This window comes from Clostridium sp. TF11-13AC (genome assembly GCF_003481065.1).
Lineage (GTDB): Bacteria > Bacillota > Clostridia > Lachnospirales > Lachnospiraceae > Otoolea > Otoolea fessa.
This window is the reverse complement of record NZ_QUKJ01000001.1, coordinates 173,015-288,357: the sequence shown is the minus strand read 5'-3', so window position 1 is coordinate 288,357 and position 115,343 is coordinate 173,015. Positions and strand designations below refer to the sequence as shown.

97 protein-coding genes, 1 other RNA gene, 1 pseudogene and 1 other annotated feature (2 of these 100 running past the window's edge) are annotated in these 115,343 nt (G+C 48.8%); of the genes and pseudogenes, 15 read left to right on the top strand and 84 right to left on the bottom strand.

The genetic code is table 11. The features are described from left to right. Positions 1 to 84: the 3' portion of an MBL fold metallo-hydrolase gene (locus DXD12_RS01240; RefSeq protein WP_022358555.1), read on the top strand. It extends 795 nt beyond the left edge of the window; only the last 84 of its 879 coding nucleotides appear in the window; the start codon falls outside the window, past its left edge; the stop codon is at positions 82 to 84. Positions 85 to 178: 94 nt separating this feature from the next. Here the strand turns inward: DXD12_RS01240 and DXD12_RS01235 are convergent, their stop codons facing one another. From DXD12_RS01235 to DXD12_RS01185, 11 genes are all read right to left on the bottom strand, one after another. Continuing rightward, positions 179 to 973 carry an ATP-binding cassette domain-containing protein gene (locus tag DXD12_RS01235; RefSeq protein ID WP_117796464.1) on the bottom strand — a complete coding sequence of 265 codons (795 nt, stop codon included), beginning with the start codon at positions 971 to 973 and terminating at the stop codon, positions 179 to 181. 44 nt (positions 974 to 1,017) lie between these two features. Next, positions 1,018 to 1,926: an ABC transporter permease gene (locus tag DXD12_RS01230; RefSeq protein ID WP_118637066.1), complete on the bottom strand. Its 909-nt coding sequence runs from the start codon at positions 1,924 to 1,926 to the stop codon at positions 1,018 to 1,020. A gap of 92 nt (positions 1,927 to 2,018) precedes the next feature. Next, the gene (locus tag DXD12_RS01225; protein WP_243105322.1) at positions 2,019 to 3,098 is read right to left on the bottom strand and encodes an ABC transporter substrate-binding protein; all 1,080 of its coding nucleotides are present in this window, start codon (positions 3,096 to 3,098) and stop codon (positions 2,019 to 2,021) included. Positions 3,099 to 3,183: 85 nt separating this feature from the next. Further along, positions 3,184 to 3,521: a binding site (T-box leader), on the bottom strand. Between the two features lie 292 nt (positions 3,522 to 3,813). Then, complete coding sequence (locus DXD12_RS01220; protein ID WP_107000101.1) at positions 3,814 to 4,233, bottom strand: C-GCAxxG-C-C family protein; 420 nt, start codon at positions 4,231 to 4,233, stop codon at positions 3,814 to 3,816. Positions 4,234 to 4,580: 347 nt separating this feature from the next. Next, positions 4,581 to 5,483 carry an ornithine carbamoyltransferase gene (argF, locus tag DXD12_RS01215; protein WP_022358782.1) on the bottom strand — a complete coding sequence of 301 codons (903 nt, stop codon included), beginning with the start codon at positions 5,481 to 5,483 and terminating at the stop codon, positions 4,581 to 4,583. A gap of 2 nt (positions 5,484 to 5,485) precedes the next feature. Further along, a complete protein-coding gene (locus tag DXD12_RS01210) occupies positions 5,486 to 6,664 on the bottom strand; it encodes an aspartate aminotransferase family protein (protein ID WP_118637064.1) in 1,179 nt (392 codons plus the stop codon). Positions 6,665 to 6,768: 104 nt separating this feature from the next. Further along, positions 6,769 to 7,617 carry an acetylglutamate kinase gene (gene argB / locus DXD12_RS01205; RefSeq protein ID WP_233430166.1) on the bottom strand — a complete coding sequence of 283 codons (849 nt, stop codon included), beginning with the start codon at positions 7,615 to 7,617 and terminating at the stop codon, positions 6,769 to 6,771. A 17-nt stretch (positions 7,618 to 7,634) separates the two neighbouring features. Then, positions 7,635 to 8,843: a bifunctional ornithine acetyltransferase/N-acetylglutamate synthase gene (argJ, locus tag DXD12_RS01200; RefSeq protein WP_118482043.1), complete on the bottom strand. Its 1,209-nt coding sequence runs from the start codon at positions 8,841 to 8,843 to the stop codon at positions 7,635 to 7,637. Positions 8,844 to 9,092: 249 nt separating this feature from the next. After that, positions 9,093 to 10,031 carry an N-acetyl-gamma-glutamyl-phosphate reductase gene (gene argC / locus DXD12_RS01195; RefSeq protein WP_118637062.1) on the bottom strand — a complete coding sequence of 313 codons (939 nt, stop codon included), beginning with the start codon at positions 10,029 to 10,031 and terminating at the stop codon, positions 9,093 to 9,095. 22 nt (positions 10,032 to 10,053) lie between these two features. Further along, positions 10,054 to 11,445 carry an argininosuccinate lyase gene (gene argH / locus DXD12_RS01190; protein ID WP_118637060.1) on the bottom strand — a complete coding sequence of 464 codons (1,392 nt, stop codon included), beginning with the start codon at positions 11,443 to 11,445 and terminating at the stop codon, positions 10,054 to 10,056. A 129-nt stretch (positions 11,446 to 11,574) separates the two neighbouring features. Next, on the bottom strand, positions 11,575 to 12,825 hold the full coding sequence (locus DXD12_RS01185; protein ID WP_022358444.1) for an argininosuccinate synthase: 1,251 nt from the start codon (positions 12,823 to 12,825) through the stop codon (positions 11,575 to 11,577). A gap of 400 nt (positions 12,826 to 13,225) precedes the next feature. Here DXD12_RS01185 and DXD12_RS01180 point away from each other — a divergent pair, with 400 nt between their 5' ends. After that, positions 13,226 to 14,380, top strand: a complete 1,155-nt coding sequence (locus DXD12_RS01180) for an NADP-dependent malic enzyme (protein WP_118490588.1) — start codon at positions 13,226 to 13,228, stop codon at positions 14,378 to 14,380. A gap of 87 nt (positions 14,381 to 14,467) precedes the next feature. Then, positions 14,468 to 15,007, top strand: coding sequence for a DUF4364 family protein (locus tag DXD12_RS01175; protein ID WP_107000108.1), 540 nt, complete (start codon positions 14,468 to 14,470; stop codon positions 15,005 to 15,007). Between the two features lie 152 nt (positions 15,008 to 15,159). Here the strand turns inward: DXD12_RS01175 and glmS are convergent, their stop codons facing one another. After that, positions 15,160 to 17,001, bottom strand: coding sequence for a glutamine--fructose-6-phosphate transaminase (isomerizing) (glmS, locus tag DXD12_RS01170; RefSeq protein ID WP_107000109.1), 1,842 nt, complete (start codon positions 16,999 to 17,001; stop codon positions 15,160 to 15,162). Between the two features lie 388 nt (positions 17,002 to 17,389). Between glmS and DXD12_RS01165 the strand changes: the two genes are divergently transcribed. Further along, a complete protein-coding gene (locus DXD12_RS01165) occupies positions 17,390 to 18,379 on the top strand; it encodes a site-specific integrase (protein WP_118523497.1) in 990 nt (329 codons plus the stop codon). Here DXD12_RS01165 and DXD12_RS01160 read toward each other — a convergent pair. Continuing rightward, complete coding sequence (locus tag DXD12_RS01160) at positions 18,315 to 19,856, bottom strand: carboxypeptidase M32 (RefSeq protein WP_118637058.1); 1,542 nt, start codon at positions 19,854 to 19,856, stop codon at positions 18,315 to 18,317. The two genes, DXD12_RS01165 and DXD12_RS01160, sit on opposite strands and share 65 nt — an antisense overlap. Positions 19,857 to 20,214: 358 nt before the next feature. Here DXD12_RS01160 and DXD12_RS01155 point away from each other — a divergent pair, with 358 nt between their 5' ends. Then, positions 20,215 to 20,667 carry an NUDIX hydrolase gene (locus DXD12_RS01155; protein ID WP_022358438.1) on the top strand — a complete coding sequence of 151 codons (453 nt, stop codon included), beginning with the start codon at positions 20,215 to 20,217 and terminating at the stop codon, positions 20,665 to 20,667. Positions 20,668 to 21,191: 524 nt separating this feature from the next. Then, on the top strand, positions 21,192 to 22,508 hold the full coding sequence (locus DXD12_RS01150) for a 6-phosphofructokinase (protein WP_118637056.1): 1,317 nt from the start codon (positions 21,192 to 21,194) through the stop codon (positions 22,506 to 22,508). A gap of 203 nt (positions 22,509 to 22,711) precedes the next feature. On the opposite strand, the gene DXD12_RS01145 is transcribed toward DXD12_RS01150, so the two are convergent. The 8 genes from DXD12_RS01145 to leuC all read right to left on the bottom strand — a co-directional run bounded on the left by DXD12_RS01145 (position 22,712) and on the right by leuC (position 31,630). Next, a complete protein-coding gene (locus tag DXD12_RS01145) occupies positions 22,712 to 25,018 on the bottom strand; it encodes a SpoIID/LytB domain-containing protein (protein WP_243105321.1) in 2,307 nt (768 codons plus the stop codon). Positions 25,019 to 25,065: 47 nt separating this feature from the next. Further along, on the bottom strand, positions 25,066 to 26,322 hold the full coding sequence (locus DXD12_RS01140; protein WP_118637054.1) for an AI-2E family transporter: 1,257 nt from the start codon (positions 26,320 to 26,322) through the stop codon (positions 25,066 to 25,068). Between the two features lie 120 nt (positions 26,323 to 26,442). After that, positions 26,443 to 26,623: non-coding RNA, 6S RNA (gene ssrS / locus DXD12_RS01135), on the bottom strand. Between the two features lie 138 nt (positions 26,624 to 26,761). Continuing rightward, positions 26,762 to 27,424 carry an HAD family hydrolase gene (locus tag DXD12_RS01130; RefSeq protein WP_118637052.1) on the bottom strand — a complete coding sequence of 221 codons (663 nt, stop codon included), beginning with the start codon at positions 27,422 to 27,424 and terminating at the stop codon, positions 26,762 to 26,764. A gap of 299 nt (positions 27,425 to 27,723) precedes the next feature. Beyond that, positions 27,724 to 28,545 (bottom strand): cell wall hydrolase, encoded by an 822-nt coding sequence (locus DXD12_RS01125; RefSeq protein WP_118293250.1) that lies wholly within the window; start codon positions 28,543 to 28,545, stop codon positions 27,724 to 27,726. 642 nt (positions 28,546 to 29,187) lie between these two features. After that, positions 29,188 to 29,655: a Cys-tRNA(Pro) deacylase gene (gene ybaK, locus DXD12_RS01120; protein ID WP_117796452.1), complete on the bottom strand. Its 468-nt coding sequence runs from the start codon at positions 29,653 to 29,655 to the stop codon at positions 29,188 to 29,190. A gap of 40 nt (positions 29,656 to 29,695) precedes the next feature. Then, entirely contained in the window at positions 29,696 to 30,181 is a 486-nt protein-coding gene (leuD, locus tag DXD12_RS01115) for a 3-isopropylmalate dehydratase small subunit (RefSeq protein WP_022359393.1), read from the bottom strand. A 183-nt stretch (positions 30,182 to 30,364) separates the two neighbouring features. Next, positions 30,365 to 31,630 carry a 3-isopropylmalate dehydratase large subunit gene (leuC, locus tag DXD12_RS01110; protein WP_118637050.1) on the bottom strand — a complete coding sequence of 422 codons (1,266 nt, stop codon included), beginning with the start codon at positions 31,628 to 31,630 and terminating at the stop codon, positions 30,365 to 30,367. Positions 31,631 to 31,911: 281 nt separating this feature from the next. Here leuC and DXD12_RS01105 point away from each other — a divergent pair, with 281 nt between their 5' ends. Then, complete coding sequence (locus tag DXD12_RS01105; protein ID WP_118637048.1) at positions 31,912 to 32,796, top strand: LysR family transcriptional regulator; 885 nt, start codon at positions 31,912 to 31,914, stop codon at positions 32,794 to 32,796. 95 nt (positions 32,797 to 32,891) lie between these two features. On the opposite strand, the gene DXD12_RS01100 is transcribed toward DXD12_RS01105, so the two are convergent. The 18 genes from DXD12_RS01100 to DXD12_RS01015 form a co-directional block, all read right to left on the bottom strand. After that, positions 32,892 to 34,055, bottom strand: coding sequence for an acyltransferase family protein (locus tag DXD12_RS01100; protein WP_207665257.1), 1,164 nt, complete (start codon positions 34,053 to 34,055; stop codon positions 32,892 to 32,894). Between the two features lie 144 nt (positions 34,056 to 34,199). After that, a complete protein-coding gene (gene ilvC / locus DXD12_RS01095; protein WP_107000119.1) occupies positions 34,200 to 35,222 on the bottom strand; it encodes a ketol-acid reductoisomerase in 1,023 nt (340 codons plus the stop codon). Between the two features lie 136 nt (positions 35,223 to 35,358). Continuing rightward, the gene (ilvN, locus tag DXD12_RS01090) at positions 35,359 to 35,859 is read right to left on the bottom strand and encodes an acetolactate synthase small subunit (RefSeq protein ID WP_022360536.1); all 501 of its coding nucleotides are present in this window, start codon (positions 35,857 to 35,859) and stop codon (positions 35,359 to 35,361) included. 260 nt (positions 35,860 to 36,119) lie between these two features. Then, a complete protein-coding gene (gene nudC, locus DXD12_RS01085) occupies positions 36,120 to 37,118 on the bottom strand; it encodes an NAD(+) diphosphatase (protein ID WP_118637044.1) in 999 nt (332 codons plus the stop codon). Between the two features lie 160 nt (positions 37,119 to 37,278). Then, positions 37,279 to 38,451, bottom strand: coding sequence for a carboxynorspermidine decarboxylase (gene nspC, locus DXD12_RS01080; protein ID WP_107000121.1), 1,173 nt, complete (start codon positions 38,449 to 38,451; stop codon positions 37,279 to 37,281). Positions 38,452 to 38,557: 106 nt separating this feature from the next. After that, a complete protein-coding gene (locus DXD12_RS01075; protein ID WP_022360539.1) occupies positions 38,558 to 39,760 on the bottom strand; it encodes a saccharopine dehydrogenase family protein in 1,203 nt (400 codons plus the stop codon). A 207-nt stretch (positions 39,761 to 39,967) separates the two neighbouring features. Beyond that, positions 39,968 to 40,843, bottom strand: coding sequence for an agmatinase (speB, locus tag DXD12_RS01070; protein WP_118524588.1), 876 nt, complete (start codon positions 40,841 to 40,843; stop codon positions 39,968 to 39,970). After that, positions 40,824 to 41,684 carry a polyamine aminopropyltransferase gene (gene speE, locus DXD12_RS01065; protein WP_118637042.1) on the bottom strand — a complete coding sequence of 287 codons (861 nt, stop codon included), beginning with the start codon at positions 41,682 to 41,684 and terminating at the stop codon, positions 40,824 to 40,826. Before speE ends, speB begins: the two co-directional genes overlap by 20 nt. A 28-nt stretch (positions 41,685 to 41,712) precedes the next feature. Beyond that, positions 41,713 to 43,290 (bottom strand): aminotransferase class I/II-fold pyridoxal phosphate-dependent enzyme, encoded by a 1,578-nt coding sequence (locus DXD12_RS01060; RefSeq protein ID WP_279221031.1) that lies wholly within the window; start codon positions 43,288 to 43,290, stop codon positions 41,713 to 41,715. A 61-nt stretch (positions 43,291 to 43,351) separates the two neighbouring features. Next, positions 43,352 to 44,119: an adenosylmethionine decarboxylase gene (gene speD / locus DXD12_RS01055; RefSeq protein WP_118482030.1), complete on the bottom strand. Its 768-nt coding sequence runs from the start codon at positions 44,117 to 44,119 to the stop codon at positions 43,352 to 43,354. A 501-nt stretch (positions 44,120 to 44,620) separates the two neighbouring features. Continuing rightward, a complete protein-coding gene (locus DXD12_RS01050) occupies positions 44,621 to 45,388 on the bottom strand; it encodes a prolipoprotein diacylglyceryl transferase (RefSeq protein WP_118637040.1) in 768 nt (255 codons plus the stop codon). A 39-nt stretch (positions 45,389 to 45,427) separates the two neighbouring features. Further along, positions 45,428 to 46,126, bottom strand: a complete 699-nt coding sequence (locus DXD12_RS01045) for a FadR/GntR family transcriptional regulator (protein ID WP_118468051.1) — start codon at positions 46,124 to 46,126, stop codon at positions 45,428 to 45,430. Between the two features lie 53 nt (positions 46,127 to 46,179). Further along, positions 46,180 to 47,517 (bottom strand): Na+/H+ antiporter NhaC family protein, encoded by a 1,338-nt coding sequence (locus DXD12_RS01040; protein ID WP_243022806.1) that lies wholly within the window; start codon positions 47,515 to 47,517, stop codon positions 46,180 to 46,182. Between the two features lie 121 nt (positions 47,518 to 47,638). Further along, the gene (gene nhaC, locus DXD12_RS01035) at positions 47,639 to 49,048 is read right to left on the bottom strand and encodes a Na+/H+ antiporter NhaC (protein ID WP_118468048.1); all 1,410 of its coding nucleotides are present in this window, start codon (positions 49,046 to 49,048) and stop codon (positions 47,639 to 47,641) included. Positions 49,049 to 49,175: 127 nt separating this feature from the next. Continuing rightward, entirely contained in the window at positions 49,176 to 50,117 is a 942-nt protein-coding gene (locus DXD12_RS01030; RefSeq protein WP_118468046.1) for an aminotransferase class IV, read from the bottom strand. A 327-nt stretch (positions 50,118 to 50,444) separates the two neighbouring features. Beyond that, entirely contained in the window at positions 50,445 to 52,544 is a 2,100-nt protein-coding gene (locus DXD12_RS01025) for a heavy metal translocating P-type ATPase (protein WP_118468044.1), read from the bottom strand. A gap of 105 nt (positions 52,545 to 52,649) precedes the next feature. Then, positions 52,650 to 52,964: a DUF6110 family protein gene (locus DXD12_RS01020; protein WP_022359851.1), complete on the bottom strand. Its 315-nt coding sequence runs from the start codon at positions 52,962 to 52,964 to the stop codon at positions 52,650 to 52,652. Positions 52,965 to 53,140: 176 nt separating this feature from the next. Next, on the bottom strand, positions 53,141 to 53,416 hold the full coding sequence (locus DXD12_RS01015; protein WP_107000128.1) for a transcriptional repressor: 276 nt from the start codon (positions 53,414 to 53,416) through the stop codon (positions 53,141 to 53,143). 431 nt (positions 53,417 to 53,847) lie between these two features. Between DXD12_RS01015 and DXD12_RS01010 the strand changes: the two genes are divergently transcribed. Then, positions 53,848 to 54,354, top strand: a complete 507-nt coding sequence (locus DXD12_RS01010) for a flavin reductase (RefSeq protein WP_118491982.1) — start codon at positions 53,848 to 53,850, stop codon at positions 54,352 to 54,354. 185 nt (positions 54,355 to 54,539) lie between these two features. Here the strand turns inward: DXD12_RS01010 and nadA are convergent, their stop codons facing one another. From nadA to dctP, 14 genes are all read right to left on the bottom strand, one after another. Beyond that, positions 54,540 to 55,451, bottom strand: a complete 912-nt coding sequence (gene nadA / locus DXD12_RS01005) for a quinolinate synthase NadA (protein ID WP_117796479.1) — start codon at positions 55,449 to 55,451, stop codon at positions 54,540 to 54,542. Between the two features lie 467 nt (positions 55,452 to 55,918). Next, complete coding sequence (locus DXD12_RS01000; protein WP_118637038.1) at positions 55,919 to 56,650, bottom strand: hypothetical protein; 732 nt, start codon at positions 56,648 to 56,650, stop codon at positions 55,919 to 55,921. 430 nt (positions 56,651 to 57,080) lie between these two features. Then, positions 57,081 to 57,629, bottom strand: a complete 549-nt coding sequence (locus DXD12_RS00990; protein WP_118637034.1) for a hypothetical protein — start codon at positions 57,627 to 57,629, stop codon at positions 57,081 to 57,083. Then, positions 57,630 to 59,174, bottom strand: coding sequence for a DNA methylase (locus DXD12_RS00985; protein WP_118637032.1), 1,545 nt, complete (start codon positions 59,172 to 59,174; stop codon positions 57,630 to 57,632). 429 nt (positions 59,175 to 59,603) lie between these two features. Further along, a complete protein-coding gene (pckA, locus tag DXD12_RS00980; RefSeq protein ID WP_022359843.1) occupies positions 59,604 to 61,208 on the bottom strand; it encodes a phosphoenolpyruvate carboxykinase (ATP) in 1,605 nt (534 codons plus the stop codon). Positions 61,209 to 61,596: 388 nt separating this feature from the next. Next, positions 61,597 to 62,157 carry a glycerol-3-phosphate responsive antiterminator gene (locus DXD12_RS00975; protein ID WP_107000135.1) on the bottom strand — a complete coding sequence of 187 codons (561 nt, stop codon included), beginning with the start codon at positions 62,155 to 62,157 and terminating at the stop codon, positions 61,597 to 61,599. 1 nt (position 62,158) lies between these two features. After that, on the bottom strand, positions 62,159 to 62,971 hold the full coding sequence (locus DXD12_RS00970; protein ID WP_022359841.1) for an HAD-IIA family hydrolase: 813 nt from the start codon (positions 62,969 to 62,971) through the stop codon (positions 62,159 to 62,161). Positions 62,972 to 63,191: 220 nt separating this feature from the next. Then, the gene (locus DXD12_RS00965) at positions 63,192 to 63,554 is read right to left on the bottom strand and encodes a DUF1667 domain-containing protein (RefSeq protein WP_022359840.1); all 363 of its coding nucleotides are present in this window, start codon (positions 63,552 to 63,554) and stop codon (positions 63,192 to 63,194) included. Continuing rightward, positions 63,554 to 64,819 carry an FAD-dependent oxidoreductase gene (locus DXD12_RS00960; RefSeq protein ID WP_118637030.1) on the bottom strand — a complete coding sequence of 422 codons (1,266 nt, stop codon included), beginning with the start codon at positions 64,817 to 64,819 and terminating at the stop codon, positions 63,554 to 63,556. Before DXD12_RS00960 ends, DXD12_RS00965 begins: the two co-directional genes overlap by 1 nt. 2 nt (positions 64,820 to 64,821) lie before the next feature. After that, on the bottom strand, positions 64,822 to 66,261 hold the full coding sequence (locus DXD12_RS00955) for an NAD(P)/FAD-dependent oxidoreductase (RefSeq protein ID WP_118637029.1): 1,440 nt from the start codon (positions 66,259 to 66,261) through the stop codon (positions 64,822 to 64,824). 125 nt (positions 66,262 to 66,386) lie between these two features. Continuing rightward, positions 66,387 to 67,088 (bottom strand): MgtC/SapB family protein, encoded by a 702-nt coding sequence (locus DXD12_RS00950; RefSeq protein ID WP_107000139.1) that lies wholly within the window; start codon positions 67,086 to 67,088, stop codon positions 66,387 to 66,389. A 198-nt stretch (positions 67,089 to 67,286) separates the two neighbouring features. After that, complete coding sequence (locus tag DXD12_RS00945; protein WP_182456999.1) at positions 67,287 to 68,597, bottom strand: TRAP transporter large permease; 1,311 nt, start codon at positions 68,595 to 68,597, stop codon at positions 67,287 to 67,289. Next, complete coding sequence (locus DXD12_RS00940; RefSeq protein WP_107000140.1) at positions 68,597 to 69,097, bottom strand: TRAP transporter small permease; 501 nt, start codon at positions 69,095 to 69,097, stop codon at positions 68,597 to 68,599. The genes DXD12_RS00945 and DXD12_RS00940 overlap by 1 nt, the downstream gene beginning before the upstream one ends. A gap of 256 nt (positions 69,098 to 69,353) precedes the next feature. Then, the gene (gene dctP / locus DXD12_RS00935) at positions 69,354 to 70,442 is read right to left on the bottom strand and encodes a TRAP transporter substrate-binding protein DctP (protein WP_118524592.1); all 1,089 of its coding nucleotides are present in this window, start codon (positions 70,440 to 70,442) and stop codon (positions 69,354 to 69,356) included. A 455-nt stretch (positions 70,443 to 70,897) separates the two neighbouring features. On the opposite strand from dctP, the gene DXD12_RS00930 reads away from it, so the two are divergent. Further along, complete coding sequence (locus DXD12_RS00930; protein WP_147354002.1) at positions 70,898 to 71,500, top strand: YcxB family protein; 603 nt, start codon at positions 70,898 to 70,900, stop codon at positions 71,498 to 71,500. Between the two features lie 213 nt (positions 71,501 to 71,713). On the opposite strand, the gene DXD12_RS00925 is transcribed toward DXD12_RS00930, so the two are convergent. The 9 genes from DXD12_RS00925 to DXD12_RS00885 all read right to left on the bottom strand — a co-directional run bounded on the left by DXD12_RS00925 (position 71,714) and on the right by DXD12_RS00885 (position 83,848). Beyond that, on the bottom strand, positions 71,714 to 73,120 hold the full coding sequence (locus DXD12_RS00925) for an FAD-linked oxidase C-terminal domain-containing protein (protein ID WP_107000143.1): 1,407 nt from the start codon (positions 73,118 to 73,120) through the stop codon (positions 71,714 to 71,716). A 28-nt stretch (positions 73,121 to 73,148) separates the two neighbouring features. After that, positions 73,149 to 74,336, bottom strand: a complete 1,188-nt coding sequence (locus tag DXD12_RS00920; protein WP_118637025.1) for an electron transfer flavoprotein subunit alpha/FixB family protein — start codon at positions 74,334 to 74,336, stop codon at positions 73,149 to 73,151. 11 nt (positions 74,337 to 74,347) lie between these two features. Beyond that, complete coding sequence (locus DXD12_RS00915) at positions 74,348 to 75,136, bottom strand: electron transfer flavoprotein subunit beta/FixA family protein (protein WP_022359830.1); 789 nt, start codon at positions 75,134 to 75,136, stop codon at positions 74,348 to 74,350. A gap of 203 nt (positions 75,137 to 75,339) precedes the next feature. Continuing rightward, on the bottom strand, positions 75,340 to 76,044 hold the full coding sequence (locus DXD12_RS00910; protein ID WP_107000145.1) for an FCD domain-containing protein: 705 nt from the start codon (positions 76,042 to 76,044) through the stop codon (positions 75,340 to 75,342). A gap of 74 nt (positions 76,045 to 76,118) precedes the next feature. Continuing rightward, a complete protein-coding gene (locus DXD12_RS00905; RefSeq protein ID WP_118637023.1) occupies positions 76,119 to 77,396 on the bottom strand; it encodes a Wadjet anti-phage system protein JetD domain-containing protein in 1,278 nt (425 codons plus the stop codon). 16 nt (positions 77,397 to 77,412) lie between these two features. Next, on the bottom strand, positions 77,413 to 80,673 hold the full coding sequence (locus tag DXD12_RS00900) for an SbcC/MukB-like Walker B domain-containing protein (protein ID WP_118637021.1): 3,261 nt from the start codon (positions 80,671 to 80,673) through the stop codon (positions 77,413 to 77,415). Next, a complete protein-coding gene (locus DXD12_RS00895; RefSeq protein ID WP_117796428.1) occupies positions 80,648 to 81,334 on the bottom strand; it encodes a DUF4194 domain-containing protein in 687 nt (228 codons plus the stop codon). The genes DXD12_RS00900 and DXD12_RS00895 overlap by 26 nt, the downstream gene beginning before the upstream one ends. Positions 81,335 to 81,337: 3 nt before the next feature. Further along, entirely contained in the window at positions 81,338 to 82,753 is a 1,416-nt protein-coding gene (locus DXD12_RS00890; protein ID WP_118293262.1) for a Wadjet anti-phage system protein JetA family protein, read from the bottom strand. A gap of 192 nt (positions 82,754 to 82,945) precedes the next feature. Then, positions 82,946 to 83,848, bottom strand: a complete 903-nt coding sequence (locus tag DXD12_RS00885; RefSeq protein ID WP_118293263.1) for a LysR family transcriptional regulator — start codon at positions 83,846 to 83,848, stop codon at positions 82,946 to 82,948. A 275-nt stretch (positions 83,849 to 84,123) separates the two neighbouring features. Between DXD12_RS00885 and brnQ the strand changes: the two genes are divergently transcribed. Together brnQ and DXD12_RS00875 are read left to right on the top strand one after the other, a co-directional pair. Beyond that, the gene (brnQ, locus tag DXD12_RS00880) at positions 84,124 to 85,500 is read left to right on the top strand and encodes a branched-chain amino acid transport system II carrier protein (RefSeq protein ID WP_118637019.1); all 1,377 of its coding nucleotides are present in this window, start codon (positions 84,124 to 84,126) and stop codon (positions 85,498 to 85,500) included. Between the two features lie 28 nt (positions 85,501 to 85,528). Then, on the top strand, positions 85,529 to 86,545 hold the full coding sequence (locus tag DXD12_RS00875; RefSeq protein ID WP_118637017.1) for an ABC transporter substrate-binding protein: 1,017 nt from the start codon (positions 85,529 to 85,531) through the stop codon (positions 86,543 to 86,545). 190 nt (positions 86,546 to 86,735) lie between these two features. Here DXD12_RS00875 and DXD12_RS00870 read toward each other — a convergent pair whose 3' ends face one another. After that, complete coding sequence (locus tag DXD12_RS00870; protein ID WP_243105320.1) at positions 86,736 to 88,163, bottom strand: D-alanyl-D-alanine carboxypeptidase family protein; 1,428 nt, start codon at positions 88,161 to 88,163, stop codon at positions 86,736 to 86,738. A gap of 260 nt (positions 88,164 to 88,423) precedes the next feature. On the opposite strand from DXD12_RS00870, the gene DXD12_RS00865 reads away from it, so the two are divergent. Next, complete coding sequence (locus DXD12_RS00865) at positions 88,424 to 89,884, top strand: polysaccharide deacetylase family protein (RefSeq protein WP_107000152.1); 1,461 nt, start codon at positions 88,424 to 88,426, stop codon at positions 89,882 to 89,884. Positions 89,885 to 90,025: 141 nt separating this feature from the next. Here the strand turns inward: DXD12_RS00865 and DXD12_RS00860 are convergent, their stop codons facing one another. The 17 genes and pseudogenes from DXD12_RS00860 to DXD12_RS00775 form a co-directional block, all read right to left on the bottom strand. Then, positions 90,026 to 90,961, bottom strand: coding sequence for a GTP-binding protein (locus DXD12_RS00860; RefSeq protein ID WP_022359817.1), 936 nt, complete (start codon positions 90,959 to 90,961; stop codon positions 90,026 to 90,028). 18 nt (positions 90,962 to 90,979) lie between these two features. Next, positions 90,980 to 92,209, bottom strand: a complete 1,230-nt coding sequence (locus DXD12_RS00855; RefSeq protein ID WP_118637015.1) for a CobW family GTP-binding protein — start codon at positions 92,207 to 92,209, stop codon at positions 90,980 to 90,982. Between the two features lie 244 nt (positions 92,210 to 92,453). Further along, positions 92,454 to 93,788 (bottom strand): MATE family efflux transporter, encoded by a 1,335-nt coding sequence (locus DXD12_RS00850; RefSeq protein WP_118481860.1) that lies wholly within the window; start codon positions 93,786 to 93,788, stop codon positions 92,454 to 92,456. 418 nt (positions 93,789 to 94,206) lie between these two features. Beyond that, complete coding sequence (locus DXD12_RS00840; RefSeq protein WP_118637013.1) at positions 94,207 to 95,034, bottom strand: metal ABC transporter permease; 828 nt, start codon at positions 95,032 to 95,034, stop codon at positions 94,207 to 94,209. Between the two features lie 147 nt (positions 95,035 to 95,181). After that, positions 95,182 to 95,883: pseudogene (locus tag DXD12_RS00835) on the bottom strand (ABC transporter ATP-binding protein); the annotation flags it as partial. An 89-nt stretch (positions 95,884 to 95,972) separates the two neighbouring features. Continuing rightward, the gene (locus tag DXD12_RS00830) at positions 95,973 to 97,184 is read right to left on the bottom strand and encodes a metal ABC transporter substrate-binding protein (protein ID WP_182457022.1); all 1,212 of its coding nucleotides are present in this window, start codon (positions 97,182 to 97,184) and stop codon (positions 95,973 to 95,975) included. A gap of 175 nt (positions 97,185 to 97,359) precedes the next feature. Beyond that, entirely contained in the window at positions 97,360 to 98,043 is a 684-nt protein-coding gene (locus DXD12_RS00825) for an HAD family hydrolase (RefSeq protein ID WP_118637009.1), read from the bottom strand. Positions 98,044 to 98,312: 269 nt separating this feature from the next. After that, positions 98,313 to 99,005, bottom strand: coding sequence for an epoxyqueuosine reductase QueH (locus DXD12_RS00820; RefSeq protein ID WP_118637007.1), 693 nt, complete (start codon positions 99,003 to 99,005; stop codon positions 98,313 to 98,315). A gap of 262 nt (positions 99,006 to 99,267) precedes the next feature. Further along, a complete protein-coding gene (rpoD, locus tag DXD12_RS00815; RefSeq protein WP_022359808.1) occupies positions 99,268 to 100,395 on the bottom strand; it encodes an RNA polymerase sigma factor RpoD in 1,128 nt (375 codons plus the stop codon). 304 nt (positions 100,396 to 100,699) lie between these two features. Then, entirely contained in the window at positions 100,700 to 101,620 is a 921-nt protein-coding gene (locus DXD12_RS00810; RefSeq protein WP_107000161.1) for a YegS/Rv2252/BmrU family lipid kinase, read from the bottom strand. 38 nt (positions 101,621 to 101,658) lie between these two features. Then, positions 101,659 to 102,849 carry an A/G-specific adenine glycosylase gene (locus DXD12_RS00805; protein ID WP_118637005.1) on the bottom strand — a complete coding sequence of 397 codons (1,191 nt, stop codon included), beginning with the start codon at positions 102,847 to 102,849 and terminating at the stop codon, positions 101,659 to 101,661. Further along, a complete protein-coding gene (locus tag DXD12_RS00800) occupies positions 102,842 to 103,822 on the bottom strand; it encodes a biotin--[acetyl-CoA-carboxylase] ligase (protein ID WP_118538260.1) in 981 nt (326 codons plus the stop codon). The genes DXD12_RS00805 and DXD12_RS00800 overlap by 8 nt, the downstream gene beginning before the upstream one ends. 5 nt (positions 103,823 to 103,827) lie before the next feature. Further along, positions 103,828 to 104,136, bottom strand: coding sequence for a DUF6637 family protein (locus DXD12_RS00795; RefSeq protein WP_022359804.1), 309 nt, complete (start codon positions 104,134 to 104,136; stop codon positions 103,828 to 103,830). A gap of 243 nt (positions 104,137 to 104,379) precedes the next feature. After that, complete coding sequence (locus DXD12_RS00790) at positions 104,380 to 105,318, bottom strand: SPFH domain-containing protein (RefSeq protein WP_022359803.1); 939 nt, start codon at positions 105,316 to 105,318, stop codon at positions 104,380 to 104,382. A 5-nt stretch (positions 105,319 to 105,323) separates the two neighbouring features. Then, on the bottom strand, positions 105,324 to 105,761 hold the full coding sequence (locus tag DXD12_RS00785; RefSeq protein ID WP_118481789.1) for an NfeD family protein: 438 nt from the start codon (positions 105,759 to 105,761) through the stop codon (positions 105,324 to 105,326). A 219-nt stretch (positions 105,762 to 105,980) separates the two neighbouring features. Continuing rightward, a complete protein-coding gene (locus tag DXD12_RS00780) occupies positions 105,981 to 106,775 on the bottom strand; it encodes an RNA methyltransferase (protein ID WP_118637003.1) in 795 nt (264 codons plus the stop codon). Beyond that, the gene (locus tag DXD12_RS00775) at positions 106,772 to 108,739 is read right to left on the bottom strand and encodes an NAD(+) synthase (protein WP_182457020.1); all 1,968 of its coding nucleotides are present in this window, start codon (positions 108,737 to 108,739) and stop codon (positions 106,772 to 106,774) included. Before DXD12_RS00775 ends, DXD12_RS00780 begins: the two co-directional genes overlap by 4 nt. Positions 108,740 to 109,546: 807 nt before the next feature. Here DXD12_RS00775 and DXD12_RS00770 point away from each other — a divergent pair. Next, positions 109,547 to 110,656: a ribonuclease H-like domain-containing protein gene (locus tag DXD12_RS00770; protein ID WP_118636999.1), complete on the top strand. Its 1,110-nt coding sequence runs from the start codon at positions 109,547 to 109,549 to the stop codon at positions 110,654 to 110,656. A 1-nt stretch (position 110,657) separates the two neighbouring features. On the opposite strand, the gene DXD12_RS00765 is transcribed toward DXD12_RS00770, so the two are convergent. After that, positions 110,658 to 111,278, bottom strand: coding sequence for a DUF5662 family protein (locus tag DXD12_RS00765; RefSeq protein ID WP_243105319.1), 621 nt, complete (start codon positions 111,276 to 111,278; stop codon positions 110,658 to 110,660). Positions 111,279 to 111,568: 290 nt separating this feature from the next. Here DXD12_RS00765 and DXD12_RS00760 point away from each other — a divergent pair, with 290 nt between their 5' ends. Further along, positions 111,569 to 111,769 (top strand): cold shock domain-containing protein, encoded by a 201-nt coding sequence (locus DXD12_RS00760; RefSeq protein ID WP_022359797.1) that lies wholly within the window; start codon positions 111,569 to 111,571, stop codon positions 111,767 to 111,769. 234 nt (positions 111,770 to 112,003) lie between these two features. Here the strand turns inward: DXD12_RS00760 and hslO are convergent, their stop codons facing one another. Then, positions 112,004 to 112,924, bottom strand: coding sequence for an Hsp33 family molecular chaperone HslO (gene hslO, locus DXD12_RS00755; protein ID WP_347561353.1), 921 nt, complete (start codon positions 112,922 to 112,924; stop codon positions 112,004 to 112,006). Then, on the bottom strand, positions 112,925 to 113,680 hold the full coding sequence (locus tag DXD12_RS00750; RefSeq protein WP_118636997.1) for a class I SAM-dependent methyltransferase: 756 nt from the start codon (positions 113,678 to 113,680) through the stop codon (positions 112,925 to 112,927). A gap of 286 nt (positions 113,681 to 113,966) precedes the next feature. Between DXD12_RS00750 and DXD12_RS00745 the strand changes: the two genes are divergently transcribed. Next, positions 113,967 to 114,671 (top strand): hypothetical protein, encoded by a 705-nt coding sequence (locus DXD12_RS00745; protein WP_107000168.1) that lies wholly within the window; start codon positions 113,967 to 113,969, stop codon positions 114,669 to 114,671. A 96-nt stretch (positions 114,672 to 114,767) separates the two neighbouring features. Here the strand turns inward: DXD12_RS00745 and DXD12_RS00740 are convergent, their stop codons facing one another. Further along, positions 114,768 to 115,343: the 3' portion of an ABC transporter ATP-binding protein gene (locus DXD12_RS00740; protein ID WP_118628660.1), read on the bottom strand. Its footprint extends 1,254 nt past the window's final position; only the last 576 of its 1,830 coding nucleotides appear in the window; its start codon lies beyond the right edge, outside the window; its stop codon occupies positions 114,768 to 114,770.

Here is a 115,343-nt window from a genome sequence, read left to right as displayed (position 1 = left end):
AGAAACACCGCCATTTTGCAGGAAATCCGTGATGCCGGATATGAAGGTGCCGTTGTAAATGGACAGGATTTAGATGTATTCTAAGAAAAATTTAAGGGGCTGTGAAATAAGTCCCTAAACAAAATGGGGATGTAAAAACTCAATCGAATTTTTTTACATCCCCATTTCGTTTTATCTTCTACGCCAGCATCATCCGGTCATTATCAAATGCCTTCTTCTTTTTCTCCGCATAACAGTCTAAAAGGTCATTCACCCCCATTTTTGCTCTCTCCTCACCGCCCAGATCCAGGATGATCCGCCCTTCATCGAGCATGATCGTCCGATTTCCGGTCGTGAGCGCCTGCGACAGATTGTGGGTGATCATCAGCGTCGTCAGGTGGTTTTCCGACACAATCGACCGCGTGATCTCCATGACCTTATCCGCCGTCGCCGGGTCAAGCGCCGCTGTGTGCTCATCCAGAAGAAGGAGCTTTGGCATGACAAGCGTACACATGAGAAGCGTCACAACCTGTCTCTGACCACCTGACAGAAGCCCTACCTTCGTCTTCATACGGTTTTCCAGATCCATATGGTACTTCTCAAGCTCTGTCCGGAATAGATCCTTTTCCTGTTTGCGGACCGCACTTCGAAATGGCTTCCGATCCTTCCGGGTATATGCCAGCGCCAGATTTTCCTCGATCGTCAGATGCGGCGCCGTTCCTTTCATCGGATCCTGGAACACGCGCCCGATCTGGCGCGCCCTGCGGTGCTCCGACAGAAAAGTGATATCCTGACCATCCAGGAAAATCTGTCCCTGATCCAGCCAGTAATTGCCGCAGATCGCATTAAAAAGCGTCGATTTTCCCGCTCCGTTGGAACCGATGATCGTCACAAACTCCCCATCATCCAGATGCAGGTCCAGTCCGTTCAAAGCGTGGTGCTCGCTCGCCGTACCAGCGGAAAATACTTTGGTTGCCTGTTTTACATCTAACATAGTACATCTCCATCTTTTATCCCTGTTTGTAACTGCTTTCCAGGTTATTGTTCACACATATCTTTTTCTCTCGTCCGCTTCATCTTTGAAAGCCCCATCTGATAACGGATCGCCGGAAGCGCCAGCGCCGCCGCTACGATGCACGCTGATACCAGTTTTAACGCATATGCCGGAAAAATCTGGCTCTTGGTTGCCGCTGCGATGATATAACGGTAGATGATCGAACCGAAAATCGAGGAAAAAAATCCGATTTCCAGACCTCTTTTTCCAACAATCACTTCGCCAATGATGACCGATGCCAGACCTACGACCAGCATACCGGAACCGGAGTTTACATCCGCAAATCCCTGATACTGGGCAATCAGACCGCCGCTGACCGCTACCAGTGCATTGCTGAATGCCAGCGCCGTGATTTTCATCGCGTCTACATTGATGGAGGACGCGCTCACCATCGCCTCATTATCGCCCGTCGCCCGGATGCAGAGTCCCAGATGCGTCCGGAAGAAAAGAATCAGCAGCACCAGGCAGACTGCTGCTGCCGCGATCGCAATCACGAGTCTTGCCGCCTCTTTTGAAAGTCCCAGGCTTTCTGCCGCTTTAAATATGGTCGGAACATTGATGAGGGAAATATTCGGGCTGCTTCCCATCACAATCAGGTTGATGGTGTAAAGCCCGCACATTGTGAGGATGCCAGCTAATACCGCATGAATCCCCATCTTCGTCTGGAGTACGCCTGTCACACAGCCAGCCAGCGCCCCGGCCACAGCTGCTGCCACGATCCCGGCAACCGGATGCCCCGCCAGCGTGCAGACCGCCGAGGCTGCCAGTCCCAGCGTAAAACTCCCCTCCGCCGTCAGATCCGGAATATTTAAAATGCGGAATGTGACATATATTCCAAGCGCCAGTATTCCATATAAAAATCCCAACTGCAGGGATCCGATCACCAGTGTCATGTGTGCTTCCTCCTATTTTCAAGTTCGTTTGTAATTACTCCGCAAATTTCCACAACCAATGAATGTGCGTACCAGCCAGACTGCTATATATCTTACTCCGCATCCTTTACAAAGGTTGCCTCTTTCTGCACCTCATCCGAGAATGTGATTTCCAGTGCATCGGCTGTATCCTGATTGATTACCATATTGGAAGCCGGTACCACAACAGCTGCAATATCCTCAATCGCAGTTCCGTTTAAGTATTCCAGTGCCATATCTGCGGTCTGTGCGCCGATCTCGGTATCGCTGATCGCAATCGTTGCAAATGCACCGGAATCAACCATAACAGCGGAGCTTCCATATACCGGAATCTTCGCATCTCTTGCCACTTCCGTTACCATCGGCATTGCACTCTGGATGACACTGTCATTCGGTACGAAAATCGCGTCAACCTCGCCCGCTAAAGACTGTGCCGCCTGCTGTACTTCAGATGAGTTCGTAACAACCGCCTCTTTATAAGAAAGTCCCTGATCGTCTAAATATTTTTTTGCATTCTCCACGGTGCTGACGGAATTGATCTCGCTTGTATTATACAACATTCCGTAGGTCTTACAATCTGGTGTCAGCTTATCGCTCAGTGCGAAAATATCCTCAACCGGAATCGCATTGGAAGTACCGGTTGCATTCTTATCCGGCTTTTCCATATCGGTAATGACACCCGCACCGACCGGATTAGAAACAGCGATAAAGAATACCGGAATATCCGTTTCCAGGTTTACCATCGCCTGGGTCGCCGGAGTCGCAATCGTTGCAATCAGGTCAACACCGCTGTCTGCCATCTCCTGGCAGATGGTATTCAGCGCTGCCGCATCGCCCTGTGCATTTTTGTAAACAATATCGACTTTACCACCTGTATATTTTTCAGTCAGCTCCTCCGAGAAACCATCGCGCATATCTGCAAATGCACCGTTATCAATCATCTGGAGCACGCCAACCTTGATATCGCCCTTTGCCTCGCTGGCTGCTGTCTCCGATGCATCTCCATTTTCAGAAGCCGCCTCAGAATCAGCCGCTGCTGTCGTTTCTGCCGCATTCGAGCCGCCACAGCCTGCCATCGTCAGTGCCATTGCCGCTGCCATCGCTGCTGCTGTGCCTCTTTTTGCCATCATTCCAAATCCATTCATTTTTCTCATAATACTCTCCCTTTCCGCCATCCTGGCTCTCGCTGATTTTGATTCCCAACGAAATATAAAATCCCCGGCGCAGACAAACTCCTGCGCCGGGGACGAATAAACAAATATCGTGGTGCCACCCCTGTTCTCAGACCTTCAAACTTTATATATAAAAAGCAGATATTCTCACACAATGGAAAATATCTGCCATCCAGTCTGACTCATTCTACGGTACGGAAAACATAGACATGATTGATAATGCGAAATCAGATATGCTCTCGATACCCTACCCTTTAACGCAGAGCTACGGCTGCAGCTACTCGAATCACTCTTTCACCTCGCATCTCCCAAATCCATTCCATACAGCCCTTCATACCGGTTTCCACCAAGCCCGGCTCTCTGTGATGTACCTCTGTATGTACTCGTTTTATTCATTGACTTTGTAGTGTCGTATTTAATTTTTTCATAGTTTACCACTATGTTTTTAAGTTGTCAACCCTATTTTCGAATTTTTCTTTATCATCGGCAAAATCGGGTTACTGTTCACAGGTAGGCACTTTTGGAACCGAAAGTGCCGTAAGAAAACGTGGTGGCAGCAGGAATTTGCCGTATTTAAATGCGAAGCCACGGCAAATTCCGTTACTGGGCACGTATGCGTGAACAGTAACAAAATCGGCTGCCCGCGCGTTGCTGTACGGCACTTGCAGTTTCAAACGTGCCAATTTGTGAGGATATATTAGAACAATACTTCTCCGATAATCTCCACCGCATCGCTGATGCAGTCCGGACAGGCACGCAGCACATTTCCCGTTTCCACACCCTTCAAATCCCTACAGACCACGCTCTGGTTCTTCTCAAGGAAACGCGCGATGCACTCTCTGGCATCCTTATAAGAAACCGCCTTCGAATTCGCCAGCTCCAGATCCCCGGTACTATCCTTCAGCCCCGCCAGCACAGCCGCCGCCGAAATGGCCCCGCAGGTACCATTCATGCCGCCCATGCCAAGACCAAGCCCCTCCGTCACCTTAAACAGCGCCACCTTGTCCAAATCCACCTTATCCGCAAACGCACACGCCACCGACTGGGCACAATTATACCCCATTGCATGAAACTGAGCCGCCTGCTGCTGACGCGCTGAAATCTCCTCTTTTGTCATACTGATACCTCCTAAAATTTTCTTAATCTGCTAAATTTTTTATATTTTACTATTTATGCCAATTATAACATACATTCCCACTTTTTAAACACCCCAAAAAGCATACAACATACAGCGCCAGAAGCCAAATGCCCTCCGTTGCATTTGCAGGAGTCTTGGTAACTCTTGGCTCGCAGAGATTTGTGTTAGAGTTCAAAATACACCTGTCTGAGCGAAGCGAGTTTGTATTTTGGACTCTGCTTTTAACAAATCTATGCAAACCTAGTGTTACCGGCTCCGAAACCGCAACGGAGGGCATTTGGCTTCTGGCGCGTCACCTTGCCATTTTTATGCATTTCTATATATTTCTATTTCATCAGCGTAACCATAACCGCCTTCTGGGCATGCAACCGGTTTTCCGCCTCTTCAAAGATCTCAGACGCATGTTCTTCAAAGATCTTCTCGGTAATCTCCTGTCCACGGTAAGCCGGCAGACAGTGCATTACCATCGCCCCCGGTTTTGCCGCAGCCATCAGTTCATCATTGATCTGATATCCCTGGAATGCCTGCTGGCGGATCTTCTTCTCTTCTTCCTGACCCATGGAAGTCCATGTATCTGTGATGACAACGTCTGCATTTTCCACTGCCTTGATCGGATCATTTACCAGTGTAAATGCGTCATTGCCAGCTGCGAAATCCAGCACTTCTTTCGCCGGACGGTAATTATCCGGAGTTGCGATAGATACCTGCATATCCGATTTCAGACCGCCTACGATCAGGGAGTTCGCCATGTTGTTGCCGTCGCCGATGTAACACATCTTGAGCCCTTTCAGTACGCCGTATTTCTCACGGATCGTCATCAGATCAGCCAGTACCTGGCACGGATGGCAGAAATCAGTCAGACCGTTGATGATCGGGATAGAACCGTATTTTGCCAGATCCTCCACTTCTTTCTGCTCGTAGGTACGGATCATGATGCCGTCCAGATAACGGGAGAGTACGCGTGCGGTATCCTGTACCGGCTCACCGCGTCCGATCTGTAAGTCGCGGGAGGAAAGGAACAGTGCCTGTCCGCCGAGCTGGAACATACCGGTCTCAAACGAAACTCTGGTACGGGTGGATGACTTCTGGAAAATCAGACCAATGGATTTGCCCTCCAGAAGACGATGTGAAATGTGATGTTTCCGCTCATATTTTAACTGATCTGCCAGATCCAAAATCGAGGTAATCTCCTCCGGTGTGCAGTCCAACAGCTTTAATAAATGCTTCATGTCTAAAATACCTCCCTCATAGCAGCGATTGCCTCGTCCATCTCCTCTTTCGTGATGACAAGTGGCGGAAGCAGACGGATCGCCTCTGTACCGGCTGTCAGGACCAGGACGCCTTTTTCCATCAACTGACTGACCATCGCAGCTCTCTCATCTTTGTCCACTACGATGCCTAACATCAATCCCATGCCGCGAACAGTCTTTACCTTTGGAGAACCGATCGCTAAAATCTCCTTTTTCAGGTACTCGCCCTTTTCCTGAACCGATTTCAGGAATTCCGGCTTATTTACGATATCTAATACGGTATTGGCAGCCGCACAGCAGAGCGGATTGCCGCCGAAGGTTGTACCGTGCGTACCGGCGCCCAGTACATCCTGGCATTTCTTATCCGCCATGACAGCACCGATCGGAACACCGCCGCCGAGTCCCTTGGCCATACTGATGATGTTCGGCTGAACGCCGTACTGCTCATAGCAGAACAGGCTTCCGGTACGTCCGATGCCCGTCTGAACCTCGTCAATCAGAAGCAGGATGTCCTTCTCCTTGCAGAACTCGGCAGTTGCCTGTACAAATTCCTTATCAAGCGGAAGGACGCCGCCCTCGCCCTGAATCATCTCCATCATGACAGCGCAGGTCGTACCATCGCTCTTGCGCTTCATGTCTTCGATATCATTGGCTGCTGCATAATCAAATCCTTCCGTAAATGGGAAGAAATACTGATGAAACTTGTCCTGTCCGGTTGCCTTTAATGTCGTCACGGTACGTCCGTGGAAGGACTGTTTCAGCGTGATAATCTTATTTCTTCCCTCGCCGTATTTGTCAAAGGAATACTTTCTTGCCAGCTTGATCATGCCCTCGTTGGCTTCCGCACCGGAGTTTGCAAAAAAGATTTTTCCCATTCCGGTTGCATCGACCAACTTCTTTGCTGCCTGCACCATCGGCTCGGTGTAATACAAGTTGCAGGCATGCATCAGCTTATGTGCCTGCTCCGATATCGCAGTCGTCAGCGCATCGTTGTCATGACCAAGACTGTTGACACCGATGCCGGAGGTCAGATCAATGTATTTCTTTCCCTCCGTATCCCACAGCGTCGCGCCTTTTCCGTGATCCAGCGCAATCGGAAAGCGGCCGTATGTATGCATGATATATGTTTCTTCGCCCTGCTTGATTTCTTCAAATGTCATAAAAAACCTCCTAACGCCCACATCTGCCCGCAAAGCTTCCAGCATCCGTCCTGCATTTCAGCTAAAACAGCCCGGATTCGTGCAGAATCTAGTTCATCTGCTGTTTACGAGAACATGGTTCCTACACCGTCATCGCTCAAAAGCTCGACCAGAATCGAGTGCGGCACACGACCATCCTGGATATTGGCACGTTCTACGCCCTGGCGTACTGCCTCAACGCAGCAATCTACCTTCGGAATCATGCCGCCGGAGATCACGCCCTCTTTGATGAGTGCCGGAACCTCGGAAACTTTCAGTCTCGGAATCAATGTCGAATCGTCTTTCGGATCGCGCATCAGACCGCATACATCCGTCAGAAGAATCAGTTTTTTCGCTTTCAGTGCCACCGCCAGCTTCTCCGCTGCCGTATCTGCATTGATGTTATAGTTTGTCTCCTCGTCCATGCCTGCTGCCACGGAGGAAACAACCGGGATAAAGCCCTCATTTAAAACATCGAGAACGACTTTCTCATTGACTTCTTTAATATCTCCCACATAGCCGTATTCCGTTCCATCCGGATCGACTAACTGGATCGCCTTGAAGAGTCCGCCGTCCATGCCGCCCAGACCAACGGCATGTCCGCCTGCTTTCTCAAACAGGGAAACAAGGTTTTTGTTAACCTTGCCGCAGAGAATCATCTGGACAATATCCATCGTCTCGCGGTCTGTGTAGCGCAGACCTTTGACAAATTTAGACTCTTTTCCGGTTTTTTTGAGCATCTCCGAAATCTCCGGACCGCCTCCGTGTACCAGCACGACCTTGATTCCTACCAGATTTAAAAGGACGATATCCTCGATCACCGCCTGCTTTAAATCTTCATTAATCATGGCGTTTCCGCCGTATTTTACAACGATAATTTTACCTGCATATTCCTGAATATAAGGCAGTGCCTCTACCAGGACTTCTGCGCTCATTTTTGATCCTGTTTTCATCACGTCCGATAATCTCCATTAATCTTCACATAATCATAGGTCAAATCGCATCCCCAGCAGGTAGCTCTTCCGCTGCCTTCCTGAAGTGTTACATTGATCTCCACTTCATCCTGGCTTAAGATTTTCTTTGCCAGATCTTCATCAAAATCAAGTCCTCTGCCGTCCTCACAGACCGCAATGCTGCCCTCTTTGGAAGCAAACTCGACTAACACTTTCTCCGTGTTAAACTCAGCTCCGGAATAGCCCATCGCGCAGAGAACGCGTCCCCAGTTCGCATCGGAACCGAACATTGCTGCTTTGGTCAGGGAAGAACCGGCGATGGATTTTGCCAGTACCTCGGCTGTCTCCTCGTCCTTCGCTCCCTTCACGGTACAGGTCATCAGCTTGCTTGCGCCCTCGCCGTCTGCCGCAATCTTACGAGCCAGATCCTGCATAACCGTCTGCAATGCCTCGCGGAATGCCTCGTATGCCGGATCTTCTGCAGTAATCTCCGCATTGCCAGCCATACCATTTGCCAGAACGGTACACATATCGTTGGTGGAAGTATCGCCGTCAACAGTCACACGGTTGAAGGTACGTTTTACATTGAATAACAGCGCCTTGCGGATCATCTCGCTGCTGACTGCACAATCGGTTGTGATGAAGCACAGCATCGTTCCCATATTCGGGTGAATCATGCCGGAACCCTTACAGATACCGCCGATGTGGCAGGTTGTTCCATCTACATCAAATTCAACAGCGATCGTCTTCACTTTTGTATCGGTCGTCATGATCGCTTCTGCAGCTACCAGGGAGTTGTCATATTTCATCTCCATCTCGCCTGCATGAGCCTCGATCGCCTCAACCGGAAGCGTCTGACCGATGACGCCGGTCGATGCTACGATTACATTTTCCTCCGAAACGCCCAGCGCTCGCGCGCCTGCCTTTGCCTGTCTTCTTGCATTCTCCATGCCAAACGGAGCGCACGCGTTCGCATTTCCGGAATTGACAATAACCGCCTGTGCCTTTCCGTCGGCCAGATGTTCCTTTGTCAGTAAAATCGGTGATGCCTTGACGCGGTTGGTCGTATAAACCGCCGATGCGTTGCAGACACAGTCCGAAAGGATCATCGCCAGATCCTTTTTTGTATGAGATTTGCGGATTCCACAGCGCATCGCGCCCGCTTTAAATCCTTTTGCAGCACAAACACCGCCTTCGATTATCTTCATATGACATTCCTCCTGTCATTTTTAATGTACTCTCGGAATCTTTCTGTGCTTGATTTTGTGAGATGTTTTTTTGTCAGTTGTGCCCAAATTTCTGAGGCGTACGCGGTGCGTACGTTGATGAAATTCGGGTGCGGCTGGCGGAAAATCAGCCACAAAAGCAAGTGCAGAAAGACTCCGAGAGTACATTTTTATATAACTTCGTCTCTATAGTCCCCCGCAGCTAATTTATGGTTTTATCTCTCAACCCCTCTATAGTGCCAGTCCAGCTGTCTCCTCAAATCCAAGCATCAGGTTCATGTTCTGAACGGCTGCGCCTGAAGCACCCTTTCCAAGATTATCAAAGAGCGCCGTCACCATGGTCTGTTCCCCGTGACCATTGACAATCAGCTCCAGACTGTCTCGGCCTGCCATATCTGCCGCCGCGATCATACCGTCATATCCAAACGGATGTACCTTAATGAGCTTCTGTCCGTCATACCAGCCAGCCAGCTTCTCGTAGATATCTTCCGCGGTCGGCTTCCCCGGAAGCAGGCGGTTCTGAAGCTGAATCGTGACTGCCATTCCTTTATAGTAGTCATCCACGATCGGACTGAATACCGGCGGGAAGTCCAGTCCGCAGATTTTCTGCATTTCCGGCAGATGTTTATGTTTCAGAGTCAGGCCATAGATACGGGGTGCAAAATAACTCTGCGGCTTCTCTGGGGATTCATACTCGGCAATCATCTTTTTGCCGCCGCCCGAATAGCCAGTCAGCGAAAATACCGTCATCGGATAATTCTTCGGAATCACGCCCTGTGCAACCAGCGGATACGTTGAAGTGATAAATCCGGTCGCGTGACAGCCTGGATTCGCTACGCGGTTCGATTTCTGAATTGCCTCGCGATGTGCATTCGAAAGCTCTGCCATACCATACGTCCATCCGGCTGCCGTCCGGTGTGCGGTAGAGGCATCGATGATACGTGCCTTGGAACCTTCTGCCAGCGCAACCGCATCGATCGCCGCCATATCCGGCAGACACAAGAATACAATATCTGCTGCGTGAATCAGTTTCCGCCGTTCTTCACTGTCTTTCCGCTTTTCTTCATCAATCAGAAGCAGTTCGATATCCTCTCTCCCGGCCAGACGATCATAAATCTGCAGTCCGGTTGTTCCTTCTTTTCCGTCTATATAAATCTTCGGTTTCGCCATTGTTCGTCCCCCGTTTCCTGCCCTACTCCTGAACCTTGTGTTCGCTTACAAATTTCTCAATCACAGAAATCTGGCGGGTTACTTCTTCCGGAGCCGGTCCGCCGATTACCTTACGTCCACGTACACAGGTCTTCAAATCAATCGCTTCATATACGTCATTTTCAAAGACATCGGAATGTGTCTTGTACTCTTCCAGTGTCAGATCGGCTAAGGACTTGTCCTCACGTACACACTGGGCTACCAGCTGTCCGACGGTCTTGTATGCGTCACGGAACGGCATTCCCTTCTTGGTCAGGTAATCTGCACAGTCCGTTGCGTTGATGAAGCCTTTCAGAGCCGCTTTCTTCATATTGTCTTTCAGGATCTGCATCGTGGAGAACATTGGAGTCAGCACGCGCAGGCACTGTTTTACGGTGTCAATCGCATCAAAGACTGCCTCTTTGTCTTCCTGCATATCCTTGTTGTATGCCAGCGGAATACCCTTTAACATGGTAAGAAGGGTAAACAGATCGCCGTACACGCGACCGGTCTTGCCGCGGACCAGCTCGCAGACATCCGGATTCTTCTTCTGCGGCATGATGGAGGAACCGGTTGAAAATGCGTCATCCAGCTCTACAAACTTGAACTCCCAGGAACACCAGGAAATAATCTCCTCAGAGAAACGGGACAGATGCATCATCAGAATGGATAACGCTGCCGTCAGCTCTACGCAGTAATCACGGTCGGAAACACCGTCTAAGGAGTTGTTGGTCACTCTGGCAAATCCAAGCTGCTGGCGTACAAAATCACGGTCGATCGGATAAGTCGTGGAAGCCAGCGCGCCGGATCCGAGCGGCATATCATCCATGCCCTCTAAGCAGTTCTCCAGACGGATTACATCACGGCGCATCATATTGGCATATGCCATCATATAATGTCCAAATGTAACCGGCTGTGCACGCTGCAGATGTGTATAACCCGGCATAACAGTTTCCAGATTGTTCTTTGCGCTCTCGCAGAGTGCTTCCATGAAATCGAGAATTTCCTTTTTGATCTCCACGATCTCTTTCTTCACGTAAAGACGCATATCCAGTGCAACCTGATCATTTCTGGATCTTGCCGTGTGAAGACGTTTTCCGGCATCGCCGATGCGCTCGGTCAGAATCTGCTCTACATTCATATGAATATCCTCATAATCCTGTGAGAAATGAATCTTACCTGCCTCAATATCCGCTAAGATACCTTTCAGTCCTTCGATAATCTTGTCAGATTCTTCCTTCGCAATGATGCCCTGCTTGCCCAGCATAGCCGCATGGGCCATGGAGCCTGTGATATCTTCCTTATAAAGACGACAGTCAAAGGAAATCGATGAGTTGAAATCATTTACCTCCAGATCTGTCTCTTTTCCGAATCGTCCTGCCCATAACTTTGCCATAAGTGTAAACTCCTTTTTATTCTCTGATTTAGAACCAATGCGACCATTGGAACCGGCAGATACCGGAAAACCAATGGTCACCATCGGCTGCGGGCTTGTCGCCTGTAGATTATTTATTATTTTCCTAAATTATTCTACGCTCGGAAAATGCTCGCCGGTCTTTGCCGCCAGAACTTCGTCGTTCAGGGCGCGAACCTTGATCGGAAGTCCGAACAGGTTGATGAATCCAGCGGAATCTGCCTGGTTGTAGCAGTCATCCTCATCAAATGTAGCCATGCCTGCGGAATACAGGGTGTATGGAGATGTAACAGATGCCGGAATGATGTTGCCCTTGTAAAGTTTCAGTTTTACATCACCGGTTACGGTCTCCTGTGTGGAATCAACAAACGCGCTCATTGCTTTGCGCAGCGGTGTGTACCACTGACCATTGTATACTAACTCAGCGAACTTGAGAGCCAGCTGCTGTTTGTAGTGCTGTGTCTCTTTGTCCAGAGTGATTTCTTCCAGTTTCTCATGAGCTTTGTAAAGGATAGCTCCACCAGGAGTCTCATATACACCACGGCTCTTCATGCCAACCAGACGGTTCTCTACAATATCCAGAAGTCCGCAGCCGTTCTCACCGCCTACCTTGTTCAGAACCTCGATTACCTTCTCTGCATCCATCTCCTCGCCGTTTACACTGGTCGGAACACCTTTCTCGAAGTGGATGGTTACATAAGTAGCTTTATCCGGTGCATTCTCCGGAGATACGCCTAACTCAAGGAATCCAGGTTTGTTGATCGGAGCCTCGTTTGCCGGATCCTCCAGATCCAGACCCTCATGGGACAGATGCCACAGGTTCTTATCCTTGGAGTAGTTGGTCTCTTTCGTAATCTTTAACGGAATGTTGTGAGCCTCTGCGTACTCGATCTCTTTTTCACGGGAATTCAGTTCCCAGAAACGCCACGGAGCGATAACATCCATCTGCGGAGCAAATGCCTTGATAGCCAGTTCGAAACGAACCTGATCGTTTCCTTTACCGGTACAGCCGTGGCAGATAGCGTCTGCGCCCTCTTTCTTCGCAATTTCAACGATTCTCTTAGCGATAATCGGACGAGCGAAGGAAGTACCTAACAGGTAATGCTCATAAGTAGCGCCAGCCTTCATGGTCGGGATGATGTACTCATCTACGAACTCTTTCTTCAGATCCTCGATGTACAGCTTGGAAGCACCTGTCTTTAATGCCTTCTCTTCCAGACCATCCAGCTCCGCACCCTGACCTACGTCAGCGGAAACTGCGATAACCTCACAGCCATAGTTTTCTTTCAGCCACGGGATTAAAACCGATGTGTCCAGACCGCCTGAATATGCAAGAACAATTTTATTATATTTCTTAGCCATTTTTCATTTCCTCCAATCATTTGCCTGCGTGATGCTTTTTTCTTTGTCCATCCAGTCAACTAAGACCGGCAGATTTATATGCCTCACGTGAAATTACCCAGATTATACCTCCTTGATCCTAATTATGCAATACTTTTTTTGCATTTTTATGAATAATTTTTGTATAAAAACGTGTTTTATGCATTTTTCATGTGTTTTATGCATAAAAATAACATTTACGGACTTCATTTATATGCTATGCTACATGATAGGTATAAGTATTATAAATAAGTGGTACTGTGTGTGTACAGTAACATGGTACTGCCCTTCCTGCATTCTAAAATATGCATCTTGATTTAAAATGTCAAAATTGCTATTATAATGTAAGAATAAAATGAAAGCATTCGAAAGGATAAAAACCATGACGATCAATGAAAAAGCACTCGAACTTCATGAAAAATGGAACGGCAAGCTCGATACCGTCTCCAAAGTACAGGTAAAAACCAGAGAGGATCTGGCTCTGGCATACACACCGGGCGTTGCAGAACCATGTAAGGTAATTGCAAAAGATCCGGAAGCTGCATACCGCTACACCATCAAGTCCAACACTGTAGCCGTTGTCTCCGACGGAAGCGCCGTTCTGGGACTTGGCAATATCGGACCGTTAGCAGCTATGCCGGTTATGGAAGGAAAAGCCGTTCTGTTTAAAGAGTTCGGCGGCATCAATGCATTCCCGATCTGCCTCGACACACAGGACACCGAGGAGATCATCGAGACAGTTGTCCGCATTGCCCCGGCATTCGGCGGTATCAACCTGGAGGACATCTCCGCACCGCGCTGCTTTGAGATCGAGGAACGTTTAAAGAAACTGTTAAACATTCCGGTTTTCCACGATGATCAGCACGGAACCGCCATCGTCGTACTGGCAGGCATCATCAACGCCCTGAAAGTAACCGGCAAGAAGAAGGAAGACTGCCGCGTCGTTGTCAACGGCGCCGGAAGCGCAGGCGTTGCCATTACCAAACTGCTCTTAAACTACGGATTCCCGCATATCACCATGTGTGATAAGACCGGTATGCTCTGCAAGGGCATGGAAGGGCTTAACTGGATGCAGGAAAAGATGGTCGAAGTTACCAACTTAGAGCACAAGACGGGCACACTTGCCGATGCATTAAAAGGCGCTGACATCTTCGTAGGCGTGTCTGCTCCGGGCATCGTTTCCCAAGAGATGGTTGCTTCCATGAATAAGGATTCCATTCTCTTCGCAATGGCAAACCCGGTACCGGAGATCATGCCGGATCTGGCAAAAGCTGCTGGTGCAAGAGTCGTAGGAACCGGACGTTCCGATTTCCCGAACCAGGTCAACAACGTTCTCATCTTCCCAGGCATCTTCCGCGGCGCTCTGGAAGGACGCGCAACCGCTATCACCGAAGAAATGAAACTGGCTGCTGCCAACGCAATTGCTGCTCTGGTTGATGACAGCGAATTGAGCGACGAGAACATTCTTCCGGCAGCATTTGATCCGCGTGTAGCTGACGCTGTTTCCAAGGCTGTGAAGGAACACATTAAGAAATAAACGTAACAATTCAAGCGATTCTCGCATTTACCGTAAGAACCGCACAAAATTTGCACAGTTACGAAATAATAATAAAGGAGTTTTTCCATGCTGGCTGAACCGATGACACTTTACAAACTGATGAATCTCTATATGCTGCACCAGGTCAATTTTCCGCTGACCAACGCGCAGCTCTCCAATTTTTTCCTGGATCGTGAGTACACCACGTATTTCACACTCCAGCAGGCTTTGAACGAGCTTCTGGATGCAGGTCTGGTAAAAAAGGAGACGATGCGGAACAGCTCCCGCTATGAGATCACTAAGGAGGGCGAGGAAACGCTGGAATTTTTCGGCAAAAACATCTCTCCTGCCATCGTCAGCGACATGGATGAATACCTGAAACAGAACCGCTTCCGCATGCGAAACGAGGTAGGACTGATCTCCGATTTCTATAAATCGACCAATCAGGACTACATCGTTCACTGCGAGGTGCGGGAAGGAAAAGCCGTTCTTGTCAATCTCGATATCTCCGTTCCGGATAAGGAGCAGGCGGAAATCATGTGCAATCACTGGAAGGATCGAAGCCAAGAGATTTATGCTTATGTGATGAAATCTTTGATGAGTGAGCATGGGGTGGAAAAGAAATAGCAATATTAGCGATAGAGACGAAAAAAGAAGCCCCATCAAGATGCGTACAACTGATTCAGGGAAAACCTGTTCTGCATCTTGATGGGGGCTTCTTTTTTCTGTATTAATTCCAGTTTTTTTCTTGCTATGCTATAAATAATTAAAAAACCATCTTACTCTACCGTAACACTCTTCGCCAGGTTTCTAGGCTTATCTACATCCAGTCCCTTCGATACACTTACATAATATCCCAGCAGCTGCAGCGGCACAACCGCTAAGCTCGGTGTGAAGTGCTCGTCAGTCTTCGGTATATAGACTGCGAAATCGACGGTGTCTTCAATATTGTAGTTGCCTGCAGTTGTGAGTCCCATGAGGTAGGCGCCGCGGCATTTTACTTCTACCATGTTGCTGATCATCTTCTCATACAGGGCTTCCTGGGTCAGGATGCTGACTACGAGGATACCATCCTCAATCAGGCTGATGGTTCCGTGTTTTAATTCTCCGGCTGCATACGCTTCGGAATGGATGTAGCTGATCTCTTTTAATTTCAGGCTGCCTTCCATGCTGACTGCGTAGTCGATGCCGCGGCCGATGAAGAACACGTCTTTTGCATTGGCATATTTCGCTGCGAACCACTGGATGCGTTCTTTGTCATCTTCGAGCAGCTTCGCGATCTGATCCGGCAGTTCCTGCAGGGCTGCAAGGAGTTCTTCATATTTTTCTTCTGTGATCGTACCGCGCACATGGGCAAACTGCACGCCCAGAAGATATCCGGCAACCAGCTGTGTGCTATATGCCTTGGTGGTCGCCACCGCAATCTCCGGACCTGCCAATGTGTAGAAAATATGATCTGCCTCACGCGCAATCGTGGAACCTACTACATTGACAATCGCCATCGTAGGAACGCCCTGGCTCTTTGCCAGACGCAGGGCTGCCAGGCTGTCGGCTGTCTCGCCCGACTGGCTGATGATGATAACCAGACTGTTCTCTTCCAGAATCGGGTTCCGGTAACGGAACTCGGAAGCCAGCTCGACGCGGACCGGAATACGCGCCAGATCTTCGATCACATACTGCGCTGCCACGCCTGCATGGTAAGCAGAACCACACGCTACGATATAAATACGCTTTAACGAACGAATGACATCATCGGAAAGTCCCGCCTCGGTCAGGTCAATATGACCATCGCGAATGACTGAATTTAATGTATCCCGAACCGCACGCGGCTGTTCATGGATCTCCTTAATCATGAAATGCTCATAACCTCCCTTTTCAGCAGCTTCTGCATCCCACTCAATCGTCACAAGTTCTTTCTGAATCTCTTCCTGATCAATATTATAGAAAGTAACCTCTCCCTTATGTAAGCGTCCCAATTCCTGATTGCCGATATAGTATACCTTGCGGGTATATGGAAGCAGGGGCGGAACATCCGACGCGATAAAGGATTCACCCTCGCCTACTCCGATGATCATCGGGTTATCCTGACGGGCTACAAAGATCTCCTCCGGATAATCCTTAAACATAACCGCCAGTGCATACGTGCCACGGATACGCATCATCGCACGCGCCATCGCATCGAGCGGTCCCTCGTTGTATTTCTTATAATAATGATCGATCAGCTTTACAGCCACCTCTGTATCAGTATCTGAATAAAACGTATATCCATTTTTAATCAGTTTTTCGCGAATTTCCTGATAGTTTTCGATAATACCATTGTGAACCGCTACCACGCTGCGGTCATCCGTGCAGTGCGGATGTGCATTGTTCTCAGACGGCTCCCCGTGTGTCGCCCAGCGGGTATGACCGATACCGCAGTTGCCCCGCATTGCGCGTCCATTGTCTGTTTTCTCTGCCAGCGCGCGCAGACGTCCCTTCGCCTTTACAACCTCCGGTACACGTTCTCCGTCTCTGACTGCCAGACCTGCTGAATCGTATCCACGATATTCAAGCTTCTCCAGACCCGCTAATAAGATCGGAGCCGCCTGCTGGTCTCCTGTATATCCTACGATACCACACATACAATTATTCCTCCTTTTTCCAACCAGGCGAGCCGCTGCCATCATACCGCCTCAGACACTCCCGCCTTCGTATCTCTATCTCAAGAATATGATAAATCTATTGATTCTTCAAAATAGAATCTTCTATAAAATATGTCGTTTATCCCTAAATAGCGCCTGACCGGCACCTTCGATATAGACTTTCTTCTCAGTCATGTACATATTCTGTCTCATTATACCAAAAAAGAATCTTCTTGTCAGCATTTGCTGTAATATTTTCGTCAGTCATCATATAGACACATCTCATTTTAAAACCCTCCGCTATAAGCAGTCACATATTTCTTCTGCATATCTGCCTGTAAAATAACGATTGTCCACGACAACTATTTTTTATACAGGAGGTTTCATCATGAAAAACGAAACAATGTACTTTAACGATCTTCTTTCCATCTGGCTGGAAAAGCAGAAACAGGCGCGAGCCCTGTCTACCTATGTGAAATACCGGCATCTGGCAGACCGTTATATCTCCCCTTATTTTAGATCCATCCAGCTTTCAAAGGTCGATCTGCCTATGCTTCAGACATTCCGCAATTCCCTTTTATCCCCGGATTCCCTGCATCCGCTTGGGAACGGAACTATCCGCTGTATTCTTCTGCTCGTCAACTCCATTCTGCGTCTTTCCTATGAAACCGGGCAGACAAACGGCATTCTCTATCTCCCGCCCCGTCTTCCAAAAAAGCGCCCTGAAGTACCTGTTTTTACCCTTCAGGAACAGGAACAGCTCGAACACTATCTAACTGCCCATACAGGAGTCTCCGAAGCCGTCATCTATCTGGGACTCTATACAGGGCTGCGGGTTGGAGAACTCTGCGCCCTGCGTTGGGAAAATATTCATTTTTCCGATCGCTATCTCCATGTCCGACACACGGTGCAGCGCCTGACGCGCCTTGACACAACCCATAAATCAGAACTCATTTTATCCGGTCCCAAAAGCATCTCCTCCAACCGTTTGGTTCCCCTGCCCGCTTTCCTTCTGCCGATCCTACAGCCATATTCTCATCCGGAACACCCGGATTATTTTCTGCTGTCACAATCTGCCAGCTCCCCGATGGATCCGCGAACCTTCCAGAATCACTACCAGCGCATTCTATCACAAGCCGGACTGCGCTATCTGAATTTTCATGCAATCCGGCACACGTTTGCCACCCGCTGTATCACAAATGGCATGGATCCCAAAACGCTCAGCGAAATTCTGGGACACTCCGATTTGAAAGTCACGCTTGAATACTATTTTCATTCCTCTCTGGAATTCAAGAAAGAACAGATCGACCGCCTTACTGCTCTTTTTCCGGCCGTCCATACTTCTCTTCCAGATATGCCACATAATATGACGGATTAAAATCTTCCCCCGTCATATCGCGCAGGATCTGACGGCTGTCCTTCAATTTGCCATACTGGTGAATATTTTTCCGCAGATATTCGCGGATTTCTCCCAGGTTTCCAGCCTCCAGTAGTTTTTCTACCGGCAATTCCTTCTTCATCTGGTGATAAATCTGCGCGCCAAAGGCATTTCCTAATGCATAGGACGGAAAATAGCCGATCGATCCCTGTGACCAGTGAATATCCTGCAGTACGCCCTCCCGATCCGTGGACGGGCGTACTCCCAGGTATTCTTCATACTTATCATTCCAGATCTGCGGCAGTTTCTCCACCTCCAGATCCTCCTCAATCAGCATTTTCTCAATTTCATAGCGCACCAGCACATGCAGCGGATAAGAAAGCTCATCCGCTTCCGTCCGGATCAGCCCCCGAACGGTTCTATTAACCGCCGCCAGAAAATCCTCCAGACTCGTCTCCGTCAGCGGGCTTCCAAACATCTGCGCCACTTTTCCATAAATCGGTTTCCAGAATGCATGGCTGCGCCCCACGATATTTTCAAAGAAACGGGACTGGCATTCATGCATTCCCATCGAAGTTCCCTGCCCCACCAGCGTCTGTGTCAGGTCATCCCGGATGCCAAATTCATAGATAGCATGTCCCGTCTCATGCAGCACGGAAAAAATCGAAGAATCAATCCGTTTCTGATAATGCGTCGTGATCCGTACATCATGATTGTGCAGATTCGTCGTAAACGGATGGGCGCTGAGTGCCAGTACTCCCCGGTCAAAATCAAAGCCCTCATATTCTGCTAGGAAACGCGCCACCTCTGCCTGCGCCGCCTCCGGATAATCTGCGGATAAAAAGGCGTCCGGAACCATCTTCGAGCGCTCTGCCGATTCTTTCAAAAGCGGCACGATTTTCCCTTTCATCAGCTCAAAAAATGGATCTAACATCTCCATATTAAAACCTTTTTCGTAGGTATCCAGCATCACATCGTAAAGCTTCTGTCCCGGCTTTGCCCGGTACGCCGCAAATTTCTTCTGATAGGAAATAATCTCCTTCAAAACAGGGGCAAATGAAGCAAAATCATTTTTCTCTCGCGCACGCGTCCAGATTCCCGTCGCACACGCCGTAAGTTCTGCATACGCACGGTATTCCTCCGGCGGAATGCAGGAAAGCCGCTCCTGCTCCTCGGCTGCTTCCCGGAGAATTGCCGACTGCACCTCATCAAATACGCCCGCATTCTCTTTTTCTGCCTTCAGGCAGACATCCAACAGCTCCTTAAAACGCATTGACGCCAGAATCTCCTGATACTGCTCCGAAAGTGAACCTATCACCCGCGCGGTATGCTCTGCTGCACCCTTCGGTGCCAGCGTCTCATCATCCCACTCAAACAAAACCATCGACGTCTGAAGCGCCATCGCCCGCTCCAAAAGAGACTGCAGCTCCTCAAACTGTTTTTTTACATTCTGATTCTTCTGTTCTGTCTGTGCCATTTTCCTGCCTCCTGTCTTTTTTTCGTAATTCTATCATCCAAATTCTGTGTATTTTTTAGGTTCCGCTGCACATATGCCTGCATTCTTTTGTAATATGAGCCATTTCCATCTTCATCATACCAGATTTTCTTTCTTCTGTTTCTTATATCTTTCTTATGATTTTTTACAGTTCACACATTGTGCAAACTGTAACAGGATTTTCTCATGATGCCTTATGTGACTTTCCAATCTTGCATAATCATGCAAAACGCGGTATACTAAAACCAGTATAAATCATATGCATAAAGCTGGTTCCCGGCACACGGATATACGCCACGAATCAACTTCCATGCACACACCAGGACAGGAGGGATTGCAGATGATCGAAGCAACGAGCTGCGGCGGTGTGGTTATATTTCGGGGAAAATTACTCGTTCTTTACAAAAACTACCGGAACAAATACGAAGGCTGGGTTCTTCCCAAAGGAACCGTAGAACCGGGCGAAGACTTCAAGCAGACCGCCCTCCGGGAGGTTCATGAGGAGACTGGCGTCGCCGCCTCCATCATCAAGTACATTGGCAAAAGCCAGTACACCTTCAACACCCCTCAGGATACCATCGAAAAGACCGTGCACTGGTATCTGATGATGGCGGACAGCTACTACAGCAAGCCGCAGCGCGAAGAATACTTCGTCGATTCCGGCTACTACAAATTTTACGAAGCCTACCACCTTCTGAAATTTTCCAACGAAAAACAGATCCTGGAAAAAGCCTACAATGAGTATCTGGATCTGAAAAAGGCAAATTTGTGGGGGAATCGGAAATACTTTTAATCACAAGAACAAAGAGGCTGTTGCAAAATCATTATCAAAAATAGATGATTGAGCGGCAGCTTCCATTTCTCTGCAAGCTAATCTGGGTTAAAATTCGCGGTTTTCCTGTTAAAAAAGGCTTTTCGGTAATTTCCTATGAAACAAAAAAACACCCCGTCCGCTGCACAAAGCCAACGAACAGGGTATTAAAAAGGGGAGGATAAGTATTCAAAAATTTCTCTTTTGTGATACTAACAGTATGACCCGTTTCTGTTATTCTATACATCAATCTCCAAATTTTTATACGCCTTTTATCTGCTTCCGAGTATCCGGTTTTCATATTATTTATCATACATACCTTTTTCCCTTGCTTTCTTCCTCTCTTTCCGTTACAATAGATACGTTTTGAGTTGTACTTTTTAATTTATTTTTACCTCTATGAAAAATACAACTCCAGCAAATCATTTTATGTACATTTTTATATTGATTTGAAACTTTTTATATCATAAACCTTGTACTTACCTCACAAAAAGGAGATTTACCTTATGAACAAGAAAAACATCTTAGTCGGACAGTCCGGCGGACCGACCGCGGTTATCAACGGGAGCCTTTACGGCGTTATCTGCGAAGGTGCGCGCCACAGCGATGCGGTTGGCTGCGTCTACGGTATGATCAATGGAATCGAGGGCTTTCTCGCGGATTCTTATATGAACCTTTCAGAAACACTCTCCGATGACGATCTGGAACTTCTTCGCCTGACTCCGGCGGCGTATCTGGGTTCCTGCCGTTTTAAACTCCCTGAGAACCTCTCCGACAGCTTCTACCGCGTCCTCTTTGAAAAACTGGAGCGGCTGGACATCGGCTATTTCTTTTACATCGGCGGCAACGACTCGATGGACACCGTCAGCAAGCTTTCCCGCTATGCGGCGCAGATCAAAAGCCCGATCCGCTTTATCGGCATTCCCAAGACGATCGACAACGATCTCGTCCTGACCGATCACACGCCGGGATACGGCAGCGCTGCCCGCTATGTCGCTGCATCCGTCCGTGAAATTGCGCTGGACGCCTCTGTCTATCAGCAGAAATCGGTCACCATCGTTGAGATCATGGGACGCCATGCCGGATGGCTGACGGCTGCCTCTGCCTTAGCACGCAAGGAAGCCGGTGACAATCCGCTCTTAATCTATCTGCCGGAAGCTCCATTTGAGCTGGCACAATTTAATGACGACTTAAAGAAAGCGTTTGAAAAGACAGCGAATGTCATCGTCTGCGTCTCCGAGGGCATCCGCGACCACGGTGGTCGTTTTATCTGCGAATATTCAACCGAAGCCCAGGTCGACACCTTCGGTCACAAAATGTTAGCCGGATGCGGAAAAATTCTGGAAAATTATGTCCGCAACCAGTTCGGCGTCAAGGTGCGCTCGGTCGAGCTCAACGTCAACCAGCGCTGCTCCGGTCTCACCGTTTCCGCTACTGATCTGAATGAGGCCGAGATGGCAGGTCGTTTCGGCGTCCAGGCAGCCCTGGACGGTCACACTGGGCAGATGGTGGCATTTGAGCGTGAGACTGATACAGCTGCTTCTGAACCTGTTCATGCAGCTGCTGCCGTTTCAAACGCCGCGGACTTAGGCGCAGCATCCGCTTCATGCGTAAAACATAGTAACACTGTATATAAAATTCATCCAGTTCTCAAGGATGTCAATCTGATCTGCAATCAGGAAAAGAAAGTACCTGCTGAGTGGATCACGAAAAACGGTACCGATGTCAGCGATGATTTCCTGGCTTACTCGCAGCCGCTGATCCAAGGGGACGTTTCCCATATTATGGAAAACGGACTTCCAAAATATTTGTACCGCAAATAGTCCGTCACGCAGTATAACTGCTTCATCCTTGAATCCATACAAGCAGCAGAAAAAGAGACGCTTCTTTCATTTTACAGATGCGTCTCTTTTCTACTTAATAATACATAATACCTGAATTTTTTCTAAATTTACCCCAATCACACACTCTTATCATTTGGGGAGGAATCCTGACCGTGCCCTTTCAGCGCAGACATCTTCTAAATCTAATTTTCCTCACAATCCCGAATTTCAACCCCATCATAAAAGAACATCAGAATCTCTTCATAATTCTTGCCTTCGCGCGCCATCTCCTGTGCGCCGTTCTGGCTCATGCCGACTCCGTGACCGTAGCCGCCGCCCCAGATGGTAAATGTGCGGATGTCTTTTTCCTCATCCCTGGCAGTTTCATCCACCGAGAAAAAGGCACTCGGAAGCGTACTCCATCCTGTCAGTTCGGTTCCGTCATTTTTCTTATAAACGAGTGATTCCGAGCCGAGGACACTCCGGATCTGACTCTGACCTTTCAGTGTCTTGGTTCCTTCGCTTCCGACGATCTGCACCGTCTGGGCGATACCACCCTTACCGCGGGAAGTCACAAAAATACCCTGAATCTCGCCGATGGTATCTACCTTCTGCTGCAGCTTCTTATTCGTGATCGTTGTTTTCCAGCGGTACATCGGGAACGAGGAATCATAATTCTGCTCACCCTGTCCCTGGATAAACTTGAGAAATGTGTCGTTGTCCGTCAAATCCGGAATCTTCTTCTTTTCCGTCAAACCGATCCCTTTCAGATACGGAACCTCGTCTTTGCTGGCGCCCCAGATCGTTCCATCGGTTGAATATCCGCAGGAAGTTGAAAAATAATACGTTTCCGCCGGGGTATCGTTGTAATATACAATCTTCCCGTCCGTCTCCTTGACTGCCAGATTCGTCCGCTCACTGCTCTCTGTATTATTGTACACCTGATAGTTCGTGCTGTCATCAACGTGTGCGCCGTAACGGCTGTAGGCATTCGCCTTGATCTGCCGGTAGGCATACGTCCGTGCGCAAACTGCCTGCGCCTTGAGCGCCTCCAGCTCATAATTGGATGGCATCTCGCTCGGCACTACGCGTGTCAGGTAATCTTCGACGTCCAGCTCATTGATCAGAAGCAGCCCATCCGACTCCTCGCTCAACTCGAAGCTACCGAAATACGACGGCGTTCCCTGCGCCCGCTTGGTGCTCAGGATGCGGATCTCCTTCTGCGGATCTTCCAGCGTGATCGTCATGCGCCCTTCTTTCAAGCGGTCATCGCCAGGACTCACGGACAATTTCGTTCCCGGGCTCAAAGTCTCCTCTGATTCGCCCCAGGTCACATGCATCGTGCTGTCCGACTGGAGTACCACTTTCGTGTGAAACAAGGAGGAATAATCATCATTCATGATCAGCACGCGGATGTTCGTCGCTGAAAAATCATGATTCAAGAGTGCTGCGCAAACCTTTTTGCCAGCCACGACAAATTTTCCCAGATCATAGCCGACCAGCACATCCCGCTTTTTCTGTTCCTTGACGACTCCATATGTTTTATATACTTTAAAATCATCGTCCAGTTTCAGCGTTCCGTACCCGTCAATCTCGATCGTATCATCCTTGACCGAGAGTACCTTTCCTTCGATCATGTCTTCCTTGAGCGACAGCTTGCGGATCTTGCCCTTATCCAGCTCGACATCCGCCAGCACGCCATCGGTACGATCCTTGAGCTTTTCTTCCTCTGGAAATGTCCGGACGATCGTGCCAATATACACATTCATCCCACCCGATTCTCCCGGAACGATCCAGACATTCTTATATGTAACTTTTTCAGACTGTACGCCGCACAGCGTGATGATCGAACCATCACGCTCATAGACCTCGATCTTCCGATCGATGCAGGCATCCAGCGACACGCCCTCAAAATTCATCGTTCCCTGATCCGTATATGCCGTCCATGCCGCTGCTTCCTTCACATTTTTCGGTGTTCCATAAAGCACCAGCTTCTGTTTTTTGACCGCGTTTTCCGAATCTGCCTTTTTTAAGAATGACTCATAAAACAGCCACCATTCTTCCTTCGGCATTGCCTTTTTATATTTATTTTTAGATACATTCAGGGCGCTCGAAAGCCCTTTGGAAACACGATCCGCCGCATATGCCGCTTCGCCATAGGTCAGTGCGCCCATCGCGTAGCTTTTACTTATCTTCTCGTCTCCCGGCTCCAGATAGCCTTCCTCAATCATATAGTCAATATATTTGGCATACCATTCATCCTGATCCGGCGTTCCAAAATGGCTTCCGTGTTCTCCCTGCGACGCAACGATGTCGTCCCGGTCTGCAAATGATAACGCCATAGCTTTCGATGCCATGGCGCGTGAAATATCATTATCCGAGTGATCCAAAAATACAATTGCAAAGAGCAGGAGTGCCAGAAAAGCCGGAATCGCCACTGCCCAGTAAACCAGCTTTTTAGGTTTCAGAGGCTGTACTGCCTTTCGCGATCTGCCTGTTTTCTTTTCCATATTTCTCCAGCCGCCTTTATTTTTTAACTGTCCTTTCTCATTCACAGTCACTTTTTATTTAACTCCATAAACATTCCCGTTTTCTCATCAATGTGATCTAACTTCCGGTATTCGTCTGTCTCCATCGGCAATTTCCGAAGCCGCAGCGACCGGTGCACCGCGCGGGAGATCAAGTCATAGATAACCGCAAATGCCGGTACAGCGATAATCATGCCGACGAAACCAAAGAGTCCGCCAAAGAAGAGAATCGAAAACAGTACCCAGAAACTCGAAAGTCCTGTCGAATTGCCCAGGATCTTCGGTCCCAGAATATTACCGTCAAACTGCTGCAGAAGCAGAATCCAGATGAGGAAATACACACACTGGAGCGGACTGACTAAGAATACCAGGAACGCTGCAGGTATCGCACCGATGAACGGTCCAAAAAAAGGTATCACATTCGTCACACCGATAATGACGCTCAAAAGCATCGGGAATGGCATATTTAAGATCGTCACACCGATGAAACAGATAATACCGATAATGAGGGAATCCACCAGTTTGCCGATGATGAAGCCGCCGAACATCTGATTGATAAACCGGAGCTCCTCGATTACCAGATTCGCCTGTCTTAGATTCAGGCAGCCATAAACAATCTTCTTTCCCTGTGCTGCCAGTGTATCTTTGATATTTAGCAGATACACCATGACGATCAGACCGATCAGCCAGTTTTTGATAAATTCCAGGACACCCAGCACGCTGCTGGAAAGGCCTGTCACGATCTGTCCAATCCGGTGCATATCAATGTTGGTAAACGATTTCTCCGCCCAGTTCTGAAAAACTGCCAGATTATTTTCAAAACTGCTCAGAACCATATTTTCGATCTCCGGATTATTTTTCAAAATACGCTGAATCCATTCATACACATTCTGCACATACAGCGGAAATGAATCCTGAATGCCGATCAAACTCTCGATCAGCTGCGGGATCATAAGCTGGAACATCCCTACCACAAGCACAATAACCAGCCCCAGACAGGCTGCCGTCGCAAGCATCCGGGCTGCACCACGAACGTATTTGGAATTCTTAGTGACAGAGCCAAGGGTCTTTTCCACGATCCCTGCTACCCAGTTATATGCCGGGGCGGTCAGATACGTCAGCACCGCACCGCAGAGAATCGGCGCGAGGATTTTCACAACCTTGCGGGTGCCCGCCGACACCACATCCCAGTGTTGGATGCTGAACCAGAGCAGTATGCAGACCGCAATCACCGAAACTGCCGTCATCCCCATATAAATGTATTCTTTGAAATCTCTTTTTTCCATACTTATGTTCTTATCCGTTCCTCTTTTCTGATTTTACAATGTGCTTCTGGAAAATGTTACATTTTCTTTACACACTTTCTTTTACAGAGAAAGCAGCGATTGCTCGCTGCTTTTATCCTTTGTAACCCCAAAATGCCGGCTCTTACCATATTGACGCCTAGCGCTGCTAGGTGGGCAACCTCACTTAGATTTCTGTCTTCCACTCGAGAGGAGGCCTGACATCCATCTAAAAATATCGGAATCCCGTTAGTCAAAATGTAGGTTCAAAAAAAGCAAGAGTTGTCGAGCATCCCAGGAATTACAAATATTCTCTTTTGATACGGCTATTATACCGCAAGTCGGATGTTTTTTCAAGTTCCATTTTCTGATAATGCGGTCAGGTTGTTACTGTTCAGGTTATCCATCTCTCTATCTCTTTTAAGAAGCTCTTTTTTGTCTTTTATACTTCTCCCCACTTCATCAGGAAATCTCCCAGCTCTTCCACCGTCTCAATCTGGTAGTCTGCCCCATTTTCCGTAAATTCTTCCCGGGAACCATATCCATACAGCACTGCCGCACATGGGAGCTGATTTTCATGCGCCCCGATAATATCGTGTTTCCGGTCGCCCACCATGATAACCTTCGATTCCTCCGGTGTTGTTCCCAGACGGTCCAGCGTGTAGGCAATCACATCGCCTTTGCGAACCCGGATCTCCTCCATATCCGCCCCGCCAACCAGGGTAAAGTAGGAAAGCAGATCAAAATGCTCCAGAATCTGAATAGCAAACGGTTCCGGCTTTGAAGTTGCCACCGCCAGCGTAAGACCGGCATCCTTTAAACGTGTCAGCATCTCCCGGATTCCCGGATAGACTTTATTTTCAAACATTCCCTGTTTCGTAAAATATTCGTGGAAATGGCCGATCGCTTCGCGCGCCTGCGCTTCGCTGAATCCGTAATATTCTTTAAAACTGTCCGACAGCGGCGGTCCGATGAACGGACACAGTTTATCCAGATCCGGCTCATCGAGCCCGTATGCCTGCAGCGCATGCTGGACAGACTTTGTGATGCCTTCCTTCGGATCTGTAAGGGTTCCGTCGAGGTCAAATAGTATGATATGGTTCATATAGTTCGTTCTCCTTATTGTAGTCCGCAGTGCATTACTCCGCAGCACACCAGCTTGAAAAAAATACATTTTCATTGCTTACGACCATTCTAATACATTTTACGCAAAAAAGAAAGACAACTTTTCTCCAGCCATCTTTCTTTTCTGTGTTTCAGTTACTGTTCACGCATACGTGCCCAGTAACGGAATTTGCCGTGGCTTCGCATTTAAATACGGCAAATTCCTGCTGCCACCACGTTTTCTTACGGCACTTTCGGTTCCAAAAGTGCCTACCCGTGAACAGTAACGTGTTTCACTCTTTATTTGTAAAATTCATGTCCACCATGCTGCATGACATAGGTCAGCTTGCCATCGAACCAGCGTACATTGGAGGAAGCAGAGATTCCGCGGTTCATGAAGTACAGGGCGCCGCCCGAGTAATCCTCGCCTTCCAGTGCACGGTTGACGCAGTCAATTGTCTGCTGCGTTACCTTACAGCTGTTGATCGTTCCATCCAGTACCGGTGAGAACTGGGATGGTTCGTACACAACGGCTTTGACGCTGTTCGGGAATTTCTTGTTTTTCACCCGGTTGATGATTACATTTGCAACCAGTATCTTTCCCCTGTCATCACACACACCCGCCTCCGCCTGCACAATTTTCTGCAGAACACTGTAATCTTCATCGCTGTAAGAGATGACTGCGCGTTCCCGGCGCTCCCGTTCTTCTGCTTCCTGCGCCGCCTGCTGGGTCTGCATTCGTACTTCTCGTTCGATTACCTCTACTTCCAGAGCTTCCTTCGCAAGTTCATCCTGAATCCCCTGCTCCATCCTCTGTCCGAGTAGATGCTGACTTTCCTCGTTGGAGGCGAGAATCGTAAATTCTGATAAGCTCTCTGTCTCTGTCGTTTCTTCTGACTGCAGCATTTCTGTCAGTTCCACATCATCCGGATATTCCCGGTGTGCCGAGGCTGCATTTTTGCCAACGCCGCCAAAACTGACCGAATTAAATGCTATCACCGTCACAACCGCTGCCCCCGTCATCAATACGGCTGCGGTCCGGTACATCCTTTTTGTCACACGGACAAATAATGCCTTTATAAACTGATAAGCAGTCTGAAGAAATGTGTCAATGCTTGGCATACACTCTCCTCTTTCTATCAGTGCAGTCCTCCCAAAACCGGTCTGACTGCCATTTAACATCTGCGGCATCTTCTTTGGCTGTCTGATTTTTTCTGACAGCTAAGGACAGATCGTTACTGTTCACACACGTGTGCCCAGCAACGGGATTTTGCCGATGCTGCGCATTCCAAATCGGCAAAATCTGCTGCCAGAACTGTATCGTACGGAATTTTCAGTTCAGAAAATTCCTACCTGTGAACAGTTACGACAGATCCTCTCTGCCTGTGCCGCTTCCTTCAAGTGACGGGAGACATTATATGTGGTTTCCGGCTTCAAAGTCAACGTCTTTTTTACATTTTTGTGACAAATCACATTCTCATTTAACTTTTCCTTAATATTTATGTGAGCATTTTATAAACTTTTTTGCTTTTTCTTCCCAATTTTTATAAACTTTGGCTGGTATAAAATTTTCAATTTTTTACAATTCTGTTAAATTCTGCCCGTCAAAAAAACAGGCGAATCAAGTCGCCTGTTTTTTATGTCAACTGTAATAGAACAATTATGGTATCTGTAAAGGTGTCAGACAAACTCCGATTATGTGAAACCAACACATATAATCCACTGTCCGGTGTCCGATCACTGCCACCCAAACTCTTTACCACTCTAGATCAGCGCTACAAACTGTGCATCCACATATTTTGCAAGTTCCTCCGGATTCAGAATGACCTGAACACCTCTCTGACCCGCGCTGATGCTGATTTTGTCGAAAATCTGCGCTGTTTCTTCTATATAAGTAGGGAACTTCTTTTTCATGCCGATCGGGGAACAACCACCTCGCATATAGCCGGTCAGCGGAAGAAGTTCCTTCATATGGATCATCTCCACTTTCTTGTCCTTGGAAGCCTTTGCCACCTTTTTCAGGTCCAGCTCCTCATCGACCGGGATACAGCAGACCAGATAGCCGTTCTTATCGCCCTTTAAAACGAGCGTTTTGAACATCGTGTCATGGTCCATCCCCATCATATCCGCCGCATGGCTGCCGGATAAGTCGTCCTCATCTACTTCATACTCGCCTGCTTCATAATCGATTCCAGCCGCGTCTAAAAGACGCATTACGTTTGTTTTTGTCATAAGCTAAATCCTTTCTGGAGACAAATTTAGTGCACTCCTCTTATTTCTGGTTGATATAGTTTACCAGTCCACCGGCTGTGATGATCTTCTGCATGAACTCCGGGAACGCCTGCCCCTGGAAACTCTGGCCGGTGGTTTTATCGGTAATCACACCGCTGTCAAAATCAACCTCTACCTCATCACCAGCCGCTATTGCTTTTGCAGCCTCCGGGCACTCGATGATCGGCAGACCGATATTAATAGAGTTGCGGTAGAAAATACGTGCAAACGTCTCAGCAATAACACAGCTTACACCTGCACACTTGATTGCCAGTGGCGCATGCTCGCGGGAAGAACCGCAGCCAAAGTTCTTATTTGCTACGATGATATCACCCTTCTGTACTTTATTTACAAACTCTTTATCAATATCTTCCATACAATGTTTTGCCAGCTCGTTGCCATCCGGAGAGTTTAAGTATCTTGCCGGGATGATAACGTCTGTATCTACATTGTCTCCATATTTAAACACATGTCCATTTGCTTTCATTTCTATATCCTCCTGCGATTTATCCTGTTATTTTATTCCAATTCACGAAACGGCATCTGCGATTGCAGGAAACCTTTCCCCGAACCGTAATATCCGTTTGTAACTGTTCAGTACCTTCACAGTCACGCGCAGACCTACTGAACAGTTACATCCGTTTTACTTATTCCTAAACTTTTATGCCTATTACAGTCCCAGTTCCGCCGGTCCGCTCACTTTTCCGGTAATGGCGCTGGCTGCTGCCACTGCCGGGCTTGCCAGATAAATCTCAGAATCCACGTGTCCCATACGTCCAACGAAGTTACGATTGGTCGTGGATACACATCTCTCGCCTTCTGCCAGGATACCCATATAACCGCCCAGGCACGGACCGCAGGTCGGAGTGCTGACAACGGCACCAGCCTCGATGAAGGTCTCTAAAAGTCCCTCTTTCATGGACTGTAAATAGATCGCCTGTGTCGCCGGAATCACGATGCAGCGCAGACCTTTTTTCACTTTTCTGCCCTTTAAGATCTCAGCTGCGATACGCATATCCTCGATACGTCCGTTCGTACAGGAGCCAATGACAACCTGATCGATCGCAATGTCACCCACTTCATCGATCGTTCTCGTATTCTCCGGAAGGTGCGGGAAGGATACGGTCGGCTTTAACTCGGATAAATCTATGGTGTACTCTTCGTCATACTCTGCATCCGGATCTGCCTCATATACCTTGAAATCACGTTTAGAATGCTCTTTTAAGTACTCGATGGTCTTCTCATCAACCGGAAAGATACCGTTCTTGCCGCCTGCCTCGATCGCCATGTTGCAGATCGTGAAACGGTCATCCATGGAAAGGTTCTTGATGCCCTCGCCGACAAACTCCATGGAACGGTACAGCGCGCCATCTACGCCGATCATACCGATAATGTGAAGAATGACATCTTTACCACTGACCCATTTTGCCGGTTTGCCGATCAGGTTGAACTTGATCGCGGACGGTACCTTGAACCAAGCCTTACCGGTTACCATGCCAGCTGCCATATCGGTACTGCCGACACCTGTAGAGAATGCGCCAAGTGCGCCGTATGTACAGGTATGGGAATCCGCACCGATGACTGCGTCACCTGCTACAACCAGACCTTTTTCCGGAAGGAGTGCATGCTCGATTCCCATCTCTCCTACGTCAAAATAGTTGATGATATCATGACGACAGGCAAATTCACGACAGCATTTGCAGTTTTCCGCCGACTTGATATCCTTATTCGGGATAAAATGATCCATAACCAGCGCAATTTTGTCATGATTGAATACCGTCTGGTTGTCCATCTTCTTCATCTCATTGACCGCTACCGGTGTTGTGATATCATTTCCAAGAACCAGATCCAGATCTGCTTCGATCAACTGTCCTGCTTTTACCTCTGCAAGACCCGCGTGCGCTGCCAGGATCTTCTGTGTCATTGTCATTCCCATGATTTATTTCCTCCTGCATATATATACTTGGCAACGGCTCCGATGCCCTTACTGTTATAGGAAAAAACTCTGTTCCAACGGTGCCGCTGCCATCTTTTGCTTTTTTATGTTTGTATTATAGCACCGGTTCTGTTATAATACAAATATATATTATTAATAGATACTATGAGTCGAAGTTATAGTGTCACCGATTTTTCCGATTGGAATACGAAGCATCCGCAAAATCCTGTCACATTTTGCACAACGTGTGAACTGTAGCTTTATAGATATAAAGGAGTATTATGGAACAACATTTAACCCAGTACCGTATTTTCTACGCCGTTGCACGCGCCGGCAATATTTCCCGCGCCGCCAAGGAACTTTTTATCAGTCAGCCCGCGATCAGCAAATCAATCAGCAAGCTGGAAGAAAGCCTCGGCATGGCACTTTTTATCCGCAATTCCCGCGGTGTCTCCCTGACCGCAGAGGGACAGGTCTTATTTCAGCATGTGGAAGCCGCCTTTGAAGCACTGGAGCGCGGTGAAAATGAGCTGAAACAGATCCAGAACCTCCACATCGGACAGCTCAAGATCGGCGTCAGCAACACGCTGTGCAAATATATTCTTCTTCCTTATTTAAAAGGATTTATTGCACAGTACCCGCATGTCCGCATTTTGATTGAAAGTCAGGACACTGCACGCACAATCTCGATGCTGGAACAGCAGAAGCTCGACATCGGTCTGATCGCCGAGCCCAAAAACCGCCGCAGCCTTTCGTTTCTTCCCGTCATGCGAATCGAGGACACCTTTGTCTGTACCCGGTCTTATCTGGAAAATCTGCGGATCCGCGAAGGTGCCGATGTCGATCCCTTCGAATCCGGGACAATCCTGTTGCTCGACCGCAGCAATATGACGCGCACCCACATTGATGCGTACTTTGCAGAGCACGGAATTGAACCAAAGCAGATTTTAGAGGCAACGACGATGGATCTTCTGATTGAATTTGCCAAAACGGGGCTCGGAATCGGATGTGTGATCCGCGAGTTTGTGCAGGAAGAATTAAAGGATGGTTCGCTGATCGAACTCCCGCTGGAAGTGCCAATCCGAAACCGGACGATTGGATTTGCTTATCATCCATCGGCGATGACGCGGACGATGAATGATTTTGTGCAGTTTTGTTCGGAATGATGAAATAATTAGCAACACGGAGAGAAAAGATCCGGCGCATGGTGGTCGAACTTCCATACGCCGGACTTTTTCTGTTTTGTTCCTATTTTTCAATTTTATTTTAAAATATTCTTCGCACATTTCCACACACATGGAAATATTTTCCCATCTACCAGCCAGACATACACTTTCGAACAAATTCCTATTAAAATGCAGCTCAGTACCAGATTCACCCCGATCGCCAGCTTCTCTCCCGCCTCAGAATAAATGCTGTAAAACCAACAGGAAAAGCTGGCAATCACAAGCCAGTGTGTCAGGAAGATTCCCATGCTATACTCGCCGATCCACAGAATAATTTTTTTGAGGATCTCCGGGAGCCAGGTCTCCAGACCGCCGAGCCAGAAGAGACGGAAGCCTAAAATCATCAGGAATGCAGCAACATGACCATAGAATTCCATGGTTCCGAGTCCGCCTGGAAATCCATGCGCTCCCAATGTGGTTCCGATCCAGAAAGATTTTCGAACGAACCAGATGCTGAAAATCCAGAGGGCAGCACCAAAAATGCCATATTTTTCTTCTCCATCTTTAAGCAGATTCTCTTTTCGCTCTCTTTCTTTCATGGACTTCTCAACTGCCCGCATCAGCAGACAGATCCCATTTCCCAGAAGCAGGCAGATATAAAAGCTGTTCATTCCGATCAGCACTGCCGCGACGCCTGCCAGAATCAGAATTTTCTGGCGGGTTCCTACTTCCCGGAGGGCGGATGAAAGTACAAGAGTCAGAATACTTCCCATGAAAGTGTAGGTCAGCATCCAGGACGGACCATAGTACGTTGAATCAGCCTTGAAGATTGTATCAAACCAGGCATAGCGGAGCGCCTTCAGACCGCCTGGCAGATAGCTGTAAAAGTTGCTCAGCCACTCATTTTCCAGACGCGGCGCAACCCGCACTGTGTAGAAGAGACCGCCCCGGTAAAATAGATATGCCAGCAGAAAGGTGACCGTCAGCGGGCAGGTCAGTTTCAGATAGCGGCGCAGGATCTCCGAGCTCCACGAAGTAAACCGCCCAGAATATACCTTATCGGCTATCAGCATTCCGCTGATCATCAAAAAAAGACTAACCCCGAAGGTTCCATAGCGGAGCAGGGGAAGCGGTCCTATTTCCATCAGCGCATTTACCTTATTGCTGCCCCAACTCCCGAATGTACCGAACCAGTGACTTCCAAAGACCGCCAGACAGGCGTATGCCTTGATTATATTTACGTCATCATAGCGTTTCATCCGCGTTTCCTTTCCCATTCATATAAAAAGAATGTGCCTTTTTGTGTAATAGAACATTCCAAAGAATTTCCTATGAAACAAAAAAACAGGACCGCTGCAAACCTGCAGCAGCCCTGTATAAGATTTCCTATATTCGAAAAACGATTAGTTGTTGATCAGCTTATCGTTCTCGTTGTTCCAGCTGTAAAGCTTACGGATCTCTGCGCCGACTTTCTCAGACGGATGCTCGGAAGCAAGCTTTCTCATAGCCTGGAAGTGTACCTGACGACCTGCCGGGGACATATCCAGTAAGAACTCTTTTGCAAAGGTACCGTCCTGGATATCAGACAGAATTTTCTTCATAGCTTTCTTTGTCTCAGCGGTAACGATCTTCGGTCCGGTTACATAATCGCCGTACTCAGCTGTGTTGGAGATGGAGTATCTCATACCAGCGAAACCAGACTGATAAATCAGGTCTACGATCAGCTTCATCTCGTGGATACACTCGAAGTAAGCATTTCTCGGGTCATAACCAGCCTCACACAGAGTCTCGAAACCAGCCTGCATCAGAGCGCAAACACCGCCGCAAAGAACTGCCTGCTCACCGAAGAGGTCTGTCTCAGTCTCGGTACGGAATGTAGTCTCCAGAAGACCAGCTCTAGCGCCGCCAATGCCAAGACCATAAGCCAATGCGCGGTCAAGTGCCTTGCCTGTGTAATCCTGCTCTACTGCTACCAGGCACGGTGTACCTTTACCAGCCTGATACTCACTTCTTACAGTGTGACCCGGTGCCTTCGGAGCGATCATGGTTACATCGACATTCTTCGGCGGTTTGATGCATCCGAAGTGGATGTTAAAGCCATGAGCGAACATAAGCATATTGCCCTCTTCCAGGTTTGGCTCGATGTCTTTCTTGTACATATCTGCCTGAAGCTCATCGTTGATCAGGACCATGATGATATCAGCCTGTTTTGCAGCCTCTGCTGCGGTGTATACTTTAAATCCCTGTGCCTCTGCTTTTGCCCAAGACTTGCTGCCCTCGTAAAGACCAATGATAACATCACATCCGGACTCTTTTAAGTTCAAGGCATGTGCATGACCCTGGCTGCCGTAACCGATAATAGCAATCTTCTGTCCTTCTAATAAGGATAAATTACAATCTTCCTGATAGTAAATCTTTGCTGCCATTTTTCATTTCCTCCTTGGATCTAACAAAAATAAAATAAATTTATTATAAAGCATAGACCGGCGCCTCTCTGTGCGTCTTTGGACCAAACTTTGTAAACCTGTTGAATGCCTTGTATCCAGTCTATCGACTGATGTACTATGGCAGATAGCGGATATCATCGGCACCTCTGGAAAGACCTGTAAGACCTGTTCTGGCTAACTCCAGAATCTCATAATCTTCCAGAAGATTAATCAGCGCGTCCTGTTTGGACTGGTCGCCTGTCAGCATAACAGTGACAGAATCTTTTCCCACATCGACAATCGACGCACGGAAAATCTCGGAAATTGCATTAATCGCCATCCTCTGGTTTGCATTTGCTCTCACCTTGACGAGCATCAGCTCACGGTATACGGAATGACCTTCCCGCAGTTCCTTTATGTCGTGTACATCTTCCAGTTTTCCAAGCTGCTTCTGAATCTGCTCCAGAACCTGATGATCGCCCAGCGATACAACCGTCATACGGGAGTATCTCGGATCCGCGGTCACGCCAACTGTAAGACTTTCGATATTATATCCGCGGCGGCTGAAAAGTCCAGCCACACGGCTTAAAACGCCGGCAGTATTATCTACCAGCAGTGATAACACAATTCTGCTCATGCAATCTTCCCACCTTGATCTTCTGTCTTGTTCGTATTGCCTTAATGATAGCAACCAATTCTCAGTTTGTCAACTAATTAAAAGGAATGCCTAGTATTCCCCAGAGCTATATCATTACTGTTCACGCATACGTGCCCAGTAACGGAATTTGCCGTGGCTCCGCATTTAAATACGGCAAATTCCTGCTGCCACCACGTTTTCTTACGGCACTTTCGGTTCCAAAAGTGCCTACCTGTGTACATTAACGATATATCAACACATCATTTCTGGTGTTCCTTCCACTTTTTCTCCCAGTCCGGACCGTATTTAAAATACATCTTCATCTCGGTTCCGACACTGATGAGGCGTGCATCGTCCGGGATCTCCTCACGCGTATACCAGCCTGCCTCAGAAAGCTCGTCCTCCTGCAGACGGATCTTATCATCCCCATCCAGTTCTGCAAAAAATCCGATCATCTCCGTATCAGTAAACGCCCACGGCTGACTCTTGAAATAGCGGATATTTTTAACTTTCAGCCCGACTTCCTCCATCACTTCGCGGCGGACGGTCTCTTCAAATGTCTCCCCAATCTCGACAAATCCAGCGATCAGCGCATATCCACGGTAAGTACTGTGGTTGACGCGGTAACGCGACATAAGAAGTTTGTCCCCGTTCGTGATCGCCACGATGACTGCCGGGGAGATCTTTGGATATTCCGTCTGGCCGCAGACCGGGCAGACGAGCGCCCGCTCGATCTTGCTGTCTTCCGTCTTTGCCCCGCAGCGTCCGCAGAACTGACGGCTCTGTCTCCAGCGCCACAGCTGCACCGCCGTGATCGCTGCAAATGCCTGGTGCATCGGCTCCATCGCACGGATGTCGGTCGGCGTTTTCCATGCATAGTAAAGCTGTTCCAACTCTTTTTCTGCCCCTTCCAGTGCACCAGAATCCGTCTTCCCAGCTTCCATATTATTTTTGTCCGAAACAGGCATCTGACCAGCCCCTTCTTTTAGCTTTGCCAGAATCTCTTCTGCTTCTTTCTCCGGCACACTGACCAGAAAATATGGCTTCTCATCAACCGAAAAGAGATAGACCGCCCGATCCATCAGTTTCGGAACTGCCGCCTCAATCTCCTCCCGGCGCGGGATAGTAAGCATATGTTCCTCCGCGGTCTCACGCAGAAGAATCCGGCCTCTCTGGATGCAGAAGACGTAGTCCTGTGCTCCAGGTTTCTGAATGTGGTATGTATTGTCGTAGCGATGTGGTGCGATGTCCTGTATCATAACTTTATCTCTCTATCCTTTTATTCTCCAAAACTTGTGCAACCGTTATTTCCATACTGTGTAACGGCTGTCCTCGCAGACATTCTTTGTAATCTTTCTGCAAGTCTCTTCATTTTACTCTTTTTATTAAAAAAATACAATCCCTCGGCTCGCCCCAGACTTACAACCGTCCCACAAAATCCTCATATCCAAACGCCCGCACCACTTCCGCTGTCCCATCTTCATGCCGGTATACGATCGACGGAAGCGGCATTCCATTAAAGGTATTATTTTTGACCATCGTATAGAGCGCCATATCGCCAAACACCAGCCGTCCACCCTCTTTTAGCGGTGCATCAAACGAATAATCCCCGATGCAGTCCCCCGAAAGACAGGTTGGTCCGCCCAGGCGGAACGTATACGGCTTTTCGCCCGCTTCTCCCGCTCCGATAAGCGGCGGACGGTACGGCATTTCCAGCACATCCGGCATATGGCAGGCTGCCGAGGTATCCAGAATCGCAATCTGCATGCCGTTTTCCATCGTCTCCAGCACGGAAGTTACAAGAAATCCCGCGTTTAAGACAACTGCCTCGCCCGGTTCCAGGTATACTTCCACACCATATTTTTCGCGCAGCCCGCGCACCAGGCGGATCAGACGTTCCCGGTCATAATCTTCTCTCGTAATGTGGTGTCCGCCGCCCAGGTTCAGCCATTTTACCTTTGAAAACCAGGCTCCAAACTTCTCCTCCGCTGCCCGCAGCGTCGTCTCCAGGTCATCTGAATTCTGCTCGCAGAGCGTATGCATATGAAATCCATCCAGATACGGAAGGATGGTTTCTTCAAAGTTTCCCGTCTCCGAAAGCATCGGAAGAGTCGTCCCCATGCGGGATCCCGGCGCACACGGATCATAGATCGCGTGCCCCTCCTGCGTGGAACACTCCGGGTTCAGCCGGAGTCCCGCCTGTTTTCCGGCCTTTTTTACTTTTTCACCATATTTCAGCACCTGCCCCGGCGTATTAAAAACGATGTGGTCGGCATAATTTAAAATCTCATCAAACTCATCCGGGCGGTAGGCGGCAGAAAACACATGGGTCTCCCCGCCAAACTCCGTTTTTCCAAGCCGCGCCTCATAAAGCCCGCTCGCCGCGGTTCCCGACAGATACTGACGAATCAGCGGGTAGACCGAATACATGGAAAATGCTTTCTGTGCCAGCAGAATCCGGCATCCAGCCCGCTCTGCCGTATCTTTCAAAATTTCCAGATTTTTCTTTAAAAGCGTCTCATCCACCACATAAAATGGCGTGCGGATCGCCGCCGTGTCCCGGAGAACCCCAGCCGCCTCCCGTTCCTGCATCTGTTTTCCTTCCTTTCCTTCTCGCTTCCATCTTCCCTGTCCATTCTCTTCCTGCGCCTAAAAAACGCAAAATAAAACCAGTTTCTTACATGGAGGTATTTTTATCTTAATCCACCAGTGCCGGATCCCAGGATTCCTTCCACGGAAGTCCCCATTTATTTAACGCATCCATAAATGGATCCGGATCAAATTCTTCAATATTATAAACGCCCGGTTTCTGCCAGGTTCCATTCATCACCAGCATCGCACCGATCATCGCCGGTACACCGGTTGTATAGGAGATCGCCTGGGAACCAACCTCTTTGTAGCACTCCTGATGATCACAGATATTATATAAGTAATACTTCTTCTCTTTTCCATCCTTCTTACCCTGGAAAATGCATCCGATATTTGTTTTTCCAACGGTACGCGGACCAAGGGATGCCGGATCCGGAAGAACTGCCTTTAAGAACTGCAGCGGTACGATCTCTTTTCCTTCGTACATAATCGGCTCGATCGAGGTCATGCCGACATTCTCCAGGCACTTTAAATGGGTCAGGTAGCTCTGACCGAAGGTCATGAAGAAGCGGATCCGCTTGATTCCCGGCATATTGAGCGCCAACGATTCGATCTCCTCATGGTGAAGCAGGTACATATCCTTCATGCCGACGCCGTCAAAATCATACTCTCTCTTGATCTCCATCGGTTTCGTCTCTACCCAGTGTCCATCTTCCCAGTAAGAACCGTTTGCCGACACCTCCCGGATATTGATCTCCGGGTTAAAATTGGTTGCAAACGGATAGCCGTGGTCGCCGCCGTTGCAATCCAGAATGTCGATGTAGTTGATTTCGTCAAACTCATGTTTCAGCGCATACGCTGAAAATACGCCGGTTACACCCGGATCAAAGCCGCTTCCCAGCAGTGCGGTAATGCCCGCCTCTTTAAATTTCTCACGATATGCCCACTGCCATTTGTACTCAAATTTTGCCGTGTCCTCCGGCTCATAGTTCGCAGTATCGATATAATGGGTCTTCGTCGCCAGGCAGGCATCCATGATTGTCAGATCCTGGTACGGAAGCGCCAGGTTCAGCACCACATCCGGGTTAAATTTCTCAATCAGGGCAATCAGCTCGTCCACGTTGTTTGCATCCACCTGTGCGGTCTGGATCTTCGTCTTGGTGGTTCCCTCTAATTTTTCTTTCAGCGCATCGCATTTGGACTTCGTCCGGCTTGCAATGCAGATCTCCTCAAATGCCTCGCTGTTCTGGCAGCACTTGTGAATTGCTACGGAAGCTACGCCTCCACATCCGATAATTAACGCTTTTCCCATCTTTTTTTCCTCCTGTATTCTGAAATGTACTCTGTTTTTGTTCCATTTTATAATCCAAATTTCACATTTGCTTTTATTCAAACACTTTTCGGTTCATGTCTCAAACACACACGTTTATTTGATGATACCAGGGTCAAAAGGTCAGAAGTTCGACGCAAGCTTGCTTGCAGGAGAATTTTTGACCTTGGGACCCGCCAAAAACATTTCTTACTTAATCTTTGGATTTCCCAACAGCGCCAGCAGCATCTCCCTTACAATCTTGCACGCCACCGCCGTCGATGCACCGGACGCATCCAGCGCCGGGGATAATTCATTCACATCACATCCAACAATCCAAGCTGCACTGCAGATCTGCGTGACTGCCCGTCGAAGTTCCTCAAAACTGATTCCGCCCGGTTCCGGCGTTCCTGTTCCCGGAAACACACTCGGATCCAGCACATCCAAATCCAGGGTAAAATACACCGGTTTTCCTTCCAGTTTCCGAAGAGTTTCCTGAAGGACTTCCATATCCACGATAAATGGATGCGTCGTCACGTGTTCTTTTCCCCAGCGCCATTCCTCCCGGTCGCCGGAGCGGATACCAAACTGCGTGATCCTGCCATCTCCCAGAACCTCCCAGCAGCGGCGCAGCACACAGGCGTGCGAAAGTTTCGCGCCCAGATAATCGTCCCGCAGATCGGTATGTGCATCAAAATGGATGATATGCAGATCCGGATATTTCTCTGCCAGTGCCTGCACCGGTGCCAGCGTCACCAGGTGCTCGCCGCCCAGCATAAATGGGATCTTGCCATCCCCGGCTATCTCCGCCGCCCGCTCCCGCAGATCCTTTAACGCTAACGATGCATCGCCAAAGCAGAGCTCCTGATCGCCCGCGTCAAACACGGCGTAATCGGTCAGATCACGATCCTGGTACGGCGAATACGATTCCAGCCCATAGGATTCCGAGCGGATCGCCCGTGAGCCGAACCGGGTGCCCGGGCGGTACGAAGTGGTCGAGTCAAACGGCGCGCCGTAGAGCACGATCCCCGCCTTCTCATAGCTGGCGTCACACGCCAGAAACGTCTCAATATTTGCCTTCAACATCTTCTAACATCTCCTCCACATATGCCGGCAGGTAAAATGCCCCTTTATGCAGGGTCGTCGTATAATACCGGCAATCCAGTCCCCGCAGGTTCCATCTTGTCTCATCCAAATCCTTTAACGGATGGTATTTCTTCGACGCAAATCCAAACAGCCAGTGCCCGGACGGGTAGGTCGGGATATGCGCCTGATAGACGCGGCTGATCGGAAATGACTCCACGATCCGCTTATGAGCCCGCTTGCACGCCTCCGCGTCTTCGGCATAAAACGGGCTTTCATGCTGATTGACCATGATGCCGTCCTCTTTTAATGCCTTATAGCAGTTCCCGTAAAATTCCCGGGTAAAAAGCCCCTCGCCCGGTCCAAACGGGTCGGTCGAATCCACGATGATCAGATCGTATTCATTTTCCTTAAAGCGGACATATTTCAGCCCATCCTCATAGTGGATCGAGAGTCTCGGATCATCGAGACGGCACGCTGTCTTTGGCAGATATTTCCGGCAGACCTCCAGCACCAGCGGGTCGATCTCCACCATGTCGATGTGCTCGATCTCCGGATAGCGGGTCAGCTCCCGGATCACGCCTCCATCCCCGGCTCCAATTACCAGTACCTTTTTGACCAACGGATGCACTGCCATCGGCACATGCGTGATCATTTCATGATAGATAAATTCATCCTTTTCCGTCAGCATCATATATCCATCCAAAGTCAGAAACCGCCCAAATTCCGGCGAGTCAAAGACATCGATCCGCTGAAACTCGCTCTTTCCGCTGTAAAGCTGGCGATCCACCCGGATGGAAAGTTTTACATTTGGCGTATGATTCTCTGAAAACCAGAAATTCATAATTTTCCCCTTTCTATCTACTGCTTATCTATTTCAGCACATTCAGGCGCTCAATCCCCGGATCCTCCGGTCCAGTCATTGAACATCCTTTTTCCAGCGCATACGCAATGTAGTCAATGATCTCTTCCGTGATCTGTTCGCCCGGCGTCAGAATCGGGATGCCCGGCGGATAGCACATGACAAACTCACTGCACACACGCCCGGCTGTCTCGCGAATCGGAAGGGATTCTTTTTCTCCATAAAATGCCTCCTGCGGCGACATCGCCACGATCGGGTCAATATAGTCAAAATCCATCAGCGTCGATTTATCCCGGCTGAACCGGCGCTTGATCTCCGCCAGTGCGCTGACCAGGCGCTCTACCTCCCGCTGCCGGTCACCGATGGACAGATATGCCAGAATATTTCCCAGATCACCAAATTCCGCCTGGATATCGTACTCGTCCCGGAGAAGATCATAAACCTCGATCCCCGCCAGCCCGATATCGCGCGTGTGAATTGAAAGTTTGGTCACATCGAAATCATAAATGCTGTCGCCGTTTACCAGCTCCTTCGAATAGGCATAATAACCGCCAATCCGGTTGATTTCTGTTCTCGCATACTCCGCCAGCTCCACCACCTGCTTAAATGCCTCACGCCCGCGAAGCGCCAGGTTCCGTCTGGAGATATCGAGGCTGGAAAGGAGCAGGTAGGAACCGCTCGTCGTCTGCGTCAGATTGATAATCTGGCGGACATACCCGGCGGACATACCCGGACCCGTCAGAAGAATCGAGCTCTGCGTCAGGCTTCCGCCCGATTTGTGCATCGAAACCGCCGCCATATCCGCCCCAGCTGCCATCGCGGAAACCGGCATATTTTCCCCGAAATAAAAATGGGTTCCATGTGCCTCATCAGCTAAACACAACATCCCATGCTCATGTGCCAGCTTTACGATCGAGCGCAGATCCGAACAAATGCCGTAATACGTCGGATTATTCACAAACACCGCCTTAGCATCTGGATTTTCCTTGATCGCCCGGCGCACATCTTCCACACGCATTCCAAGCGGAATCCCCAGTCTCTTATCACCCGCCGGATTCACATAGACCGGAACCGCGCCTCCAAGCACCATGGCGCCCATGACGCTGCGGTGGACATTTCGCGGCAATATAATCTTCTCGCCCCGCTTGACTGCCGTCAGCACCATGCTCTGAACCGCCGATGTCGTACCGCCGACCATCAGGAATGCGTGTGCCGCCCCGAATGCCTCAGCCGCCAGCTGCTCCGCATCCGCGATGACGGACACCGGATGGCAGAGGTTATCGAGCGGCTTCATGGAATTGACGTCCAGCCGCATGCAGGTCTCTCCTAAAAGTTTCGTCAGCTCCGGGTTGCCGCGCCCCCTCTTGTGCCCCGGCACATCAAACGGCACCACGCGCATCTTCTGAAATGCTTCCAGCGCCTCATAGATCGGCGCGCGCTCCTGGGTCAGCGCGTCATCTCTTCGACTGCCTTCCCCTGTTTCCTTCTGTCCTGAAGCTTCCCTTCTGCGCCGTGTACTCCTTCCGACACCCGGCTCCATATTTCTTCTCTCTTCTTCCATCTGCCGTTCCTCCTGAAACTCACTCATTCGTTTCTTCTATCGTATTTTCCAGTCAAACCATTCTCTTTCCTCTCAAAAAGCATTTCTTTTAAAACACATTTCTTCCGCTGAAAATTTCAATCATCTCCCGCCGCAGGCTGTCCATAATACTGAGCCTGGTGGTCGGCGGAAGTTCATAGACATCTGTCTTAAACAGATAATTCTGCAGATCGATCTCTTTCAGCATCATCTTGGTATGGAACAGATTCGCCTCGTACACATTGATATCGACCACATCGTAGCGCCGCAGCGTTTCCTTGGAGATATAATCCTGAATTGAGCGGATCTCACGATCCATAAACAGCTTTTTTCCGTCCACATCCCGAGTGAACCCGCGCACCCGGTAGTCCATCGTGATGATGTCCGAATCAAACGAACCGATCAGATAATCGAGAGTCGAAAGCGGCGTGATCTCCCCGCAGGTCGCCACATCGATATCCACCCGGAAGGTCGCCAGACAGGTCTCCGGATGGTATTCCGGATAGGTATGGACGGTCACATGGCTCTTGTCCAGATGCGCCACCTGCGTCTCCCCCTGCACCGGCACCATAGAGCCTTCCGCAATCAGAAGCGTGACCGAAGCCCCCTGCGGATCGTAGTCCTGCTGGGAAATACTCAATACCCGCGCCCCGATCATATCTGTCAGCGACGTTAGGATCCGGGTCAGACGTTCCGAATTGTACTGCTGATCAATGTAGGCAATATAATCCTTCTGCTCCCTCGGTGTCTTGGCATAACAGACATCATAGATATTAAAGCTAAGCGCCTTTGTAAGGTTATTAAAGCCGTATAATTTTAATTTTTCGCTGTGATCCATATCTTCCTTCTCCTGAAATATAACTGGTGTTGATCAAAAAAGCGGATGATGTGTCTCCACATCATCCGCAAAACGTTCTTTTTCTGCTTCACTCTATTTTTACAAATCTGCCGTATAGCTACGAAATCTTCCCTTGTCTCTATTTACCGCATATACTGCAAAACCTTTTTATCCACAGAAATCTCACATTCAGAGTCTATATAGCAAATATCTACTTTTACCACTCTTATTGACCGTTTTACAAGTTGATGTGCATGAGCACTGGTTGTAAAGTAACCAACTTATAAAATTGAGCTTTTAACTCAATCAATAGGGCAGTTCGCACTGCCAATCGGCATTTGACCCGGCTGTCCGTATGGCCATTCCCTGTTTCACAGGTGGTCAGATATATTTGCATGGATGACTCTTAAAATGTTAAGATTTTCCATATCAGAGGTATCATACAGCAATTTTGGCAAAATGTCAAGAATGATTTTTATTTGGGTTGACATTTAAAAATTTTTACTTTTCTAACGGTACTTCCGTCCTCTTCCCGCAGAACGCAAACATCGCCACGCCCGCCGCAAAAATAAACAACGAGATAAACTGTGAAGTCGAGAGGGATCCGACCGCTCCCCGGTTCAAATCCCCCCGGAAGAATTCCAGCACGAAGCGTCCCAGACTGTAGCAGATCAGATACAGGGATACCACCTGCCCCTGTTTTTTGCACTTTTTCGCCGCATAAAGAAGCAGCAGGCAGTGCAGAAAATCCAGACCGCTTGAGATGAGCTGGGTCGGAACCAGGGGAATGTTGTTCGGAGCAAAGTCCGAATCGTGGAACACGATCGCAAAATGGCTGTGGGTCGGCATACCGTAGCAGCAGCCAGCCAGAAAACAGCCGATCCGTCCAAAGCCCTGCGCGAGCGCAACCGACGGCATGACCAGATCTGCGTACTGGAAAAAGGAAATATGCTTGATCCGGCTCAGCACATAGCCGCCCAGCACGCCGCCGATGATGCCGCCATACACAACAAATCCATCGCTGATATCTAACAATTTCTTCGGGTTTGCCAGAATTTCGTCAAAGATTGTGACATAGTACAGAAGTTTTGCACCTAAAATTCCACATACAACACCGCAGATCGCGATCGAGAGGATCATATCGACATCCATCCCCCGCTTGTTTGCCCGGTACTCTGCCAGGTAATACGCAGCGATAATGCCGATGCCAATCATCAGACCGTAGCCGTGGATCGTGATGCTGCCGATTGTGAATAAGTCATTTTTCATGAAATACTTGTCCTCCGTTCTCTTCTTTCCTACAATTTCCTACAACGCATGAACATCCATATAATACTGATAATTTGGGAACTTATTCTGGAAGTGTTCTGCCATATAGTACGCCGCTTCTTTCGGGTTCCGGTTCTTGATTGCCTCGAAAATCTTCAGATGGCTCTCATAGAAATACATGCCGTCCGTCTGGCGGATCTGATCCGACACCAGATCCATGATGCTCGAATAAATCAGGCGGATCAGCTGGTTTCCAGAAAGGTTCACCACCCGGAAATGGAACAGGTTATTGTAATACTGGCGCGTCTTCAGATCGGCTCCGCCCGCAATCGCCTCTTTCATCGAATCCATCAGCGCCTGAAACTCCCCGATCTCCTCTTCCGTGATCTTGGCGGCCGCAAGCGACGCCATCTGCACCTCCATGATATAGCGGAATTCCAGAATATCATCCATCTTGCCGTTTTTTAAGTAAAACTGCATTGCCAGCGGATTGATCACCTCGACCGTGTCCGCCGTAATATAATTGCCGTCTCCCTGACGGCTGCGGATAATCCCCAGCACTTCCAGCGCACTGATCGCCTGCTTGAGCGCCGGTCGCCCAACTCCGAGCATCTCGGCTAACTGGCGCTCCGGCGGAAGCCGGTCACCTTTTTTTAATTCGCCGTGCATGATCATTTCCTGGATCTGTGCGACTACCTTCTTATATACTGAAACATTTTCTTCGATTGGCTGAAACATTCTCAGTCTCCCTCCTGCTGATTTACGTTCCCTAACGCCTATCGATTATATCATTATTTATGTGAAAAAACAAATGTTAATAGATAGCAGACAACCTCCAGCACCGGCACAATCCAAAAAATACAAGCGCCTCCCTGTGCTACTCCCAACAGTCCCATCGGCGTTACAACATTGGAATGCCACGGGACCAGAAGACTCATGTATAAAGCGCCCAGAAAGAGCGAATGAATCATTTTCTCCCGTTTACAGCCTTTTTCATCATACACCGGCATCAGGCAGGAGACGGATATCACCAGGGAACACATCGCCGATGCTGAAAAAACATTTACTACAAAAGCAAATAAAATTGCTGCTATATTTCCTTTTTTCTCTGTATCTGCCCACTTAAACAACGGCTGCATCATGCATCGGATCGCCCCGCTTTTTTCAAGCATTCCAAACAAACTAAACGCTAAAAGGAACAAAAGAACCGTCCCAGCCATGCTGCTGATACCTCCGCTGTGAAAATAGGATCCTTGGTCCGGTCCATTCCATAAAACATTCAAAATTGTCTGCCATCGATATTTCTGGTAAAAAAATGCCACTGCCATCCCGGACACGCAGCCTGCCATCAACGCATGGATGGCGTTTTTTCTCATTAACATAAATATAAGAACCACTGCAGCCGGTATATACACGGGCATTCCCAGGCACATTTCCCCGAATATTTGAATCATTTTACTGCTTTCCTGTATCGATATTCCTGCCAGTTCTGCATTCTTCCATCCCGCATAAAAACAGCCTGCCAGACAAACGCATATAGTTGGAATGATACTATTTCGTTCTGCTTTCAAGGTTTTCGCCAGTTCTATTTCAACACTGGATGAAAGTAAATTCACAAAATCCGACATCGGAGAAATCCCATAGCCGCAAAATGCTCCGGCTATTATAACAGCTGCTGCTATTTTCTCTTCATATCCCATACTTGTTCCAATATTTAAAAATAGGATTCCCATGGTTCCACAGGAACTAAACACACTGCCAGTCAGAAAACTAAACAGAAAGCATCCTGCATACGCGGTGACCGGATACCATTCCGGACGAATCCACAAAATTCCTGTATACGTCAGTCCTGGAATCGTACCTGACAGATTCCATATTCCTGTCATCGCTCCTGCACATAAAAGAAAAAAGATAGGTGAAACTGCCCTTGTGCAAGAATGAACCATTGCTTCCTGAAGCTCATTCCAAGAATAAGAATTTGCTTCTAAAAACAGAATCACGTAGATCCATGCAAGAAAAAAGAATGCCTGCACCGGTACTTGGATTCCGCATACTGGAACTGCCAGAATCAGGAAAATTCCTCCCACCAAAGCTCCCGATCGTTTTTTATCTAATTTTTCCGCCCCCATCATTCCTCCTGTTTCTTTTTTCCACTGCAATGTTCAAATAACCCTTTTAATTAGAAAAACAGATGTAGAACAGTTTTTCTCTCCCCATCCTACATCTGTTTGACTTACTTAATGAAATGTCTTATTTATCCTTGTTTAATTTCTTGATTCCAAACCCGGTAAAGCCCCAGAGAACCGCAAAACAAAAACCTGCGTAACAAAAGATTGCCCACGGAGCATATGCGAACGTAGAGACTCCCAGCGTTCCCGACATATACGCGCCGCCCGCTGACCACGGAACCAGAGGAATGGAACAGGTTCCTGCATCTTCCAGTGTTCTGGAAAGATTCTGCGGTGCCAGATTTCTTTCCTTAAAGGACTCACTGAACAATTCTCCGCCCATCAAAATCGGAATATATGCATTTCCAACAATCAGCGCAATAATCAAGACTGAAATAACCGTTACCAGAATCAAAGTTCCGTCACTGTGTACGAATGTTTTCAATTTTTCCAAGATTGCATTCATAAAACCAGCCGCACTCATAGCACCTGCAAATAGAAATGCGCAGAGCACTTTCAGCACCGTTGCCATCATGCTTGTCATTCCGCCCCGCTCTACCAGCATTTTAATGCTTCCTGTCACTGTTTCCGGATCAATCCCCAGCATCGATAAAGAAAATCCGCTATATGCTGCCGAAATTACCTTTGCAACCGTCGCTCCCTGAAATACAATCGCTAACACTCCTGCCAGAACCGATGCTGTAAACATAACCGGAATCGTTGGTTTTCCCATCGCTGAACCAACCAGCACAACCACCAGAGGAAGCAATAAAAACACATTAAAATGATAAATAGAAGCGAGTCCCTCCGTCATCTCATTTGCCGCAGATGCATCGACCGATGAAACCACCATTCCAGTACGTCCAGCTATAAAATATACCACTAAACAGACAAGCGCCGCCGGGACCGTCGTATAAAACATATGCCGGATGTGTTCAAACAATGTGGTTCCGGCTGCTACCGGAGCCAGATTTGTCGTATCTGAAAGCGGTGACATTTTATCTCCAAAATAAGCACCTGAAATAATTGCGCCCGCTGCTGCCGGAAGATTAACGCCCAATCCCTGAGCTACTCCGATAAGTGCCAGCCCGACGGTTCCAACTGAGCCAAAACTGGTTCCCGTACACACAGAAACAATTACTGTAATCACAAAAGCCGATATCAGAAACAGCTGTGGATTTAAGAGCTTCAGGCCATAATAAATCAACATAGGAATTGTTCCTGATAACATCCAGGTTCCGATAATCATTCCAACAAATACAAAGATAAAAATCGCCATAAATGACTTTCCTATCTTTTCCGAAACCGCATCTGCAATCTCATTCCAGGTTGTTCCATAAAACAATCCTAAAAGCACCGTAAAGAAGGAACAAACAAGTAAGAGTACTTCCACACTTAGTCTGAACTTTCCAAAACCAATTCCCAACACGAACGCCATCACCAATATTGGAAGCATCGCAGCCCCAAAACCCGGTTTTCTTTTCTCTTTCATATTCATTCCGTCCTTTCGCTCGAATCATATGTTTCTCTTCTACCATCCCTCTTTATAAACCCCTATATGAATCTCACGCTTACGGTTTTACCCGTTCCCTCACAGAGTGCACTTTCTTTTATGATGTTCAATCATCAATCGACACTCCCAGCGTTTCTGTCATCTTCTTATATTCCTGTGAAAACTTTTCTGTTATCGGACCAGGAATCTGTGTACCAATCTTCTTTCCATCGATCATTTTAACCGGAACCACTTCTCCGACTGTACCACAGATAAATACCTCATCCGCATTATAATACTCTGAAACAGATACGTTTCTTACCTGTACTTCCATTCCCATCTCTTTTGCTATCTGAATCATTGTTTTTCTCGTAATTCCCGGAAGCTGTGAATCTAAAGTCGGAAGTATTAATACTCCATCTTTAATCATCTGTAAGTTCGTAGAGTTTGTCTCCGCCACATAACCATTCTGGTCAAGCATAATTGCTTCATCCGCTCCCTGACGGATTGCCTCACACGCCGCCATAATCTGGTTCAGCTGGTTACAGCAATGAATCTTCGGATCCATGTAAGACGGGGAATAGCGTTTCAGCCAGGTTGTTACCAGCGTAATTCCCTCTTTATTGAAAATAGGGGGTTTCTGATCCACACAGATAACGATCGACGCATTCGTCACATTTAAAGTCGGATGCATACCTGTCTGTGCTTTAAATCCGCGCGTCACCTGTAAACGCATATGTAAATCAGTAAATCCTGCATCCAGATTTCGACGAATCAGCTCTTTTACAATTTCCTTCATCTCATCTTTGGTCTTTCCTATATCGATTCCCAGCGTGTAGCAGGACTCATACAGACGTTTGATATGCTCATCCAGACGGTATACTTTTCGTCCATATGCACGGATTCCTTCATATACGCCATCTCCATGCTGAAAACCACTGTCATATACGGAGATAACGGCTTCTGATTTTTTAACAAAATCTCCATTTACATAAAGGATTGTATCTGCAATTTTCTGTCCGTGTAACATAATAGAACCATCTTCTGTCAACTGTGATAACTTATACATATCCGTTCCTCCTTCAATTATCTTTTTATTTCTCTGATTGTCATTTTGGTATAATGGTAAATTGGTAAGTCCATTTACACTATGATCATATCACATTTCTCCTGTATGTCAATATTAAAATTTATAACTGTTATAAACACATATTTATGTGTCTAATGTTATTTGATTCATTGTTGGATTTTTACAGAATATAGTCTAGTATTTAGTTTTACTTTTTCGCAATTCAACGCAAAAAAACAGACAGAAAGAATAAAATTTCCTCTCCATTCTTTCTGCCCGTCTATTTTTATTATATTTTATTAAAAGCCAACTAAGCAGGGCGCATTTTTATGCCTCTTCCCGCTCTTCCTCCGGCAGCAGGTTCGTCATGCTCTTTAAGCTGATCGCCAGTGTCGAGCTGTTGTGCAGCAGCGCCGACATAGACGGTGTGATGATACCAGCCACCCCCAAGAGAATCAGACCTAGGTTGAAGCTGATGACGAAACGGTAGTTTCCATGGACACGTTTCATCAGATCCATGCTCAGATGACGCAGAAGCACGACTTCATCCAGGGAATCTTTCTTGATCGTGATATCCGCGATCTCTCTGGCAATCTCCGCGCCCTCGCTGACTGCGATGCCCGCGTCTGCCGCTGACAGGGCCGGTGAATCGTTGATGCCGTCACCGATCATGATAACTTTGTGGCCTTTCGCCTTCTCCTCCTCAACAAAGCGCGCCTTATCCTCCGGAAGTACCTCGGAGAAATAATCATCCACGCCGACCCTCTTCGCGATCGCCGCTGCGGTCCGCTCGCTGTCGCCGGTCATCATGACAATGCGCTTAAATCCAGCCTCTTTTAACTGGCGGATGACAGACGGTGCTTCCTCACGCAGCGGATCCTCGATGCAGATAACGGCTGCAAGCTGTCCGCCGATTGCCATGTAAAGATGGGAACAATTTTCCGGAAGGTTCTCAAACTTCTCTTTTCCATCCTCCGGCAGTGTGCACTTCTCATCCTCAAATACGAAATGGTGGCTTCCAATCACGACGCGTTCTTCGCCCACATAGGTAGCGATACCGTGCGCTACGATGTAATCCACTCTCGAGTGCATCTCCTCATGTACCAGATGACGTTTTTTCGCTTCCTGTACGACCGCGTTTGCCATCGAATGCGGAAAATGTTCTTCCAGGCAGGCTGCGATACGAAGCAGTTCTTCCTTCTCCATGCCGTTGAAAGATACTACATCGGATACAACCGGTTTTGCCTTGGTCAGGGTTCCGGTCTTGTCAAATACGATCGTCTCCGCCTCGGCAACAGCCTCCAGAAACTTGCCGCCCTTGACCGTAATGTGATGCTGGCTTGCCTCACGCATCGCAGACAGGACTGCAAGCGGCATTGCCAGTTTCAGTGCACAGGAGAAATCAACCATCAGGATCGACAGTGCTTTCGTCGCATTGCGGGTCAGCAGATAGGTAAGCGCGGTACCGCCCAGACTCCACGGAACGAGTGCATCTGCCAGGTTCGACGCCTTGCCTTCAACGGATGATTTGAGCTTCTCCGAATCCTCGATCATCTGTACGATACGCTCATAACGGGTGGAACCGGCGGATTTTTCTACCTTGAAGGTAATCTCTCCCTCTTCCAGCGCGGTTCCTGCGTAAACATAGCTGCCCGGCTCTTTTCTGACCGGCTGGGATTCGCCGGTCATCGAAGCCTGGTTTACCATCGCCTCGCCGCTTACTACGACACCATCCAGTGGAATCACTGTACCCATATGGACGGTCAGCTCGTCGCCCGCGGTAACATCCGAAAGCGGTACAAGGACTTCGGTCCCGTCCACTTTTTTCCAGACCTTCTCCACGTTCAAGGACATGCTCCGCGCCAGATCCCCAACGGATTTCTTATGTGTCCACTCCTCCAGAAGCTCACCGACGCCGAGCAGGAACATAACGGAGCCAGCCGTATTGAAATCGCGGCGCAGAAGGGAAACACTGATCGCCGTCGCATCCAGCACCTCCACATGCAGCTTGCGCTTAAATACGAGGCAGTGGATACCTTTCACGATATAACGGATCGCCTGCACGGACGTGTATACCGCACGGACCGGCGCCGGGAGAAATGTCTTCGTCGCAAAGCGGGTCAGTACCTTCTGAATCAGCTTTTCTTTGTACTCCTGATTCAGGGCGCGTCCGCTGCTTTTAACTGCCATCTCCTGTTTTTCGGTAATCTGACCATCAAACGCCGCTACCTGTACGAGTACCGCCTCCCGATCCTCCTTATAATAGATAACCGCATCTGCTGTCCGCTCATACACCTTAGCCGCCGTCACGCCGTCCAGACCAAGCAGATACTGTTCCAGAACATCCGCTTCGCGCACGGTATGGAATTTCCGGGCAAGGCTGATACGGATTCTTCCTTTGATTTCATGCTTTATAATGAATTTCATGATTCATCTTCCTCCGGTTATAGAAGAGCTGCCGCGAGACAGCATCCCATGCTATCTTGCGGCAGCCCCCCTGTTATTTAGATTCATGTATTCTTGGAGTTGCTATTACTGCTCTGCCTTCTCAGCCTCCGGTGCGGCCTCGGTTGCCTCAGCAGTCTCGTTGAAATCCTCATCCTCACCAAAGCTCTCATAGCCGCGAGCCTCGTTGATCTGCTTTGCCTCAGCCAGGATGTCCTCAGCGTTCTCCTGAATATTGGTAGCGGTGGTCATCACACAATCACGTGCACGAAGTCCGGCTGCTACGCAGTTTACGTAAAATTTCTTTGCATCCTCGCTGCCAAGAATCTTAACACCTGCTGTTCCGAACAAAACGCCGCCTGCAAATAAACCTAATTTTTTTAATTTGAAAATGTCCATCATGATTACTCCTCCTCTGATATTATCTAATTATATTCACATATGATTTTTGAAAACTCTTTATTCCATTTCAAATGCGAATATAGCTGCGTTTAATGACTCATTTCTGAGGTACAAGTAGATGGTAACAGCTTACCCCCATGATAGTCAAACCTAACTTTCCTTATTGAGATTTTTTATCAGCTAGCATCCGAAGTTATACTTGACAGCTCATCCTCATTCCGCAGAGAATACTGGCGGCAACGGTTTAAAACGCCGATTTCTTCCAGCACTGCAATCATCCGGTACACCGTTGCCTTGCCGATCCCCGGGTCGCGCTTGGATGCCTCGTAGTAGATCTCCTTACAACTGCTCCATCTTCCCTCCAGGATCACATCCAACATGATCTTTCTTTGATCGGTCATCCGTTTCCCCCGTCTCTTCAGTTCGCTGATAATCTGCTCTCTCTGCTGCATCGTATCATCTCTCTTTCCATATCTTCTAAATTATTTTTCCGCACATCTGCCGTTTCCGTCCACAACCCGGCTTTTTATTAGCGCAGACTAACTGTTCGTTTAAAATATATAGCATACTCTGCTTGCCACTCTTTTTGCAAGTACTAAATTCCGCTTTTGCCTCTGGCTCAGCCTCATTAAGTCCTTAGATACGACTCGCACTAAGTGCTCATATTATATTGTGTTTCATCAAAAACAAAACATAATTAGCATGAACAAACTCAGGTTAGAATGCCGCAACTCAAGTTAGATGTCTCTAACCTTAATTTAAAGACTACCTCTTTTTTTCTCATCTGTCAATGAATTTTCGAAAATATATTTGATTTTCTTCTCTGATAATGGTAAGGTACTCACAGAATAATCAATTCAGACAGGAAAGGAAGGATTTTTCGATGAGCTTCAAAGAAATAAAGCCAGAAGAATTAAATTTTAACCCGTTTACCCGCATCGGTTCCGACTGGATGCTTTTAACCGCCGGCACCGAGGATAAATTCAACACCATGACTGCCAGCTGGGGCGGCGCAGGCGTATTCTGGGGCAAACCGGCTGTTACCTGCTATATCCGTCCCCAGCGCTACACCAAAGAATTTATAGACAAAGAAGAACTCTTCTCCGTCAGCTTCTTAAAAGACGGACACCGCGATGCTCTCAAACTCTGCGGCTCCGTATCTGGCCGTGACCACGACAAAATCAAGGAAGCCGGCCTGACCCCGGTCTTCATCGACGGCGTACCGGCATTTGAAGAAGCTGACACCATCCTCATCTGCCGCAAAATGTACCGCACATCCATGAATCCGGCAGATTTTATCGATAAGGACGCTGACAACAAGTTCTATCCGGAGAAGGACTATCATGATATGTATATTGCGGAGATTGTGAAAGCGGTTGTGGCTGAATAAGCAGAGCCGTTCCATTTAAAATTTAAATCCCACAGGGAATGCCGCTGTCTGGTCTCTAGCTGTGATTGTATGTTTTCCTGACAGGCAATCACAGCCGGAAACGCTGATTTGCAGCATTTTCTGTGGGAATCCTTTGAATGATCCTTTTGGGTCTATTTGTTTATATTGTATCTTTATTTATTCCTTTATTTTGCCAATTCCAGCATCCGCGCCAGCGGACCAACCGCCCTCTGCCGCATCGCCTCATCCATCTCCACTTCCTCTTCTGGATTTTCCAGCGCCCGCAGTACACTGTCCAGATGAATCTTCTTCATATTCGGGCAAAACTGACGGTGACCTACGGAGAAAAACTTCTTCTCCGGGTTCTTCTGCAGCAGTTCATAGAACACGCCCATCTCGGTGCAGATCAGGAAGACTTTCTCATCCGAATTCGTCGCATAATCAATAATCTGGGAGGTACTTCCGACAAAATCTGCCAGCTCCAGCACATCGCCGGTACACTCCGGATGCGCCAGCACAACTGCCTCCGGATGCAGCTCTTTTGCTTTCTTTACATCTTCCGCATGAATACTCTTATGTACATGGCAGAAACCGTCATTGAAAATAAAATGTTTCTCCGGCACCTTTTTTGCAATAAAACGTCCCAGATTCTCATCCGGAATAAAGAAAATATCCTTGTTCGGCAGTTTTTTCACGATTTTGAGTGCATTCGATGACGTAACACAGACATCCGATTCTGCCTTGATCTCCGCCATCGAGTTCACATAACAGACAACGGCTACATCCGGATACTCTTTGCGTACTTCGCGGATCTTCTCCACCTCAACCATGTGAGCCATCGGACAGTCCGCGCTCCGATCTGCCATGATAACCGTCTTCTCCGGGCTTAAAATCTTCGCACTCTCGCCCATAAATGACACGCCACAGAAAATGATCGTCTTCTGCGGCACCGTCGTCGCCAGCTCCGCCAGATAATACGAATCGCCCACATAATCGGCAATCTCCTGCACTTCTCCATCTACGTAATAATGTGCCAGAATCACGGCATCCTTCTCTTTTTTTAATGTCTCGATCCGCTGCTTTATCTCCTGATCCATCTCTTTTCCCTCTCCTTTTTTCACCGCTCTGTTCACGCTTCCGAATCCCCATCGATTGACAGAAACCATACCATTTTCCCGACAGCTGCGGTTCATTTTCTTCTTTACAATGTATCCGACATCTTTGCCACGCCATATTTCTCTGTCCATATAGCTTCCACACAGTAAACTTCTGTGATTATACCTCTAAGAGAAAAGCTGTGTCAATGAAATTTTGACACTTTTTATTACATCTGTCTTGTCATATAGCAATTCATCTGCATACAGACTGAAAGTCTGCTTTTCCGGCGCTTCAACCAGAGCAGCCAATATGCATTTATGCAATTTTTTTGTTTCACAAATGTATTTTACTGTGCAACAAAAAGTCAAACCAAAAATCGGACGGTTTTTCGCTGTGTTTTTCACTGTTCAAACCGTCCGATCTACATGACATATTTATAATTTTATCGCTTTATGCACATCCGCCCTTATTGCTGAAACAGCACCAGTCTCGATACCTTTCCTTCCGCGTCCGCCCAGATCGCGCATTTCTTTCCCGCTTCCAGATCGTCTGCGGTCACGATGTTCCGGGTTAAATACGGCAGAATATGTGTCTCAGCGCTGATAGTATAAGTCACGCCATCCTCTGCTTTCACATAGACGGTATCATCATTCTCGGCACTCTTTTTCACCGACTCGATCTCTGTGTAAACCGGCACGGCGCTCACATCGGTTACATGGACGAAGAAGAGCTGTCCGTTCGTGATCGGCGGCTCGCTCATCGTCATCGCCTCCCCGATGTAGGCATATACAACGGTTCCCGTCTCCGCCTCGGTCATATCGACCGGATTGCCTGTCTCTGCGTCAAAAATCGGCGTTTCCGGTGAAAATGTGATCACCATCTCGCCGGCACTGCTGATTCCCGACTGATTGTCAATCGTGACGGAATCACTGGTAACCTCCGAAACCGGACCATAAACACAAATAAATTCGGATGAAACCTTCTTTCCTGTACCGGATGCCGGACCGGACGGGGCGTTTTTCTCGATAACCGTATTACTCTCGCTGGTTTCCGCTGCAGTAGTCTCCCCAGCTGCCTTCGTATCTTCGACAGCCGTCTTATTCTCCTCATCGCCCGCTTTTGCACTGGAAGCGCACCCAAGCGCACCTACCGACAGTGCTGCACAAATCCCCGCAATATATAACGATTTTTTTTTCATAATTTGAATCTCCTTCCGACTGTTCTTATGCCTGCTCCCTGTCTGTTCCCAGGGACTTCTCTGAAATTTTTCAAAACTTCCCAGGCACTTTTTAGTTTGTCCTAAAACCAGTGAAATATTTTTCTTTATACTCTGTATTCAGCTCTTCTATCTGGTTTTCTCTGTTCTAACAGTCTACCCTATTTCACCCAAAAGTAAAAGTGCTTTTTTCTTACGGATTTCTGATATTTTATTACTGTTCACGCATACGTGCCCAGTAACGGAATTTGCCGTGGCTTCGCATTTAAATACGGCAAATTCCTGCTGCCACCGCGTTTTCTTACGGCACTTTCGGTTCCAAAAGTGCCTACCCGTAAACAGTAACGATATTTTCCTTTGCCGGTCAGGAGGTCCATACAAAGCTTCAGCAACTGTGCTGCCATGTAACATTTCACTCCACTTCCTCTTCTATCAGCTCCACACGGCAGATCTGTGGAAAATTTACCGCGATCTCCCCGCCTATATTTTCAAGTCCAGGCTGATTTCCACTCCTTATTTCCGCCAACCACAAAACTTGCCGGTAATAGTCGATTTTCTTCAATCGTCCTGCTGCCGTTCGGTAAGCGCCGCCATCCTTGTGCACGTCCGGTTGGAACCAGGTCACAGAAAACCGAACCGTCTCGCCACGCATCAGCTGCTCCTCCGCTTCCACAAGCGTCTGATTGATCATCTCACGCACGCTGTCATCCAGATCGATCTCCCGCTCGGTCAGACGCGCCTCCTCCTCTACCGCCTCCTCATAGCCATTCAGTGCGGCAAACGAGGCAAACTGCGCCGCCCGGTCCTCCACCGGCATCCGTGCATGGCGCAAGGGAAATGGGTAAGAATGACCGAGGATATCGCCGTAGCGGCGCTGGGCGTCACTTTCCTGCCCTTTTTGGGTTTGGCTTCGTCCACCTTTTAAGTTTTCAAATTCATTCACTCTATATTGATCTTCCATCTATGCCTGATGCCCCCCGATCTGCCCGTTCCGCTCCTTGGCGGTCGCGCCTTCCTCAAAGTTCATCCCGCGCAGCACCGCATTTTTTCCGTATTTTTTCTTGATCGTCAGAAGCGCTTCCTGCATCCGGCGCTCCCGCTCGCGTTTTTTCTGTTCTTCCTTCTCTTTTGCTTCCTTTTTTGCGTAATCGGTAAACAAATCAAGCTGTTCAAATGTTTCCTTCTGTTCACGCTCTTTCGCCATTTTCTCATTTACCACATGGCATGCCGAGAGCGACATCCGACGGATGAGAAGCGCCGGGTTGACAATCTTATCATACAGAGCCGCCATCGCCTCCAGAAGCTCGCTTGAGGACGAAGTCGCACGCGGCAGATTCCACGTTCCATGTGCATGCTTCGGCACACGCCGCCCGTAGCGATCGGTTGTTACCGGTCCCTTGTATACTTTCCGTATCTCCGGGCGGGTCAGGTTTTCGATGTCATATCCGACCGTTAGAACGAGCTGATCGGTCACCAGCCGTTTTTCCACCAGCTCCAGCGAGATCCCGTCAATCATCTCCTGAACCACGATCCGCGCCTTGTCCGCCGTGTACGGACAGTGAAGCACCTGTCCGCAGCCCAGGCTGCTACTCTGCGGCTTGTACGCCCGTATCTGTGCGATCGTGCACGACTCGCAGCCCCACGCATGGTCAATCAGAAGCTCGGCGTTGATGCCGAACATCTGGTACAGCAGTTCCTCGCTGTAAAACTCGCCCGGTTTTCCCAGTGAACAACGTGCAATATCGCCCATTGTCCGAAGTCCCGCCTGCCAGAGTTTCTTCTGATAGCCCGGTCCAACCCGCCAGAAATCAGTCAGCGGCTCATGCGTCCACAAAAGTTCCCGATAACTCTGCTCATCCAGCTCGGCAATCCGCACGCCGTCCTTGTCCGCTTCCACGTGTTTCGCCACAATATCCATCGCCACCTTGCACAGATACAGGTTCGTCCCAATCCCCGCCGTCGCCGTGATGCCTGTTTCCTTTAACACCGTGCGGATGATCCCCTTTGCCAGCTCCCGCGGCGAAACCTTGTAAATTCCCAGATATTCCGTAACATCCATGAATACCTCGTCAATCGAATACACATGGATGTCCTCCGGTGCCACATACCGGAGATAAATCTGGTAGATCTGCGTGCTCCATTTCATATAGTATGCCATTCTCGGCGGCGCAACCAGATAGCTGACCGCCAGCGACGGATCCGCCTTTAATTCTTCATTTCTCCACGATTTATCCCGGAACTGACGTCCCGGCGCCAGTCTGCGGCGTTCCTCATTGACTTCCCTAATCCGCTGAATCACCTCAAATAACCTGGGACGCCCCGGCACACCATAGGATTTCAGTGACGGTGACACCGCCAGACAAATCGTTTTCTCCGTCCGCGACGGATTCGCCACGACCAGATTCGTCGTCAACGGATCCAGACCGCGCTCTACGCACTCGACCGATGCGTAGAACGATTTTAAATCGATGGCAATATACGCACGCCTGGAAACTGGTTTCTGCATGGCAGGATCCTCCCTTCTCTATGAATTTAAAATTTGAGCGCCACTGGTAAAAAATCATCTCACAAAATCAAGCACAGAAAGATTCCGAGCGTACACATGAAAATCCAGTTAAAAACTCACTAAGTGCTTCTATTATAGCATAACCATCAGCTTCACGAAATACTCAAATCCAAACATGTGTTTTGCAGCAGCAATAAAAAATGTGCCTTGGCACATCCGGGCGTCTCGCGCGGTCGCTTGCGACATGTTTCTGCTTCGCGCGAGTGTGCATCCTCGCGGAGCATTTTTGGTTTCATAGGACGTATTTCCTATGAAACCAAAAACCTCCAGTCCATTCGAATGAGAATCACATTTCTCATCCAAACAAACTGGAGGTTTTCTATCTCACCAGGTTTACCTCTTGGATTTATTTACCATTTATTTCTGGCATTATAACTGCGGACCAGCCTTTACCAGAGCCTTGCCAGCTTCGTTGCCTTCGTATTTAGCGAAGTTCTTGATGAAACGGCTTGCCAGATCTTTTGCTTTCTCTTCCCACTCAGCCTCGTTTGCATAGGTATCGCGGGTATCCAGGATAGCCGGATCTACGCCCGGAAGCTCGGTCGGTACTTCGAAGTTGAAGTACGGGATCTTCTTGGTCGGAGCCTTCTGGATGTCACCATTTAAGATAGCGTCGATAATACCACGGGTATCTTTGATGGAGATACGTTTGCCGGTTCCGTTCCAGCCTGTATTTACGAGGTAAGCTTTTGCTCCGCTCTTCTCCATTCTCTTAACCAGCTCTTCTGCGTATTTGGTCGGATGCAGCTCCAGGAAAGCCTGTCCGAAGCAAGCGGAGAAGGTCGGGGTCGGCTCGGTAATGCCGCGCTCGGTACCAGCCAGTTTTGCTGTAAATCCGGATAAGAAGTAGTACTGTGTCTGCTCCGGTGTCAGGATAGATACCGGCGGAAGTACTCCGAATGCGTCTGCAGACAGGAAGATAACGTTCTTAGCTGCTGGTGCAGAGGATACCGGACGTACAATATTCTGAATATGATCGATCGGGTAGGATACACGGGTGTTCTCGGTTACGCTCTTATCAGCGAAATCGATCTTGCCGTTCTCATCCAGGGTAACGTTCTCAAGCAGCGCATCACGTCTGATAGCGTTGTAGATATCCGGCTCAGACTCTTTATCCAGGTTGATAACCTTCGCATAGCAGCCGCCCTCGAAGTTGAATACACCGTTGTCATCCCAGCCGTGCTCGTCATCACCGATGAGAAGACGTTTCGGGTCGGTAGAAAGGGTAGTCTTGCCAGTTCCGGAAAGTCCGAAGAAGATAGCGGTGTTCTCGCCATTTAAGTCGGTGTTAGCGGAGCAGTGCATAGCAGCGATGCCCTTTAACGGAAGGTAGTAGTTCATCATGGAGAACATACCTTTCTTCATCTCTCCACCGTACCAGGTGTTGATGATAACCTGCTCGCGGCTTGTGATATTGAAGACAACAGCTGTCTCAGAGTTTAATCCAAGCTCTTTGTAGTTCTCAACTTTAGCCTTGGAAGCGTTGTATACTACGAAGTCCGGTTCGAAATCAGCCAGTTCTTCATCGGTCGGAACGATGAACATATTCTTTACGAAATGAGCCTGCCAAGCAACCTCCACAATAAAACGGATCGCCATACGGGTGTCTTTATTTGCGCCACAGAAAGCATCTACTACAAACAGTCTCTTGTTGGAGAGCTCATTTAAAGCGATATCCTTTACTGCGTTCCAGGTCTCTTTGGATGCTACATGGTTGTCGTTCTTGTACTCGTCTGAAGTCCACCATACTGTGTCCTTAGAGTTCTCATCCATAACGATGAATTTGTCTTTCGGGGAACGTCCGGTATAAATACCTGTCATAACGTTTACTGCACCAAGCTCGCTGACCTGACCTTTTTCATAGCCCTCCAGCTCCGGTTTGGTTTCTTCTTCAAACAGCATCTCATAAGAAGGGTTGTAAACAATCTCCGTTGTTCCTGTGATTCCGTACTTGCTTAAATCGATCTTAGCCATCTTAATACCCCTTTCCTGTTATCCGGCGGCTCCCGTCTGTGTGAAATTGTCAGCTTCGCTGACCAGAATCATGCGCCAAGTCTCACGGACGTTCGACTTAAATTTTGTCTGACATTTCTCACCGAACCGGGGATTTCAGTGTCCCCCACTGTACATGTGTATAGTTTGCAACCGCTTTACCTTTTCACGGTTCTTATATTTTGTACAATGCGAAAACTCGCCTTTTCTTCTCTTTATCTATTTTTACCAAAAGAGATTACTTCATCATTCTAATGCATTCATGGTAAAAAATCAAGCGAAATCGCGAAATGATTGATATTTTTTTATCAATTTCATTATTTCAAATATATCTGTCACTCACAGCGTCTAAATCGTTTAAGTTTTAAAATCACACGTACCACACCGCTTCATTCGTCGCTGAAATGGCATCCGTACCCGCCTCAAAGGCCGCCATCACATCTTTTTTGTCAGACAGCAGTCCCCCGGCGATCAGCGGAATATCGGTGTACTCGCGCATGATCTTAAGAATCTTCGGCATCACCCCCGGCATGATCTCGACTGCATCCGGTCGGAACATTTCGATCTGTTTTTTCAATGTATCGAGTGCGATCGAATCCACAACAAAGGTTCTCTGGATCGCATAAAGTCCCATCTCCTTCGCGCGCTCCACCAGTGTATTTTTTGTGCTGATAATACCGTCCGCCCGCGTATTGTGGGCGATAAAATCGACCGCCACCCTCTTGGTGCTCAGTCCCTGGATCATATCCACGTGGACGATCGCCACCTTCCCGGCGTCCTTGATGCGCGCTACAATCTGATCAATATCACAGATCGTGCCAAACAGCACAAATACTACCTTACATTCAGATTTAAGACTTTTTTCCAGCCCTTCCCAGCTCTTAATCGCTGCGATTATCGGAGATTCCTCCAGTAATTCAAGCATTGTCATTCTATGCTTCCTCTTCTCTCATAGTCTTGAGTATTTCTCCCATCTCTTTCAGCCCTGTGAAAATCGCATCCGGCACGACATCCGCCTTCGGTACATCCTCCAGCTTCGTCTCGCCGGTCAGCACCAGGATTCCGTGTGCCCCATTTACCACGCCGGTTTTCACATCCGTGTAGATCCGGTCGCCGACAAACGACATTGCCTCGCGCTTTGCCCCGGTCATCTCCAGAACCATATCCACGGTCTCCTTGAATGGTTTTCCGACATACTTCGGCTCCTTTCCGGTCGATAAGGAGATTGCCGCGCACATTGCGCCGCAGTCCGGGATAAAACCATCCTTCGTCGGGCAGTTGATATCCAGATGCGTTGCCAGGAACACAGCGCCGTTGCGGATATACGTGCAGGCGCGCTCCAACTTCTCATAGGTCAATGTCATATCAAAGCCAATCACGACCACATCCGGCATCTCCCTTGTCAGAAGAATGCCATTTTCACGGAAATTCTCCTCCAGGTCCGGCGTTCCCACCAGATAGACTTTCTTTTCAGGATAATACTCTTTCAGATACTGAATCATCACATCCCCGGATGTAATGATCTGATTTCTTTTAATATAACACCCCATTTTTGCCAGTTTGTCAATATATGTTTTCGGAGATTTCGACGAATTATTCGTAAAAAACACATATCTCTTCCCGGCTTTCTTCACTTCCTCCAGGAAATCCAACGCCCCGTCGAGCACATCCGTATCCAGATAAAACGTCCCGTCCATATCGAGGACAAACAGCTCTGTCTCCTTTAAAATTTCACGTTTTTCCATGCCTCTCTCCTTGTAATTTATCTCTGTAAATATGTACCTGTAAAAAAGATTTTCTTCAAAACAACTTTATCCAATCCTGCCCAAATATGCAAGCACGTTTTTCATAAATCTTAATTTCAAAAATGGGAAGCCGTACAAATCTCTTCTATGAGTCTGTACAACCTCCCATCTCTCATCTTTATATTCTGCGACAGGCTGGCGGCGTCACTTTTACGTTTTTTTATGCCCGCCCTACATTCTTGCTCGCCACAACCGCAACCCCGGTTCCAGCGCAGTCTGCGATAATCACATCCCCGATATGCACCGGAGCTGCCACCTTCACGGCGCGGATCTCCTTCATGCAATCAAAAATTTTGCCCTTCGGGATATCCGAAGCCGTCTTGACCGCTGCTCTCTCGATCGTGCCGCCCTCGACGCGTACCGTTGAGGTAACGATTCTCGTCGGATTGGTTACCTCTTTCTTTGCATACGCCTCGCCCCGCGGGCATGTATTTCCTTCTACCTTGATCTCGTCATTTCCCATCGTCACAGTGAGCTGACAGCCCAGCGGACATCCGATACAGGTCAGTTCTCTTACTTCCATCACTCATCCACCTCCGTGCAAATGGTTATTTCTTTCAGATCCGGATATTTCTCCAGACTTTCCTTCGTCAGGATTACCTGCTCCATCTCACCCGGTGCCAGCACGCGTTTTTTGCGGCTGCTCACACGCTCTCCGTCAAAATAAACGGAAATGCTGCGGTTTTTATAAACATCTGCCACACGGAAACGAACCGTCAGCTTGTCTGACATCGCCTCGGTATCGATCGACTGCGGTACCGTGTAGCGGACGCCATTTTCTGCCTTGAGTGTCACGCTGTGACCTTTCTTCGTCTCGCCGGATTTCACATATTTCGCTGCGTTCTGTCCTGCCAGCGCTGCCTCCTCGGATACATAGTCAACCAGATCATGTACATGAAGCACGTTGCCGCAGGCAAATACACCCTCGATGCCTGTTTCCAGACGGTCATTGACCATTGGGCCGGAGGTAACCGGGTTCATCGCCACGCCCATATTTCTCGTCAGCTCATTCTCCGGAATCAGACCACAGGATAACAGAAGCGTATCACAGTCATAGTGCTCTTCGGTACCCGGAATCGGTTTGCGGTCCGGTCCGACCTGTGCCAGCGTAATGCCTTTCACGCGCTCTTTTCCCTCGATATTCACAACCGTATGACTTAACTTCAACGGAATATCAAAGTCATTTAAGCACTGTACGATATTTCTCTTCAGACCGCCCGAATACGGCATCAGCTCCGCTACAACCTTAACCTTTGCGCCCTCCAGTGTCATACGTCTCGCCATGATCAGTCCGATATCGCCGGAACCGAGGATGACAACCTCTTTACCGACCATATGTCCCTCGATGTTCATGAGACGCTGTGCCGTACCAGCAGTGTAGATACCTGCCGGACGATACCCCGGAATGTTCAGGGCGCCTCTCGGACGTTCGCGGCATCCCATCGCCAGGATAATCGCTTTTGCCTTGATGAGCTCCAGTCCCTCGCTGCGGCTTACGACTGTGATCTCTTTGTCTTTATTGATATCCAGTACCATGCTGTTTAAGCGGTACGGAATTTCCAGCTTTTTCACTTCTTCCTCATAACGTGCCGCATACTCCGGTCCGGTCAGTTCTTCTTTAAAGGTATGAAGACCAAAACCATTGTGGATACACTGATTTAAGATACCGCCCAGCACGCTGTCGCGCTCCAGAATCAGAATATCCTCTGCGCCGCTTTTCTTGGCCGCTGCTGCCGCTGCCAGTCCAGCCGGACCGCCGCCGATAATTACAATGTCATGCTGAATCATGGTTATGCCTCCTCACCTTTTATCATTTCGGAACCTTTGCGGTTTTTGCAGATCTCTGTGATCGGGATTCCCGTCTCACGGGAGAGAATTTCCATCGCTCTCGGAGTGCAGAAGCCTGCCTGACACCGTCCCATACCCTGACGGACGCGCCGTTTGATGCCATCCATCGAGCGTGCGCCGAGTGTACGGGTGATCGCATCCACGATCTCCCCCTCGCTGATTGTCTCGCAACGGCAGACGATTGCGCCGTATGCCGGGTTCTTGCGGATCAGTTCTGCGCGTTCTTCCGTATTTAAACGTGCTGCTTTCACGATGCCCTTGCGGACCGGATTGAAATTCGGATTCTTGCCAAATCCAGCTTTTTCCTCAATCATCCCAGCCAGATATTCACCGATCGCCGGTGCGCAGGAAAGTCCCGGAGACTCGATTCCGGCTGCATCAAAGAAGCCCGGTGCGTCCTCTGCCTCACCGATGATGAAATCATCGCCGTCCTCATGGGCACGCAGACCGGAGAAGGAAGTGATGACCTGACGGAACGGAATGTTGTTGACACTCTTGGTTGCCTTCTCACATGCCTCTGCCAGTCCCTCGGCGGTCGTGTAGGTTCCGTCCTTATCTTCCTGATCCACCGCGGTCGGTCCGACTAAGAGATTTCCGTGAATCGTCGGGCTGACGAGGATTCCCTTGCCATACTTGCCCGGAAGCTGGAATACGGTCGCTGATACGTGGTTGCCAGCCTCTTTATCGAGCAGGCAGTACTCGCCGCGGCGCGGCACAATGTGAAGCTTCTTTTTCGAAACCATGTTGTGGATCTCGTCAGAATACACTCCGGCTGCGTTCACGACATATTTTGTCTCGAAGACACCGTTGTTGGTTATCACACGGTATCCTTCTGTCATTTTTTCAACTTTTTCTGCTTTTGTGTTGAATACGAATTCAACGCCGTTATCACAGGCATTCTCTGCCAGCGCGATCGTCAGACCAAATGGACATACGATGCCGCCGGTCGGTGCATAGAGCGCTGCCACAACCTCCCCGCTGACGTTCGGCTCCATCTTGCGGACCTCATCGCCGGTCAGAATGGAAATATCCGGCACACCGTTTGCCACGCCTCTCTCATAGAGTGCCTGCAGCGCCGGGCGGTCCTCCTGCGCGAAGCAGAGTACCAGGGAGGAATTCCGCTTGAAATCAAAATCAAGTTCTTTGGATAAATCTCCCATCATGGCGTTGCCTTTTACATTGAGCTTTGCTTTTAAAGAACCTGTCTTTGCGTCATAGCCCGCATGGACGATAGCACTGTTTGCCTTCGATGTGCCGGAGCAGACATCCTCTTCTTTTTCCAGAAGCACGGTGCGGCACTCATATTTCGAAAGCGCTCTGGCGATGCTGCTGCCGATGACGCCACCTCCGATAATCACTACGTCGTATGTATTTCCGTTCATACTGTGATCCTCCATTATTTATACTAAATGTTTTCTTGTTCTCGTTTCAACTATCCTGTTTGTTTAGACAATTCATCCTATTTCTGCTGCATTTCGTGCGTAAGCCCATCTGAACCCTTTAGCTGCTACAGCTCCTCTGCAAACCGGATCTCCTCCATCGCCTGAATATCGCTCAGAAGTGTTTTTCGAAGCGACTTGTCCTGCACTTCCACCGACATCGTCGCGGAGGGACCCTCGCCCTTTAACTTATTCTTGGCAATATCAAAAGACACGATTTTCACATTCTTAGAACGCATGGTATCCATGAACGCCCCAACACACCGGCTGCTGGTAAATTCCAGATAGAAATCGAACACCTTTGCATGCTCATGAATCATTGTATCCACACGTGTCAGGAGCTTCAAGGTAACCGCAATCAGAATCAGACCGTAAACCGCACCGTCCACAAATCCGATACCGGCTGCCAGTCCTTCACAGGCGCAGACCCAGAGACACGCCGCTGTAGTCAATCCACGCACCTGATTACGCCCGGTTACCATGATCGTGCCAACCCCTAAAAATCCGACACCGCTGATAACCTGCGCGCCCATCCGCGCCATGTCCGCTTTTGCAGATGGAAATGTCCGGAACATATATTCACTCGTCAACATGACAAGCGCTGAACCCAGGCAGACCAGCACATGCGTCTTGATGCCCGCACCGCGCCGTTTCAGGCCACGGTCAATTCCAATGAACATTCCCACCGCCAGCGAAAACAGCAGGCGAATCCAGATGCCGACCGCTGTCCAGGTCGCCGCCGTCTCCACAATCCATTTCCAAACTGCCATTTTTTCTCCCTCTGCAAGCCCGTAAAGCTTCTAGAACACAGCTCTTTTTCGCTCCACAAGACTCTTCCATGACCGATACCGGTATCTTTTATGGAACAAAAAAGAGCAGAAAGCATCCGTATTTCTACGTTTGCCTTTCTGCTCTTAATCTCACAGGCTTTATTATATCCAATTTATTAACGTTTTGTCAATCTGTTTCTATGCTGCGCCGTACAGAAGATCTGGTACACATGTAATTAAGAACGGGCAGAAAGTCAGAAGCAGAAGAACAACCAGAAGGGACACGATAAATGGCCATACTTCCTTCAGGAACTCACTGATCGGACATCCCGTGATACCACAGGTCGTGAACATCATCGAACCGAACGGAGGTGTAATACCACCGATCATGATGTTAACGATCGCTACCAGTCCAAAGTGGTAATCATTGATTCCAAGCTGTCTTGCAACCGGAAGCAGCAGAGGTGTAATAATCATCAGCGCCGCGCCGCCTTCCAGGAACATACCCATAATCAGAAGAATTACGTTGCATGCCATAAGGAACAGCCACTTGTTGGTTGTCAGGCTTAACATACCAGTTGCCACGACTCTCGGCAGGTTAATCCAGGTCATGTAGTAACCGAATACATTCGCTGCAACCATGATCAGGACAACGCTGGAAGTACCGGCGATACTGTCAAGCAGGATCGGAACCAGATGCTCTTTCAGGGATAGTTTCTTGTAAACGAAACGTCCGATAATAATACAGTAAAGAACGGCTACCGCACCGCCCTCAGACGGAGTAAACATACCAAAACGCATTCCCAGAATGATACCAAATGGGAAAAACAACCCCCAGAAAGAGGTAATACCCTGCTTCACGATCTCCTTCAGAGCCGGGAATTTTTCACGGGTGGTCGGGTAGTTTCTCTTATGCGCAATAATCGAAACAACGATCATCATCGAGATTGCCATCAGGATACCCGGAATATAACCAGCCGCAAACGTACGACCCAGGGAAATCTGTGCAATCAGGGTAAAAACGATCAGGTTTACTCCCGGCGGAATAACCGGTGTAGCAGCCGAGGAAGCCGCTGTGATCGCTGCGGAGAACGCCTTGGAGTAACCTCTCTTCTCCATCTCCGGAACCAGCATCTTGGACTGCATCGCACAATCTGCGTTGGCCGAACCGGAACATCCGCCCATCAGCATACTAAGTACTACGTTTACCTGTGCCAAACCGCCTTTCATATGACCGGTCAGCACTTCCGCGAAATCCATCATCTTGTCACTGATGCCGCCGTAGTTCATGACGGAACCAGCCATAACGAAAAATGGAATCGCTAACATTGAGAACGACTGTGTAGAGGTCATAACCTTCTGTAAGATCAGCCAGTTTTTACTGGTTGTATCAATAAATGTAAAATAAAAGAAGGTTGAACCAAACAGCGCATATACAATCGGCATTCCCAGGAAATAGAGAATAAATACCATAAAAATCGGAACGAGTTCAATTAATTCGAGTCCCATCAGTTATTTCCCCCTTTCCCTTTAAATACCTTGATAATATCCTTAACCAAAAAGTAAATACAGAAAATCAGTGAAAGCCCAAATCCGATCGGAACCGCGCCGGAAATATACCAGCTCGGAACACGCAGCGTATTCGTCAGCTTATCCATCGTGTTCATCACATACTGGACGCTTGTTCTGGTCAGCATAATCAGAGTAACAAGCTCCAGAAGATCCATAATAACCTTAACAACTTTTCTTATCTTCTCCGGAAGAATGTTGATCAGGATGTCTACGCCCAGATGTGCGTGCTTACGGTACGCATATGCGCTTCCAATAAAGACGGTCCAGACGAAGAGCCCCGTAGCAACCTCTTCCGACCAATACAACGGTCTTTTCAGGAAATAGCGCATAAGGACGTTTGCGTTTACAACGATTGTACAGAGTGTCAGTGTCACGCAGGTAATAATTGCATCCAGGTTTACCAGCACCGACCCCAGTGTGATTTTTTTCTTTTCCATAGTATATCCTCATGCATTCATAATGGCAGTCAGTTTTGCATAACCGACGACTGTTCTGTCATACAGCCATCTTTCCAGCAGTTTCATGTTTCCGACACTATACGTTTGTCGGAAGTCTGCCCGGACCTCAGACAATCTTCTTTGTTCTGACAGCCCGGGCAGATATACTTTCTTCTCCGCAGCGGTTCTGATAACCGTTACGTTTTACCATTTCATAATTGCTTTAAAATACTGTATTTGTTCGGAACAATCTACATTATTCGTTCTTTGCACGGTAGTCATTCAGGAAATCAACCAGTTTCTGATGAAGTTCCGGATCTGCGCCGTACTCGTCTACGATCCAGTCATAAACCGGAGCACAAGCCTCTGTGAATGCGTCAATATCTACATCGTTCCACTCAACGCCTTTGTCTTTCAGGAACTCGATCATGGAAGCTTCGTCGTTCTCAGCATTTTCCTGCTCCCACTTACCAGCTTCTACACAGCACTCATCCAGGATGTTTCTCCATTTTTCCGGGATGGACTGATATACGTCCTCAGCCATGAATAACCAACGGGTTGCGATGAAGTGGTTTGTGTTTGCAACTTTCTTGGTGTACTCATAAGCACCTGTATCCTTCAGGGTGGAGATGGAACCTTCGAAACCATCAACAACACCACTGGACATAGCAGATAAGCACTCCGTAAAGCTCATTGCAGACGGGGTAGCACCCAGACAGGTAATCGTCTTAACAAACAGCGGAGACTCGGTCGAACGCATGATCAGACCATTTAAGTCAGCCGGTTTCTCAACTACCTTGTTCGTACATACGCTTCTGAATCCGAACGAATAATGTGTATCCAGAACGTGGATGTTGTGCTCGCTTGCCAGTTTTGCATTCAGATCTTTTACAATATCAGAATCCATCACTGCATTGTACTCTGCATTGTTCTTGTAAAGCATCGGTCCAACTAATACGTTGTAATCGCCGATGTAATCAGCAAAGTAGGACGGCTCCTCCAGACCCATCCAGACAGCGCCGTTGTGTGCCTGTGCTACAGACTCCGCGTAGCAGTCAAGCTGGTTCTGTCCGTAATACTCCAGAGTGATATGACCATCGGTCTTCTCTTTTACCAGGTCTGCCAGATATTCGCTGGCTTTGTAGTTCCACTCTGCCGGCTGAAATACGTTGGAAAACTTGATGGTGATGTAGTAATCATCTGCAGATGCCTCGTCACCTGCTGCCGTTCCTGCGTCTGCTGCCTTTGTGTCAGTCTTTGTGTCAGTCTTTGCGCCGCTGCCGCCGCAGGCCGCCAGGCTCATCGCCATCGTCGCTGCCAGTACTACTGATAATACTTTTCTCATACGTTTTCTCTCCTTCTTCTTAACCTCCCCCAGTCATCTTTCTGACCGGTTCATCAACAGTTTCTACTACTTTCTAAATAAATTACCATTTCAGCATTTAGGCAAAAAAATAGCACCATTTTTAAAAAACAGTCTTTTCCAGCTGTTTCTAACCATGGCGCATCTCTTCGTCTCTGCTTTTGGTCCTTTATTCATCTTTTACCTAATTTTAACACTTATTTTACGATTAGGCAAGCTATTTTGTCGAAATTATATAATTTTTTCTCGATTTTAGTCGATTTTTGTGTGATATTTTTGTAACAATCTTGTTTATTTTTTATCAACATTACAGATTTAACAGATCCAGTTGCGGAAACAGGGAAGAAACAGTATACTACTTCTTAAGATATTTTCTATGCTTCTATATACTGTTTTTATATAGGTGATGATTGATTTTTTATATGAAAGGGCTTACCATGATTTACTATAAGATAGAAATGCACCACAACGAAAAAACCTTCGAATCCCTGTCCCGGATGCAGTACGATCTCTTCTGCGCTTCCAACCGGATCACGCGGACAATTTTAAGCATCCTGTTCATCGCCGGAGGTATCATCAATCTAAGCGAGTGGTGGGGCATCCTCTTAGCCGCCTACGGCTGCTATCTGACGACCAGCACCTACAGCTCCGCCAACCACACCGCCCACAAGCTCGCCGAACAGATCAAAAAAAGCGGCATGCCGTTCCCGGCGTCCCGCTATGAATTCCGTGAAAATCATCTGGAAGTCTATTCTCTTCCGAAAAACACCCGCGAAAGCACACTGGCTTACAATGAATTTGAAAAGCTGGGTGAGGACCGCGATTATTTCTATCTGTTCCGCGATTCCTACGGCGGGGATATGGTGCCGAAAAAGGGGATTGACGCAAGCGCGGGGTCCCGTTCAAATTCGGATGAGAGCCAGAATTTGAAAGCAATTGGCGCGTTTCGGGAATTTTTGGAAAATAAGAGTGGGAAACGGATTTACAGGAAGACGATTCCGCTGGTTCGGGTGATGCAGGCGTTGAAGAAGAAAAGATAGGTCGATAGATATAAACTATAAAATAGTTCAACAACTATAAAAAGCCACGATTTGAACTCTTTGATTCAGATCGTGGCTTTCTCAAAAACCTGCTGTTCTATTCTGTTTTTCTGCCAAAAATCTTCTGCAGTTCCTAGAATCAGCCTTACCGCGTGGTGCTCAAACGTTTTTGCAACACTTGTGGCTAAAAAATATCAATGCAGTTATTTTCTTCTATCTCTGCGCCACCTTATGCGGATTCAGAATATTCTTCGGATCAAACACTTTCTTGATTCCGTTCATCAGATCCAGGTTCTTCTCCGGCAGGGATTCTCTTAAATACGGCTTTTTCGCATATCCGATGCCGTGCTCGCCGGACACCTGACCTTCGAGTTCATGGGCTTTCTGATAGATCTTCTCCATTGCAGCAGACATCCGTTTTTCCCACTCTTCATCACTCAAATCGTCTTTCAGGATGTACGCGTGCAGATTTCCGTCGCCCGCATGACCGAAGCTCTTGATACGGATATCAATCTCATTGTGGAGATCGTGCAGATACGTTACCATCTCATTGACGCGACTTCTCGGAACAACCATATCGACCTCATCCATGTAAGTCGTGGATCCCTTGATTGCCTCCAGGAAAGCGCCTCTGGCTTTCCAGATGGATTCCTCACGCTCCTGGGTATCGGAAATCAGCACGTCCAGTGCGCCCTGTTCCAGGCAGAGTTTGGCCACCTTGTCATACGCTTCTTCGATCTCCTGGGTGGAATTACCATCAAATTTCAAAAGCAGATACGCATCCGACTGTTTATCCGGGAACGCTTTTCCTAAATACTCCTCGGCGTCTTCAATCACTTCCCGCTGCATGAACTCGATCGCGGTCGGGATCGTCTTAGATTTGATGATAACCGGGACGGTGTCGATCGCCTGTTTCAGTGTTGGGAACGGGATCAGAAGGCTGATGACACGCTTCGGAAGCGGCAGAAGCTTTAAGATCGCCTTGGTAATAAAGCCAAGAGTTCCCTCGGAACCAATAATCAGATCTTTCAAGTCATAGCCTGAACTATTCTTTACGACTTTGCCTCCAAACTGAGTGATCGTGCCATCCGGCAGAACCACTTCCAGCCCCATGACATAGTCTCTCGTCACACCGTATTTGACCGCACGCATACCGCCCGCATTCGTGCTGATGTTGCCGCCGATGGTCGCTGATTTCTCACCCGGATCCGGCGGGTAGAAGAAATCGTGATCTTCTACATAGGCGGACAATTCCATCAAAAGGACGCCCGGCTCCACCGTGACCGTCAGGTTTTCCTCGTCCAATTCGAGAATCTGGTTCATCAGGGTGGTATCGATCATGATGCCATGTTCCATCGGAACCGAAGAACCAACCAGACCCGTTCCGGCGCCCCTCGGTGTCACCGGAATCGTATTTTCGTATGCATATTTCATGATCGCCGCGATCTCTTCGGCTGATTTTGCCTTTACCACCACATCCGGATAACTGCTGGTGCCGCTCAGCTCATCGTGGCTGTACTCTTCATTGATATTTTCACCTACGAGGACACGCTCGTCATCCTGAATTGTGTTTTTTATATATAAAATATCATCTTTATCTATTTTCTTGTAATTTCCCATGATATCCTGCTCTCCTTCCTGTGAATCTTTATCTTCCCATCTCAATCTTCTCAATCAGTCTCGGGAGAATCTCATAGAGATCACCAGTCAGGCAGTAATGTGCCGTCTTGAAAATCGGCGCTTTCGGATCTTTATTGATCGCGACGATCGTCTCCGCGTGATTCATGCCGGCAGTAAACTGGACCGCACCGGACACGCCGCAGGTGATGATGAGTTTTGGGCGGACCGTACGGCCACTCAGACCGATCTGGCACTTGGCATCCAGCCATCCGGCTTCCACCATTGGACGGGTGCAGGCAAGCTGACCTCCCAGCAGATCTGCCAGTTTTTCCAGCATTTTCAAATCTTCCGGCTTCTTCACGCCTCGTCCGGCTACCACCAGGACATCAGCATTTTCGATAAAGGTTTCCTTCGGCTTTTCTACGATATCCAGAACCCTCACGTGGGAAAGCAGTTTTTCCTTCTCAATTGTACAGACCACAATCTCACCGCTCTCTTTCTCGGCACGCTCCGGTGCGTTCATGATCTTATAGCGCACGGTCGCCATCTGCGGACGGTGGTTCGGGGTCTTGATGTGCGCCATGATATTGCCGCCAAAAGCCGGTCGGATCTGGGATAAATCAGTATTTTCATCCATTTCCAGGATCGTACAATCCGCGGTCAGACCTGTCTTCATACGGGCAGCCACACGCGGCGCCAGCTGTCTGCCGACCGTGGTCGCACCGACGAGAATAGACGATGGTTTTACTGTCTGGATGAAGTTTTCAAAAACAGCCGTGTACGGCTCGATCTGGAAACGTGCCAGTTCCGGTGCATCATAGACGAATACTTTATCTACATTATAATGAAGCAGTTCGTGTGCAGCCGCTTCGATTCCATTTCCCATAAACAGGGCGTAAACCGGATGTCCCGTTACCTTGGAAAGTTCTCTCGCTTTTCCAAGAAGTTCCAATGTAACCGGATGCACCTTTCCATCCACGTGATCTACGTAAACGGCAATGCCCTTCCATGCACTCTTATCGACGCTTGGTTTTACCGCGTCTTCTACATATTCAACCGCGCCCTTCGGACCTTTTCTCACGCAGAGACGGCACATTTTACAGGCGGCGCTGATCGTCACCTTTCCGTCTTTTTCTTCCATCGCCCCGAACGGACAGAGCTTGATAAGTTCCTGATTATCCGAGATTTTGTCCTGATGTATGATTAACTCAGCCATGCTTCCACCTCCTACACGAATTTCATATCCACGATCTTCTGATACAGCCGGTCTGCCAGCTCTTCGCCGCTTCCGTCCCACATTTCCTTTTTGTCATTGACAGCTGGTGGAAAAATGCGCTGAACCTGCGTCGGGGAACCATTGAGTCCATAGTGCATCGCGTCTTTATCGTCCATATCCGCCAGGGAAAGAATCCGGATTTCACGGTCTTTCGTGTTCATTTTCCGGACATACGAAGGAAGTCTTGGCTGAAAAATGTCCTTGTCAACGGCTAAGAGACACGGAAACTGCACTTTCGCCACCTCGACCTCTTCCGGCAGATCCATGCTGACGGTGATGCCGTCCTCATCAATCTGATTGATCTTGACAACATCTGCCACACTCGGGATATTCAGCCACTCGGAGATCTCCGGACCAACCTGCGCGGTGTCGCCGTCCGTTGTCTGTTTGCCGCAGAGGATCAGGTCAAAATCGCCGCAGCTCTTGATGCCCTGCGCAAGTGTATAGCTGGTCGCCAGTACATCCGCACCGCCAAATTTGCGATCCGATAAAAGCGTTCCGCCGTCCGCGCCCATCGCAAATGCCTCGCGGATCACCTGCTGCGCCTGCGGCGGTCCCATGGAAATGACGTGAACACTTCCGCCCACTTCTTCCCGGATCCGGAACGCCGTCTCCAGCGCGTACAGATCGTATGGGTTCATCTTCGAAGCCGCGCCGTCTCGTTTCAGCACGCCGGTAACCGGATCGACTTCTACTTTATTGCTTTCCGGTACCTGTTTGATACAGACAAGAATCTTCATTCTGTTTCCTCCTTCATATGGATGCTTTGTAAAAATCTTTAAATGATGGATGCTCTTCAGGTCCTCACAAATTTTAAAGAATTTTTAATCCGCATATTGGTTCTACCAATTTATTGAAAAGAAAAAGAATTTTGGTAGAACCAATTTTCTTTATTCGTTAGTATAGTGGGCTGCGTTCTGGTTGTCAACGATTGTTTATCTTTTCACATAGAATGTGTTTTTTCATGTTTTTCCAAAATTTCATCTATCATCCGGAAATGCCGGTCCAGTGCATCCTTCCCCGCTGCATTATCTTTGTTCCGCAGCGCTTCCGCAATCTGCCGGTGACAGAGATTCAGTGCTTCTTTCGCCTCTTTTGTTCGCAGAATTTCCGCGCGCATATTCCGGATGAAGGTATCGATCACGCCGGAACACGCCTCTAAAATATTGAGCAGCAGCACATTTCCCGACGCCAGCGCCAGTGTAAAATGGATCTGTTTGTCAATCCGGGCGTTTTCCTGCTCGTCCATGCTCCGGTCAAGACGCTTTACCAGTTCTTCCAGCGCGTCCATCTGGCTCTCCGACGCATGTTCAACCGCCAGGGCAAACGCCTGCTGTTCCAGCGCATAGCGGATCTGGCTGATCTGCTGATAATTAATCTGGGACATAGCAAACATCATCCCCATCGTCTCCGCAATGCTTTTCTGAAATTCACAAGTGATGTAATTCCCCGAGCCCTGCTGGGAGGAAATCACTCCCGTCATATCCATGATCCGCAGCGCTTCCCGGACGGAATTGCGGCTGACTTCCAGCATCTGCGCAATCTCCCGCTCCGGAGGAAGCTTCTCCCCCGGACGCAGCTCGCCCGCCATGATGCGGTTCTTGAAATATTCGATGACGCCTTTGTAGGCTTTTTCCTGTTTTTCCATAGACGCTGCATTCCTTTCACTTTGTCTTTATCATATCATATATAAAAATCCGGATTGAACCGAAAAGATTCTTTTTACAGAAAGCTCTCCAATCTCGTCTCCTGCCAGCTTATAATCTCCTGCTCCAATTTACAGTTGTGCTCCAACATATACCGCAATATTCCCGCATAGCTGCTGCCCTGTTTTATCATCGCTTCCGCCTTCGTCCGATCGGGTGCTTCCAATGGCTTCGCATATGTCTGAAACTGCTGCAATTCCTGCACGCCCATAGCGCACAGCTGAAACGGCAGTCCCGTCTTTCGGATCAGATGTCCCGCGATCGCCAGACCGTCTGGATCGAGATCTCCAAAATGATACCAGGAAAGTCCCGGATTTTCTCTGGCGATCCGCTGCAAAAGCGCCTGTTTCGTGCGGGTATGGTAACCACTCAGAAACAGGTAAAATATATGTTCCCGCTCCAGCCGATGAAACGAGGTCAGATTTTCCACCGTCATCAGCGCCGCATCCCGGATGTGGATGCTTTTTGCCTTCTGGAATGTCTCAAAAGGGATCGACATCGGCAGATCGTGATAAATCCGAAGTTCGCGTCCATCTTCAAGGCAGATCCGCGCATCCCCTTTCAGATAGATATACGCCGGATTGGAATAAATGTAAAATTCCTCCAGAAGCGCCGTCTGCCGCTCCCGTTCTTCTTCCAGCTCCGCAAGCGGTTCATCATACCGTCCTGTGTGCTCCAAAATCCCACACACCTTTTTCCGATATATCTTTTCCCACTGTTTACTGTCATGCAGAACTGCCTCTGACATTTCCCGCTCCAGCGTAGTTCTCTGCTTTTCCTGATTTTCTTTTAAAAATTGCACCAGCTTCCAGATAGCTTCTGCCTCGGTTATCTCTTTTTCTACTTTCTTTTCATCCAGCTTTTTTGCACGGCTGTTTTTCAGTGTCTGAAGCTTTTCTTTTCCATATGCTTCCAATAAATCGCATTGGCAGAAGCGATGGTAAACTTCTTCCAACTGTTTTTTTAGAATATTCTTTTCCGTCCGGTTCAGACAGGTATAGTAATCTTTCCAGTGTTCCGGGACGGCACAGATCTGACGGAGAATACCAGTATTCGGAGGAACTACATGAATAAGTCCCTCCGATTCCATCTGACGGATCAGTCGTTCAAATTCTTTTTCCTGGAAAAGCTGTTCCGGCGGGAGAAAATCTTTGTTGTAGCCCTTGAAAATATCGGATGGTTTGACCGAAAACACTTGTTTTACCTTATTTTCACCGACATAGGTGACGCTTTTTTCGTATTGATCCAGCAATTTACTTAAAAGCTGTTCTTTCCACTCTTTCCGATCCGCCATTTTTTCTCCTCTTTCCCTATGCCTGCTTCACCAATCCTTCTACCGCATTCGTATACCGTCCTGTCACGATGAGGCTGACGGTTGAATCGATGAACTGACCGATACTGTTGATCTTCTCCGGCGGGGCTGCATAGAATACCTGGAAGTGATTTTCTTCGAAATAACGGACCATCTGCTCGATCCGCTCTCTCGACAATGCCGAGAATGCCTCGTCGATGAATGCCAGACGGGCACAGCAGGTGTTTGCCGGGTAGCACTGCAAAAGACTCGCCGCCAGAATGATAAAATACGGGGTCTGCTTCTCGCCGTTGCTGGCGGAACCCTGTTTTTTTGATAACTCTGCCGTGATCTCGGTCTGTCCCTGACGGCTGCTGATCTCCATATCGTAAGAGAAATATCTCCTGTAATCCGTGTATTCCCACTCATCTTCTTCCGCCAGAATGATACTCATAAACTCCTGAATATCATTCTCCATCTCCTCGTCGTCGCGCGCCGAATTCATATAGACCTGCGGGGAACTCATATATTTTTCCAGACGCCTGCAGATGCGGAAGAAGAGAGCGCGGTCTGGCTTTTCTTTCATCACAAACTTGTAGGTATCGTTGCCAAACGGCATATGGCGCAGTTCACGGTTAATCGCGTCCATCTCACGTTTTGCCTCGCGGACATTCTCGTCAATCTCCGCCACGAAATCGTTCATAAACGCGCTCTCCAGCCGTCCTGCCTGCTCCTGCAGCTTCTGCTGGGCTTCCTCCACCTTGACGTGCGCCAGGTTCCGGTATTCTTCCCGGTACCACGGGATGTAACCAATGCCGCGCTTTCCGACGTCGATTCCCGCCAGGCGGCAATACGCCAGCTGTGCGTCCTCCAGCTGGCGCTCCCGCTCTGCCAGCATATTTTTGCTCTTGTCGATGGAAAGCTGTGTCGTCACGCGGATCGTGCCGCGCTTCTCGCTTTCGCGGTTATATTCCTCCAGCATCGCCTCTTTGAGTTCCATGTTGACAAGGCATTTTTCCTCATATGCCTTCTGGCATAAATAGATCTCCGTGCTGATACGGCTCAGTGTTCCTTCGCAGCCCTTTAAATCATTCTTACAGCCGCCAAGCTCACTCTGGTTCTGGTTCACACTCTCATTTGCCTCGCGTGCCAGCCGTCCCGCCGTCTCCAGTTCTTTCAGGACTGCGGTAAAGTCCGGATTTGCCTCGATCTCCTCGCGGTCCTTTACCAGGCTGTCCCTGCGCTTTTTGCAGTCCTTCAGCCCATATGCCGCGCCGAAATCGTAGTGTCCGCCGTCCCAGTCGATCTCCTTGATCGCATCACGGTATTTGATAACCTGTGAAAGTGCCTCTTTATCGGCCCGCTGAACCACCTGTAATTCTTCCAGTTCTTTTCTGGACTGTTCCAGCTGGCAGCGGATCGCGTCTGCGCCGAGACACAGCTCGGTCCGTCTCATATCCATCATCGCAACCGCATAGCTCTTCGCCAGCATGCCATCCCGCATGAGTCCGCCCTTCGGGTATTCATGCAGCTCTTCCAGATTTTCACAGAGATGAATGCCGTTTAACAGATAATTGGCGTAACGTCTCGCATAGACGTTCGGGATCCGCAGAATCTCCGCCGCGGAACCTTCCACCGCCTCTGTTTCCGGAAGCTTATCCGTGATCACGACATTTCCATCATAGATCCGCTCTTTCTGTAAAATCTGCATCGCCTTATGGCAGTGCGCGCCGTCCACGATGATATAGAAACGCTTTCTTCCCAGAAATGTCTCAACCGCCTTTCTCCACTCCGGAGCGGTCACCTCCTGGACCAATTCGGCAAAAATGTGGACCTCGGTCTGGATACCCTGTTTTTCTAACCCTCTCTGAATCTTATTCCGGGCATTTTCCACCTCCGCCGGGAACACAAGGATATTCGATTCCAGACGGCGGATCTTCTCCTGCAGCGCCCCTATCTCTTTTTCGCGCTCTTTACACTGATCCTGCAGGTGGATCTTATTTTCCTCATAGATGCCGTCCTGACGGTGCACCTTCTCGCGGAATGCGTCAAACGCCTCCCGCTTCTTCGCCGTCTCCCCATCCGCCTGTTCCAGTGTCTCCAGATAGGTGTTTTCCGAGGATAAGGACGGAAGATCTGCTTCCAGAAGCTTGATAAGCGCGCTTATCTTCTTCTTCAATTTCAAAATCTGCGCCAGCTTGTCCTCCCAGTTCTTTTTCTCACGATCCGCTTCCTCGATCTGGCGTTTCAGGGAATCCAGGCTTTCCTGCATTCCCTTGACCATATCGTTATTTTCTGCAATTCGCAGGCGTTCCTGTGCGGCTTCCTGCTGTCTTGCGAGCTCTCCCGCCCGCTCGGTCAGGCGCCCGTACTGGTCTTTTAAAGCCTGATAACGGTTTTTCGTCTGCTTTTCTTCCTCTTCCTTCTCCCGGAGTGCCTGGTACGAAAGCATCAGCTCCCGGATGCGGAGTACCCGCTTTTTCTTCTCGTATTCGTCACTCTGGCGAAGCACCTCTTCGAGCTGGATTTTGCCCTGTCTGAGACTCTCATAGAGTTCCCGCAGGCGCTCAAACTGGCGCTTCTGCTCGCGCAGTTCCTCCAGCGACTGGACTTTTCCCGGTTCCAGGACACAGTCCTGAATAAACTGGTCGATATTATTTTCCGGGTTAAATGCCATCATTTTCAGAAGCTTTGTCCGGTATTTGGCTGCGTCCACGCGGAGTCCCAGCGCCCGGAGTACCGCCTCCGTGCCGCGGTCCCGTCCCATAAAAGAGGAAAGCTTCATCGCCTCGCCATTCACTGTCAGCTCATTTTTCGGCGTGATGCGGAGTGCATTTCCCTCAATCCGTGTAAAATCGATATCGTCAATCGCCGCCCCTGGACAGATAAACCAGCTGCTGACCGGCTTGCCAGACTCACTTGGAGACTCAATGCATACTCCGACCGTGAGCGGCACTCCCAGCGTCGGATCGGAAAATTCCATCGCAATATAGCTGACAACGCTGCCATTTCTCAAATAACGCGCCTCACCATTACTGCGCGTGTCGCCGCGCACATAGCCAAGCACCGTCCGGTCTCGGTCCTTCGCCGCCTTGTTAAACTGCGTGTTGCCCGTCAGGAGATAGGTCATCGCATCAAGCACCGTCGATTTTCCGCTTCCGTTGACACCGGTCACCAGGGTCGAACCTTCCAGCTCGATACAGACATTCTGGAAACGCGACCACTGGACCATCAAAAGTTTTTTCGCCGATTTCCTATTCATGATCGTCTGATTCTTCATCGCCGTCTTCCTCCTCTTTTGTCAGCTCCGTTTCCCATTCGTCCTCACGGCTCCACTTTTCCTGCATCCGCCGGTTGACATTTTCCACAAATTTGCCAAACTCCTGTGGTTCCAGCACAAACTGCATCGACGGATAAAGACAGATCCGGCAGTCCTCCTCGCCGAGCTTTCCAATCACCTGCAGAAGCTGATATTTGGTAAACAGCGTCAGAATCGATGCAAAACTGCTCTTGTCAATCTGATCCCGAATGCCATATTTTTCCATCTCATAGCGCAGATCGGTCACCGAAATCTCAATATTTTTCGAAAGACTTCCAGAACGCACCCGGTCCGCATAGAGAGTCCAGAGGCAGCATAAAACCACACTCTCCATCTTTTTGAGTGTCACATGGTTGATCTGCAGTTTTCCATTCTCGCCGAGATCCCGGCAGTTCTGCAGCATAATCACGCCATTTTCCCGGTCAATTACAATATCATATCCGATATATCCCAGGTACGCTGAAAATGGTTCCGAACGCTTGGAGACAAAATAGTACGCTTTTTTGCTGTCCTCGTCACGGTCGCGCACGATAAAGGTCTGCTTCAGAAGACGCCTGACACTTTTCTGGAACATGTCCTTCTCAGAGGATGTATATTCATTCCATATTTCTTCAAATCCCATGTTTTATTTCTCCTTCCGGCGTTCGATTTTAAAGCGCCGCAGAAGCATCTGCTGCGTTTCCAGATAACCATCCTCCGCCTGTATCTCATACCCATTTTCCGAACCATAGGCAACCGCCGAGAGCGCGCTTAAAAGATCCCGCTTGCTCTTCATCGGAACCTCCTCGCTGGATATCTCCGTCCGATCTCCTAAAAGCGCCTCCAGATAATTCTTCATCTTATCCTTCGAATACGGGTTCTCTGCCTCCCTCTCCTGTGCCTCCCTCGCACGATCGATGTCCTCCTGTGTCATTTCTTCCAGCTTTGCATAGGTTGCCTCGCGGATCATCTGCTCCCGTCGCGGATAGCGGATCGAGTCGGTATCGATAAACTCATTATTTTCCAGCAAAAACAACCCGTTCATCGACTCCGGCAGTTCTTCCTTCCAACCGAGTGTGTTCATCTCCGCCGCAATCACGCGGATCGTCTGCTCGACATGCCCGCGCACATCGCTGTCCCGGTTTTGAAGAAATCTCGCGCGTCCAATCGCAATCTGTAAATAGATATTAATTTTATGCTTGATATCCCGCATGATCTGGTCGTAATCGACTGAGAAAAACTGCAGAATCGTCTGGATCATATCCAGCACCTTATTCTCCGCCTCAATGTGTTCCAGTTCTTCTTCCTTCGCGCATCCCGCCACCAGGCCCTCAAACAGCTCCTGCCGGTTCTGCATCGCTTCCAGCTTTGACCGGATAAAGGAACGGTACATATGAATATTCTGCTGTTTCGTCAGACGCGCGTACTCGCGGATAAAATCGCCCTCACAGTATTCGAGGACGTTCTCGGTCAGACTTTCCAGGCTTTCCTCGCGCACCATCCGCTCGATGATTTTTTTGATAAAGGTCGCCAGGCGCTTGAGCGCACCGGAGAGCTGTTTCGCGTTGCGGTAGACCGAGCGCAGCGCATTGACATAGATATCCGGTTCCCACTGGTCGGGATTCTGCAAAATATTATAAATATTGAAAATATAACTTGAAAATTCTTCCCACTCCGGCTTCATCATCTTCTGGAGAAATTCCGCCAGAAAGACGCCCTGCTCCGTCATCATGATATGCTTCTCATACGTCGCATCGTCCGTGTCCTCCTCCAGCCATCCGACCTCTTTCGAGCAGAATTTGCGGATCACGGAATTGGCAAGCTGATTATAATTCCGGTCGGTTGTCATCTCATCGTCCAAATAATCGATGTGATTTTCCAGAAGATAGGTGGCAAGCGCATCCCGGATGCGGCTGCGGGCAATGCGATAGGTGATCTCCCGGTCATACTCATGATAAATGAGCAGAAGGCAGTCCGAATAAATGCGGTTGCTGCTACCGCTTGCCAGGCAGTTGAAAAAGCCGATTGGGAGAGCGTCAAAAAGGTTTTTATTTATACTCACGGTGTATTCCTTCCATATATTTATCTGTATTTATGTTTCTGATTTTCCTGAAAATATAAATATCTAAAAACACCTAACTACCAGCTCTTCCAAAAAACGAAAAGCCGGCAGTCTCAGTCGTTTCTTCTTAATAATTATATACTCTATACCGGGAAAATGGCAAGGCTGGGACTGTTTGGACTTTGATTCCGGTTATTTCAAAGAGACGTTTCCCCCTTTATTTAACGTACTCACAAACTGCATCACACATTTCGTCAGCTTCGCAATGCTTTCACTTTCCTCCGCCCCCGGCTTCATACCCATTCCTATTTCCCGGATGCAGGTCGGGGAAACCGGAACGCAGTAGACATCTTCCGTATTTCCGCGGATCATCAGTTCAGACATCATTGAAATGCCCAGTCCTTTTCCCACCATGCGGATCACCGTCTCGTCATCCACATAGACGGACTGCTCCTTTGCCCTGACTCCCTCTTTTGCAAATGCGGCGTGTACATCGATGTCAAACCGCCCGTAAGGCATCAGGAAATCTTTTCCTTCAAATTCACGCAGCGGAAATTCTTTGCGCCCATTTAAGGGATACTGCTTTGGCAGAATCGCATACAAAAGTTCATGATACAGCGGAATCCACTCGCATTTCGGTTCTTTCTGTCTGCTCGCAAAAATGACATCCGTCTTTCCGCTCTGTAATAATTCAAATGGTTCCAGCGCATGATCGACCATGCGGAGATCAACGTCCACCTTCGGGCAGAGGCGGCGGAACCGGTATAAAATCTCCGGCATCCAGTACATCGCGATGCTCGCATATGCCGCCACACGGATCGACTCCTCCTGCTGTTCCCGCACCGCCTGAATCTTATTTTCCAGGGTGGCATTTGCCTGCAAAAACTGGCGGATATCCGGCAACAGGTTTTCTCCCGCCTCCGTCAGCGCGATGCCGCTGTAACTGCGGCGGATCAACGGAAATCCAATTTCCCGCTCCAGGCTGTCCACCAGATGGGTCAGCCCCGACTGCGTGTAGCCAACTACCTCGGATGCTTTCGAAAAACTTCCAAGATCTACCGCCGTCATCAATATTTCCAGTTTTTTGGCATCCATGCCGCACCTCCTTTTAGAATATTACATTTTGTCATATTTCTATTATAAACTAGATTTTCACAAACCACAAGGAAGGCTTTATAATGATGATTAGAAAAGAGTTTTCAATTGTTACTGTTCACGGGTAGGCACTTTTGGAACCGAAAGTGCCGTAAGAAAACGTGGTGGCAGCAGGAATTTGCCGTATTTAAATGCGAAGCCACGGCAAATTCCGTTACTGGACACGTATGCGTGAACAGTAACTTTCAATTCTCATGTAAAAGGAGTGAATATCTATGACGCAGACCTGTCTTTCCCATAAGCAGCGGCTTTTAGTTGCCGGAACATTATTCGGCATGTTCTTTGGCGCCGGAAATCTGATTTTTCCGGTACATCTCGGTCAGCTTGCCGGACGCCAGTTTCTCCCGGCAGCGATTGGATTTATTCTGACTGCCGTCGGCATTCCGATCCTGGGTGTTGCCGCGATCGGAAGCACACATTCGGAGGGACTTCAGGATCTGTCCCGCCGCGTCGGACACAGATATAGCTATTTCTTTACCTGTCTGCTCTACCTGACAATCGGACCGTTTTTCGCTATTCCGCGGTGCGCTACGACCTCCTTTACCGCCGGAGTCAGACCTCTTTTAGGAACACAGCTTTCCGAACAGACTATGCTGTTTTTGTTTTCGCTGATCTTCTTTGCGCTGGTGTTTGTATTTTCCATTCGTCCAGGCAGCATCACGCTCTGGATCGGAAAAATCATCAATCCGCTGTTTCTTCTGTTTCTAGGCGTTCTGATTGTGACTGCCCTGCTTCATCCGAGCATCGAGGTTTCAGCGGCAGTTCCCGATGCCTCTTATCAGAATGGAGCTTTCTTTTCCGCGCTCTCCCAGGGCTATGAAACCATGGATGCGATTGCCGGACTCGCATTCGGGATCGTGGTCATTTCGGTTATCCGCCAGATGGGCGTGCGGGAAGATTCAACCATTGCAAAAGAGGTTCTGCATTCCGGTATGCTGGCTGGGCTTCTGATGGCATTTATCTATCTGCTTACCATCCTGATTGGAGTACAGTCACTGGGACAATTCGAACTTTCAGAAAACGGCGGCATTGCCCTCTCCCAGATTGCAGACTACTACCTTGGACGGATGGGCTCCTGGATCCTCGCCATCGCGATCACATTCGCCTGCCTCAAGACCTCCATCGGGCTTGTAACGAGCTGTGCGGAAACCTTTGTGAAACTGTTTCCCCATGCCCTTTCCTACCGTGCATGGGCGGTCGTTTTTACCCTTTTTTCACTCATTGTGTCAAATATAGGACTGTCCGCTATCATCACTTACTCGGTTCCTGTTTTGATGCTGATTTACCCGCCAGCCATCACGCTGATTCTCCTCGCGCTGCTTGGAAATGCATTCCAGCATAACAAAAAAGTCTATGTCTGCGTTACCATTTGTTCCTGGGCAGCTTCCATCTTTGACTTTTTAGCAGCTCTGCCGTACGAAATGCAGTCTGCCCTACATCTGGAACCCGTCATCGCATTTGCCAGACATACGCTTCCGCTGTTTGATTTGAACCTCGGATGGATTCTGCCGTCGCTTGTCGGGCTTTGTATTGGACTTCTCTGGAGACAGAAAGAAAAATGCTCACACCTTCCTGTATTCCCCATATCTTAATAGTATGAACGAACCGCAGGAGGCAACCATGAAACGAACTAAATTTGCAGCTGCCCTGGCTGTGCTCACTCTGCTTACCACCCTGACCGGGTGTGGACAGGCGAAGGAGGCGGACGGGGCGCTTGAACCGGTCACACTCAATGAGGTAGCCCACTCGATTTTTTATGCGCCGCAGTACGCCGCGATCGAGCTGGGCTATTTTAAGGATGAAGGCATCGCTCTGACACTCGTAAACGGTGCCGGTGCCGACAAGGTTATGACCTCGCTCATCTCCGGGGATGCCGATATCGGATTCATGGGCTCAGAGGCAAGTATCTATGTCTACCAGGAAGGTTCCGCCGATTATGCTGTCAATTTTGCCCAGCTGACCCAGCGTGCCGGAAACTTTCTCGTTGGACGAAGTGCCGAACCAGACTTTTCCTGGCAGGATCTGAAAGGCAAAAAGGTGCTTGGCGGGCGTGCGGGTGGAATGCCAGAAATGGTCTTTGAGTATATTTTAAAGAAAAATGGCATCGATCCAAAAAATGACCTGACCATCGATCAGAGTATCAATTTCGGGCTGACAGCGGCGGCGTTTACGAGTAATGATGCGGATTACACGGTCGAGTTCGAGCCCTTCGCCACCACCCTTGAAACCGAAGGAAATGGCACCGTTGTCGCCTCGCTCGGCGTCGATTCCGGTTATGTCCCCTACACCGCCTACTGTGCAAAGCAGAGCTATCTAAATAGGCATCCGGAAATTATCCAGTCGTTCACGAATGCCATCCAGAAGGGCTTAGCTTACGTCAACTCCCACAGTGCGGATGAAATCGCCGAGACAATCCAACCTCAGTTTCCGGAAACAGACCGCGCGGCAATCGCTCGCATTGTTGAACGCTACAAAGCGCAGGACACCTGGAAAAATGATACCATTTTCCACAGGGACAGCTTTGAGCTTCTGGAAAATATTCTGGAAGAAGCAGGTGAACTCAAGGAACGGATTCCTTATGAAAAACTGGTAACGACCACGTATTCTGAAAAAGCGGCTGGATTGCAGAATGAATAACCAGCAAAAAAGAATGTGCCTTGGCACATCCGGGCGTCTCGCGCGGTCGCTTGCGACAACCTACATCTTCGCGCGAGTGCGCATCATTGGCACGTTAGTGCCTTTTTGTGTAATAGGGAATTCCAAGGAATTTCCTATTACACAAAAGAGCTGTCATGTATCACTATTCAAACATGACAGCTCTTTATTTCTATGCCGCAAACACTCCCATTACCTTCTTAAAATAGTCCCAGAGTCCCGCTTTCTCCACCGTTTCTGCCGCTTCTATCTCCACACTTCCCAATTCCCGTCCATCCAGCCGGTAGACCAGATGTCCGATCACATCACCTTCCCGAACCGGTGCTTTGCAGGATTCTTCCATCATCCACTCTTTTTCGATTCCATCCAGATTCTCTCCTTCCATCGAAAGGTAAGAAAAGGTTCCCCGCAGACGCCCTGCAACCTGTTCCTGGATGCCGCCTGCCACCGTCGTTTCCGGCACAGCTCCCGGATTTTCATCTTTGTAAAGATGGCAATTTGCAAACCCATAATTTAATAATGTGACCGCATCCGCAAACCGCGCCTTATAATCCGGTGCTGCCAGAATGACGGCAATCAGATCAACGCCATCCTTCCGCCCGGTTGCGGACAGGCAATATTTTGCCAGCGATGTAGAACCTGTTTTCAGTCCCGTCACCTCAAAATTTGTCACCATTTTCAGCAGCTTATTCGTATTGGAAAGTCCAAATTCTTTCTCTCCCTGCTTGGTCCGGTGCGTTATATTTTCCATCCAGATCGTTGAATACTGAAAAATTTCCGGATACTTCGTGATCAATTCCCGCGACATGAGGGCAATGTCGCGCGCCGACATCGCGTGCGTCGTAGACGCCGTCAGACCGCAGCAATCCTCAAACTTTGCTGTCTCCATTCCAAGCCCTTTCGCCCGCTCGTTCATCATCGCAACAAATGCCTCTTCACTGCCGCCGATATACTCGGCCATCGCCACACTGGCATCATTTCCCGATGCAATGACGATGCACTTGATCAGCGTTTCGACCGTCTGTACCTCCCCTTCTTCCAAAAACACCTGGGATCCCCCCATGGATTTCGCATGCGCGCTGGTCGTGACCTCATCCTGCAAATGAATTTTTCCCGAATGTAACGCATCAAAAATCAGAAGCAGCGTCATAATCTTCGTCACGCTGGCTGGATTTCGCGCCTCGTCCGCATTTTTTTCATACAAAACAGTTCCGGTGGACGCCTCCATGAGGATCGCCTCCGGTGCCCGGATGGGAAGCTCAGCGGCATTTTCTGCTGCCTGCGCTGTCTCTGCGGTTACTGAAACAGGAATCCACAGTTCCTCCGCGTAAGATGTGAAAATACCATTTTTCCCCAATTTACTAATTCCAAGCTGTACGCCTGACACACATTCTCCCATCGTAAGCACAACCGCTACACCAATCGCTGCCAGCCCTCTCCAAGCATTTCTGTTTAAATACTCTCTTCTCCTGTCTCTGCTCCCTTCGTCCCAACACATACATTCATTTTCCCGAAGCAGCTTCTTTTTCACAAACCAACACCATTTTTCCACACGCTTCCATTTCAAATACCACGCCTCCCTGCATGATACATTTTTCATTCATATCTTCCTCCGTCTGCACATACTCTCTTCTCAAGATATGGCATATCCGCCCGTCCCTATGCCAAAGAGAATTGTAAGAAACTGTCATAGACCACCTTTCCTTTTTATGGTATACTATAAGAACACAGACAGGCTTATAAAAACGTTTTCCGCCCTCTTCCTTGCTGTGTCGAGTCGGTGGCAAACTTTCTCGGCCTGTTATTACTATCTGACGCAAAAAACGACAGATAAATATGAATAAACAAAAGGTGAAAACTATGATGAGAAGAAATTCCTCCCTTGGAAACGTTGGATTTTCTGCACGTGGCGGACGTTCTAGGCGACGGCACGGCGGTTCCTCCAAACTTCCGTATTTAATTTTAATCGGCATTCTGATTGTACTGCTTGGAATTGCCGCGTTCCTCTGGGTGCGCCGCTCTCCGGCAGCACATGTATCTTCGGTTCCAGCGGCAACCGAAACGGATTCTGAAAATGGAGTAATTTCCCTTGATAATGCATCTGCACCTGCTGATGACAGCCTCGAGGGTGTCATCGCTCAGGCAAAGCTTCTGGCAGACGGTTATGACTATGACGGGGCAATCAATCTCCTGTCCAGCAGTACATACGCATCTGACGAGTCCGTGACGGCAGCGATCGACGAATACAACGCCACCAAAGAAACACTGGTGCGCGCTGATCCGCGCAAGGTAACGCATGTATTCTTCCATACACTGATTATGGATACCTCGAAAGCATTTGACGGCGACAGCCGCGAAAAGGGTTATAATCAGGTCATGACGACCAAGGATGAATTTATGAAGATTCTCCAGTCGATGTATGAGCGCGGTTTCGTTCTGGTACGTCTGCACGATGTAGCATATGAGGTGACCGCAGAGGACGGTTCCAAGCATTTCCAGGAGGGCGATATCATGCTTCCGGAAGGTAAGAAGCCGTTCGTCATGTCACAGGATGATGTCTGCTACTACGAATACATGGATGGCGATGGCTTTGCCTCCCGTATGATTATCGGCGAGGATGGCAAGCCAACGAACGAGATGAAGATGGACGACGGTTCTGTTTCCGTCGGTTCCTATGATCTGGTGCCGTTACTGGATGATTTCATCAAAGAGCATCCGGATTTCTCCTACCGCGGCGCAAAAGCGTGCATTGCTTTTACCGGTTATAATGGCATCCTGGGCTACCGCACCGATTCCGCCTACAATACTGACGAGTACAAAGCGGAACACCCGGATTTCAACTTTGAGGAAGAACGCGCCAACGCAGCAAAAGCCGTCCAGTGCCTGCGCGACGACGGTTTTGAAATTGCCTCCCACAGCTGGGGACACCGCAACATGGGTACGATCCCAATGGATAAATTCCGTGAAGATACCGATAAATGGGCAAATGAAGTCGAAACGCTGACCGGTCCGTGTGATATCATCCTCTTCCCGTTTGGAAGCGATATTGGGGACTGGCATCCGTATGATACAAGCAGCGAGCGCTTCCAGTACCTGTACAACAAGGGGTTCCGTTACTTCTGTAACGTAGATTCCTCCCAGTATTTCGTCCAGATCGGCGACGATTATATGCGACAGGGGCGCCGGAACCTCGACGGCTACCGGATGTATTATGACCTTCCGGAAAGTGGAGTCGGCGGCGACCATTTGAGTGACCTGTTTGATGTCAACGAGGTATTTGACCGGTCAAGACCTACTCCGGTGCCGAAGATGACGGAGTAAGATAAAGCTGTAATCCAATTTTAAATAAAAGAAAGAGAAATCGAGCATTTGTTCGATTTCTCTTTCTTTTTTAAAAACCCCGGAGTCTTCCACACTCCGGGGCACACCTTTTCTTTCAAGCACAGCTTTCCGTTGCAAATCTTAGAACTGCACAATCTCCTCAATCGGCTCTGCCTTTTCCACGTAATCTGCATAAAGCATCGGACCTTCGCCCTCATACTCCGGCATATACTCATATTCTACGCGGGCACGTACTTTGACCCAGTCTTTCGTCTCAAGCAGACGGGCATTTTTTGCCTTGCACATGAAACCTAAGAACGTCATATCTGCCTCGCAGCAGGTCATCGCCATACGTCCAGGAACAAAGTTGTTCTTCGGGAAATCCGGGGTTTTCAGTACCATGCCGGTAAATTCAACGGTCTTTCCACGGTAACGGTCCGGTTTATCCATCGCATCAATATACCAGATACCATATGCCTCCGGCGGAATCTCGATCACTTCGGCATTGACATCAAATGGAAGATCCGCTTCGGTCACTTCCTCAATTTCGCCCTCTGCGTCCTCAAATACGATCTGAACCTGCGGGTTCATGCCCTTTAAAGTACGGCGGTATACATCCAGATCCTCGATCTCGTCGCAACGGTTCATGATAATCATTTCCGTGTTGCGGACCATGGCACCAATCAATGGTTTCATGTTCTGCAGGTATAAATCAAATGTGGAACCATCGATGATCGTGATCTGCTGATACAGATCCCAATCGTTCGGAAGTTTCAGGGCATCCAGATTCCACATACCGTTCCACTCCATCAGAACTCGCTCCGGATTGTAAAGAAGCTCCAGATCCTGTAGGTATTCCGGCGTCAGCTTTTCCGCTTCCTCTATATAGACAACCGCTGTATGAGTCTGCTTTAAAAGCTCCTCATCATACTCTTCCTCGCCCTCTTCGCAGACAATCAGAAGTGTTTTTCCTTCGGTCTGGAAATAATCCTGCTGCATTGTAAATTTAATAAACTGGGTTTTTCCAGCTTCCAGAAAACCATTGATGAGAAACAACGGCATCTTATCTTCATTCATAGTTCATTCTCCTTGTATTTACGCGTTGAACGCTGCCTTCAGACCCTCTTCGTCCAACTCGGCACCGATCACGCACACCTTTCCGGTAAAATCCGGTGCTCCCTCACGGATCTCAGCCTGCTCCGGAACCATATCAAAATGCAGCCATACGCCCTTTTCTTCACTCGGAACCATGCCTTTCGCACGCAGAACCTCGCCGTATTTATCACCATAAGCCAGATCATCCAGAATCTTCTGCAGATCTTCTTTCTTCATCACGCCGACATTCTCCAAGCCCCAGCTTGTAAATACATCATCTGCATGATGGTGTCCTTCGTGATCGTGGTGGTGGTCATGGCAGCCACAGCCACACTCGTCATCATGGTCGTGATGATGATGCTCATGACCATGATCATGACAGCCACAGTCATCATCATGGTCATGATGATGGTGCTCATGATCGTGATCATGACAGCCACAATCGCAGTCATCGTCATGATGATGATGCTCGTGATCATGATCATGGCAGCCACAGTCGCAGTCATCGTCATGGTGGTGATGCTCATGATCGTGGTCATGGCAGCCGCAATCGCAGTCATCGTCATGATCATGATGGTGATGATGCTCATGCATATGCTCTCTTGCCTCTTTCATCAGCTCCTCTGCCATATCATCTTCCTGCTCGATCATCTCAAGAAGCTGTGCGCCGGTCAGCTCGCTGCATGGAGTGGTCACGATGGTTGCCTTTGCATTGTGCTGGCGAAGCATCTCAACCGCGCCCTGTACCTTTTTCGGATCTGCTACATCGGTACGGCTTAACACGATCGTGCCTGCATTTTCGATCTGGTTGTTGAAAAACTCACCGAAGTTCTTCATATACATACGGCATTTGTTGACATCTACCACGGTAACCGCACTGTTTAACATAACCTCAATCTCAGAAGCTACATTTTTTACTGCATTCATAACATCAGACAGCTTGCCGACGCCTGACGGCTCGATGATAACACGATCCGGCTGATATTTGGTCAGAACTTCCTCGAGGGAACGTCCAAAATCGCCGACCAGAGAGCAGCAGATACAGCCGGAGTTCATCTCACGGATCTCGATGCCAGCGTCTTTTAAAAAACCGCCGTCAATGCCGATCTGTCCAAATTCATTTTCAATCAGAACGACTTTCTCGCCTGAAATTGCTTCTTTTAAAAGCTGTTTAATAAACGTAGTCTTTCCTGCACCCAGGAAACCGGAAATAATATCAATCTTTGTCATTTTACTTACCTTCTTTTCTGTACAAATGTGTACTGACTGTAAATCATTGTCCGCCCGGTACCTGGCATCCCGGCAATGCATAGCTTTACATCGCCCGAATCTGCCGAAGTTCCGATCAGCCACTTATTATTTTACACAAATACCTAGTAAAGTCAAGCATCGGCAAAATCCCGTTACTGGGCGCGTGTGAACAGTAACGTTTTTAGCCTCACATATATGCAGCCTTTTTGAGACCAAAAACGCCCTATAAAGACACAGTAATCGTCCGCTTCCAGCTCGCCCCAGCATACACTGCCGTAATAAGCTCTGCCAGCCAGAACGCGTGCCATACACCGGTAGGACCGATGATCCGGCTGAGCACAAATGCGATCGGAATGATAATCACGGCATAGCGCATCAGGGAAATTTTCAGAGATTTAAGTCCCATTCCAAGTCCCTCAAACGCGCCGGAAGCAATGACGGAAACCGTTGACATGACAAAGCCCGGGCTGATGATCCGGAGCGCCGTTCTGCCGATCTCCACCGTCGAAGGCGTCTGCGTAAACAGCCCCATCAGGAAATCCGGCACCAGCTCGCCAAGCAGGGTTCCCGCTGTCATGATAATGCCAACAATCATAAGGGCCGCGCGGAAGATCTTTTTCACCCTCTCCTGCTCGCCTGCACCGTAATTGTAACCGATCAGCGGGCGCATTCCCTGCACCACGCCGCTGGCTCCCTGATAAAGCAGTGCCTGCAGCTTGTAGTAAACACCCAGCACCAGAATATATACCTGCGAAAATGGTGCCAGAATCGCATTGAGCGCCGTCAGAAGCAGGGATGTCAGCGCCATATTGAGTGTTGCCGCGATTCCGACTGAATACATACCTCCGCAGATCTCCTTCGACGGACGCATTTCCCGCAGCGAAATCTCCACATTTAACGGTTTCACATGGTTTAAAATCAAATAAAACAGCAGCGACGCCGTCTGCCCGATTCCTGTCGCCCACGCCGCACCGCAGATTCCCAGTTCCGGCATGGGGCCTAATCCAAAGATAAAGATCGGGTCCAGCACGATATTGACGCCGCATCCAATCAAGACGGCTGCCATCGATATTTTCATCTTTCCAACCGACTGGTAGACCTTTTCATATGCCATTCCCATCGTGTCGATCGTTGAAAACAGAAACACATTGCAAAAATACGTCAGTCCGTAGGAAATCGTTACCTCATCGCTCGTAAACATCCGCAGGAAATACGGAATCACCGCCATTCCTAAAATCGTTAAAATCATTCCATGTAAGGCACTTAAAAATACTCCCTGCGATGCTGTCTGGTTCGCCATCCGTGTTTTTCCTTCGCCAAGGCGTCTCGCCACCATCGCATTGATACCAACGCCAAACCCAACCCCGGCTGCGTGCGCGAGGTTCTGGATCGGATAGACAAGCGAAACCGCCGTCATCGCGTCCTCACTGATCATTGCCACGAAAATGCTGTCCACGATATTGTAGAGTGCCCCGGCGATCATCGATATGATGACCGGGATTCCCATCGAAAGCAGCAGCGGGACAACTGGTTTTTCTTTCATGTAGGTCTGATCCATTTTTCCATCTCCATTCCCTTTTTTATTTTTCACTTTTCATGAGCGTTTCTGACACATTCTTCGCAGAAAAAACACCTGGGTTTCTTCTGCAAAGCATTTCTTATCAAATAAAAAAGAGACTACGGACTTTACTGTTTATCTCAGAAACAGTACAAACCCTATAGTCTCTTTAACGCTTAGACAAGCTATTCGATTTTCGTTTTCTATCGCCGACCAGCAACTCTGCAAGCTTTTGCTGGCGATCTGCCCATTCCGGCAACCGGATATTATTATAACCGCAAGCCATTTTATTTGTCAACCACTCCCCGGCAAATTCCTGCTGCCACCACGTTTTCTTACGGCACTTTCGGTTCCAAAAGTGCCTACCCGTGAACAGAAACATGAGCATACAGAATGTGTATGTTCTACAAAAAACATCCTATTTGCGGGCAGTAGCAGATATCCCTCTCTGTATCAGCGAAAAGAGCAGAAACGCCGCCAGATCCACCACAACAACGCTCGCGCCCGCCGGTGTTGAGTACGTGTAGGACATCACCATTCCTCCAAAGAAACAGATCAGCGACAGAATCCCCGATGCGATGACCACCCCCCGGAAGCTCTTGAACACCCGCATAGAGGTCAGCGCCGGGAAAATAATCAGACTGGAGATCAGCATCGCGCCCATCATCCGCATTCCAATCACGATCGTGATCGCGGTCAGAACCGCTATCAGCACGTTATAGAGCGACACATTGACGCCGGTCGCCTTGGCAAAGCTTTCATCAAAGGTAACCGCAAATACTTTGTTATAGCAAAAAAGATATAATCCAAGCACCACCATGGAAAGCACCGCCGCAAACTGGACATCTTCCCGGCTCATCGCGAGAATGCTTCCAAACATATAGCTGCTGACATCGGTCGTCATACCGGTTGTCAGGGAAGTTACGATAATACCGATTGCAAGCGCACTGGCCGAGATCATCGCAATCGCAGCGTCACTCTTTACTTTTCCATGTTCTGTGAGCCGCAGCAGGAAAAATGCCGCCAGCACGACCACCGGAATCGAAACCTTTAAAGGTGACCAGCCTGCCGCCAGTGCAATCGAAAGGGATCCGAACGAAACATGGGATAAACCGTCTCCAATCATTGAGTAGCGTTTGAGCACCAGGCTGACACCCAGCAGAGAGGCGCAGAGAGAGACTAAAAGACCGCCGATCAGCGCCCGCACCATAAACGGGTATGATAACATTTCAGATATAATTCCCATCTTCTACACCTCCTTCTCCGCATTTCTGTCTTTCAAATGCTGTTTCGTTTCAGAATCAGTTTCCGAACCCATTTCCGGCTTCTGCATCTTCCTGATTCCATCCTTCTGCATCGGCACTCCGCATCTGTGCCCCAGAGTTGCCAGCTCTTCCCGTCCCAGGAAAGAATGAGCAATCTCACTCTTCACATATTCTTTCATCGTACCCCAGAACAGCGGCTTCTGCCGCATCTGCAAAATTTTTCCTCCCTGATGCACAATATTTGCCATATCATGGGAAACCATCAGGATTGCAACCTTTTCTTCCTGATTCAGTTTCCGGATCAGCTGGTAAAAGTCCAGAATCGCCGACGGATCGAGTCCCGTGATCGGCTCATCGAGAATCAGCAGCTTATCCGTCGCACAGAGCGCCCGCGCGATCAGAACACGCTGTTTCTGACCGCCGGAAAGCTCTCTGAAACAGCTTTTTTCCAGATCTCGGATTCCCAAACGATCCAGATTTGCCCGCGCCTCTTTCTTTTCTTTCATCGAATAAAACGGGCGGCTGCCGCGTTTTCCCAGGCACCCGGAGATAACCACCTCAAACACAGTCGCTGGAAAGTCCTTCTGCGCGTCGGTCTGCTGCGGCAGGTAACCAATACCGGCTTTTTTTAATTCTTCTGAATATTCAATCCTGCCCGAAGTCGGTTTTAAAAGTCCCAGAATGCCCTTCATCAGGGTACTTTTTCCCGAACCATTTTCCCCGACAATGCAGATGTAATCGCCCTCATTTACCTCCAGGTTCACATCCAGCACCGCATCCTGGTTTTCATAACCAAAACCTACATGCTCACATTTTAAGAGTAATCCCATCTATAATTCCTTTCACTACTGCTCTACTCTTCTATTGTCATAAACATTCACCATGGCTAAAGACTTTTTCCCATAATCATCTATTCTTTTTATGACAATCCCTTTTTCAAGTTCTTTACGTTCTGCTCCATCAATTCCAGATAGGTAACGCCCGAATCAAACTGGTGTCTCGTCACATTGTGGCAGGAGTGGAACAACAGTGGTTCCGCGCCCGTCTCTTCCCCGATGATCTCCGCCACGCGCGGGCTGGAAAGCTCCAGGTAATAGACGGCTGGTATCTGTTCCTCCCGCACCTTATCGATCAGGTAGGCGATGGTCTTGGCACTCGGCTCCGTATCCGTACTGCATCCTGAAAATGCCGCCCTGTATTCCAGCCCATACTCATCGAAAAAGTACCGGAGTGGAAATTTATCACCGAAAACGACGAGACGGCGCTTGGCATGGGAGACAACTTCTCTGAATTCTGCATCCAATTCCGTCAATTTATCCTGATAGGACGCGCAGTTTTCCGCATAGGAAGCCGCGTGCGCCGGATCTTCCTGTGCCAGCACCTCCGCCAGCACGCCGGCCAGCTTTTTCGCATTGACCGGGGATGTCCAGATGTGCTCGTCATATTCAATCTCGACGCCGTGACCATCGTCCTCATCCAGATACTCTTGAGCGTGATCTTCATCATGAACCGCCACATCTTCCATATCATGCTCATCCTCGCTGTGAATATGCTCTTCTGTGTCGTGTTCTTCTTCACTGTAAACATGGTTCTCTGGCTCATGTTCTTCTTCACTGTGAGCATGATCTTCCGACTCATGATCGTGATTACCCGCATGAACTGTTCCATCCGCATGAACATGCGTATGTCCATGATCGTGCGCCTCTCCATCTTCCATGCCCTCGACGATCTCCTCCTGCACTACATCCACGCAGTCCATCATCGTCACGACGCGCTTCGGTCCGGTACCTTCCCCGAAGGAATCAAGCACCTGCGAAAGCCACTGTTCCATCGTACCGCCGTTGCAGACTAACAGATCTGCATTCTGGATCGTGATCATGTCCGCCGGCGTCGGCTCGAACGAATGGCTGTCCATGCCCGCCGGAACAACCATCGTCAGCCGGATCGAATCCCCGGCAATCTGCCGGAGAAAATCGTAATACGGAAATAGCGTCGTCACAACGTTTAAGCGCGTATCACCAGACGCATCTGCCCCTTTTAACGGATTCGACGATGAATCAGACGATGCAGTTCCCCGCCGTGGCGTACACGCTGTAAGAACACAGGAAAAGGCAATCAAAAAAGCAAGCATCCATGATATCCATTTACATTTAAATCCATTCTTGTGTTTTACCATATTTCTTTTTTACCCTTAACTTCTTCTATATTCAGTAAATGTTTTTCAATAAACATTTCGAATTACTATTTCAAATATCATTTTCTTTCACAACTGTTTCTCTTTTCACAGCTATGAACAAACACAGACACTACTCCATTCTTCCATGTGACTCATTCTTTTTCTTCACAATCTCCGCTACTTCCAACGGATGTGCCACAATATACTGCGGATGGCAGCTTTCCAGCTCTTCCCGGTCACGGAAGCCCCAGAGCACGCCGACCGTGTCCATTCCGGCATTCAGCCCAGTTTCCATATCTGTATTCGTATCGCCCAGATACAGACACTCTTCCTGTTTTATACCCAGTTCCCGGCAGATGGCGAACGCCCCGTCTGGAGCCGGTTTTTTCGGCGTTCCCGCCTGCTCGCCGCGCACCACATCAAAATATCCTTTCCCAAAGAATGTCTCAATATTCACAATTGCCTGCTCATGCGGCTTGTTCGAAAGGACAGCCACATGTACACCCATCTCTTTTAACGACGCCAGCAGTTCCCGGATACCGTCATATGGCTCTACGTCTTTCAGGCAGTATTTAGAGAAATTCTCCATATAAATCGGAAGCGACGCTTCATAATGAACCAGCTTCTCATCCCCCGCCAGCACCAGCGCGCGCTTCATCTGCATCCGGTATCCATTTCCCACGATCCGTTTCGTTTCCTCCGGTGTAACATGGCGCAGTCCGAATGCATCCAATGTTAAATTTGTCACATAAGTCAGCGCATAAACCGTATTTAAAAGAGTTCCATCCAAATCAAATATACATAAGCGGTACATTGCGTTTCTTCCTTTCTGTTTCCATCTTTTCTTGTAACTTTTTTGTTACTGTTCACGCATACGTGCTCAGTAACGGAATTTGCCGTGGCTTCGCATTTAAATACGGCAAATTCCTGCTGCCACCACGTTTTCTTACGGCACTTTCGGTTCCAAAAGTGCCTACCTGTGAACAGTACCACTTTTTTCCCCTCACAGCCGTTTCATACTTTCACAGCTACAGGCAATCATCCATACAAACTCATCTTCAACCAAACATATCGCCCCGCAAATCACGATGTTTCCTGCCTCTCCTTCTGCATCTGCTCTTCACGCTCCTGCTTCGAGAACACGCATCCGCAGTAATTCTGCCGGTATAGATGATACTGCGCCGACAGCTCGATCGAGCGCTTATATCCCTCTTTTTTCTTGAAATCCGACGGCAGAAATGCCACATGATACTCTTCTCCCATCGCCTGCCCGATCGTATTGAGGCGCCCGGCATTTTTGAGCGGACTGATCGTGAGGGTCGTCGTGAACCAGTCATAGCCGCCCTCGGCTGCCAGCTTCGCCGCTTCCCGGAGGCGCATCTCAAAACAAATACCGCAGCGCTCGCCGCCCTCCGGATCCTTCTCATGCCCCCGGACTGCCTCATAGTAGCATTCCGGGTCGTATTTTCCTTCTACAAACCGGATCGGATGCACCGCTGGAAGCTCCCGGATCAGCCGTTGTACCTCCTCCGTGCGCGCCTCATATTCCTCCTTCGGTGAAATATTCGGATTGTAGTAGAACACCGTAATTGAAAAATACTGCGACAGATATTCCAGCACGTAGCTGCTGCACGGCGCACAACAGCTGTGGAGAAATAAAGTCGGAACTCTGCCGTCCCGGACTGCTGCATCCAGCACTTTTTCCATTTCTTTCTGATAATTCCGTTTCGCCGTCTGTGTCTTTCTGGCTGGCGGATTTTTCATTGGTTCCGACATTTTTCTCTCCTCTTTCTATAAATTCCCATCTGTCCGTGCATTTTCCATCCAGCACACGATACTTCTATCCGAAACGCTTCTTTCCTGACAAACATCATTTCCATCCTTAGACGTCATATGAAGATATGCACAATAATTCATATTCTTCAAAACTTGAAAAAGCAGCCTGTACCCACGGACGGGTACAAACTGCTTTATCTTTTTATTAAACCTTTCAGGAAATTCCAAACAAATTCCCCTTTTTATCAAAATGATACAACTCTTACAGGAAATCGCGAATCCGTTTGCTCCGGACCGGATTTCTTAATTTACGAAGTGCTTTTGCCTCGATCTGGCGGATACGCTCTCTCGTTACGTTGAATGCTTTTCCGACCTCTTCCAGGGTTCTCGGATGTCCGTCCTCCAGACCAAACCGGAGAATAATAACCTGACGCTCTCTCTCCTTCAGGTCTCCAAGCAATGCATCGATATGCTCACGCAGCATAACAGATTCTACATTCCCTTCCGGCGTTACCACGTTGCCGTCCGCTACGAAATCACCCAGATTGGAATCGTCTTCCTCACCGATCGGGGTTTCCAGGGAAGCTGGCTCACGTGCGATCTGCATGATCTCCATGACCTTATCTTCGGACATGCCAAGCGCCTCGGAAAGCTCTGCCACCGACGGCTCATAGCCCAGTTCCAGCGTCAGCTTACGCTGCATCTTGGACATCTTGTTGATCGTCTCTACCATATGCACCGGGACACGGATAGTTCTCGCCTGATCCGCCAGAGCCCTTGTAACAGACTGACGAATCCACCAGGTCGCATATGTACTTAACTTATAACCCTTTGTATAATCAAACTTCTCAACGCCCTTAATAAGACCCAGATTGCCTTCCTGAACCAGATCCAGGAAGCTCATGCCGCGTCCTGTATAGCGCTTTGCAATGCTGACAACCAGGCGCAGGTTTGCCTCAATCAGGCGCTCTTTTGCATTCACATCACCCTCTGCTTTGCGCTTTGCAAGGCGGATCTCCTCCTCCGCGCTCAAAAGCGGAACGGTACCGATCTCTTTCAGGTACATGCGGACCGGATCTTCCGTGCCGATTCCCTCTAACAGATCGATCGCATCCAGATCGATATCCTCTTCCTCGTTCTTGAGGAATTCATCATCCACATCATCATCGAGCATCGAATCATTTTCCTTGAGGATCGAATCATCGATCACCTCCGGAATGACATCAATATTATTCTGCTCCAGATAATTGTAAATCTGCTCCATCTGCTCTGTCTGCAGATTATCGCCCATAAAAAAGTTATTGATCTCTGTCACGTCCAGCGCGTTCTGCTTGGACTTTGCTAACTCTACCAGTTTCCTTAACTTACCTAAAAAATTTTCTTTCTCCACGAATTAACGTCCTTTCGATTTATTTCGCTTAGAAGTTTCTTTATATCTAACGTGATATTGTCCCTCGATTGTTTGTGTGCTTTTATTTCCCTGCACCTTTCCCTGCAATATCCCGAAAGTACATTATATACGATTAAATTCTATTTTTCAACAATTTTCGAAATTTTTCGATCTATTTCTATTTAGGCAGTTACTGTTCACGCATACATGCCCAGTAACGCAATTTGCCGTGGCTTCGCATTTAAATACGGCAAATTCCTGCTGCCACCACGTTTTCTTACGGCACTTTCGGTTCCAAAAGTGCCTATCCGCGAACAGTAACTTCAGGCACCCTGATCGCAATCTCTCTTGGTTTATTTTCAATCACGACCTCTGTCTGACTTCCACCAAACTCACCGTCCAGCGACCAGTCCACCAGCTCCTCCGACTGTACCGTCAGTTTCGAGGTGCGGAACTTGAATACGCATTCATTTTCGCCCTCTCTCTGAATCAGATAAGCAGCAATACTTGCAATGTCAAGCGGCGTGCGCGGTTTCCGGACCAGAAGCACCTCAAACTCCCCGTCATCCAGCGCCACGTCCATACCAACCAGTCCTTTAAAACCTCCGATCGAGGTCGTATTGGTCACCATTCCCAGAATAAATTCCTCTTCCAATTCTCTCTGCTCCCCCAGATGTTCCCACGTAAGGCGCATCCGGTAGGATTTAAGCCCTGTCAGGCGTTTGATGGCTTCCAGCATATATGCCTGATGCCCCAAAATATTTTTCGTCTCCTGCGGGGTCGAATAGGATACCTCCGTAAATGCTCCGAACGCCGCCACATAGACGAAATACCGGTTTTTGCCGAATACACCGACATCCACCAGAAATGGTTTTCCCAGCGCAGCTGTCTGCGCCGCTTTCCGCATATTTTTCGGAAGTCCCAGACTGGATGCGAAATCATTCGTGGAACCCGACGGGATATATCCTAACTCCGGACGCTTTTCCGGGGTGATCGTCATCAGCCCCGATACCACCTCGTTGAGCGTACCGTCCCCGCCGCTGCACACGACCAGTTCCTTCGTTTTCGCACGTGCCGCCTGATACTCCGCGTCCTTCGGTCCCTGCGTAATATAAACAGACGGTCCATAGCCCGCCTTTACAAAACTATCTAAAATTTCAAGAAGACGACTTCGAATCTGTTCTTTGCCAGATCTCGGATTGATGATAAAAAGCATTTTTTTCATAATCGCCATTTCTCCTGTTTCCCCACACTAACAGTATTTCATATTAATATATTTGTATACACGCGAAATGCATTGGGGATCGGATAGCGATCCTGCAGCTCCGCCCGGCGCACCATCAAAACTGTTTTATCCTGATAGCCGGATGCCCGTTTCAAGCGGATTCTGCGTCCACACATATGCCATTCAACATGGGAAAAAATGTGGACTGCATCCGGCAGATCCTCGGTTTCCCTGATATCCGCCTCCGCGATCCCCAGTTCTTTCGCTGCCTTTGCCGCACTCTTTTTTCCGTCCAGATTGACATATTCGTAGAGGGACGCCAACAATCCCTTGCTGCTGCGCTTGCGGATCGCCACCGTATCCTCCCACTCAATCAGGCAGACCGTTTTTTCCTCGATCCGGCGCGGCTTTTTCGGCGGCTTGACCGGATATTGCTCCTCCTCTCCCCGCCGGTGCGCCAGACAAAGGGATTCCAGCGGGCACTTCTCACAGAGCGGACGTCCGCCCGGGATGCAGACAAGCGCGCCCAGCTCGATCCATGCCTGATTATATTCACCCGGATGAAATAGCTCTTCTGACCGTGATGCCGTGGAAACCTCACCGGCATCATCACCGGCTGACAAATAGGAATCTCTTTCCTCCGTCCGGCGCACAAGTTCCGCCTCCAAGCGCCGCTCATATTCCTTTCGAAGCGCCGGCTTCGTGCTGTCCTGTGGGTCAGCAAACAAGCGTGTCAGAACACGCACCACATTTCCATCCAGCGCCGGAGCCGGCAGATCATACGCGATCGACGCAACTGCCCCGGCCGTATAACTTCCGATGCCCGGAAGTTTCAATATCTCATCCCGCGACGCAGGCATCTGACCGCCGTAGTCTTCCATCAGGCAGACCGCTGCCTTTTTTAGGTTCCGGGCTCTGGAATAATACCCAAGTCCCTCCCACAGCTTCAAAAGCCGCTCTTCGTCCACCTGCGCGAGCGAGGTGATGTCCGGGAGTGCTTCCATAAAACGGGCAAAGTACGGTTTGACCGCCTCTACCCGTGTCTGCTGCAGCATGATCTCCGAAATCCAGACCGAATACGGTTCCGGATTCTCCCGCCACGGAAGGAGCCGCCGGTTTTTCCGGTACCAGGAGAGCAATGGAGCGCCGGATGCCGCCAGCCTCTCTTCTTCCGCATAAGGTATTTCCCCCTCTAAAGGCTTCAACGACGCATAAAAATCTTTATACATATCCGTAAATGCCCCGGACAGATACCTCTCCTGAGATCACCTTGCACACTTTTCCGTCTTCTGTGCGGACCAGCAGTTCGCCCATCTCATCAATTCCGAGCGCCATTCCAGTATACTCATTGCCCGGAGACAGGACACGCACCTGTGTACCGCAGTTTGCCAGACGGCTGTTATAAACGTCCATCAGGGATTTCAGGTTCTGGTTTTCCATGAATTTATCATAATATCCCTCATACGCACGCATGATCGCGGCGATAAGCTGGCTGCGGCGCACTTCTTTTCCTGTCTCCAGATACAGAGACGTTGCCACATCCCGAATCTCCTCCGGGAACTCGTGATTTGCAACGTTGATACCAATACCAGTCACGATATAATTAATACACTCTAATTCCGTGCTCATCTCGGTCAGGATACCACAGACCTTCTTTCCATTGACGACGATATCGTTCGGCCACTTGATCTTTGCCTCCAGATCACAAACCTCCCGAATCCCGTCGGCAACTGCCAGAGCCGCCACCAGCGTCAGCATCGACGCGCAGGTCGGAGGAAGCTCCGGGCGCAGAAGCAGGCTCATCCAGATGCCGACGCCATGCGGCGCCGCCCAGCTTCTTCCGCGGCGTCCCTTCCCCATCGACTGATAATCCGCGACTGCCAGCGTACCGTGCGGGGCATCTTTCTCCGCCGCTTTCTTGATCTCGGTATTGGTTGAATCCGTCTCGTCAAAATATAAAATATTTTTTCCAGCCCACTCGCTGTCGATGCTGCTCTCCAGCTCTGCCTGGCTGAGAACATCGCCCAGGAAACGCAGCCGGTAACCGCGGTTCCGGACCGCCTCTATCTCATATCCTTCTGTCTCCAACTGTTTGATAACTTTCCAGACTGCCGTCCGTGATACATTTAAACGCTCACAGATCTCCTGTCCGGACAGGTAATCATCCGTTTCTTTTAACATTCGCAAAACTTCTGTTTTCACTTTTATTACCCCCACCATATTGTAAGTGTACTGACAATACATAAAAGGAACAATCCTGCTCCCACTGCCATCAGGATCATTCCGCCGGTCCGCAGATGCTTTCTTCCCCTTCCCCGGCGATAGCGGTCATAGCCATTGGCAAAATTCAGTACCGCCGCCAGAAGAAAGATTACCGGAAACAAAATCCGGTTTTCATCCGGGTTCAGAAACGCAAGAACCGCAAATATCACGATCAATATACCCACTACGATATGAAGCATATCCAGGGCAAACGCGATATTCGCGCTTTTCTTTCTTTTTTCCTGCAGGTTCAACGCATCCACTCCTTACTTATATTCGTATTCGCAAACAACAGCCTCATTCTTCATATAGCACATAGCTTCTTGCATATACCCTTTCATCAACATATATGGGTATACATATCACTATGGGATATTATACCGAATGTCCGCAGGCTTGTCAAAAAAGAAATCGAAAAAGGCTGCGGTTCCTGCTTTACATAACCATCAGCCTTTTCTTATACCTTCTTTTTATAACTTAGAGCCGCTCACTCCCGGCTACTCTGCCTTTTGAACATCCGTGCCAACTTCCGTCAGACCCTTTACCAGACCGGCAATGCCCTGGATCTCGGACGGGATGATGATCTTCGTCGCCTTGCCGTCCGCTGCTTTGGCAAATGCCTCCAGGCTCTTGAGCTGCAGCACTGCATTGTCCGCGCCTGCTTCCTTGATGAAGCGAAGTCCGTCTGCTTCCGCTTTCTGGACTTTGAGGATCGCTTCCGCCTCACCTTCTGCCTCGCGGATCATCTTTTCCTTCTGTGCTTCTGCACGCAGGATCGCCGCTTCCTTCTCTGCTTCTGCTTCCAGAATCGCGGACTCTTTCTTACCTTCGGCTACCAGGATCGTCGATTTCTTCTCGCCTTCGGCACGGAGAATGGACTCACGGCGCTCACGCTCTGCCTTCATCTGTTTCTCCATCGCATCCTGAATAGCTGCCGGAGGAATGATATTTTTCAACTCAACACGGTTTACCTTGATTCCCCACGGGTCTGTCGCCACATCGAGTGCAGCTCGCATCTTCGTGTTGATCGTCTCACGGGAGGTTAAGGTCTGGTCAAGTTCGAGATCACCGATGATATTTCGAAGGGTGGTCGCCGTCAGGTTCTCGATCGCCATGATCGGGTTCTCAACACCATAAGCAAACAGCTTCGGATCCGTGATCTGGAAAAATACAACCGTATCAATCTTCATCGTAACGTTATCTTTCGTGATAACCGGCTGCGGTGCAAAATCTACAACCTGCTCTTTTAAAATGACTCTTTTTGCCACGCGGTCAATGAACGGCACCTTGAAATGCACGCCAACCGACCATGTCTCCAGATAAGCACCCAGACGCTCTACAACTAATGCCTGTGCCTGCGGCACGATCCGGATACAGGATGACAAAATCAGAAGTACCACAATCGCAATGACAAGAAAACTGATAACTGCTCCCATATTTCCTACTCCTCCTTACATTTGCTGACAATCAGCTTGACGCCGCTGACCGCCTGAATCTGTACCATCGTATCCCTCGGAATCCGGCTTCCATCCGCCGAGCGTGCCGTCCATTCCTGGCCGGACACCATCGCCGTTCCTCTCGCCTCGTCGTTATCAATCTCTGCGGTTACCCGCGCTTTTTTACCCACCAGCGCGTCCACATTGGTCCGCACCGTCTTCTGATTGATATACCGGAGTGCCAATGGTCTTGTTGAATACAAAAGAAGGAATGAAACAACGACAAACACTGCCAGCTGAATGTAAAGATTCACTCCCGCGATCGACAGGACACACGCAATCAGAGCGCCTCCAGCAAACCAGATCGAAGTCAGCGCCATCGACGCTGCTTCCAGCCCGATACACACTACAAACACCGCCAGCCAGACACACCATACTGCCATGTCATCCCCTCCTTCCATATAGGTCTTTTGACCCTGATATCTTAAAACTAGTATACGATATTTTCTGACATTTATCAACCAATCAGCTCTGTTTTTGAACTTACGGTTTTATTACAAACTTCTTAATGGAACATATCGATCTGCAATTCAATTTATTTCTTCACAGCTCTCTATTTGCACAAACTATCCGGCTTAAAACATTGTTTCAAAAAATGCAATTTACTGCCGTCTCTGCCGTGCCGTCTCAAACAGCAGCACCGAAGCCGCCACCGCTGCATTGAGGGATTCAACCTTTCCAGCCATCGGAATCCTCACCCACGCGTCAGCAAGCGCCGCCGTCTCCTCGGTCAGACCATTTGCCTCATTTCCGATCAGGAAGCCGGACGGACCTGTATAATTTTCTTCTTCGTAGTTATGTTTCCCCTTTAAATGCGCCGCATAGAGGCGGATTCCCTGCTTTTTTACTTCCCCGATCGTCTGATGCAGGTCGTCCGTGTAGATAAACGGCACCCGGTAGATCGAGCCCATCGTGGAACGGATGACCTTCGGGCTGTAAATATCAGCTGAACCACGGTCAAGAATGATGCCTGTCACACCCGCCCCCTCTCCGGCACGCAGGATTGTTCCCAGATTACCCGGATCCTGCATCGTCTCCAGAATCACAAGCTCCGGTGCCTTTCCGTCCAGGCTATTTTTCAGCACATCTGAGAGCTGATAGGAAAACTGTTCCGCTACCGCCAGGATTCCCTGCGGTGTCTGGGTGTCCGACATATGGCGCATGACTTCATCCGTCACCGTCTCATATCGGCAGCCTGCCAGCAGTTTTTCCGCTCTTTCGCCCTGTTGGCGCAGAAAGCTTTCCGACACATAGACTTCGCGGCGTTTCTCCACCGGCAGTTCCCCGAACATCTTCGGACCTTCCACCAAAAAGACGCCCTGTTCCCGTCTTGCTTTTGCTTTCTTTGCAAGCGCCGTCACCGCTCTGACACGGGCATTGCCCGTGCTCGCGATCACAGGCTGCCTCCTGCCGCTTTCGTCTCCGGCACTCCGTAAACGCAATCCTCATCCAGTGTTTCCAGCTCCTCCAGCCACAGGCGGCTGCACGCATCGCTCGGCATACGCAGGTCGCCGCGCGGCGATACTGCAGCAGAACCTACCTTCGGACCATCCGGCAGGCAGGAACGCTTAAACTGCTGGTTGAAGAAACGGCGGTAGAAGACCTTCAGCCATTTAAGGATCGTTTCCTTATCATAAGCACCGTCAAATGCCTGACGCGCCAGGCGGTAAATCTTGCCCGGACGGTAGCCGAATCTTAATATATAGTAGAGATAGAAATCATGCAGCTCATAAGGACCAACCAAATCCTCCGTTTTCTGTGCAATCTTTCCATCCTCCTCCGGCGGCAGAAGCTCCGGGCTGACCGGTGTATCCAGTACATCCAGCAGAATATCAGAAAGCTCTTTCTCGCCACAGGTATCTGCATAATAGCGCACCAGATGGCGCACCAGCATCTTCGGAACCGAGCAGTTGACACCGTACATCGACATATGATCGCCGTTGTAGGTCGCCCAGCCAAGCGCCAGCTCCGACATATCGCCGGTACCGATGACTAGACCGCCGATCTTATTGGCAAGGTTCATCAGAACCAGCGTTCTCTGGCGTGCCTGTGAATTTTCATATGTTACATCATGAACCGACGGATCCTGCTCAATGTCACGGAAATGGATAGTAACTGCCTCTCGGATATCGACTTCTTTCAAGGTTGCACCCAGCTTTTTCGTGAGCTGGCAGGCATTCTGGTACGTCCGGTCAGTCGTACCAAAGCACGGCATCGTCACAGACAGGATATTTTCACGCGGAATTCCCAGCAGATCAAAGGCGCGCACGGTTACTAAAAGTGCCAGCGTTGAATCCAGACCGCCTGAAATACCAACGACAGCATGGCGGCATCCGGTATGTTTGAGACGTTTTTTCAATCCCATCGCCTGGATCGAAAGGATCTCCTCGCAGCGGCGGTTCCGGCTGCCCGCATCGTGTGGGACAAACGGGGTCGGATCGATCGCGCGCTCCAGCGCAAGCGGTTTCCGATCCAGCGTAAAGCTTACAAACCGGTAATCCTCACGGCCTTCTGTCTGATAGGTCGTCATCCGGCGGCGCTCACATTCCAGACGTTCCAAATCGATATCTGCGTAGATCGTCTGATTCTCAAATCGCGCTGACTCCGACAGGATATTGCCATTCTCAGCGATAATATTCTGGCCGCCAAAAACGAGATCCTGGGAAGACTCTCCCTCGCCCGCATTGGCGTAAATATACGCACAGAGCAGCCGCGCCGACTGACCGCTGATCAGACTTCTGCGGTACTCGCTCTTGCCTGTCACCTCATCGCTGGCAGAACAATTGACGATCACCGTTGCCCCCGCCGACGCGTGTGCAATACTCGGTGGATTTAAAACCCAGACGTCCTCGCAGATCTCCGCCCCCACGACGAGATTTTCCACATTGTCACAGGAAAATAAAAGCTTCATTCCCATTGGCACCTGATAACCGTCCCAGGAAACCTCGATTGTCTTTTCCCAGCCCGGGTTGAAATAACGTCCCTCATAAAATTCAGAATAGTTTGGAATCCATCTCTTCGGAACCAGACCGAGCAGTTTTCCATCCTGGATCGCCGCTGCCACATTGTACAATTTATTGTTGTATTCCCACGGAAGTCCTACAAATACAAGCATTGAATCGCCAGCTGTAAAGGCGATCAGCTTCCTAAGCTCTTCCTTTGCCTTCGCCAGCAGCGATTTCTGGATAAACAGCTCACCGCACGTATATCCCGTCAGCACCAGCTCTGGAAATACCATAATCGAAGCGCTCTTTTTGCGCCCCTCCTCTATCTGTTCACAAACCTGTTCCCGGTTGTACTCTACATCTGCCACCTTCACTTCCGGCGTTGACGCGGCAACCCGGATAAAGCCATCTCTTATCATATGGTTTGTCTCCCTTATAAATAATTTTTAAAAACATAGCAACTGTTCAATAGGTCTGCGCATTTACTGCGCTGACCGTACGAAAACATGGACCAGCAGGCAAAAATCCCATTGCCGTAGGCAATTTTAAATGGATTTTTGCGCGTGACTGTGAAGGTACTGAACAGTTACGAATTTATTGTAGCTGTCACTATACAAAAAGTCAAACATATATAAAAAGAGAGCCGCTTTTCCCCCACAGAAAGCAGCTCTCCGGTCACGTTCACAACCGTTACATTAAATAGTTTGATTGCTGTATGTAAATATACCACTCTTTTCCAATTTTGTCAACGTCACTTTTGTCATTTTGCACAATAAATCATTTTCTTTTTTCGACAAGAAAAAGCAATTTTCACAGTTCTTTTTTACGAATCTTTCCGCTTTCAGTCTTTGAAAACTCCTTTAGCAAGGCAAATTTGCGCGGGATCTCATAATCTGCCAGTCTTTCCGCCAAAAATTCCCGAATTGCCATATTGGTACAACCACATTTCCCGCTGTCACTTCCGACATTTTCTAGTATATCGGAATTTAAAAAGATTGCCAAACTTGTACCACTGAAGGTTTACAAATTGTTTTTCTTTTTACTCAACTGCCAGAACGGATATTTCACGATACCGGGTGTGTTATTGTTTTATCATTTTAAACGGTTGCTTTTCACTTCCGATAAATTTATAATAACGCCATAGGCTACAGTCTGAAACCAATCCCCGACGCAATGCGGATCTGGGGCGGACATTATAAACTGACACAGGAGGATACTGCCAAATGATCACCATTCAAAATCCGCTGACCTTTACTTCCTCTTATCCGCCCAAACGGTTAGGAGCTATCTCCGATCTGCTTTTTTTCGATATCGAGACGACCGGCTTTTCCGGCGACTACGCCTCGGTCTATCTGATCGGCTGCGTCTGGCACGACGGAAACACCTGGATTCTGACCCAGTATTTTGCCGAGACGAGGGATGCAGAAGAAGAGGTTCTCGACGCTTTTTTTGCACTTCTCCGGACAAAGCGCATCCTCGTCCATTTCAACGGCGACGGGTTTGACGTTCCATTTCTGACGAAACGCTGTGTTTTTTATAAAAAGGACTGGAATTTTGAAGCAGTTGAAAGTTTTGATATTTATAAGAAAATACGCCCATTAAAGAAATTGCTGGGACTTGAAAATCTGAAACAGAAAAGCATCGAGCAGTTCCTCGGCATTGCCCGCGAAGATAAGTACAACGGCGGTCAGCTCATCGAGGTTTACGGTGAATATTTACAGACGCACTCTGAACTGCTGAAGCACCTTCTGATTCTCCATAACGAGGATGACTTAAAGGGAATGCCGCAGATTCTGCCGATTCTCGCCTACCCGGACTTTCTGACCGGCGATTTTTCTTTCAAAGGTTCAGAAAGCCGTGATATCCCATATGCGGACGGAAACTCAGAAAAGCACCTGCTGCTTCACTATGAAAGTCCCGTCTCTCTGACAAGCGGATTCCAGTTTTCCATCGGTGATCTGGAGCTGTCGGCGGAAGGAAACCGCCTGACGCTCGACCTTCCATTATATTCCGGGGAACTGAAACGATTTTACAGCGATTATGAGAATTATTACTATATGATCTACGAGGACTGCGCCATCCACAAAAGTGTCGGTCAGTATGTGGATCGCTCCGCCCGCAAGAAGGCAACCGCCAAAACGTGCTACACCCGCGCAGCCGGGCTGTTTGTGCCGCAGCCGCTTCTTGCAGATGGCACTCCGATGTGGCATGAATGCCTGAAAGCAGACTATAAGAGTAAGCAGCTGTTTGTGCCGTATACAGAACAGCTTTTCACAGATCCAGAGACGGCAGTGCTGTACTTACATAATTATCTGAGAGAATTGTCCTTATAAACTACAGCACCCGTCCACGCTCTCTTATCTCCCGGATCACGTGTCCCATCCGTTTTCTCCGGACTGCCTGTTCTTTCGCCCTCTCCCGTGCAAGCAGCGCCCGGATGAACGCAAAGGTTCTCTCCTCGCCCTGTTCTTTCAGCATCGTGAGGAGATATTCCAGCTGGTACTTCGTCCTCGGGTGCATCACGACAAAATCTCTGCCTCTTTCAAAGTATTGCCACGCGCACGCATCCGTGTAATCTTTTCCCTTATAAACCTTCGACGCGGCAATCCGGTCCATTACCATCTCGATCAGGTAGCGAAGGGGCATTTTATTGCCGACAAGCCCCCAGGACTTGTCCGGTGCAAAATCGATCCAGTATTCGAAATGATGTTTGTTGCGTCCCTTGTGGTGCAGCCATGCCGCCGAATAGCCCTTTTCTTCTTTTTCCGCCGCATTTGGGCTGCGGTTTCCCTGATAATATTTAACGCCGGTCGCAAATTCCTCCCAGGAATACTTGGACAGGTCGTGCAGAAGTCCCTGGCGGTACAGCCCTACCGCAAAGCAGTTTTTCATGACCTCGCATTTATGTTTCGTGATCGTCAAAAAATGATGATACGCATTGTAAATATAATTCATTTTCCTACCTCTTTCCCCTTTTCTTTCCTCCTATTTTACCCCCCGTATCCTGGTTTGACAACCCCACTTTCTTTCGCGGCTTTCTGGAAAATACCCGTTACTGGGCACACATGTGTGTACAGTAACAAATGCCCTTATTTTCCACAAAAATTTAACCATTTTTAAATGTCTGAATTTCCAGAAATTTTATGCGAAAACGTTTGACATCAATATGAAACTATGCTATTCTTGGAACAGGTCGTAAATCCATGCGGCCATCACTATTTTTTATATTTTTTTGGAGGTATCATATGAACAGAGGTACTGTAAAGTGGTTCAACAACCAGAAAGGTTACGGATTTATCTGCGACGAGCAGGGCAACGATGTATTCGTTCACTACTCCGGACTGAACATGGAAGGCTTCAAGTCTCTTGAGGAAGGCGCTCAGGTAGAGTTCGAAGTTGTTAACGGTGCTAAGGGACCGCAGGCTACTAACGTAACCAAGCTTTAATCATCAACTTTCCAGTGTACCTGTTTTCCAAATATGTTTGATATATATTTTGCGAATACGTTATATTGATCTAAGTAAAGTGATTATAAAAAGGGATACCGCTTCGGCAGTATCCCTTTTTTCGTCACTGCTCACACATGTGTGAACAGTGACCTTTTTTTCTGTCCTGCCATGCGGAACATATCCAAATATCCTTTTTCCGCACAGCAGCCATATCTATTATCTCATTTCTTTTTACTTCTTAGCTTTCTCGTACAGTTTTTTCAGCTCATCCACACTAAATTCATAGTGCTTGTTGCAGAACTGGCAGTTGACTTCGATGCTCTTGCCCTCGTCGATCATCTCCTGCAGCTCCTTGCCGCCGATGCTGATCAGCGCCTTTTCTACACGGCTCTTGGTGCAGTTGCAGGTAAACTGAATCGGCATCTTATCCAGAATCTCCAGACCAAATTGTCCTAAAATCAGCTCCAGAATGTCCTCCGGGGTCATTCCCTTATTTAACATCGTCGTCACCGGCTCCAGCTCACCGATCGTCTTTTCAAGTGCCGCGATCGTCGCCTCCTCTGCTCCCGGAAGAAGCTGGATGATAAATCCGCCTGCCTGGCGCACCGTATTTTCTTTATTCATCAGAACGCCCAGTGCCACGGAGGACGGAGTCTGCTCGGAGGTCGCATAGTAATAAGTCAGATCTTCCGCAATCTCACCCGTTACCAGGATCGTCTGTCCCACATACGGCTCTTTCAAACCGATATCCTGGATTACGCTTAAGACGCCGACTCCCAGCGCACCGCCCACATCCAGCTTGCCCTTCGCATTCGGCGGCAGCATTACCTCCGGGTGGAACGCGTAGCCCTTGACATTGCCGTTCTTATCAGCTGTCACCGTCAGACCGCCGATCGGACCATCGCCCTCGATCCGGATGGTTAAAAGATCACTGTCCGCTTTCATCATCGACCCCATCATGACCCCTGCCGTCATCAGCCGTCCCAGCGCTGCGGTCGCCACCGGGCTGGTATTGTGCGCCTGTCTGGCTTTCTCCACCAGATCGCGGGAAGTCGCCGCAAATGCGCGGATCTGACCATTCGCCGCCGTCGCACGGAGCATATAATCTCCGGTCTGTTCCGTTATTTCACCTGCTTTTATCTTTTCCATCATTTATACCTCTTTTCCATGTTCTCTCGCAACCACATAGATTCGGTCGCTCTCTTTTCGCGGCGCGTTCTTCGTAAATGCGTCATACGCCGCCACAAATTCCATGCCCGCCTCTGTGAGCGCCTTTTTTATCTCGTCCAACGACCACGCGCGCTCAAAATGCGTCTCCTGATAGCGGCGGTATAAGTCATCCCCCTCGCGGATAAAGAGCGTCAGATCGTAGGAGTTAATTTTCTCCTCTTCATCATACTCATTTTCCCAGATGAAGCTCCCCTCGTCGCGCGCCTCCGCGATCGTCTCACTTCCCATTGCCTGAAACTTTGCCTCCGTGTTCAGGTCGAAAATGAACATTCCCTTCGGATCCAGATAATTGTTGACCAGCGAAAATACGTGCGCCAGATCGTCATAATCCAGAATATAATTCAGCGAATCGCAGATACTCACGACCGCCCGGACCGTCCCGTACAATTCAAATTCGCGCATATCCTGCAATAAATACAAAATTGGCAGCCCGGATTCTGCCCGTTTTTCGATTGCTTCCTGCAGCATATCCTCCGAGACATCCACGCCGATCATATCATAGCCTTCCTTTGCCAGAAGCTCCGTCAGCGTGCCGGTTCCGCATCCCAGATCCAGCACCAGACCATCATTGATCCCATATTCCTTTAAAAGAGAAGTCAGGTACCCGCACCAGTCCTCATAGGGAATATTATCCATAAACATATCATATACTTCCGCAAAACTCGTGTAAGCGTCCATTTAGCCTCTCCTTCTATATTGCCAATGCAAAAATGACTGCCATGCATCGAAAGCTTTCCCCTACTGCACAATCTCCTTCCGATGCCAGCACTCCCATCATAGCAATTTTTCGCCCTGTTTGCAAGAATAATTGAAAAAGCACGCGCAGATGACCAGGAATGGAGTAATTGTTTACAGGTAGGCACTTTGGGAACCGAAAGTGCCGTAAGAAAACGTGGTGGCAGCAGGATTTTGTCGTATACACTAACTCTTGACGTTCCACGCAGAACTGACTATACTAGAGCGTATGAAAAATTTGACTGAAAAACAAAAACATTCCCCCATCAAAAGCCGCCGTTTTTACCGTCGGCAGATGTGGCTTCCGGCGCTGGTGCTGATCGCGTCCATCCTGCTCCTGTGGCAGAATGCCGGGGAAAATTCACACTCCCCGCGGCCGATAAACAGCCAGTGCAAGTTTGAAGATTTTTATAACCCGGCTCAGCCCTATGTCTCGGTGAACGCTCCTTCCTTATATTATACAGGGTGCGCTGCCTACGATGGAAAGAAAGAGACCGGATATTATTATTACTCTCTGGAAAATGGAACCTGCCATTTCTATCTGCTCGATCCGTCTTCCGGCTATCCAGAGCCGCCCGAACGCAAAGCACTTTCATTAAACGGGCGTTTGATCCGCCTGAACGAGGATACCTATGAATCGCTTCTCCAGACGATGGCGGACAGTCTCTCCTGGACGGTGAGCTCCCTGCGGAACATGACTTCTCCTTATATCATATCCGCTCTGCCGTATCCCGCTCTGACGCATGAGGTATTTCATCTATTAGCCGGATGTGCGTTTCTGATCGCCCTGGTGGATCTGATCTGGCTTTTTTACCATTCACTCCGGCACCGCCGGGAGCCGCTGCAGCTTTCCGGTGAGGCACAGCAGGGGCAGCAGGATTCTTCCAGTGAGCAGCCGCGCACTTTAATTTCCCACCGCAGGAAAAAACATTGACAGACGATTCAAGCCATGCCGCTTTCCCTGGCATAGGCTGAACCGTCTGTCTTTTTTCGGCTGCTATTTCGTTTTTCTCTATTTCAGCTTATCAGATTATGCTTCTATCTGAATACACCGCGCCCAGTGTGTCCTTGAAAGTTGTACTGCCTCCGGTGACAGCGGCACATGGGCACACGCCTCTCTTCTCTTCGGACAGCGCTCATAAAAGATACACTTCTCCCCACTGCCCGCTATCTTCTTTGGTGCATTCTGGACGGACCGCTCTTTTTCCTGATTTTCCAAAAGGTTCCCTTTCGTCTGTCCCCGCTCCGGTTTTTCCATCCGGCTGTCTCTCTCCGGCTCCGCACTCTGCTTTCCTGCCTCCGCATCCAGTTCCATTGTATCCCCGCCGATCGCCGCTTCCAGCAGAAGTTTCGTGTACGGGTGCGCCGGATGCTCATAGATCTCTTCTGCCAGACCTTCTTCCACAATCACACCCCTGTAAATGACCATGACACGGCTGCAGAGCCCGCGCACGACGTTCAGATCGTGGGAAATAAAGAGGATGGTCATCTGCTTTTCGGCGTGCAGCTTCAAAAGCAGGTTCAAAATCTGGGACTGGACCGTCACATCAAGCGCCGAAACAGGCTCATCCGCGATCACCAGGCGCGGATCCATGAGAAGGGCCAC

Bases quoted from the DNA above. Each gene is read 5' to 3' on its own strand.
- DXD12_RS00830 (WP_182457022.1), bottom strand. From the start codon at position 97,184: ATGCTTGCTTTTTTGATTGCCTTTTCCTGTGTTCTTACAGCGTGTACG.
- nhaC (WP_118468048.1), bottom strand. From the start codon at position 49,048: ATGAAAGAGAAAAGAAAACCGGGTTTTGGGGCTGCGATGCTTCCAATA.
- DXD12_RS00925 (WP_107000143.1), bottom strand. From the start codon at position 73,120: ATGGGAAATTACAAGAAAATAGATAAAGATGATATTTTATATATAAAA.
- DXD12_RS00920 (WP_118637025.1), bottom strand. From the start codon at position 74,336: ATGGCTGAGTTAATCATACATCAGGACAAAATCTCGGATAATCAGGAA.
- DXD12_RS00905 (WP_118637023.1), bottom strand. From the start codon at position 77,396: ATGGCGGATCGGAAAGAGTGGAAAGAACAGCTTTTAAGTAAATTGCTG.
- DXD12_RS01000 (WP_118637038.1), bottom strand. From the start codon at position 56,650: ATGAAAAAAAAATCGTTATATATTGCGGGGATTTGTGCAGCACTGTCG.
- leuD (WP_022359393.1), bottom strand. From the start codon at position 30,181: ATGAAAGCAAATGGACATGTGTTTAAATATGGAGACAATGTAGATACA.
- DXD12_RS00945 (WP_182456999.1), bottom strand. From the start codon at position 68,597: ATGGGACTCGAATTAATTGAACTCGTTCCGATTTTTATGGTATTTATT.
- DXD12_RS01010 (WP_118491982.1), top strand. From the start codon at position 53,848: ATGAGCTTCAAAGAAATAAAGCCAGAAGAATTAAATTTTAACCCGTTT.
- DXD12_RS00975 (WP_107000135.1), bottom strand. From the start codon at position 62,157: ATGACAATGCTTGAATTACTGGAGGAATCTCCGATAATCGCAGCGATT.
- DXD12_RS01225 (WP_243105322.1), bottom strand. From the start codon at position 3,098: ATGAGAAAAATGAATGGATTTGGAATGATGGCAAAAAGAGGCACAGCA.
- DXD12_RS01015 (WP_107000128.1), bottom strand. From the start codon at position 53,416: ATGCAGCAGAGAGAGCAGATTATCAGCGAACTGAAGAGACGGGGGAAA.
- DXD12_RS00825 (WP_118637009.1), bottom strand. From the start codon at position 98,043: ATGTACCGCTTATGTATATTTGATTTGGATGGAACTCTTTTAAATACG.
- DXD12_RS00820 (WP_118637007.1), bottom strand. From the start codon at position 99,005: ATGTCGGAACCAATGAAAAATCCGCCAGCCAGAAAGACACAGACGGCG.
- DXD12_RS00970 (WP_022359841.1), bottom strand. From the start codon at position 62,971: ATGGAAAAACGTGAAATTTTAAAGGAGACAGAGCTGTTTGTCCTCGAT.
- DXD12_RS00940 (WP_107000140.1), bottom strand. From the start codon at position 69,097: ATGGAAAAGAAAAAAATCACACTGGGGTCGGTGCTGGTAAACCTGGAT.
- DXD12_RS00900 (WP_118637021.1), bottom strand. From the start codon at position 80,673: ATGAAGAATCAGACGATCATGAATAGGAAATCGGCGAAAAAACTTTTG.
- nadA (WP_117796479.1), bottom strand. From the start codon at position 55,451: ATGGATCAGGAGATAAAGCAGCGGATCGAGACATTAAAAAAAGAGAAG.
- DXD12_RS00910 (WP_107000145.1), bottom strand. From the start codon at position 76,044: ATGGAAAAACAGGAAAAAGCCTACAAAGGCGTCATCGAATATTTCAAG.
- glmS (WP_107000109.1), bottom strand. From the start codon at position 17,001: ATGTGTGGTATCGTAGGATATACAGGAGACCAGCAGGCGGCTCCGATC.
- DXD12_RS01020 (WP_022359851.1), bottom strand. From the start codon at position 52,964: ATGATGGACATTTTCAAATTAAAAAAATTAGGTTTATTTGCAGGCGGC.
- argC (WP_118637062.1), bottom strand. From the start codon at position 10,031: ATGGCGAAACCGAAGATTTATATAGACGGAAAAGAAGGAACAACCGGA.
- dctP (WP_118524592.1), bottom strand. From the start codon at position 70,442: ATGAGAAAAGTATTATCAGTAGTACTGGCAGCGACGATGGCGATGAGC.
- DXD12_RS00860 (WP_022359817.1), bottom strand. From the start codon at position 90,961: ATGAATGAAGATAAGATGCCGTTGTTTCTCATCAATGGTTTTCTGGAA.
- DXD12_RS01185 (WP_022358444.1), bottom strand. From the start codon at position 12,825: ATGGCTAAGAAATATAATAAAATTGTTCTTGCATATTCAGGCGGTCTG.
- DXD12_RS01175 (WP_107000108.1), top strand. From the start codon at position 14,468: ATGCTGGCTGAACCGATGACACTTTACAAACTGATGAATCTCTATATG.
- DXD12_RS01050 (WP_118637040.1), bottom strand. From the start codon at position 45,388: ATGAAAAATGACTTATTCACAATCGGCAGCATCACGATCCACGGCTAC.
- DXD12_RS01125 (WP_118293250.1), bottom strand. From the start codon at position 28,545: ATGCCAAGCATTGACACATTTCTTCAGACTGCTTATCAGTTTATAAAG.
- DXD12_RS01150 (WP_118637056.1), top strand. From the start codon at position 21,192: ATGAACAAGAAAAACATCTTAGTCGGACAGTCCGGCGGACCGACCGCG.
- DXD12_RS01075 (WP_022360539.1), bottom strand. From the start codon at position 39,760: ATGGGAAAAGCGTTAATTATCGGATGTGGAGGCGTAGCTTCCGTAGCA.
- DXD12_RS00965 (WP_022359840.1), bottom strand. From the start codon at position 63,554: ATGGAAGTAAGAGAACTGACCTGTATCGGATGTCCGCTGGGCTGTCAG.
- DXD12_RS00770 (WP_118636999.1), top strand. From the start codon at position 109,547: ATGATCACCATTCAAAATCCGCTGACCTTTACTTCCTCTTATCCGCCC.
- DXD12_RS01220 (WP_107000101.1), bottom strand. From the start codon at position 4,233: ATGACAAAAGAGGAGATTTCAGCGCGTCAGCAGCAGGCGGCTCAGTTT.
- DXD12_RS01230 (WP_118637066.1), bottom strand. From the start codon at position 1,926: ATGACACTGGTGATCGGATCCCTGCAGTTGGGATTTTTATATGGAATA.
- argH (WP_118637060.1), bottom strand. From the start codon at position 11,445: ATGGCAAAGTTATGGGCAGGACGATTCGGAAAAGAGACAGATCTGGAG.
- DXD12_RS01025 (WP_118468044.1), bottom strand. From the start codon at position 52,544: ATGAAATTCATTATAAAGCATGAAATCAAAGGAAGAATCCGTATCAGC.
- DXD12_RS00960 (WP_118637030.1), bottom strand. From the start codon at position 64,819: ATGATTCAGCATGACATTGTAATTATCGGCGGCGGTCCGGCTGGACTG.
- DXD12_RS01235 (WP_117796464.1), bottom strand. From the start codon at position 973: ATGTTAGATGTAAAACAGGCAACCAAAGTATTTTCCGCTGGTACGGCG.
- DXD12_RS00865 (WP_107000152.1), top strand. From the start codon at position 88,424: ATGATGAGAAGAAATTCCTCCCTTGGAAACGTTGGATTTTCTGCACGT.
- DXD12_RS01165 (WP_118523497.1), top strand. From the start codon at position 17,390: ATGAAAAACGAAACAATGTACTTTAACGATCTTCTTTCCATCTGGCTG.
- DXD12_RS01030 (WP_118468046.1), bottom strand. From the start codon at position 50,117: ATGTATAAGTTATCACAGTTGACAGAAGATGGTTCTATTATGTTACAC.
- DXD12_RS00855 (WP_118637015.1), bottom strand. From the start codon at position 92,209: ATGACAAAGATTGATATTATTTCCGGTTTCCTGGGTGCAGGAAAGACT.
- DXD12_RS00915 (WP_022359830.1), bottom strand. From the start codon at position 75,136: ATGAAGATTCTTGTCTGTATCAAACAGGTACCGGAAAGCAATAAAGTA.
- brnQ (WP_118637019.1), top strand. From the start codon at position 84,124: ATGACGCAGACCTGTCTTTCCCATAAGCAGCGGCTTTTAGTTGCCGGA.
- argJ (WP_118482043.1), bottom strand. From the start codon at position 8,843: ATGAAGATAATCGAAGGCGGTGTTTGTGCTGCAAAAGGATTTAAAGCG.
- DXD12_RS00745 (WP_107000168.1), top strand. From the start codon at position 113,967: ATGAAAAATTTGACTGAAAAACAAAAACATTCCCCCATCAAAAGCCGC.
- DXD12_RS00990 (WP_118637034.1), bottom strand. From the start codon at position 57,629: ATGGAAGATCAATATAGAGTGAATGAATTTGAAAACTTAAAAGGTGGA.
- DXD12_RS01105 (WP_118637048.1), top strand. From the start codon at position 31,912: ATGGAACAACATTTAACCCAGTACCGTATTTTCTACGCCGTTGCACGC.
- DXD12_RS01140 (WP_118637054.1), bottom strand. From the start codon at position 26,322: ATGGAAAAAAGAGATTTCAAAGAATACATTTATATGGGGATGACGGCA.
- speE (WP_118637042.1), bottom strand. From the start codon at position 41,684: ATGAATTTCTGGTTTTCAGAGAATCATACGCCAAATGTAAAACTTTCC.
- leuC (WP_118637050.1), bottom strand. From the start codon at position 31,630: ATGGGAATGACAATGACACAGAAGATCCTGGCAGCGCACGCGGGTCTT.
- speB (WP_118524588.1), bottom strand. From the start codon at position 40,843: ATGTTGAAGGCAAATATTGAGACGTTTCTGGCGTGTGACGCCAGCTAT.
- DXD12_RS00875 (WP_118637017.1), top strand. From the start codon at position 85,529: ATGAAACGAACTAAATTTGCAGCTGCCCTGGCTGTGCTCACTCTGCTT.
- DXD12_RS01155 (WP_022358438.1), top strand. From the start codon at position 20,215: ATGATCGAAGCAACGAGCTGCGGCGGTGTGGTTATATTTCGGGGAAAA.
- DXD12_RS00885 (WP_118293263.1), bottom strand. From the start codon at position 83,848: ATGGATGCCAAAAAACTGGAAATATTGATGACGGCGGTAGATCTTGGA.
- DXD12_RS01145 (WP_243105321.1), bottom strand. From the start codon at position 25,018: ATGGAAAAGAAAACAGGCAGATCGCGAAAGGCAGTACAGCCTCTGAAA.
- DXD12_RS00785 (WP_118481789.1), bottom strand. From the start codon at position 105,761: ATGGCAGTATGGTGTGTCTGGCTGGCGGTGTTTGTAGTGTGTATCGGG.
- nspC (WP_107000121.1), bottom strand. From the start codon at position 38,451: ATGCAGGAACGGGAGGCGGCTGGGGTTCTCCGGGACACGGCGGCGATC.
- DXD12_RS00955 (WP_118637029.1), bottom strand. From the start codon at position 66,261: ATGAACGGAAATACATACGACGTAGTGATTATCGGAGGTGGCGTCATC.
- hslO (WP_347561353.1), bottom strand. From the start codon at position 112,924: ATGATGGAAAAGATAAAAGCAGGTGAAATAACGGAACAGACCGGAGAT.
- DXD12_RS00950 (WP_107000139.1), bottom strand. From the start codon at position 67,088: ATGGCAGTTTGGAAATGGATTGTGGAGACGGCGGCGACCTGGACAGCG.
- DXD12_RS00895 (WP_117796428.1), bottom strand. From the start codon at position 81,334: ATGGGATTTGAAGAAATATGGAATGAATATACATCCTCTGAGAAGGAC.
- DXD12_RS01210 (WP_118637064.1), bottom strand. From the start codon at position 6,664: ATGACATTTGAAGAAATCAAGCAGGGCGAAGAAACATATATCATGCAT.
- speD (WP_118482030.1), bottom strand. From the start codon at position 44,119: ATGGATCACAGCGAAAAATTAAAATTATACGGCTTTAATAACCTTACA.
- ybaK (WP_117796452.1), bottom strand. From the start codon at position 29,655: ATGACAAAAACAAACGTAATGCGTCTTTTAGACGCGGCTGGAATCGAT.
- argF (WP_022358782.1), bottom strand. From the start codon at position 5,483: ATGAAGCATTTATTAAAGCTGTTGGACTGCACACCGGAGGAGATTACC.
- DXD12_RS00760 (WP_022359797.1), top strand. From the start codon at position 111,569: ATGAACAGAGGTACTGTAAAGTGGTTCAACAACCAGAAAGGTTACGGA.
- pckA (WP_022359843.1), bottom strand. From the start codon at position 61,208: ATGGCTAAGATCGATTTAAGCAAGTACGGAATCACAGGAACAACGGAG.
- DXD12_RS00850 (WP_118481860.1), bottom strand. From the start codon at position 93,788: ATGGATCAGACCTACATGAAAGAAAAACCAGTTGTCCCGCTGCTGCTT.
- DXD12_RS00840 (WP_118637013.1), bottom strand. From the start codon at position 95,034: ATGGGAATTATATCTGAAATGTTATCATACCCGTTTATGGTGCGGGCG.
- DXD12_RS01100 (WP_207665257.1), bottom strand. From the start codon at position 34,055: ATGAAACGCTATGATGACGTAAATATAATCAAGGCATACGCCTGTCTG.
- nudC (WP_118637044.1), bottom strand. From the start codon at position 37,118: ATGATACAGGACATCGCACCACATCGCTACGACAATACATACCACATT.
- DXD12_RS01060 (WP_279221031.1), bottom strand. From the start codon at position 43,290: ATGAGTGAGTTTCAGGAGGAACGGCAGATGGAAGAAGAGAGAAGAAAT.
- ilvN (WP_022360536.1), bottom strand. From the start codon at position 35,859: ATGAGCAGAATTGTGTTATCACTGCTGGTAGATAATACTGCCGGCGTT.
- DXD12_RS00985 (WP_118637032.1), bottom strand. From the start codon at position 59,174: ATGCAGAAACCAGTTTCCAGGCGTGCGTATATTGCCATCGATTTAAAA.
- DXD12_RS00790 (WP_022359803.1), bottom strand. From the start codon at position 105,318: ATGGGAGCAGTTATCAGTTTTCTTGTCATTGCGATTGTGGTACTTCTG.
- DXD12_RS00750 (WP_118636997.1), bottom strand. From the start codon at position 113,680: ATGGACGCTTACACGAGTTTTGCGGAAGTATATGATATGTTTATGGAT.
- DXD12_RS00870 (WP_243105320.1), bottom strand. From the start codon at position 88,163: ATGAAAAATGTATCATGCAGGGAGGCGTGGTATTTGAAATGGAAGCGT.
- DXD12_RS01045 (WP_118468051.1), bottom strand. From the start codon at position 46,126: ATGTTTCAGCCAATCGAAGAAAATGTTTCAGTATATAAGAAGGTAGTC.
- DXD12_RS00805 (WP_118637005.1), bottom strand. From the start codon at position 102,849: ATGTATAAAGATTTTTATGCGTCGTTGAAGCCTTTAGAGGGGGAAATA.
- DXD12_RS00765 (WP_243105319.1), bottom strand. From the start codon at position 111,278: ATGAATTATATTTACAATGCGTATCATCATTTTTTGACGATCACGAAA.
- argB (WP_233430166.1), bottom strand. From the start codon at position 7,617: ATGAGCGCAGAAGTCCTGGTAGAGGCACTGCCTTATATTCAGGAATAT.
- DXD12_RS01160 (WP_118637058.1), bottom strand. From the start codon at position 19,856: ATGGCACAGACAGAACAGAAGAATCAGAATGTAAAAAAACAGTTTGAG.
- DXD12_RS01180 (WP_118490588.1), top strand. From the start codon at position 13,226: ATGACGATCAATGAAAAAGCACTCGAACTTCATGAAAAATGGAACGGC.
- DXD12_RS00930 (WP_147354002.1), top strand. From the start codon at position 70,898: ATGATTTACTATAAGATAGAAATGCACCACAACGAAAAAACCTTCGAA.
- DXD12_RS00810 (WP_107000161.1), bottom strand. From the start codon at position 101,620: ATGAAAAAAATGCTTTTTATCATCAATCCGAGATCTGGCAAAGAACAG.
- DXD12_RS01130 (WP_118637052.1), bottom strand. From the start codon at position 27,424: ATGAACCATATCATACTATTTGACCTCGACGGAACCCTTACAGATCCG.
- DXD12_RS01040 (WP_243022806.1), bottom strand. From the start codon at position 47,517: ATGGGGGCGGAAAAATTAGATAAAAAACGATCGGGAGCTTTGGTGGGA.
- ilvC (WP_107000119.1), bottom strand. From the start codon at position 35,222: ATGGCAGCAAAGATTTACTATCAGGAAGATTGTAATTTATCCTTATTA.